This is a genomic window from uncultured Tenacibaculum sp. (assembly GCF_947499065.1).
Classification (GTDB): domain Bacteria; phylum Bacteroidota; class Bacteroidia; order Flavobacteriales; family Flavobacteriaceae; genus Polaribacter.
Genome location: NZ_CANMMT010000010.1, coordinates 1 through 99,323 on the forward strand (window position 1 = coordinate 1; position 99,323 = coordinate 99,323).

Sequence of the window (99,323 nt, forward strand, 5' to 3'; positions counted from 1 at the left end):
TCTGGACGGGACTCGAACCCGCGACCCCATGCGTGACAGGCATGTATTCTAACCAGCTGAACTACCAGACCGTTGCTTTTAGCAATGTATTATGTGAGCTTAGAAAAAACTTTAGCGGTCTGGACGGGACTCGAACCCGCGACCCCATGCGTGACAGGCATGTATTCTAACCAGCTGAACTACCAGACCGTTGCTCTAAGCGGATGCAAATATATAATCTTTTTTTAAAAAAAAAAGGAGAAATCACATTTTTTTTTGTCTACTGATTAAATATGCGGTAAGAATTTTATCGTACCCTTCATTAATATCAACAGGGATGTAATCTATTTTATATTGTAAGCATTTGTTCTTTAGGTTGTTGAAGAATTTGGAGCTTAGTTCTTTGTAATTTTCTTGAACATTTTCAGCATATAAATTTATTTCTTCACCAGTTTCTACATCAACAAATTTTTTTGGAGTATTACCAAAATCAAATAAGAATTCAGTCTTTTTATCGTAAGTATGAAATAATATAACTTCGTGTTTGTTGTATTTTAAATGTCTTAAAGCCTCAAAAAGTTCCTCTTCATTTTTTGTTGTTTGAAACATATCCGTAAATAAGAAGATTAAAGAACGCCTATGTATTTTTTCAGCAATTTCATGTAAATATTCATGAGTTTCTGTTGTAGCCTTTGAATTTGAGCTTAACAAACTCTCTAATTGGTTTAACAACATTTTCCTATGACGTTCACTGCCTTTTTCAGGAGCGTAGTACTCATAAGTGTCAGAATAGATACTTAAGCCTACAGCATCTCTTTGACGCTTTAAAATTTCCATTAATGAGGCTGCTGCAATGGCTGAAAAACCAATTTTATTTAATTTATCTACAGATTGCGTTTTTATTATAGGATAATGCATTGAAGCAGAGTTGTCAATAATTAAGTGACAACGTAAATTTGTTTCCTCTTCATACTTTTTAGTATAAAGTTTTTCTGTTTTAGCAAAGAGCTTCCAATCTATATGACGAGTACTTTCACCTTTGTTATATAATTTATGTTCTGAAAACTCAACAGAAAATCCATGAAAAGGACTTTTATGCATACCTGTTATAAAACCTTCTACTACTTGCTTTGCAAGAATATCAAGATTTTTAATTTCTGAGGAAGTACTATTTAAATCAATCATATAGCCCGAAAATAAAAAAAGGTTTAGCGATAGCCAAACCTTTTCTTGTTATATATTGTAATTGTACTGATTATAAAGCAGCATCAATTTTATCAGTATACGCTTTTTTAGGAGCAGCACCAACTTGTTTGTCTACTACTTCACCGTTTTTAAAGATTAATACTGTAGGAATGTTTCTTACACCATATTTAGCAGCAAACTCTTGGTTGTTGTCAACGTCAACTTTACCAACTACAGCTTTTCCTTCATATTCATTATGAATTTCATCAACAATAGGTCCAACCATTCTACATGGCCCACACCAAGCTGCCCAAAAATCAACCAATACTGGTTTGTCAGAATTTAATACTACTTCTTGAAAGTTTGCATCTGTAATTTCTAATGCCATTTTATTATATTTTAATTAAGTTATTGTCTTTGTTTGTAAGTTACAAAAGTAATCAAATATTTTACCAATACAATTTTACAAAAATTACTTTTTACTATCATAGTATCAATACTTTCTATTTCCTTACAAGTTTAAAAGACTTCTTTTGCTATTTGTTGAATGTTGGTTGATTTCCCCATAGAATAATAATGCAATAAAGGAACTCCTGCTTTTATTAGTTCTTTACTTTGATGTATACACCATTCTATACCTACCTGACGCACTTCGCTATTGTCTTTACATTTTACTACACTCATAATTAAATCGTCCGGTAAATCAACTTTAAAACGATGTGGAATTAAGTTAAGTTGTTTCTTTGTTGAAATAGGTTTAAGACCAGGAATAATGGGAGTAGTGATTCCTTCAGCTCTGCATTTAGCTACAAAGTCAAAGTACTTTTGATTGTCAAAAAACATTTGAGTCACTATATAAGTAGCTCCATTTTTAATTTTCTTTTTCAAAAAATGGATATCAGAATCTAAACTTGGAGCTTCCATATGTTTTTCAGGATACCCAGCAACTCCTATGCAGAAATTTGTTTGTGATGAATTTTGTAATTCATCATCTAAATATTTTCCATTATTTAAGCTCTGAATTTGAGAAACAAGTTCGCTTGCATATTTATGTCCATCTTTTTCTGGTTTAAAGTATGTCTCGCTTTTTACTGCATCACCTCGTAATGCTACGACATTATCTATTCCTAAAAAATCTAAATCGATTAAAAAGTTCTCGGTATCTTCTTTTGTAAAGCCACCACATAAAATATGTGGTACAGCATCTACCTGATATTTATTTTGAATGGCAGCACAAATGCCTACTGTACCAGGTCTTTTTTTTACCACTTGTTTTTTTAATAAGCCATTTTCAAGTTCTTTATAAATATATTCCTCTCTATGATAGGTAACATCTATAAAAGGTGGGTTGAATTCCATTAGAGGATCTATATTATTAAAAATAGATTGTATATGTTGTCCTTTTAAAGGAGGCAATATTTCAAATGAAAACAATGTTTTACCATTGGCATTTTTTATATGTTCTGTAACTTTCATAATGTTATTTTAATTGTCGGCAATTGTTGGATGCAACCATTTTCTTGCTTTGTCTAATGTGATGTTTTTTCTTGTGGCATAATCTTTTACTTGGTCATCGGTTATTTTTCCTAATCCAAAATATTTAGATTCTTCATTTGCAAAATAATAACCAGATACAGCTGCTGCTGGCCACATTGCCAAGCTTTCTGTTAAGGAAACTCCAATTTGTTTTTCAACTTCTAATAATTGCCAAATAGTTTCTTTTTCTAAATGATCTGGACATGCTGGGTATCCTGGAGCTGGACGAATACCTTTATAGTTTTCTTTTATTAATTCTTCGTTAGTTAAGTTTTCGTCTATACTATATCCCCAGTGTTTTGTTCTTATTCTATGATGTAAGTATTCTGCGAAAGCTTCAGCAAAACGATCGGCCAATGCTTGTGCCATGATAGCATTGTAATCGTCCTGTTGGTCTTTATATTTTGTAGCTAATTCATCTGCGCCAAAAATAGCTGTACAGAAAGCTCCCATATAATCCTTTTTACCAGTTTCTTTTGGAGCTATAAAATCTGCTAAAGCAAAACTTGGTTTGTTATCTCGTTTTTTTAATTGTTGACGAAGCGTTCTAAATACAGCTACTTCTTTTCCTTTTTTCTGGATTGAAATATCATCTGTATTAATAGAGTTAGCTTCAAATAACCCAAAAATTCCTTTAGGCTTTAATAATTGTTTAGCTACAATTTCTTGTAACATTTTTTGAGCATCTTCATATAAACTAGTAGCCTGTTCACCTACAATTTCATCTGTTAAAATATCAGGGAATTTTCCGTGTAAGTCCCATGAGCGGAAAAAAGGAGACCAATCTATAAAAGGAATTAATTCCTTTAAGCTTACTTGTTGTAATGTTTGAATACCCAATTCTTTAGGTTTTACAATATTGCTTGTTTCCCAATTTATTTTAAATTGACGTTTACGAGCTTCTTCTATAGAAATGTATGCTTTTGTTTTTCCTCTTTTTAAAAATTTATCACGAAACTCTTCGTAGTCTTTTTTTAGTTTAGCTACATATTCGTTTTTTGTGTTTTCATTTAATAAATCTCCAACAACTGTTACTGCTCTTGAAGCATCATTTACATGTACTACTGCGTTTTTATATTGAGTATCAATTTTTACTGCTGTATGTGCTTTGGAAGTTGTAGCTCCACCAATGAGTAATGGTACATCTAAATTTTGACGTTCCATTTCTTTGGCTAGATATACCATTTCATCTAATGAAGGAGTGATTAAACCACTTAAACCAATGGCGTCTACTTTTTCCTTTTTTGCGGTTTCAATAATTTTTTCAGGAGGAACCATTACTCCTAAATCAACTATTTCATAGTTATTACATCCTAAAACTACTGAGACAATGTTTTTACCTATATCATGAACATCACCTTTTACTGTAGCCATTAAAATTTTGCCTAACGCTTTTTGTTCTTCACCTTTTTCTGCCTCAATAAAAGGGTTAAGATATGCTACTGCTTTTTTCATTACTCTGGCCGATTTTACAACTTGTGGTAAAAACATTTTTCCTGAACCAAATAAATCACCAACCACATTCATTCCAGCCATCAAATGTCCTTCAATTACATGTAAAGGTCTTTCTACTGTTAATCTTGCTTCTTCTGTATCTTCTACAATAAAAGCATCAATTCCTTTTACCAATGAATGTGTAATTCGTTCTTGCAATGATAAGTTTCGCCATTCTAATGCTCTTCCATCATCTTCTTTTTTCTTTCCTTTTACAGTTTCAGCAAAGTCCAATAATCGTTCAGTAGCATCGTCACGTCTATCTAAAATTACATCTTCTATATATTCTAAAAGGTCTTTAGGAATATCATCATAAACTTCTAGCATGGCCGGATTTACAATTCCAATATTCATACCTGCTTGAATTGCATAGTATAGAAAAACGGAATGCATTGCTTCTCTTACCGTATTATTCCCTCTAAATGAAAAAGAAACATTACTTACACCACCACTAACACTAACATTAGGTAAGTTATTACGTACCCATCGAGTTGCTTCTATAAAATCGATAGCATTTTTTCTGTGTTCTTCCATTCCTGTAGCTACAGGGAAAATATTTAAGTCGAAGATGATATCTTCTGAAGGAAATCCAACTTTATCTACTAAAACTCTATATGAGCGTTCTGCTATTTCTATTCTTCGTTGATAATTATCTGCTTGCCCAACTTCATCAAATGCCATTACAATTACTGCGGCTCCATAACGTTTTATTTGAGTTGCTTCCCAAATAAATTTTTCTTCACCTTCTTTTAAGCTGATAGAATTTACAACACATTTCCCTTGTACTACTTGTAATCCAGCTTCTATAATTTCCCATTTAGAGCTATCTATCATAATAGGAACACGACAAATATCAGGTTCGGCAGCAATCAAGTTTAAAAAACGCACCATGGCTTCTTTACCGTCAATTAAGCCATCATCCATATTAATATCGATAATTTGTGCTCCTCCATCTACTTGATGTCTTGCTATAGCGAGCGCTTCGTCATATTTTTCTTCTTTTATTAACCGTAAAAATTTACGAGACCCAGCTACATTGGTACGTTCGCCTACATTAATGAAGTTGCTATTTTCGGTAATAATTAAAGGCTCTAAACCGGATAAACGCATGAATTTTCTTTGTTGTGTGCTCATCTTCATTTAATTTTCAACAGTATGAATGTTTAAAACTTCTCTTGGTTTATATTTAGCAGCTACTTCAGCTATGGCAGTAATATGTTTTGGTGTAGTTCCGCAACATCCTCCAATGATATTGATTAACTCCTTTTTTAAATATTCTTCTATTTGCAAAGCTGTTTCTTCTGGTGTTTCATCATATTCACCAAAAGCATTTGGAAGTCCAGCATTTGGATGTGCTGATGTAGCAAATTTTGTTTTTGAAGCTATAACCTCTAAGTGTGGTTGTAATAAATTGGCCCCTAGTGCACAGTTAAAACCAACTGATAATAAAGGAATGTGTGAAATAGAAATTAAAAAAGCTTCTGCGGTTTGTCCAGATAGTGTTCTTCCTGAGGCATCAGTAATTGTACCCGATACCATTACTGGAACTTCAATTCCTCGCTCGCTTTTTACTTCTTCAATAGCAAACAATGCAGCTTTTGCATTTAATGTATCAAAGACTGTTTCTACTAATAAAATATCGGCACCTCCATCTAGTAAAGCTTCTGTTTGTTCTTTATAAGCTATTCTTAGTTCATCAAATGTAACTGCTCTGTAGCCTGGGTCGTTAACATCAGGAGACATGCTAGCTGTTCTGTTTGTTGGACCTATAGAACCAGCAACAAACCTAGGTTTATGAGGTTCTTTTTTGGTAAATTCGTTTGCTACTTCCTTTGCTATTTTTGCCGATTCGTAATTTAATTCGTAAACTAAATCTTCCATTTGATAATCGGCCATAGCTATAGTTGTACCAGAAAAAGTATTAGTTTCAACAATATCTGCTCCAGCAGCAAAATATTTTCGATGTACTTCTTTTACTGCTTCTGGTTGGGTAATAGATAGTAAATCGTTATTACCTTGGAGTGGAGTAGGGTAGTCTTTAAAACGTTTTCCACGAAAATCTTCTTCTGTAAATTTATATTCTTGAAGCATTGTTCCCATAGCTCCATCGAGCACGAGAATTCTTTTTTGTATTTCTGTATATATGTTTGACATTCCTGATAATTAAAAGTTATGTTATCAGGAAAAGAGGAAGTAAAATTCTTTCCGTTATCTCTCTGCCAAGCAGTAGAATGTAGCACCTTCTTTGTATACACAAAGGGTTGCTAAGGCTTCAAAGGGTCTATTCCCTCCACCTTTCTTGATAACATCAATTAAGTTAATGAACTATGATGCAAATCTATTGGTTTATTTTTAGTTTCCCAATAAATTATTCTTTTTATTTAATAAAAAATCTCACTTACTAGCTGTAAGTGAGATTTTAAGATTTAATGTGTTCCCTAAATTAGTTAGTTACTTTTTTATAATTTTTGATTCTTTTATAGTTGTGTTTCCTGAAATTGCTTTTAGTATATAAATACCCTTTTTAATATTTTTTACATCCATAGTGTTTCCTCTTGAAGTTGAAATTCTTGTTCCTCCAATAGAATAAAGTTCTAATCTATCTATGTTGGTATTAGACTTCACATTTACAATGTTTGAAACTGGATTTGGATATACTTTAATATCATTATCATTATTAGAATTATTTTTAGGCATTAATTCATTTAATATTGCATCCTTTGTTTTTTTCATTACAGGAGGAACATAAACATTAATTGTTTTTTTTGTAGTACAACCTGTGTTAGCAGCTGTAACCTCAACTGTATAGGATCCAGAGCTATAAGCATCATATTGATAATTAGTTCCAAGTACTTGTGGGTTACCTGTTCTGAACCATTTATAAGTATAAGTTGTGTTTGTAGGTAAACCTTGAACTCTTAATCTTACTCTATTATAAGTACTAGAGAAGATAAATGTTTGATTTATAGAAAAATTAGGTTTTCCTACTACGTAAACTTTCATTACTTTCTCTATCCAAGTGTTGTTTGGTCCTGAATTTATAGCCAATTTAACATGGTATTGAGTAGTAACTCCATAAGGAGAGGTTAGAGGAAATTGAGATTGTAGGTCTAGTTCGCTATAAGGAACACCATCGTTCCATACTTCAGAACCATCTACAGCTTGTCCATTACTTCCAATTTTATAAATAGCAGTAAAATATTGAATTCTTTTATTATGGTCTAAAGAAGTGTCAATAGTTCCTCTACCATCTAAAATTACAGGATCTCCACTACAAATTTGAATACCAACATTTGTATTAGAATTAGCTCCGTTAAGTGCCATTGAAACTTTACCAGATTGATTTAAATCTCCTGTCATACTAACACCGTCAATATACATCTCTCCATTAGCATTATGTTGGGTAGAATGATATACAAATAAGAGTTGTGTGTAATCTTTATTAGGTGTAAATGTAATGTTAGGACTTATATTATTTCCTGTTGGTATATTGTTACTCCAACTAGTACTTGGACCTGTATGTTGAATAACTTTTGTTACAAGCATTTGATCATTAGAAGGTAATGAGCTATACTGGTTGTTATTTATATTTCCTATTGTTTCAACAAGACTACTATTGGTATTGTAATTTGCAGTAGCACTGTTAGTGGCTATAACATATAAAATTCCATTATTGTTATATTTTTTATAATCAAATTTAAGTTTGTATGTTTTACCACTTTTCATAGGGTAATACATGAATATAGAGTTTCCTTTTTTTTGTCCATTTGTATTACTATATCGCAAAGAAGCATACCTAGATCCATTTCCACAAGGTCCACAAGTATGAACACTATTATATCCGTTATTATGGCTTCTGGGGTTACCTTTATGAGCGTACCAACTTGTTCCTAGTCTTCTAGCAGTAAAGTGTGCATAAATATTATTTGTATTACCTCCTGATAACGTTTCAAAACTCCCGTTTTTTAACTCATAAGTATAATGAGATTGAGAGAACATTGTACTAAAATTGCATAAAAATATTGCGCATAGCAATAACTTAAAAGTATTTACTTTTTCCATTTTGATGATTTTTTTCGGGGGTTAGCATTAAATCTATCGCAAAAGTAAAAGCATCATTTTCCAATGGTGTCCATAAACTTCCGAAACAACTAAATATGTTTCCGAAAGGTAACTTTTGAAATAAAAATATGGTTTATAAAATACTTTATAAACCATATAATTCTGAAGATAAATAACGATCACCTCTATCACAAACTATAGCCACAACGACTCCTTTTTCTATAGAGTTGGCTACTTTAAGTGCTGAGGCAAAAGCACCACCACTACTCATACCTGCAAAAATTCCTTCTTGTTCGGCTAATTTTATAGTTGCTTCTTCTGCTTCTTGCTGATTTACCTCTAAAATTCTATTGATTTTTTGTGGTTTAAAAATAGCAGGTAAATATTCTTGAGGCCATTTTCTAATTCCAGGGATTTTAGCACCGTCTTTCGGTTGAACTCCTATGATTTGAATTTGATTATTTTGTTCTTTTAAGTAATCTGAAACTCCAGTTATCGTACCTGTTGTACCCATAGCTGATACAAAATGTGTTATTTGTCCCTCTGTATCTCTCCAAATTTCAGGGCCTGTAGTTGTGTAATGTGCTTTTGGATTATCAAAATTATCAAACTGATTTAATCTAAAATATCCTTTTTTATATTTCAATTCTAAAGCATGGTCTATAGCTCCTTCCATTCCTAAAGCACTTGGAGTTAAAATAACTTCTGCACCATAAGCTCTCATGGTTTTTACTCTTTCAACAGTTGCATGTTCAGGCATTACCAATACCATATTAACTCCTAATACTTTTGCCATTAAAGCTAGTGCAATTCCAGTATTTCCACTAGTTGCTTCTACTAAAGTGTCACCCTTTTTTATGTTTTTCCTTTTGATGGCTTCGGAAATCATAAAATAAGCAGCTCTGTCTTTTACACTACCGCCAGGGTTGTTTCCTTCTAGTTTCAATAATAATTTAACATTGGGTTTATTGAAAGCATTTGTTATTTCTACAAGAGGAGTATTTCCTACAAAATCGATAATACTTTTTGTTTTCATGATTTGTTTCTTATTGTGAAAATCATTTTGCATATGACTTTCTGATGGTAATTTTATTTTCTGATTCGTAAGTAACAATTGATCCTTCTGGAACTGATTCTGTTACGCATACGTTAGCACCAATAATGCTGTTTTGACCTATAACTACATTTCCTCCTAAAACAGTAGCATTGGCATAAATAGTTACATTATTCTCTATGGTTGGATGTCTTTTTGTTGAAGCCAATTCTTTTTTTACTTGAAGCCCCCCTAGAGTTACTCCCTGATAAATCTTTACATTATTTTGAATGTGTGTAGTTTCACCAATGACAATTCCTGTAGCATGATCAATAAAAAATGAAGCACCTATAGTTGCACCGGGATGAATATCTGTACCTGTTACTCCATGGATGTATTCACTCATCATACGAGGTAAAATAGGTACGTTTAATTTTACTAGTTCATGACTTAATCGATATACTGCTATTGCATGAAAACCAGGATAGGCTAAATAGACTTCTTCTAGGCTTTTACATGCTGGATCATTTTGTTCAAAAGCTAAAGCATCTAAGTCTAATTGTTCTCTTATTTTACAAAAAGACTCTTGGTATAATACCCAAATACTTTCTCCTTCAAGAATGTTTAGCTCTTTTAAAATAATAATGAATTGACTTTTTAAATGTGTAGCTTTTTCTTGGCATACATCACTAAATAAAGCATAGAATAGCTGTTTTGTAAAAGTTTCTACATTATCTTTTAATGATAAATTGTAATTTTTAAACTGCATTTTAATAGTACTTTTCTGTATGAAATTAATTTTCGGGTGCCAATTCTATTTCCAAACCTTCCAGCTCAGGAGTTATTTGAATTTGACAACCTAAACGACTATTTTCTTCTACATGGAAAGCTTCAGCTAACATTAAATCTTCATCAGGAGTCATTTCAGATAATTGATGATTTGATTTTATATAACATTGACAAGATGCACACATAGCCATACCTCCACAAATACCAATTGTACCTTCTTCTGCCAGTTCATAGGAACGGACAATTTCCATTAAGTTCATTGCCATATCGGTAGGTGCAATTACTTCATGGAGTATCCCCTCTCGATCGGTTATTTTTATATTGATATCTGACATTGTGTTATTTTTTAATTGATTGCTTTTACTACAGCTTTTGGAGCTTCTTTTTTTGAACCGTCAAAACCTTCAACACCACCAACAGTTGTGTATTTCATTACATATTTTTTATCAGGATGTATACGCTGAAAAGCACTTTGACACATCAACGTAGCTTCGTGAAATCCACATAAAATCAGTTTTAACTTTCCAGGATATGTATTAACATCTCCAATGGCATAAATACCTGGTATGTTTGTTTGATAATCTAAAGCGTTGTTTACTTTTATGGCATTTTTTTCTATTTCAAGTCCCCAGTTAGCAATAGGTCCTAGCTTTGGTGATAAACCAAATAATGGAATAAAATGGTCGGTTTCATAAGTATATGGTTCTTTGTCTTTTTCTACTATTTGAACAGCATTAACATGCTCGTCTCCATAAACTTCTTTTATTTCTGCAGGTGTTATTAAATGAATTTTTCCAATATCTTTCAACTCTTGCACTCTTTCTACAGAGTCTAAGGCTCCTCTAAATTCATTTCTACGGTGAACTAAAGTTACTTCGGAAGCAATGTCAGCTAAATATATTGCCCAGTCTAAAGCCGAATCACCACCACCGGCTATAACCACTTTTTTGTTCCTATAAATTTCTGGTTCTCTAATAATGTAAGCTACTCCTTTGTCTTCATAATTTGAAATATTAGGAATAGGTGGTTTTCTAGGTTCAAAACTTCCTAAGCCACCTGCTATAGCTACCACTGGAGCATGATGCTTTGTTCCTTTGTTTGTGGTAACTATAAATGTTCCATCTTCTTGTTTTTCTATAGTGTCAGCTCTTTCTCCTAAGGTAAACCCTGGTTCAAATTGTTTTATTTGTTCCAATAAATTCTTTGTCAAATCACCTGCTAGAATCTCAGGATAAGCAGGGATATCATAAATAGGTTTTTTTGGATATATTTCTGAACATTGCCCTCCTGGTTGAGGTAATGCATCAATTAAATGACATTTTAATTTTAATAATCCTGCTTCAAAAACTGTAAAAAGTCCTGTAGGACCCGCTCCTATAATTAATATATCTGTTGTAATCATTTTTATTTTTTTGCCACTAGTATAGAGTTGTAAAAAAATCTTTTACTTCTATTCTTAGCTTATTAAACCTTCTGTTAACTTGTTTAATGTTTCTACTTTTTCTTCAAAATTACCTTTGATGGTCTTTCTGTACTTATTTAAATTTTGAACTAATTCATTGATGTCTTCTGGAATTACTTCTTCAAAAAACTGACGTAATCTTTTAGCTGTTGTTGGAGATTTTCCATTAGTTGAAATTGCTACTTTGACATTCCCTTTTGTTACTATTCCTCCTAAATAGAAATCACAGAGATGAGGTGTGTCTGCAACGTTTACCAATAAGTTTTGTTCTTTACAATCGTTGTAAGCTTGTATGTTTACATGGTTGTCATCTGTAGCAACAATTACCAAATCTTTATAGTGTAAATGACTTACTTTGTAAGCTTCTTGAATTATTTCAATATGATGCTTTTCAGCTAAGTTTTTTACTTCTGGAAGTATATCGATTGCTACTATTTGAACTTTTGCATTTGGACTTGACTTTAATAAAAAACTCAATTTTTCCAATCCAACATTACCAGCACCTATTAAGAGAACATTTAATTGATGTACTTTTAAAAAGATAGGGTAGAGGTTATTTTTTTCTTCTACTATCATACTGCGATATTGGTTTTTATTTGCGATTGTACCAATTGAAGTTCTGCCCTATGTTTTACAACTTCTCCTAATACGATGATTGCTGGATTACTTAATTTGTTTTTTGCTACCACTTGTTCTATGGTGTTTACAGTACCAATTCCGATTTTTTCTTGTGGAGTAGTACCGTTTTGAATAATAGCTACAGGTAAATCATGCTTTTTTTCTTTTTGAAAAAGCTGAATAATTTCTGATAATTTACCCATTCCCATTAATATAACTACAGTAGCATTAGACTTTGCGGCTAAAGCGACATCACTAGAAATTTGATGCTTTTTTGTTGTTCCAGTAATTACCCAGAAACTTTCTGAACTTCCACGTTTTGTTAAAGGAATATTTTGATATGCAGGTACGGCTAATGATGATGAAACACCAGGAACCACATCTGTTTGTAGTCCAAATTTTGCAGCATATTCCATTTCTTCTGCACCTCTACCAAAAATAAATGGATCACCTCCTTTTAAACGTACCACATGTCCATGCGAATGACCTCTAGCTACTATTAGTTCATTAATTTGTTCTTGTTGATAACGGTAACAGCCTCTTCTTTTACCAACAAAAATTATTTCAGCATTTGGATTTACATATTTTAATAAATCATTGTTAACCAAAGCATCATATAACACTACATCTGCTTGTTTTAAAGTATTGATTGCTTTTAAGGTGATTAGTTCTACATCACCAGGACCAGCACCCACTACGGTTAATTTTGGTAGATTTCTCATGTCTCTTTATGTTTAACTTTCTACTACTTGCTTCCTGTATGCATCTACCGTTTTATAAAACGATTTTGCTTCTTCTAGGTACTTTTTAGCGAAAGCTTCTGTTGGGTTATTCTCTTTTATTTGATATACAAAATCAGTAAATGAAGTTGGTAATTCAATCTTATTTGTACTGATAAATACTTCATCAAAGTTTTTAACAATACTAGCTTGTGTATTGGTTTTTGCTCCTTCTGAAGTTAACAATGCTTTTGCAGTATTGATGATTGCTGAATATGAATGATATATGCTGTCTGACCATTGCTTTTCATTCAATGCACCAATAGCATTTTCTATTTTTTCTTCACTTTCAAATAGTAAGGTTGCAATCAAGTCGATAACAACTCCAGCACATTCTCCAACACCAATGGCTTTTACATAGTTTTTATCATGACCCCAATCAATAAAATCATCCTGGTTTAAATTGGAAGTATCTGATAAATGTTTTAATAAATCATAGAAATAGGTTTTTCCATATCTATCATAATATGTTAAGAAGTCTTCATTTTCTTGTTTATGATCTTCAAAATCATTTAAAAGAATACGTAGAGCTTCAGGACCTCTTTTGCTTGGTATTTTTACTAGTTTATCAGAAAAACGTCCTTTACCATTACCTAAAACACCTCCACCAATTAATACTTGAAGGGCAGGAGCTAATAAGTTTCCAACTTTAACAGACATCCCTTGAAACCCTATATGTGCCATATTGTGTTGTCCACAAGCATTCATACAACCACTAATTTTAATAGTGATGTTTTTATTATTTACATATTGTGGATATTCTGATTTTAATACACGCTCTAATTCTGTTGCAATACCTGTACTACTTGAAATACCTAAGTTACAAGTATCAGTTCCTGGGCATGCTGTAATATCTGTTAAGCTGTTATAGCCTATTTCTGTAAAACTTAATTTTTCTAATTCAACATAAAAGAATGGTAAAAACTCTTCTCTGACGTGACGGATTAAGATATTTTGACGTAATGTAAAACGCAATTCATTTGCTGCATATTTTTTAATTAAATCTGCAAGTAAACGAGCTTTGTCTGTGTAAAAATCTCCCAAAGGGACTTTAATTCCAATGGCATATAATCCTTTTTGTTTTTGTTGAATAACATTGGTTTCTTTCCAGTTTTGGTAAGCTTCGTTATCAGTTATTTTTACTGAAGGAATTTCTGTTGTTTCAAATTGAATTTCCTTTTCAAAATCAGATGTGTTTATAGGGTACCTTTGATAAGCAAATGCTTTTTGTTCTTCAGAAACTAATTTTAAGAAGGCATCAACTCCTAAATCTTTAACTAAAAATTTTAAACGTGCTTTTGCTCTTTTTGAGCGTTCTCCATGTCTATCAAAAACTCGTAAAACACCTTCAATAGTAGGAATTAATAAATCAGCTTCTAGAAATTCATAGATAACATCTGCATGTCTAGGTTGTGAACCTAATCCTCCTGCTAATAAAACTTTAAAACCTTTGACTTCTTTACCTTTTATAGTTTTTGTTTTAGCAATAAAACCTAAATCATGCATAAAACTCAATGCAGTATCATGGTCTGTTGCAGAAAAAGACATCTTAAATTTTCTACCCATTTCCTGACAAATAGGGTTACGTAAGAAAAATTGAAATGTAGCATGTGCATAGGGTGTTACATCAAAAGGTTCATTAATGTCTATTCCAGCAGTTTCAGAAGCTGTAACATTTCTAACTGCATTTCCACAAGCCTCGCGTAAGGTGATATCATCTTTTTCTAATTGTGCCCATAATTCTGGAGTTCTATCTAAACTCACATAGTGAATTTGTATGTCTTGACGAGTTGTAATATGTAAGCGCCCTCTTGAGTATTCGTCCGATACATCAGCTATTCGATGTAATTGTTCGCTAGTAACTTTACCATAAGGTAGTTTTATACGAATCATTTGTACTCCAAACTGACGTTGACCATATACACCTCTAGCCAAACGTAAACTTCTAAATCGTTCTTCGTCTATTTGACCTTCTTTGAATAAACGGATTTTACGTTCTAATTCTAGAATATCTTTTTCTACAATTGGATTCTCTATTTCGGTTCTAAAACTTTGCATTACTTTATTTTTTAAAGCTTGTAAGCGTTACTTTTTTTAATTGTGTAAGAACTGCTGTTTTGCTAATAGTTCTTCTTCTGTTTCAATAATGTCTTCATCAGGAACACAACAATCTACTGGGCAAACTGCTGCACATTGTGGTTCTTCATGAAATCCTTTACACTCTGTACATTTGTCTGGAACAATGAAATAGTATTCGTCAGAAATTGGTTCTTGATCTTCATTTGCGTCTATTTCTGTTCCATTCAATAATTGAATATTTCCATTTAATGAGGTTCCTTCGTTATAATTCCAGTCTGAAGCTCCTTCATAAATAGCTGTATTTGGGCATTCTGGTTCGCATGCTCCACAATTGATGCACTCATCTGTTATTATAATTGCCATTTGATTTTCTTATTACTGAATAAAGCCTACTCCGGCTGTATTGTTGGTTTTTGGATTGATTAAAATGAAAGTTCCATTAGCTTTGTTTTTCTGGTAAGAATCATAAAACAATGGTTTGCTAACTTTTAAGGTTACATCGCCAATTTCATTTAAAGTTAATTGTGATGGATTTTCTTCCTTACCTGAAAAATCTGTTTTTATGATGGACGATAAAGACATAATTTTTGCCTGTGCATCATTTACTCCATGTTTTATATAATATTTATCAGAAGCTTGCAATGGATTTTTATCCATCCAACAAATTGTAGCAGTTAATTCTTTTGATACCGTAGGAACTTCTTTTGTTTTTACTAACATGTCTCCACGGCTTACATTTACATTGTCTTCCAACGTAATAGTTACAGAACTTCCTCTTTTTGCCTGTAAGTATTCTTTATCAAAAAAATGAATACTCTTTATTTTGGATTCAGTAGCAGAAGGTAATACAGTAACAGAATCGCCAACTGCTAAATTTCCTCCATAGATTTTACCAGCATAACCTCTGAAATCATGATAATCATCTGTCTTAGGTCTGATTACTGTTTGTACAGGAAATCGTGTTTGTGATTGTTCTTCTATATCATCTGCTTTTAAACTCTCTAAATGATTTAGTAATGTTTCTCCATTATACCAAGGAGTATTCTCTGATTTTTCAACTACATTATCTCCTTTTAATGCAGAAAGAGGGATAAAGGTTAATTGCTGATTTTTATAAGCACTTTTGCTAGCTAAATACTCAATTTCATTTTTTATTTGATTAAACTTTTCTTCTGAATAATCAACTAAATCCATTTTGTTAATGGCTATTACTACATTTTTTACTCTCAATAAATTGTTAATGAAAAAATGACGATATGTTTGTTCTATAACTCCGTTTCGAGCATCTATCAAAACAATAGAAGCTTGTGAATTTGAAGCACCAGTAACCATATTTCTAGTGTATTCTATATGTCCAGGTGTATCAGCTATAATAAAACTCGTTTTTGGTGTTGAAAAATATATGTGAGCTACATCTATAGTAATTCCTTGTTCTCTTTCGGCAACCAAACCATCGGTAGCTAATGAAAAATCTAAGTAATCAAAGCCTCTTTGCCTACTTTTCTCTTCAATGGCTTCTAGTTTGTCGTCAGTTAATGAGTTAGTATCGTATAGTATACGACCGATTAATGTGCTTTTGCCATCATCGACACTACCTGCAGTTGCTATTTTTAGTACGTTCATTTTATATTTTAGTTGTTGTGTAACAACTTGTGTTTAAATGTTTGTTATAAGTTTTAAAAGTATCCTTGTTGTTTTCTTTTTTCCATTGCAGCTTCCGATCGTTTGTCATCTATTCTAGCACCTCTTTCGGAAATTGTTGATACTTTAATTTCGTTTACTACGGTATTTATATCTAAAGCATTGGATAGTACTGCGGCTGTACAGCTCATATCTCCTACTGTTCTAAAACGTACCATTCGTTCTTCAACTTTTTCATTTTCATCTCTATAAACTACATCATCTTCTGCTGACCATATAAGTCCATCTCTTAGAAATGTAGCTCTTTTGTGAGCGAAATAAATAGAAGGGATTTCGATATTTTCATCTCTTATATAAGACCATACATCTAATTCTGTCCAGTTAGAGATAGGGAAGACTCTTACGTTTTGTCCCAAATCAATTCTTCCGTTTAACATATCGAATAATTCTGGACGTTGATTTTTTTCATCCCATTGCCCAAAATCATCACGAACAGAGAAAATTCGTTCTTTAGCTCTTGCTTTTTCTTCATCTCTGCGCGCCCCACCGATACATGCATCGAAACCAAATTCATCAATTGCATCTAATAACGTTTCTGTTTGCAGCATGTTTCGGCTAGCGTACTTTCCAGTTTCTTCTTTTACTCGACCTTTGTCAATATTATCCTGAACATTTCTAACAATTAAATCAACGTTGAGGTCTTTTGCTAAACGATCTCTAAATTCTATTGTCTCTGGAAAATTATGCCCAGTATCTATGTGTAAAAGAGGAAAAGGAATTTTAGCAGGATAAAATGCTTTTTGGGCTAATCTTACTAATGTTATGCTATCTTTTCCACCAGAAAATAGTAAAACTGGTTTTTCAAATTGAGCAACAACTTCTCTAAATATATATATGGCTTCGCTTTCTAAAGCACCTACTTGTATTGTTTCTGTATTCATAATCATATTCTTTAAATATGTAAACCACATTCTCTATTACTTTCTACTTTTGTTGGATCGAAATATTTAAATTCATTTGGTAAATTATATTGTTCTAAATATTCGTCTAATTCCTTATCTGACCAATGATAAAATGGACTTACTTTTAAAATTCCGTCTTTACTAAAAGAGAGTATTCCTAAATTATCTCTAAATGCTGTTTGCCCTTTTCTTAAATTGGTAAACCAAACTTCTGGCTGATGTTCCTTAATCGCTCTTTTAAATGGTTCTAGTTTCACTTGTTCTGTAAATAAAGCATGGTCTTTATGCTCTATTGAAGGGACTCCTAAAACAACATTTCTATGAGCCACTGTTTGTTTAGGAACATATAAATGAACATTCAAGCCTAATTGTTCAATTAATTCCTCAGCGTGTTTATAGGTTTGTGGTGTGTTGTAACCTGTATCGCACCAAATAACCTTTATGTAAGGGGTCTTTCTAGACACTAAGTGTAAAATAGCTACTTCATAAGGTCTAAAGTTTGTTGTAATAATTGTTCTTTTCTTTAATTCGAAAACCCATTCTATGATTTGTTGTGGAGTTAACTTTGCTAACCCTTGGTTTAATTCTTCAATATTTAATTGACTTTCTAAGCTCATTTTTTGCCCCATTTTATTTTGTTCCAAACTCTTTCATGAAAAAAGTACAACACCATTTTTGTGATTAACTCAATGCTTCCTATTGAAAATGCTGTGGCTACTTCTCCTGTAATTAACCATGATATTAATATGGTATCTATTGTTCCTATAACTCTCCAGCTAATTGATTTTACAATGCTTCTCAACGGATTTTCAGAAGCTTTATCTAGCGTGTAATTTTTCTTATTTTCTATTATTTGTTCTAAAATCATTTTTAAATTCTATTACCCTATCGGGTAACTAGGTTTTAAGAAGTGACAAATGTATACATTCATTTTAAATGTGAAAACATTTATTTGAAAATTTTACAATAGAATAACATTTGTGTTATTTTACACTAAATCTGCTAGTGTATTATTACGAAGTACTTGTAGAGTGTTATCCCTAACTTGAATCATTAATTTATGTACTGAACATGCGTCTTCATCAGGGCAGTCATCACACTTTTCATAATAATTTAAGCTTACACAAGGGAGCATGGCTATAGGACCTTCTAAAGTTCTGATAACATCAGTCATCTTAATTTCTGAGGCTTCTTTTAACATATAATAACCTCCACCTTTTCCTTTTTTGGCTCCTAAAAATCCTGCTTTTCGTAAGGTAAGTAATATACTTTCTAAAAATTTATGTGATATATTTTCACTTTCGGAAATAGTAGCTATTTGTACTTTATTTCCTTTTTCTTGTCTTGCAATAAAGGTTAGTGCCTTTAAACCGTATTTTGTTTTCTTAGAAAGCATATTACAAAAATACACTTTATTTGCTTTTTAAGTATCTAATGCTTGTGTTAAATCGTTAATAATATCATCTATATTTTCTAAACCAACGGAACAACGTACCAATCCGTTTGTGATACCAACTTCTAACCTGTCTTCTTCACTCAACTTACTATGAGTTGTAGATGCAGGATGAGTAACTATGGTTCTTGTATCTCCTAAGTTTGCTGATAACGAACATAACTTTATGGCATTTAGAAAGCTACGTCCAGCTTCAATTCCACCTTTAATTTCAAAAGCCACAATATTGCCTCCTAATTTCATTTGTTTTTTTGCTATTTCATGTTTAGGATGTGATTTTAAAAAAGGATATTTTACAAGGTTTACCTTTGGATGTTTTTCTAAAAATGTAGCCACTTTTAAAGCATTTTCACAATGTTTTTCAACCCTGATACTTAAGGTTTCTAAACTTTTAGATAATACCCATGCATTAAAAGGTGACATAGCTGGACCAGTATTTCTTGAAAAAAGATAAATTTCACGAATCAATTCTTTCTTTCCAACGGTGATTCCTCCTAAAACTCTTCCTTGTCCATCAATTAATTTAGTAGCTGAATGGATAACTAAATCGGCACCAAACTTAATTGGGTTTTGTAAATAAGGAGTAGCAAAACAATTGTCAATAACTAAAAGTAAGTTGTGTTTTTTAGCAATATTTCCTAGCAATTCTAAATCAATAATATCTACCGCTGGATTTGTAGGTGTTTCTGCATATAGAATTTTTGTGTTTGGCTGAATTAATTGCTCAATTTTTTCAACTTCATTTATTTTGAAATAGCTTGTTTCAATATTCCATTTCGGTAAATATTTTGTAAATAAACTATGGGTTGATCCAAATACAGATCTACATGAAACAATATGATCTCCAGCATTTAATAAAGCTCCAAAAGTAGAAAATACAGCAGCCATTCCAGTGGCAAAAGCATAGCCAGCTTCTGCTCCTTCCATTTGCACTATTTTATTTACAAATTCTGTAGTATTTGGATTTGAAAATCTACTGTATAGATTTTTATCTTTTTCTTCAGCAAAAGAAGCACGCATGTCTTCTGCATCATCAAATACAAAACTTGATGTTAAATATAACGGAGTTGAATGTTCTGAAAATTGAGAGCGTTCAGTTTGTGTTCTAATAGCTTTTGTTTCGAAATGGTTGCTCATTATTTTTATATTTAAGAACTATTAAATAGTGGTTTAATGTTTAGTTGTTGTTATTAGCTAATCGTAAAATATCTCCAAATACTCCTCTAGCTGTTACTTTTGCTCCAGCTCCAGCTCCTTGAATTACAATAGGCTGCTCTCCGTAAGATTCTGTGTAAATTTCGAAAATAGCATCAGAGCCTTTTAAACTTCCAAGAGGTGAATTGATAGGAACAGAAGTTAGTTTTACACTTAAGTTTCCTTTTGTTTGTTGTAGGTCTCCAGATAAGTCTCCTATATATCTTAATACATGATTTGATTCTTGATTTTCTTTTAATTTTTGGAAAGAAGAATCTAATTTTTCTAAGTCAGATAAAAAGACTGTAGAAGATATGTTTTGAAGTTCTTTTGGAATTAAATTTTCTATTGAAATATCTTCAAATTCATTTTCTAAGTCAAGTTCTCTGGCTAAAATCAATAGTTTTCTAGCAACGTCATTACCACATAAATCTTCACGAGGGTCTGGTTCTGTTAACCCTTTATCTATAGCTTCTTGTAATACCTTTGAAAATGTTGAGTTACTTGATGAATAATGATTGAATATATAACTTAAAGATCCAGAAAAAACACCTCTAATTCTGGTAATGTTTTCTCCTGAGTCATGTAATAGTTTAATAGTGTCAATTAATGGTAATCCGGCACCAACATTAGTTTCGTATAGATACTTCTTATTGGTGTTTTCTAAAGTTTTTCTTAGATTTTTATAAGAATTATATGATACCGTATTGGCTATTTTATTAGATGAAACCAAATCGAAACCAGCATTTACTAAAGGAATATAGTTGTTAATAAAATCGGTACTTGCCGTATTGTCAACAGCAATTAAGTTTTCTAAATGATTTTCTTTAGAGAAGTCAATAATATCTTGAACTATTGTGCTGCTTTCTTTTGAACCTTCTAAATCTTTGTTCCAACTTTTAGTTGCTCCATGTTTAGTTAAAAGTACTTTTTTCGAGTTGGCAATAGCAAAAATATTTAACTGTATTTTTCGTTTTTCTAAAACGGTCTTAGCATTTTCTAATATTTGTTCTATTAGAGTTCCTCCAACTAAACCTTTACCAAAAAGAGCAATGTTTATTTTTTTAGAAATTCCAAAAACTTGTCCATGGATTACGTTTAAAGCTTTGTGTAATTCTTCTTTTTTTACAACCAAGCTAATATTTTTGCCTGTAACAGTATTATTAAATAATAATGGTATTATTTGATTTTTGATTAAGGCATTATAAGGATGATGAAATTCACTTAAATCTTGTCCAATTATTGATATTACAGCAATATCTTTTACTACAGATATTTTATGGACATCTTTGGTGTAAAATTCATTTTCAAATTCTTTATTCAATGCTTTTATAGCTTCTCCGGCTCTAGTTTTTTCAACAACCAATCCAATGCCTCTTTCTGAAGATCCTTGAGAAATAAAACTAACACTAATATCAGAACTGCTTAAGGTTTTAAATATACGAGCGTCAACACCAACTTTTCCTAATAAACCTCTTCCTTCAAAGTTTAATAAAGCTACATTATCTAAAACGGATAATGATTTTATTCCTTTTGAAGTAGATTTAGAGGTTATTAAAGTTCCTTTATCGTTAGGATTAAAGGTATTTAATATTCTCAAATTGATGTTTTTTTCAAGTAAAGGAATAATTGTTTTGGCATGTAAAATATTAGCACCAAAGTTTGCTAATTCATTTGCTTCAGAAAAAGAAAGACTTTCTATCTTTTTAGCATCACTTACCAAATCTGGATTAGCTGTAAATATTCCATCGACATGTGTGTAATTTTGTAATTCATCAGCATCTAAATAATTAGCCAATAAAGATGCCGTATAATTACTACCATTTCTTCCGAGAGTAGTGGTTTCATTTTTTAAGTTTGAAGCAATAAAACCTGATACTACATTTACGGTAGTATTATTAAATTGGTTAAAATGTTTTTTAACATTCTCCTTAGAAACCTCTAAAATTGGTTGTGCATTACCAAAATTTTCATCGGTTTTTAATAATATTCTTGAATCTGTAGGATTTGCATTAATTCCTTTTTGCTGTAATAATTCAGAAACAGTTTTTATAGATAGTAATTCACCCTGTGCTAAAACTTCATCTTTTATTTTAATACTATAATCGCCTAATAAGTTTACTCCTTCAAATAACTTCTCTAAACGAGAGAATTCTGAAGAAAAATCTATTAAAGGAGTTAGTAATGCTTGTTCATGTTTAAAAGCTTCAAGTTGTTGTTGGTATGCTTCGTTTTTAGCAGCCTTATTTAAAATATCTTCTAAAGTATCGGTAGCGTTTCCACGAGCAGAAACAACAACAGCAATATTTTCACCATCATTAATTTTATTTTCTATAATAGAAATTACATTGTGTATTCCTTTGTTTGACAATGATTTTCCACCAAATTTTAAAACTTTCATTTTGTTGTTTTTTGAATTTTTATTGAATATGGGTTCAATAATTTCTTTTAGTTGTTCGTATTCTATTAAAAAAGCATCATGACCGTGGTCAGAATTGATTTCATTATAAGTTACATTTGAATGTACTGTAGCAAGTTCTTTGTGTGTTTCTCTATTTTCTTCAGCAGTAAAAAACAAATCAGAGTCAACTCCTATAATATGAATGTCGGCTTTTATCGTTTCTAACACATTTAAGACTTTACGTTCCTTGGTTACATCAATTGTTTTTAATAATTGATTCATTAATTTATAAGATGCTAATTGATAGCGCTCTTGTAATTTTTTACCATGATGAAGTAACCAGCTTTCTACATTGAAAATTTGTAATTCTTCATTTTTTGAACGTTGAAAACGTTTTTTAAAAGACTCTGGAGTACGATAACAAAGCATAGCATGCATGCGAGCATCGTGTACTGGATTGCTAGAATTGATTAAAAACTGTTCTTGAATTTGACAATTTGCAATTAGCCAATCGGTAGATTTCCAATCTGTAGCAACAGGAATCAAATGTTCAGTTATTGTTGGTTTTAAAACGGCCATTTCCCAAGCAATGCCTCCTCCTAAAGAACCACCAATTAAAGCAAATAGCTTTTTAATGTTTAGTTTTTCCAAGCCTAATAAAAAGATATTGGCAATGTCCCTAGCTACAAAATTTTTATAATCATCTATTAAGAAATTATCATAACCATTACCAGGAATATTAAAACATAAAACAGTATATTTTTGAATATCTATTACTTTGTTCTTTCCAATAATATCTTTCCACCAACCATTTTCGCCAGCAACATTGCTATTTCCTGTTAATGCATGATTAATTAGAATAACAGGAGCAGTACCCAAGTGTTTCCCAAACAACTGATAACTTAAAGGTATATCATTAAACTGAGCACCACTTCCTGTTGTGTAACTAAGAATATTTATATGTAATAATTCACTTTTCATTATTTAAAGTAGTCTTTAAACTTTTAAACAAAAGCTTCCTTTGGTATTTTATTGAAGGCTTCTTTTAGGTCTGATTTTAAATCGTCAATGTTTTCTAAACCAACAGATAATCTTATTAAATCTTCTGTAACACCAGCACTAGCTTGTTCTTCAGGATTTAATTGTTGATGTGTAGTGCTTGAAGGATGAATAATTAAAGATTTTGTATCTCCAATATTTGCTAAAAGTGAAAATGTTTTAGTGGTATTAGCTATTGTTTTTGCTGCTTCAAAACCACCTTTAGCTCCAAAAGTGACTATTCCGCTTTGACCTTTTGGTAAATAATTATTGGCTAAGGTTTTGTATTTACTACTTTTTAAACCAGGATAGTTTACCCAAGCAACCTCTTCTTGTTCCTCTAACCATTGGGCTAATGCTAAAGCATTTTCTGAATGTTTTTGAATTCTAATGTCTAAGGTTTCTAACCCTTGAATAATGTTAAAAGCGTTTGTTGGACTTAAAGCACCTCCAAAATCACGTAGACCTTCTAAAATTAATTTAAAAGTATAAGATGCGGCACCTAAAGTTTCATAGTACTTTAAGCCATGATACCCTGCTGAAGGTTCTGTAAATTCAGGAAATTTACCATTAGCCCAATTGAAAGTACCAGCATCGATAATTGCACCTCCTAAAGAGTTTCCTTGTCCTCCAATGTATTTAGTTAAAGAGTGAATGACAATATCAGCTCCATGCTTGATTGGGTTTAGTAGGGCAGGAGTAGCAACGGTATTATCGACAATGAAAGGGACTTCAGCTTTTTTTGCTTGCTTAGAAATAGCTTCTAAGTCTAAAACATCAAGCTTAGGATTTCCTAAAGATTCAACAAAAAATGCTCTTGTATTTTCTTGAACAGCTTTACCGAAATTTTCAGGGTCAGAAGCATCAACAAAAGTTGTAGTAATACCTAAGCGAGGTAAGGTAACATTTAATAAATTATAAGTTCCGCCGTATAAACTACTAGATGCTACAATATGATCGCCTGCTTTTAGTAAGGTTAGTAATCCTGTAGAGATGGCAGCGGTACCAGAAGCAAAAACAACAGCACCAATTCCTCCTTCCAAAGAGGCCAAACGTTCTTGTAAAATTTGATTTGTAGGATTGTTTAATCGAGTATAAATGAATCCTAATTCTTTTAATGAAAAAAGATTTGCTGCATGATCAGAGTCATTGAAAACATAAGAGGTTGTTTGATAAATAGGAACAGCTCTTGTGCCTCCTGTTTGTTTTACATCATGTCCTGCGTGCAACGCTTTTGTTGCAAATTTTTGTGTACTCATTTTTCTTGTTTTTGAGTTAATAAATAATTAAACCAAAAGCCAAATGCGTCAATGTTTTGACGTACTTACTAGAAAAATGTTATTAAGAAATATTAGAAATTTCAGTATGAGTTTATAGAAATTTCTTTTTGGTTATCTATCCTTGTAGTTACATCTCGATTTTTTTACTGAAGTAACATTTTGGTAGAATTTAGCACCTTCTTTGTATAAAACAAAGGGTTGCTAAGGCTTCATAGGGTCTAATCCCTCCACCTTTCTTGATAACATCGTCAATAAGTGATTGAACTTTTACGAATGCAAATATTCAGTTATAAAAATTTAATTTCCTAATATTTTTTACTTTTTTTTATTTTTTAATTGGTTATATACTACGTATATAGAATTTTATTTTTAATTCTTTTTTAACAAAAAGCTTTTTAAAATTTGAATTTAATCAATAACTTTGCGGCTGAATTTTTGAGGAGAAATTTGATCTGATTGCAACCTCTATAAAAAATGCTAAAGCAGTAATTATCTACTTCTTTTAGCGACCAAGCAATCCAAGTTTTTCTTCCGTTAATTTTTAAAAAGAAGTTTATGTCATATTTATTTACTTCAGAAAGTGTTTCTGAAGGACATCCAGATAAAGTAGCAGATCAGATTTCTGATGCTTTAATAGATAATTTTTTAGCTTTTGATGAAACGTCTAAGGTAGCTTGTGAAACTTTGGTAACTACTGGTCAAGTTGTATTGGCTGGTGAGGTAAAATCTAAAACATATTTAGATGTTCAAAAAATTGCAAGAGATGTAATAAACAAAATAGGGTATACCAAAAGCGAATATATGTTTGATGGTAGTTCTTGTGGGGTTTTTTCAGCAATTCACGAGCAATCACCAGATATTAATCAAGGAGTAGAAAGAGCAAATCCAGAAGATCAAGGAGCAGGAGACCAAGGAATGATGTTTGGTTATGCTACTGATGAAACTGATAATTATATGCCTTTAGCATTAGAGTTATCGCACCGTTTGTTAATTGAGTTAGCTGAATTAAGAAGAGAGAATAAAGATATTACTTACTTACGTCCAGATGCTAAATCTCAAGTAACTATTGAGTATTCTGACGATAATGTTCCTCAAAGAATTGATGCTATTGTAATTTCTACTCAGCATGATGATTTTGATGAAAGTGAAGAGGTAATGTTAGCAAAAATTAAGTCTGATATTATATCTATTTTAATACCAAGAGTAGTAGCTAAATTACCAGAGCACATTCAGGCGTTATTTACTGATGATATTACATATCATATTAATCCAACAGGAATTTTTGTTATTGGAGGACCTCATGGGGATACAGGATTAACAGGTCGTAAGATTATTGTTGATACTTATGGAGGTAAAGGAGCTCACGGTGGAGGTGCTTTCTCAGGAAAAGACCCTTCTAAAGTAGATCGTTCTGGAGCTTACGCAACTCGTCATATTGCTAAAAACTTAGTAGCTGCTGGTTTATGTAAAGAAGTGTTAGTACAAGTTTCTTATGCTATTGGAGTAGCTAAGCCAACAAGTATTAATGTTGAAACTTATGGAACTGCAACAGTTGATATGACTGATGGTGAAATAAGTAAAGTAGTAGAAACTATTTTTGATATGCGTCCTTATTTTATAGAACAACGTTTAAAATTAAGAACGCCTATTTATTCTGAAACAGCTGCTTACGGACACATGGGAAGAACTCCAGAAAAGAAAACAGTTACTTTCAGGAACCCAATGGGAGATACTATTGAGCGTGAAGTAGAAACGTTTACTTGGGAGAAATTAGATTATGTAGATAAAGTAAAAGCTGCATTCAAATTGTAAATTATTCAATAATTATATAAAAAACTCACAATTTAGGTTGTGAGTTTTTTTTTGATTTAATTATATTTGAAATTCAATTTATAATTAAAAAAAATACTATGAATAATTTAAAATTAGCCTTTGTATTAGGCTTAGGGTTCCTATTGTCTATTGGTTGTACTAATTCAGCTTCAGAAGATTTTGAAGAAATCAATGGTCAGTTTAAGAAAAAGAGATTAAAAACAATTTCAATGCTTGATAAAGGCGCTACTTCAGGAGTTGTAACCACCAGTTTTACATATGATTCTAAAAATAAGCTAGTAAGTGTTTCAGGAACTGAAAATACTAATACTGAAACAATAAATTATAGTAATAATGGAAATACAATAGAAGCTTCTAATGGAAGTAGTACTCCGGAGAACTTCTCTATTGAGCAATTATATAAATCTCCTTATGAAGTTTTTAAAAATGGTGAGGTACTAGAATATGATTCTAATAAGAATCCAAGTAAAGTTTTATTTAAGCATAATGTTTATCATGCGAATTCTGGAACTTATTCTGTAGAAAACCATACAGCTGAAATTAAATACGATGATAAACCAAATTTATTCTTTTCAACTTTAGAAGCAGCAGGTATTATAGAAATTTTAGATGGTGTAGGCTTACAAATAGGAGTAAATTTTCAGCCAACTGAAGTTATTAAAGCTAGAGCATTGTTACCTGTAAATAACTTAACTAAGGTAGTGTATAAAGACGCAGATAATAAAATTTTAGGTTCTTTAAATATTGAGTATACTTATGATACTGATGGTTATCCTATAAAAGGTATTGGAGTTGCAACAAATCAAAGTGAATCGATTAATGTTGAAGCAACATATAGTTATCATAATTAATTTTTAAATAAAAATAAAAAAAGGCAGAGAAATTTTCTCTGCCTTTTTTATTAGAATTTACTTTCTTTATTTTATCTGAAAGATAAAAGGCATTCTAGCTTGAATTCCTCTTAGGTTTTTCATTTGATTTATATTGTGGTATAATTGATAGTGTTCATCACCTAAAGCTTCTTTTAAAATTTCTTCTTTAGAAACTTTACCAAAAGGAGAAAAGTTTAAAGCTTCTTTTAAATCCTTTTTATAATTAGGATAATTACGGATTTTATAATTTTCAAGATCAGCTAATTCAGCTGCTATTTCAATAGCATCATTTAAACTTCCTAACTTATCTATCAATCCTTTTTCTTTAGCTTCTTTACCACTCCAAACTCTACCTTGGGCAATTTCGTTTACTTGCTCAAAAGTCATATTTCTACCAGTGGCAACACGATTTACAAAAGTGGTATAGATTTGTTCAACACCTTCTTTAGTAACATCATAAAACTTTTGATTCATAGGTTCAAAAACACTATAACTTGGACTGTTATTTGTAGATACTTGCTCAGCATTTATTCCAATGTTATCTGCTAATTGATTAAAGTTTGGAATAGCTCCAAATACACCAATTGAACCTGTAATTGTAGTTGGTTCAGCAACAATTTTATTGGCATTACAAGCAATATAATAACCACCAGAAGCGGCTACATTACCCATAGAAACAACTAAAGGTTTCTCTTTTTTAGCTAATTCTAATTCACGCCAAATTAATTCAGAAGCCAAAGCACTTCCACCTGGAGAGTTAACACGTAAAACGATTGCTTTTACATTTTTATCTTTTCTAGCTTTACGAATAGCTCTATTTGTTAAACCTTGACCAATAATATCTTCATTTCCTTCTCCATACATTATTTGACCTTGTGCATAAATTACTGCAATTTTATCTTTACTTGCAGAGTAGATTCTCCCTTTTCCAGATTTGATATAATCTTCTAAAGTAATTGTGTTTACTTTTTTATCAGAGTCTAATTTAAGTTTCTCTTTGTATTCATCAACATAAATAATTCCATCGATTAATTTGTTTTCTTTTGCTAGAGTAGCATTTCTTCCGTTAGCATTATCAGCAATTAAATTCAAATTTTCTACAGAAATATTTCTGCTGTTGCTAATATCTTCAGTAATTTCAGACCAAATTGAATTTAGAAAAGAAGTAGTTTGTTCGCGATTAGCATCACTCATTTTATTACTTAAGTATGGTTCTACCGCACTTTTATACTTTCCATGACGGATAACCTCCATTTTTACACCATATTTATCTTCAAAATCTTTGTAATATAAAATTTCAGTAGATAAACCCTTAAAGTCAATGGCTCCAACAGGGTTTAAGAATATACTGTCTGCAACTGAACTTAAATAATAATTCTTTTGAGTGTACACATCATTATAGGCATACACAAATTTTCCACTTTCTTTAAATTCTTCTATCTTATTTCTAATAGCTTGAGTTTGTGCAATTCCAGCATTTATATACGTAGTTTTTATACTAATACCTTTAATGTTGTTATCTGTCTTAGCATTTTCAATAGCATTGATAATTTTATTTAAAGCTAATTTTTCATCGTTTAACTCTAAAATTTCAGCTAATGGATTATCTTCTTTAGGGGCATAGTCTTTTATAGGTGTAGTTAAACTTAATTCTAACACAGAGTTTGATTTTACAACTACTTCATCTTCTGACCCAGTAATTGCAGCAATAGCAAGAAAGAATATAAATATTAAAAAGATGGCTATAAAAAAACCAAGAATTGATGCTAATAAATTTCTTAAAAACTTCATTTTATATTGTTAATTTTTTTTGGAGCAAATATACAGTTTTGTATAGAGTTTGTGTTGTTACCTTAAGTTTATACGATATTTACGTTGAGCAAATTCAAAATAGTTAAATAACTTATAATTTACATCATAGCCATAATCAATATTGTTACTATAATCAATTTGATTTTCATATATGTTAGGGTTGAAATTATTAGGATTATTAACTCTTGAATTCCAAATAGGTACATAAACACGGTTTCTATTCTCTAAATAAGACTTTGTATAAAAACCAACAGGTTTTGCAATAGCATTTAAATAATAATTAAAACCTGGATCTATAATGATAATTTCATATTCTAAGCTATCGTTTTTTATAACCACAGGTTTTTCTTTTGAAGAAGAGTTATTTTTAATAGGAGAAGAACTACAAGCGTAAGCTATTATTAGAAATACACTAAGTATGGATAAATGTTTTAAAATTTTCATAATCTAAAGATTTAGTAGTTATAAAGTTGCAAAAATTATTCCATTTTTCATTGATTTTTAGCCTGTTTAACAGTAATTTTCAATTTTAAAATAAAGAAATGAAGAAAAGATGTTTTTGGGTAAGTGATGACCCTTTATATATAGAATATCACGATAAAGAATGGGGAGTTCCTGTATATGAGGATGATAGGTTGTTTGAGTTTTTGATTTTAGAAACTTTTCAAGCTGGTTTAAGTTGGATAACTGTACTTAAAAAAAGAGAAAATTTTAGAGAAGCTTTTGATGATTTTGATTATCAGAAAATAGCAAATTATGGAGAAGATAAATATGAAGAATTACTCCAAAATGCTGGAATTATAAGAAATAAATTAAAAATAAAAGCAACAATTACAAATGCTCAAGCCTTTATGAGAGTACAAGAAGAATTTGGTTCTTTCTCAAAATACATTTGGGAATTTGTAAATGGAAAACCAATTAAAAATTCTTTTGAAAAACGAGAAGAAGTACCAGCAACGACAGAATTATCTGATGCAATTTCAAAAGATTTAAAAAAGAGAGGATTTAAATTTGTTGGGTCAACAGTAATTTATGCTCATATGCAAGCAACAGGTATGGTTAATGATCATACAACAGATTGTTTTAGATATAACGAAGTTTAAAATTCGTACATTTATCGACAGAAAATCAATTAAATATTAAAAAATGAAATTAAAACAGATGCTTTGTGCTGCAGCTGCAGTTGGTTTTTTGGTTTCTTGTAATGTAGAAAAGAAAGAAGAACCAAAAGAAGAGGTGAAAAAAGAAGCAAAATTTGATTATGAAGTTGAGCAATTTGCAGACATTAAAGTATTAAGATACCAAATACCAGGGTTTGATCAATTAACTTTAAAAGAAAAAAAGTTAGTGTATTACTTAACTCAAGCTGGTTTAGCTGGTAGAGATATTATGTGGGATCAAAATTACCGCCATAATCTTGAAATAAGAACAGCTTTAGAAAAAGTAAATAACGAATTTAAAGGAGATAGAACTTCTCAGGATTTTAAAAACTTTACTACTTATTTAAAGAGAGTTTGGTTTTCAAACGGAATACACCATCATTATTCTAATGATAAAATTAAAGCTGAGTTTTCTAAAGAATACTTAGAAGTTTTATTAAAAGAAACAAACACAACAATGTCACCAGAAGCTTTAGACGTTATTTTTAACGATAAAGACATGAAAAAGGTGAATAAAAAAGCGGGAGTAGACAATGTATTAGCTTCTGCTATAAACTTTTACGGTCCAGAAATTACAAATAAGGATGTTGAAGATTTTTACGCTACAGCATATAAAGGTCCAGAAAATCAACCAATAGAAGCAGGATTGAATTCTAAATTAGTACGTGAAAACGGGAAACTAGTTGAGAAAATATGGAAGTCTGGAGGAATGTATGGAGCTGCAATTGATAAAATTATTTTTTGGTTAGAAAAAGCTAAAGATGTTGCAGAAAATGAAAAGCAAGCAGAAACATTAAGGTTATTAATTGAGTACTATAAAACAGGTAGCTTAGATGTTTGGGATAAATACTGTATTGCATGGGCTACTTCTACTGAAGGAAATATTGATTGGATTAATGGATTCATTGAAGTGTATAATGATCCTAAAGGATATAGAGGATCTTATGAGACAATAGTTGAGATTAAAGATTTCGATATGTCTAAAAAAATGAAGGTTTTATCTGATAACGCTCAATGGTTTGAAGATAACTCACCATTATCTCCAGCGCATAAAAAACAAAATGTAGTAGGAGTATCATACAAAACTGTAAATGTAGCAGGAGAAGCAGGAGATGCATCACCTAGTACACCAATAGGAGTAAATTTACCAAATAATAACTGGATTCGTCAGCAACATGGTTCAAAATCAGTTTCTTTAGGAAATATTATTGGAGCATATAACAATGCTGGAGGAACAGGACGTTTAAAAGAATTTGCTCACGATCAAGAGGAAATAGATTTAGAAATTAAGTATGGAAAGTTAGCGGATAAGTTACATACAGCTTTACATGAAGTAATTGGACATGCTTCTGGACAAATAAACGAAGGAGTAGGACAGCCAAAAGAAACATTAAAAAACTATGCTTCTACAATGGAAGAAGGTAGAGCAGATTTAGTTGGATTATATTATTTAATGGATCCTAAGTTACAAGAATTAGGATTAGTAGATGATTGGCAAAAAGTAGGTAAAGCTGCTTATGATGGTTATATCAGAAATGGATTAATGACTCAGTTAATTCGTATCAATTTAGGTGATGATATTGAAGAAGATCATATGGTAAATCGTCAATGGGTTTCAGCTTGGGCTTTTGAACAAGGAAAGAAAGATAATGTAATAGAGAAAGTAACAAAAGAAGGAAAAACATATTTTGTTGTAAATGATTACATGAAGCTTCGTGAGATTTTTGGACGTTTATTAAAAGAAGCGCAAAGAATTAAATCTGAAGGAGATTTTGAAGCTGCAAAAGCGTTAGTAGAAGGATATGGTGTAAAAGTAGATCAAGACATACATAAAGAAGTATTAGATCGTAATAAACAATTTACGTCAGCTCCTTATAGCGGGTTTGTAAATCCTGTTTTAGAGCCTGTAAAAGATGCAGAAGGAAACATAACTGATGTAAAAATTACACAACCAAATACATTTGAAGAGCAAATGAATTTTTACGCTAAAAACTATAATTTCTTACCAATTAAGAACTAATAAAGTTTAGCAAAGAAGAATTATAAAACCGACACTGAATGCAGTGTCGGTTTTTTGTATTTTTAGAGCATAAAGAAACTAACAATGGCAAAGAAAATAAAAGACCCTGGATTTGGATACAATTCAAGAAAGAACATTAAAGGAATTGTAAATAAAGACGGAAGTTCTAATGTTATTCATATTAACAAAAAGTTTAATTTGGATGATATGTATACCTTCTTTATAGAATTGTCGTGGTGGAAGTTTTTCTTATTAATTATTGTAGGATATACATTCTTAAATATTGTTTTTGGATTTATATATATGGCAATTGGTATTGAAGAAATAACACCATCGAGAGGAAATTTTATAGATGATTTTTTAAATGGATTCTTCTTTAGTGCTCAAACATTAACAACTGTAGGTTATGGTGGAATTGCGCCACAAGGAGTTACAGCTAATTTAATTGCAGCATTTGAAGCAATGATAGGACTGTTAAGTTTTTCATTTATTACAGGGTTACTGTACGGACGATTCTCAAGAGCTAAAGCAGCTATTCATTTCAGTGAAAACTTAATTTTAAGAGATTTTAAAGAGCATAGAGCTATTATGTTTCGTTTAATGAATAGTAGAAAAACAGTTATGATAGAGCCAGAAATAACGGTAACTTTATCAATAAATGAAAAGAATTTAGAAGGTGAATATAAAAGAGAATTTTATCGATTAAAACTAGAAAGAGATAAAATTATGTACTTACCTACAGTGTGGACCATAGTTCATGAAATAGATGAAAAAAGCCCATTATTTAAATATTCTGATGAAGAAATTTTAAATTTAGAAGCAAAACTATATGCATTGATCCAATATCATGAAGAATCTTTCGGGCAAAAAGTATATCAAATCACTTCATATGACTTTCAACAGCTACAATCAGCAGTAAAGTACAAGCGATCATTTCATTTTAATGAAGAGGGCTATACAGTCCTGGATCATGAAAAGATTAATGAAGTAGAAGAAATGGTTTAACCCTTGATTAAGTATTTCGAAAGAAATAAAAGAGCAATCACAGTAATAATACCGATAGCTACATACAAAGCACCATTTTGATAATGTTTTTTATTGTTTTTAGCATCTTTTTTATAGCTGAAAATCATTAAAGCAACAAAAGCGATAACAAATAAACTGGCAAAAATAATTCTTCCAGTAGTAAACATTTTGGCAGCAATAAGTGTAAACATAAAATTGTATTTTTAGCAAAGTTAAAGAATGATTTTATAATGAAGAAAACTAAAACAGCAATTGTTTTTGGAGCAACATCAGGTATTGGTAAAAACTTAACAGAACTGTTAATAAAAGATAATTATATTGTTGCAATAACTGGAAGAAGGCTAGATAAACTTGAAGAAATAAAAGCCCAAAATCCTGCCCAAATAATTATAAAACAAAATGATATAACTCAAGTAGAAGAATTAGAAAAGACTTTTAATGAAATTGTTACCGAATTAGGAGAGGTACATCTAGTAGTGCATTCATCAGGAGTAGGAGAGGTGAATAATAAACTAGATTGGAGTACGGAAAATAAAACAGTCCAAACCAATGTTGTAGGTGCTACGAAATTATACGGATTGGCTTATAATTTATTTAGAGAACAACAATTTGGACATTTGGTAGGGATTTCATCAATAGCGTCACTTAGAGGAAATAGAGCGGCACCTTCATACTTTGCTTCTAAAGCATATCAGAAAGCGTATTTAGAAAGTCTTTATATTAAAACTAAAACCATAAAATCAAGAAAGGTTTTTATAACCGATATAAGACCTGGTTTTGTAGATACTGCTATGGCTTTAGGAGACGGTATTTTTTGGATGGTTTCTTTAGAAAAAGCAACAAAACAAATTTACTCAGCAATAAAAAGAAGAAAGCGAGTAGCTTATATATCAAAAAGATGGCGCTTAATCGCTTGGGTTTTAAAAATAGTACCAACTCGATTATTAAAAATGGCAACTTAAATGAAAAAGAAAAATTTAATAGTTTTTGATATAGATGATACTTTAACAAAAAGTGAGAATCAGCATCAAACAGCCTTTGTAGAAGCAATGATTAGTTCTGGGATTACTAATATTAATAAAGATTGGAAATCCTATAAAAACATGACTGATAGTTATATTTTGAAAAAAAACTACGAGCGTAATTTTAACAAAGAGTTTGATTTTTCAATGATGCCAGAGTTTGAGAAAAAGATGACGGAACATTTACTCTCTTTACCAGAAACAAAAGAAATACTAGGAGCAAAAGCTATTGTAGATTTTTTTATGAATGAAACGGATTATGCTATTTGTTTTGCTACAGGGTCTTTGTTAGAACCAGCCTTAATAAAACTACAACAAGCGGAAATAAATTTTATACCAGATGTAATAGAAACTGCAAGTTCTTTTTATACAAGAGAAGAGATTGTAAAATCAGCGATAGAAAAGGCTAAAAAATATTTTCAGGTAGAAGAATTTAAAACAATAATCTCAGTAGGAGATGGTATTTGGGATTTAAAAACAGCTCATAATCTTGGAGTTCACTTTTTAGGAATTAGAAATAAAAACTTGGAAGATTTTCAACAACACGATATAAAAAGTCATATTGTAGATTGGTCTCATTTTGATTTTCAAAAAATACAAACAGAATTAGAAATAATATAAGATGAAAGATAAAATAAAAGCAGTACATGAATTTCATTCAGCATTTAAATTAAATATTCAAAATGAACCAACAGTTGCTATTTCTGATGAAAGAAAACAATTGCGTTTTGAGTTAATGAAAGAAGAGAATGAAGAATATTTAGAAGCAGCAAAAAATAACGATTTAGTTGAAGTAGCTGATGCGCTTGGTGATATGTTATACATTCTATGTGGAACTATTATTGAACATGGTATGCAACACAAAATAGAAGAGGTGTTTGATGAAATCCAGAGAAGTAATATGAGTAAGTTAGGAGAAGATGGAAAGCCTATTTATAGAGAAGATGGTAAGGTATTAAAAGGACCAAATTATTTTAAACCTAACATTAAAGAAGTATTAAATAAATTGTAATAAAAAAGCTCCTTAATTTTAAGGAGCTTTTTTATTATTGTTTTTTCATAATACGGTCTAGTTCGGAAGTTAAAGTCTTAACATTGTTAACCATTTTGAGAATAACACCGTTAGAGTCTACAATTAAATGGGTAGGATATTGTTTAACTTTTAACTTTTTAGACATATAGTCTTTCTGTTCAGGAACAGTAGAAAATTTAAAAGATTTTGTTTTTAAAAAATCAACAAGTTTATCTTTTTTATCAAAAGCTAAACTTACAAACTCAATATTATCATCTTTATATTTATCAACCAAAGCATTTAGCTCAGGAAACTCTTCTACACATATTTTACAGTTAATAAACCAACACTTTAAAACTAATATTTTACCTTCAGTGTCTGCTTTATTATGAGATTTACCTTTTAAATCGACAAAATCATAACTAGGTAGTTTTTTACCTTCTCTTCTAAAGTATTGATAAGCTATTGTTGCTTTGCCTGTAATTCCTTTTTTAATCTTTTCATCTGCAGATTGCTCCAGATTAATAAGTTTGTATTGAGTTTCACCCTTTACTACATCTTTAACAGGAATAAAAGCACCAGTTCTTAATAAACTAAGAAATATACCTTTATCAGTTTTTACACCTTTGTCATCAACAGGAACAAAGGTAGACATCAAATCGATGTTCTCTTTCGTGTACTTATTCCAATTCTCAAAACTTCCTTGAATATCACTTAAATTAGTTTCTTTAGGAGTTTTAGATTCAGATCTTTTTTCACTCTTTTTTTTAGAAGAAGCTTTTGTTTTCTTTTTAACTTCAGTTTTTTTAGCTGTTTTAGTATCGTTGGTTTTAAGACTTTCACTCGAATAGCTATTTAAAGCAAAAAGTGATATAGAAAAACCTATTATAATAGATAAAACAGTCGGTACAATATTTTTCATTTCCCCTTGAATTTTATTGTAATTAATTGACTATAAGTTACTAATATAGCTTTTTTTTATCGAAAATTAAATTTTCACTCGCCAGTTATACTGATCTTCCGATTTATTATACTGAATATTAAGTAGTTTTTCTTTAAATAAACTAGCGTAAGAATTTTCAATATTTGGTAATTCGAAAGTACTGTCGTTATGTTTAAAACCTTTTATAGGGTTAATTACAGCAGCAGTACCAGAACCAAAAATTTCTTTTAGTTCACCTAGTCTGGCAGCTTCTTTAATTTCAGAAACAGATACTTTTCTAACTTCAATTTCGATGTTGTTATCTTTAGCAAGTTGAATAATAGATTTTCTAGTAACACCATCTAAAATTCGATCATTAGTTGGTGTGGTAATTAATTTATCACCAACTCTAAAGAAAATATTCATCGTCCCAGCTTCCTCAAGGTATTCATGAGAATTAGCATCTGTCCAAATAATTTGCTGATACCCTTCTTTATGAGCTAAACTAGTAGGATAAAACTGAGCAGCATAATTACCAGCAGCTTTAGCATATCCAACACCACCATCGGCAGATCTACTATATTTTTGAGAAAAAATAACTCTAACTTCACCAGCATAGTATGATTGTGCTGGAGAACAGATAATCATAAATTTGTAAGCTTCAGCAGGAGAAGCAGCAATGGCTCCTTCAGTAGCAATAATAAACGGGCGGATATATAAAGAGTTACCTAATCCTTTTTTTATCCAGTCTTTATCAATATTTAATAACTTTTTTAAACCTTCAAAAAATACATTTTTAGGAACAGGAGGCATAGCCAAACGTTCGGCAGATAAATTTATTCGGTTAAAATTTTCATCAGGTCTAAAAAGAAAAATATCATCATTTTCATCTTTATAGGCTTTCATACCTTCAAAAACAGCTTGTCCATAATGAAAGACTCTAGCAGAAGGCTCAAATAAAATAGGACCATAAGGTTTAATTTCAGGGTTTATCCACTGTCCGTCAACATAATCGCAAACAAACATGTGATCCGAAAAAGTTCGTCCAAAATTTAAATTATCAAAGTCTACAGAGTCAATTTTTGATTGCTCTATTTGCTGAATTTTAATATCCATAAATTGCTGTTTTTACAAGTGCTACGAAGATACAAAAACTAGTTGTATTATACTTTTTTTGAAGACAGACTTAGTGAATAATAATTATATTTGTTATCTAACTAGATTAAATTGAAAAACAGATGAAAAAAATATTATTATTAGGACTTTGCTTAAGTCTTTCATTTATAGCTTGTAAAACGGAAAAAAAAGAAGAAAAGCAAGAGGTAAAGGCTATTGAATTAGTTTCTTTTGGAAAGGAAATCTCAGCAGATAATGCTATTAGTAAAGAGGAGATGGCTAAGAAGTTTGAAACTATGAATTCCGGAGATACTTTGGATGTGAAATTTATGGGAGAAATAGCTGAGGTATGTCAGAAAAAAGGATGTTGGATTAAAGTACCTTTAGACGATAAAAAAACATCGTTCGTAAAGTTTAAAGATTATGCATTTTTTATGCCTTTTAATTCAGCAAAAAGTAAGGTGATTTTAAATGGAAAAGCGTTTAAAAATGAAGTTTCAGTAGAAGAGTTACAGCACTACGCAAAAGATGCTGGAAAATCTGAAGAAGAAATAGCTAAAATTACTGAACCAAAAGTAACATATTCTTTCTTAGCAGATGGGGTATTGTTAGAGGCTACAGCTGATGAAAAATAGAATTTTGTTTGTGTTTTTTTTGAGCTTGATGTTGAGTTGTCAAACACAAAAAGAAACAAAAAAAATAAAGATTATAAAAAAGGTTCCGTCAAATTTTCAGATGTATAAAACATCTGAAATGGCGGAATTAATGAGAAATATGCTAGCAAAGAATAAAGAAGTGAGAACTCAAATTATTCAAGGAGAAGAAATTGGCGATTTCAACAAAGAGTATATTAAAATACATACAGCAAAGCTTACAGATAGTACAGATTTAGACGAAAACTTTTTAACCTATGCTAATCACTTTGAAAAAATGCATAGAAAGCTTTTTGAAGTTTCTAAAGAAGAAAGGAAAGAGCAGTTTAATGATGCGATTAATTCGTGTATAGCTTGTCATCAAATGAAATGTAGAGGACCAATTCCTAGAATTAAAAAATTACTAATTAATTAATTTGAAACGAGAGATTATCATAACATCAGATGGTTCAACAACGATTCACTTGCCCGATTGGAATGAACAATATCATTCTAAACATGGAGCAATACAAGAAGCATATCATGTTTTCATAAAGAATGGTTTAGAGTTATTAGATAAAGATGAAATTTCAATATTAGAAATTGGATTTGGTACAGGATTAAATAGTTTTATTACTTTTTTAGAGAATAATAGAACTGTTAATTATGTTGGAGTTGAAGCTTACCCCGTTTCAGATGAAGAAGTTATTAAATTAAATTATGTAACAGAGCTTAATGCAGTAACTAAAGAAGCTGTGTTTAAAAAAATGCATGAAGTTTCTTGGGGAAAGAAACATGAAATAATTCAAAACTTTTCTTTAACCAAACGTCAACAGTTTTTTAAAGAGATTGACGATATTGACACCTTCGACTTAATTTATTTTGATGCCTTCGGTGCGGAACATCAGCCAGAACTATGGACTGAAGAAATTTTCAATATTATGTTTAATGCGATGAAGAAAAATGGAATATTGGTTACCTATTCAGCTAAAGGAAGTGTAAGACGCGCTATGCAAGCTGTAGGCTTTGAAGTAGAACGTTTACCTGGTCCACCTGGAAAGAGAGAAATGTTAAGAGCAACGAAACATTAAAGACTTTTTTGAATACCCCCAGTAATTTGTAAATTAGATTTTTGTACAAAAGCAATAATCCTGTAATTATCGTTAACTTCAAAAGTTTCAGGGATATTTAGCGATGCACTTCCATTTGCTTTACCTTGAATAGGAAGAGAAACTTGATTAATAACTATATTACTGTTTTTAATCTCTCTATTAGAGTTTTCTCCTCTTTTAACAAAAGTTGTTTTCTCTTCTAGTACCAAAGCAAATGAAATAGCTTTGTTACTCAAATCACCTTTTATTTTATAATCAATATTTATAAGTCTGTCTTTTTTATGAATATTGGATAAGGCAATAGCGTTAGAAGCATTTCCCGAAGTATACTTTCGTAAACTTCGTTTAAGTTTACTTTTGTTAGAACCAGTAAAATGTTCATTTCCATTTACCACTAATTGAGGAGTATATACACTAGAACTGTTAAACTTACGAGCGTATTCATATTGTAACTCTGTATAGATTTTTTTACTAAAAGGATCTTCCCAACCTAATCTGTTCCAGTAATCTACATGATAAGACATCACAATTACATTAGAATTTGAAGTGTTTTTTTTGACTTGTTCGAGTAAATAATCAGCAGGTGGACAGCTACTGCAACCTTGAGATGTAAATAACTGAAAAACAACAAAAGGAGGGTAAGTCTCGTCTTTAGTATTCTCTGGGTTTATATAAAATAAGGTAATTAGGAAAAAAATAAAAGCGTATTTCATTACTTAATAAGAGTTTGAGAGTTAGGCGAATTTTACTTTTAATCCTTACAGTTTATTAGAAGTTAAGAATAGAATTAATATCTTCGATGTTTAAATATAAAATGAAGGATGAAGTTTCAAAGAAGATTTGGAAATAGAAAACGAACAAATCCTAAAAGAGGAATGTTTTTAGTAATACTTTTAGCAATAGCTATATTTTTATGGTTTTATGCTGAAAAATTGATGGAAAGAGTTTTATAAATGAAGCCATTTAAATTTAAAGAGTTTACGGTAGATCAGGATAAAACAGCTATGAAAATAGGTACGGATGCCGTTTTGTTAGGAGCTTGGTGTAATTTAGGTGAATTTCCAGACGCAATACTAGATATTGGTTCAGGTACTGGTGTTATTTCGTTAATGCTAGCACAACGTAGCGATGCCATGACGATAGATGCGGTAGAAATAGACGAAGGAGCTTATGAGCAAACAGTAGAAAACTTTGAACAATCTGATTGGGGAGATCGTTTGTTTTGTTACAGTGCAACTTTTAATGATTTTGCAGAAGAAATGGCAGAAGAAGAGGAAGTATATGATGTTATTGTATCGAATCCACCATTTTATACTGATGATTTTGAAACAAAAGATGAAGCAAGAAATAAAGCTCGTTTTACATCGTCACTTACATTTGAAGACTTACTAGCGGGTGTTTCTAAAATATTGTCTACAAACGGACTGTTTTCGGTAATTATTCCATTTAAAGAAGAAAAAAGCTTTGTACAGTTGGCTAAAGAAAATGAGTTGTTTGTACAAAGAGTTTGCAGAGTTAAAGGAAATGAAACTTCAGAAATAAAGAGAAGCATGCTAACTTTTTCTTTTCAAGAGCAAGAAGTTAAAGAAGAGGAATTAATTATAGAAAAAGAAAGGCACCAGTATACTGATGCCTATATTGAGTTAACTAAAGATTTTTATTTAAAGATGTAGTTTTTCTACATCTTTTTTATTTACTATAATCATAAGTGTTTGAATAAAAAGTATCAGCTATATTGTTGAATATTTTAGATTGATTACGAGGAGCACCATGATTTATTCCTGGCATTATACAAAGTTGCGCTCTAGGAATATTATTATATATTTCAACAGCGTGTTCATTTTTAATAATATCTCTATCACCAATCATAATTAAAACAGCAGCTTTAATTTTAGCCAATTCAGCATGACTAATGTTAGGTTGATTTAATAAAAGTTTGTCTAATTGTAATTCTCTTTCCCAATCTTTAGAAGTATCACCTTTTTTAATCATTTTTATGGTGTTGGAATGCATTTCTACTACTTGCTTACGCGCCCAAAAATTAATGGCAGTAGTATCAGGTCTTAAGTTAGCTCCCATGGCAATTATTTTATTGATATTTACCTTGTTGTTAATCCCCATTTTTAAAGCAATAATTCCACCATCGCTCCATCCAAGAATATTAATAGTTTTTAATTTTAAATGATTTACAAGAGCCTCTAAATCTTCAGCCATTAAATCATAGGTTAACTTTTTTGTTTTTAGCTTAGATTTTCCCTGACCTCTACTATCAACAGCAATAACTCTAAATTTATCTTTAAAATAATCGATTTGATATTCCATAGCACTGATGTCAGTACCACAGCTATGAATAATTAATAATGGTTCCCCTTTCCCATATTCTTCATAATATATTTTAGTGCCGTTTACGTTTACATGCTTACCAACCTCTTTATTATTACCATAAGGTGTGCTTAATTTTTGCTGAGCTAAAAGAATGCTTGTTTGAAAAATGAAAAGCAATAAGGTTGCTTTAAAAAGTATTATTTTTCTCATTGTGTTAGGATGTGTGTAATTTGTTTTTAATAAATGTTTTATGATTCGGCAAAGCTAATAGATTCTAATTAAGAATCAAGAAAGAACTTATTTCTAAATTATTATGTTAACCTTTTTTTAATGAACAAGTGGTTTAGGGAGAATTAAGAACAAAAATAAAGGCATCAGTATACTGATGCCTTTATTGAATTTATAAGAATTGTATATAATTGCTTAGCTTTTCAAATAGAACTCTTTTATAACTTTTACATGGTGTAGTTCGTGACCTAAAATATGATAACCTAAAGCTCTAACACTAGTTTGGTTATTATTTGCAGTGCCTATTCGCTTTAAAGAATTATTAGAAAATCCATTAAAAAGAGTAATTGTAGATAATCTCAAAGCTTCATATTCAGCCAATATATTTTCAATAGTCCTTTCAGAAGTATCGGAAAAAAGATTGTAATCATCTTGTTCAAAACCAGGAAGACATGTTTGGTCATTTCTAGCAAAAGCAAGTGCTCTATAGCCATAAATTCTTTCGTCATCAATTATGTGAACTAAAATTTCTTTGATAGACCACTTATTTTTCTGATACCTGTAATTAAGCTGTTCTTCTGATAAATTATGAATGATATCTTTTGTTGTTTCTAAACTGGATTTTAATTGTTGTATTAAACTTCCATCTTTTTTTACCAATTTCATATACATTTCTGCATATGAAGGGTATTCGTTTTTTGATGGAAATTCAATATGTTTTATCATTATAATTTATTTGAAGTTTAAACTTAATTTATCCTCTTAAACTTTCAGGGTTATAACCTAAATAAGGAACTTCTTTTTCAACAAAAGTTATTCCGTATTCTTCCAACTCTTTTAAAATAGGCTCGTATACTTCTTTAGTGATAGGAATTTGCACTCCAGGAGTTTTAATTTCTCCATTTAATATTTTTAAAGCAGCCATAGCAACAGGTAAACCAACAGTTTTTGCCATTGCTGTATAAGTTTGATCATCACCTTTAATAATCATACTACTTTCAATTTGTAATTTTTCTTCTTTGTACTGATAACCAAAAATATGCTGCATTACAATCATGTCTTTATCATCATCTTGTAATGTCCATTTATCTGATAATATTTTTTGTAAAATTTGTGCAGGAGTCGCATTTTTTAAACCTACTTTTTTATCAGCATTAAAAATGTCTAACTCTAAAAATTTATCCCACATAATATCATCTTGGTCGATTTTCAAGTATGAGCGGAATTTTAATTCAACAGAATCAGAAGGAGAATAGGCTAAGAATAAATTAGTAAAATCTCTATAAGTTAAGTTTTCAGAATTTTCAATAGTGTAAGAATCATCAGTCATTCCTAATTGTACAAAAACATTCCAAGCTCTAGAAAAACCAACTTTTCTAATAGTTCCTCTATACATGGTTGGAATATCATCTAAACCATAAATACTTCTGTATTTTAAAGAATCTCTATTGGCATAAGCTTCAAATTTTCCGCTACCATTCACCGTTAAAAATTCTGTCCTTCTAAATAATTTATGATAAGGAATGTATTTATAAGTTCCTTCTTGAATAAACATAGCCGATCCACCTTGTCCAGCTAAAACTACATTTCTAGGGTTCCAAGTAAACTTATAGTTCCATAAATTATCATCACTTTCAGGAGCAACCAAACCTCCACAGAAAGATTCAAATAATAACATTTTTGAACCATTATCTCTAATACGATCAATGATTTGCATTGCACTCATGTGATCAATACCAGGATCTAATCCAATTTCATTCATAAAAACTAATCCTTTTTCCTTAACAGCTTCATCTAAAGCTTGCATTTCATCAGAAACATAAGATGCAGTTACCATATGTTTATTATAAGTAACACAATCTTTAGCTACTTCAATATGGAAACGAGCAGGAAGCATAGAAATAACAATGTCAGCATTTTGAATTGCTTCAATACGTTGCTCAGTATTAAAAACATCTAAACTAATAGCTGTGGCGTTTTTATGATTGTTTGTTTTTTCTTGAGCACTTTCAATAGAAACATCACCAATAGTAATGTGTAAATTTTCTTGTGTCGATTTATCTAGTAAATATTTTATAAGGGATGAGCTAGATCTACCAGCTCCAATAATTAATATTTTTCTCATTTATGGTGTACTTTAGTGGTCTAAAATTTGTGGCGACAATATCGCTAAAAAAGTTTAAAATTAAACAAAAAACGATAAAATGTATAAAAATTTAACAACAGCATCTGCCTTAGGAGTACTGGCAGTAATTTTAGGAGCCTTTGGAGCACACGCATTAAAAGCTAAATTAAGTCCAGAAGCAATGCAGAGTTTTGAAACAGCAGTGAGATATCAGTTTATCCATGTGCTTGTATTGTTATTTGTAAACAGCTACAAAGAGTTTAATTTGAAACAAAAAAGTGCAATTAGTAGGTTTTTAATAAGTGGAATTTTAATGTTTTCAGGGTCAATTTATGCAATTCACTTGTTAAATGTTCCTGCCAAAACAATTTGGTTTATAACACCTTTAGGAGGAGTACTGCTAATAGTATCGTGGGTTTTGATGACTTTTCAGTTTGTCAAAAAAGTTATTAAAAAAGAATAGTTCATAAAATTTTTTAATGATTAATGAGTTTAATCAAAAAGAACTATTTTTGTCTAAAATTAAACACAACTAAATTATTCTAAGATGACAAATCTTGATACGAAAACGATATCGTTAGATAACTTAGGAATTAAGGGAGCTACGATTCGTTATCAATTGACTTCAGACGAGTTACATGATACAACCATTGAAAAAGGACAGGGAGAGAAAACTAGTTTTGGAGCATTAGCTGTTAAAACAGGTGAATTTACAGGACGTTCTCCTATGGACCGTTTTATTGTTAAAGACGATATAACAAAAGACGAAATATGGTGGGGAGACATCAACATACCATTCGATTCAGATAAATTTGATAAATTATACGATAAAGTAACAGATTACCTTTCTAATAAAGAGGTTTTTGTACGTGATAGTTATGCATGTGCTGATGAAGATTACAAGCTAAATATTAGAGTTGTAAACGAATATCCTTGGAGCAATATGTTTGCTTATAACATGTTTTTACGCCCAACTGCTGAAGAATTAAAAGGTTTTTCTCCAGAATGGACTGTAATTAATGCACCAGGTTTTATGGCGAATCCAGAAATAGATGGAACACGTCAGCACAACTTTGCAATTTTAAATTTTGGAAAGAAGATTGCTTTGATTGGTGGAACTGGATATACAGGAGAAATTAAAAAAGGAATTTTCTCTGCGTTAAACTTTATTTTACCAGTATTTAAGAATACATTACCAATGCACTGTTCTGCTAATGTTGGTAAAGAAGGAGATACAGCTATTTTCTTTGGATTATCGGGAACAGGAAAAACAACTTTATCTACAGATCCAAACCGTAGTTTAATTGGTGATGATGAGCATGGTTGGACTTCTGAGAATACAGTATTTAACTTCGAAGGAGGATGTTATGCTAAAGTAATTGACTTATCTCAAGAAAAAGAACCAGAAATTTATGCAGCTATAAAGAAAGGAGCTATCCTTGAAAATATAGTTATGGATAAAGATGGAAATGTAGATTTTCACGATACTTCAATTACACAAAATACACGTGTAAGTTACCCAATTTATCATATTGATAATATTCAAAAGCCATCAATAGGAAAGAATCCAAAAAACATATTCTTTTTAACTGCTGATGCATTTGGAGTATTGCCTCCAATATCAAGATTAACACCAGGTCAGGCAGCGTACCACTTTATTTCTGGATATACTGCAAAAGTAGCAGGAACTGAAGCTGGAGTTACAGAACCACAACCAAGTTTCTCAGCGTGTTTTGGAGCGCCATTTATGCCATTACACCCAACTCGTTATGCGGAAATGTTAAGCGAAAAAATGAAAGAAACTGGTGTAAACGTTTGGTTAGTAAACACAGGATGGTTTGCTGGACCTTATGGAGTTGGTGATAGAATGAAATTAAAGTACACACGTGCTATGATTAATGCAGCATTAAATGGTGGATTACCTCAAGAAATTACTCACGAGAACTACCACATTCACTCTGTATTTGGATTAGCGCAACCAAGACAATGTCCTGGAGTACCATCAGAATTATTAAGTCAGCGTCAAGCTTGGAATAATGATGAAGAGTACTATAAAACAGCACATAAATTAGCAGATTCATTCAAAGCAAACTTTAAGAAATTTGAAGAATATGCAAATGAAGAAATTTTAGCAGGTGGACCACCAAATGTTGAAAAATAAATAGATAAGAAAGCATCCGAAAAGGATGCTTTTTTTATGTAGAAATACTACCTATTTTTGTAATCCTAAAAAATAAATAATGATAGTACAAGGAAATATAGTTGATATACTGAATAAAAGAATCTATAAAGGAGAAGTAGAAGTTGAAAATGGTAAGATAAAAGCAATAAGAGAAGCTAATCATACTGTAGAAAATTATATACTTCCTGGTTTTGTAGATGCTCATATTCATATTGAAAGCTCAATGTTGGTGCCGTCAGAGTTTGCAAAAATAGCTGTCGTTCATGGAACAGTAGCTACTGTTTCTGATCCTCATGAAATAGCAAATGTTTTAGGAGTAAAAGGAGTTGATTTTATGATTGAAAACGGAAAGAAAGTTCCGTTGAAATTTAATTTTGGAGCACCTTCTTGTGTGCCAGCGACTTCTTTTGAAAGTGCGGGAGCTGTTATCGATTCTGATGATATTAAGAAGATGATGGAAAATCCGGATATCAAGTATTTAGCAGAAATGATGAATTATCCAGGAGTTATTTATCAGGACGAGGAAGTATTAAAGAAAATAGCTTGGGCAAAACATTATAACAAACCAGTAGATGGTCATGCACCTGGAGTACGAGGAGAAGATTTAGATAAATATATTGCAGCTGGAATTTATACCGATCACGAGTGTTTTACTTATGAAGAGGCGTTAGAAAAACTTCAAAAAGGTATGAAAGTAATTATAAGAGAAGGAAGTGCTGCTAAAAACTTTGAAGCTCTTATTGATTTATTACCTGAACATTATGAGAATATGATGTTTTGTTCTGATGATAAACATCCAGACGATTTATTAGTAGGACATTTAAATGAGTTATGTGAAAGAGCTATAGCTAAAGGAATAGACGTTTTTAAAGTGTTACAAGCAGCTTGTGTAAATCCAGTAAAGCATTATAATTTAGATGTAGGATTATTGAAAGAAGGAGATGATGCCGATTTTATTGTAACTGAAAACTTAAAGAATTTTAAAGTATTACAAACTTACATTAACGGTGAGTTAGTAGCAGACAAAGGAGAATCGTTTGTAAAGCATGTTGACTTTGAAGTGTTGAATAACTTTGATACGGATAAAAAACAAGTTGCCGATTTTGAGTTTCATTCAGCTTCTGATAAAATTAGAGTAATTGAAGCTTTAGATGGAGAATTAGTAACTAACGAAATAGAAGTAGATTCTTTAATAGAAGAAGGAAATTTAGTTTCTAATACTGAAAATGACGTGTTGAAAATGACGGTAGTAAATCGTTATAAAAATGCAGAACCATCAATAGCATTTATTAAAAACTTCGGGTTAAAGGAAGGGGCAATAGCAAGTTCAGTAGGACATGATTCTCATAATATTATTGCAGTAGGGGTTTCTGATGAAGCCATTTGTAAAGCAGTAAACCTTTTAATTGAAAATAAAGGAGGAATTTGTGCTGTTTCTAATTCAGAAGAAAAAGTAGTTGCTTTACCAGTAGCAGGAATTATGAGTGATAAACCTGCAGAAGAAATAGGAAAAGCGTATGCAGAGTTAGATCGTATGGCTAAGGAAATGGGAAGTTCGTTAAGAGCTCCTTATATGACCTTGTCTTTTATGGCACTATTGGTAATACCAGCATTAAAGTTATCAGACAAAGGATTATTTAATGGAAGTACATTTCAGTTTACTTCTGTTGAAGTAAAATAATAAGAATCTTCAAGCTATATTTTTGATATATATATGCGCTTCTAAATTAAAAGAAGCGCATATGTTTTTTTAACAATAATCTATTTGATATTAGGGTTTGGTCCTAACCAAACTTTTTGAGGATAATTAGGATTTACACCTACATTTCCTTTAAAGCCTTGGCTCCTTAAAAATTCAACAAATTCTTCTGTTGTTTTTGGCTCTGATACGATTACTTCATAATCAACAGAGACTTCTTTTGTGTCTAAAGTTTTCATAAGATATAAATTTATATTAGGTTTATAATTAGTTACCACTGAACAACAGTTTCGTTGTTTTTATAAATAACTTCACCATACTCGGTAATTTCAAAAAGACATTTTAATGTAGAATTTTGGTAGTTTGCAGAAAGTTCTCCACTAAATTCTTGCAATCCAGTATTTTTCCATATTGCCTGATTAGGATTTTCAGGAGTCATTTTCCCTTCTCCTAAATTCAATCCATCAAAATTCAATGAAGTTGTAATGATATTAGTTGTGGTATCTATGCTGTATGATATTTCAAGTCCTCCTATTCTACGGACTCCTTTAATCGGTGATGTAACTGTATTATTAGACATTTTCAATATGTTTTAATTGTTGTTGAGTTGTTTTTTTAGCTGAGGTATCAACATCAAAGAATGATACTTCAAGTGTGTTTACTTTTGCTGGATCTAATGATACCTGTACTGCAGAAAAACGATCTGAATAAGCAAAATTGTATGCTTGTGATAGTGGTTGCAACGTTGCTGCATACTGGTTGTAGTAAGCATCATTACTCTGTAGGTTTCCAAATAATTCAGTGTTCGGAATTTTACTAAACCAGCCGCTACTTTTCATAGCTCCAGCTTGAGTTCCAGCAAAAGAAGTTGTAGAACCAATAGCTCCAATATTAAAACCAGCTAGTAAATCGCCAGTAATCCATCCGTATACATCGTTTGCAGGACTTTGTTTAGCTGCTTTATTTAAAGAAAACATGGCATTGGCTCCATAGATTCCATTAGGATTAATCAAATCTTCTTTCTTATAAAGCATGGTAACATTGTTTCCTCCAACAGTTCCAGTTAATGTAACATCTAAGCTAGTATCAATAGTTGCTGTTAAATCATAATCTTGAGCGCTTTGTGGTCCTGTAGGTGGAACATGTGGTCCAACACCATTAAAATGTCCACTAATTTTAGCAATAACTCCATTACCTAATCCACTAATAGACACTGCATCCGCTTTTGCAGAATTTCCAAAGTTGTCGTTTAAATAGGTTAAATACGATTCAAATAAATGGTAAGGAGTAATTGGTACTCCACCAATTGGTGGATATGAAGAAGGTCCAATAATTCTAGCAAATCCAGAACCTGGTTGCTTTGAATGTTGTGTGAAATCTCCAGGAACTAAAGCAGGTTTTGCATTGGCTAATCCAGACTTTGGAGCCTGTGTTAACTCATTTAGAGCGTTGTACACTTGGTTTGAAGAAACTCCTTGTTTTAAACCGTAATCAACCTGTTCTGGAATTAATCCATCTAAAGAAGTTTCTAATTTCATAGGAATACTCCAATAGTCGATACTAGTTAAATCGGCAACATCTGTAGCAGCTCCATTAAAAGTAAGTTCCATTTTATCATATCGTAAGAAGAAATTTGGATCAGTAACATTTTGAGCAGGTTCGTAATATGGATTTACAACTTTCCATGCTTGTCCGTAACAAACGTAAATTCGTCCGCTAAAATTTTTTACTTGTACTCCGTTTTTTAATTCTTCATAAGGATACCAGTTTCCTTCGCCACTGGCTGTGTTTACTGGTTTAATGTCGATTTCTAAAGGTTCTAATTCTCCAGCTTTATAACTGATGTCAAATAAATCGTCAGTGCTTCCAGAAACAAAACCTATATAGATGTTTTTTTCAGTAACATCTATTCCTTTGTTAAATTTTATGGTTAATATACTCATGGTAGTAGAGGTTTGGTTAGTTATAAGAAGTAAGCTCTATTAAAGTAATATAGAGCTTACTTTGAAATTATACAGTGGCTTCGTTACCGTGTAATCTTGGGTTTAAAACACCAGCTGTTATAGTATATATAGATCCATTTGGTCCTTCTTGAGCAAAACCGAAAATTCCGTTTGCACCTTCTTGATATATTTGGTTTTCTCTTTCTTCAAAAGGAACAGAAGCCCATTTTTGTACATCAGATTCAGAAATTGTAATTGTTTTACTAGGATATGAAGTATCAGAAGGGCAGAAAATTTCTATAGAAAAACTTCCTTCTAAGCCATTTTCAAGATCCAAAAACCATGTAGGTGTTGGTCCTGATCCATTTTGTCCTGGAGGAACTGGCAAATGAATGTTTTCATTTACAGCAGATGATCCTTTACGGAGTGTTCCATTACTAACCTTTATGATTTTGCAGTATAATTTTGTGCCATCATTAGCTCCTGGATCATTCTGACTTAAAGCCGATAGTTGAAAAATGTTGTTAGACATAGTTATTGAAGTTTTAAATTATAAATTGAAAATATGTCCATTAACAGGCACTTTTTCCTCATGTTTACCTTGGAAAGTAAATCCACCTTCACCATTCCAATCAGCTTTTAAAGCCATGTTTGCTTCGAAAGGAAATTGTAATGGAGTTAATTTATTGTCAGAAGGAATACTTCCTTTTAAACTTAATACTCTTACAATATCTCCCAACCCTGTTGAGTATACTGTTCCACTTACTTTTCCAGTATAGCTTTTTTTATCGGTACCTACATTAATGGTAACTGTTCCACTAACTGTATGGTTTTCTGGGTGTACTAATAATGAAAAGTTTACGATAGTTGCTAAAAGATTAGGAGCAAAGCCCATAGTTCCTTTAAAATATATTGTTTCTACTGCTGTATCTACTGTTGTTGACATAATTAATAAGATTAGTTTTCCTACTCATAAGGCTTTTCGGATTCCGCCTCGTTTTTTAAAATGGTGACTGCTCCATTTTAGTCTAAGTTTGGTTAGTTGTTAAATAGTAAAGTGTAGTAGTTATAGTATGTACCGAAAACACGGTTGAGTTTCTACACTTGTTAGTATTTAAGAACTACGAAATAATTTGTGCTAGCGCTTTATTTCTGACCTAAAATTAGATTAGAAGTAGAGGTGAGCGAAAAAAAATGGCATAAGCGAGTATATTTTTTCCATAAAAACAGAAAAAAATAGCAGGAAGATTTTCTTAAGCTAATCTTATATGTGTTGTGTATGAGTTACTTAAGTGTACGTACTTTTTTAATAATATCTTTATAACGTTCGCTTAAGGTAGCTTTCTTATTTCCAGTAAGTAAGATTAAATTATCAGCAGGAATAATCTCTGTGATGTGTTTGGTGTTTACTATAAAGTTTCGATGTGTTCTTTGGAAAATAGGGTTGTTTAGTAGTTGAAGAATTTTAGTTAATGAAATAAGAATAACAAACTTCTCTTTTTCCGTAACAATATTGCAGTATTTTTCTTCAACATCGATATAAACAATATCAGTAATTAAAACTTTTTTTAGCGATTTTCCTTTTTTAATAAATAAATGATCCTCACTAATTACGGTATCTTCTTCATCACTTAAAAATACATCGTTTTGTGCATAAAACTTTTCAACGGCCATTTCTATGGCGTATAAAACTTCTAACTCGTTAAAAGGTTTCATTAAAAAACTAAACGGTTGAGTTAATTTAGCTCTTTCAAAAATACTTCGATCTCTTGAACTTGTTAAAAATACAAATGGCTTAGAAGAATTTGGTACAGCATTGATGGTTTCAGCAAAGGTAATTCCATCAGGAGAACCGTTTAAAAAAATATCGATAATAACAATGTCAACATCAATTTTATAAAATTGATCTAAGGCATCTTTAAAGTTTCTAGCAATTCCAGTAACCGTATAATTGTTGTCTTCAAGAACTTGAATTAGACGATCACTTTCAGCAGGAGTATCTTCTATAATAAAAACATTCACATTATTCATTCGAAGGATTTTTAGGTAAAGATACAATCATTTTGGTACCTTTTCCTAATTCACTTTCAATATCAAATTTTCCATTGTTTTTTCGAATCATCGATTTACATAATTGCAAGCCTAAACCTGTACCAATTACATCTTCGTGTTCTTTTTTATGTAAAAGCGCAGTGTCTTTTAATAACTCCAAACGTGTAGCTTCACTCATTCCTAAACCAGTGTCTTCAATGATTAAATCGCAAAAATCATCAGAAGAGTTTTGAGAATATATTTTAATACTACCATTAGGTTTTGAAAACTTAATAGCATTGTCTAATAGATTACGTAACACAATTTTTAGGGATTCCTGATCGGCAAAAACAATGTCTTTTTTAGAAACGGTATTTTCTAAGCTCAACTCCTTTTCTAGTAATAAAGGTTGGTAGTTATAAGACACTTGTTCTGTAATAAAAAACAAACGCAGGGAACTAATACTAAAATAACCTTGGTTGGTTTGTAATAAAGCCCAATTTAAAAGATTGTCTAAGAGTCCGTAAGCACCATTAACAATGGCACTATTTTTTTGAAGTAAGTTACGTAGGGCACTTAAATTATTACTGTCTAAATTTTTAACTAAAGAACCATTACTGGTTTTTAAAGCATTAACTGAAGAGCGTAAATCGTGGCTTACAATAGAAAAAAGTTTGTCTTTAGTAGCGTTTAAGGCATCAAGGTTTTCTTTTTGACTAGCAATAATTTTATTTCGTTTTACTTTTTCTCTATAGAAGTAAAGACTAATACCTAAAAGAACAAATAAACCAAGAGCAGAATAGAATAACACATTACGTTGAGTTTCTTTTAATTCATTTTGAACTTGTAAAATATCAACCTCATTTTGTTTTTGTTGTACAGCAAATTCTTTTTCTAACTTAGCAACTTCGTAGATTTTATTATGGTTATTTAATGAATCATTCCATTTTTTATATTCTTTTATATATTTTAAAGCATCTTGAAATTTCTTTCTATTTTGTTCAACAATAGACATGTTTAATGCAGTTACTGTTTTTCTTTCAAATATTTGTCTCTTTTTATTGTTTAATTCAGAAATGGATACTTCATTTTCGTGAATTTTTAATTTTTTAGATAGTTCATATGCTTTTTTAAAATATGGAATAGCAATATCATCTTTATATTGATTATAATATAGATTAGCAATATTTATGTAATCATTAATAAGGCTTAAACTATCTCTTGAATTACTAATTTTTTTACTGAAATATTTTTCAGCTTGCTTATATTCTTTTAATAAAAGAAAACAAATGCTTAGGTCTCTGTATACATCATTTATGTCTATATATGTTAGTTTTTCAATTGGTAATTTTTCAAGGAACTTTAAATAACGGATTGCTTTTTCATAATTTTTGAGCTTTAAATTTGTAGCAGCTAGGTAGATTTTAACTCTATTAGAAAATTCAAAATCAAAGGAAATTTGAGATAATTGATCTATAGCTTCACTATAAGCCTTTTTTTTATTTAAACTAATACCTCTATATAAATGACAATAGTCGAGAATTAATTTTTGGTTATTAGCTATGTTAAGTTGCTTTTGAGAATAAATTAAAGCCGAATCCCATTTTTTTTCAGAAAAGTAATATGAAGCTTTTTTAAAGTTTTCTTGAAAATGAAATTTTGAGGACTTATTAAGTACTTTTGAGTAAAAAATACTATCGATTATTTTTTTTTGTGAAAAAACAACTGAAAAAGAAAAAAGAAATATTAGAAGTAGTTTAAAACGCATTAGACAGTTTGAAAATGATGCCTAATGTAAAAAAAAGCCTTGAATTAGAATAATATAAGACAAGACTTTTGAAATATTTATATTAATTAGATACCACCATTATCACCAGAAACTATAACTACAGTACCTCTAGCAGTTTCAGGGTTATCGTTTGTTTGACTATTACTTCCAAGCGTAGGAGCATAATTTAAAGGGAAAACAGAAGTGTTTGGAGCTATATTTACACCAAGATCAATCTCTGTATATGTATATACATTAACCTCGGTTCCAGGAAGTGCTGTTTGGTAACTTGAAGTTACTTTTAGAATGTTTTTTCCATTATGATTAACATCGTTTGGAATGTATTCAAAGGAAGTAGGAGCAGGAGAACCTATAGCGATAGCTACTGAAAATTTGGCAATTGAGTTGTTGTTTCCTTTAGTGTTTATTGTAATGTTAAATGGAGGTATTAAATTGTCATGTATTGCTGCTGCTGGTTGTGGTAAATCAGCATATGCTGTTGAAACTGGGGCAACTGTAGGTAATGAATTTTCCATAATAGTTAATTTTAAATTGGTTAATAATATTTTATTGTTTCTTTTTCAAATAAACAATAAAATATTAAGCTGTTAGAAAAAAAAGGAATAAGATGGAGTTTTAGAGGAATAAGAAATGTTTATTTAAGAACAAAATATAGAGAGCTTGTCATAGGAGGAATTTTGATTAAAAAAGAGAAAGTAGATTATACTAATTGATATTAGAATACACAGGTTTATAAACGATATTAAATGATTAGTTTTGTATTTATAGAAAGTAAGCGTTTTTGAAGACAGAAAAAATAATATTAGGTATCGACCCAGGAACTAGTATCATGGGGTTTGGAATTATAAAAGTGATTGGTAAAAAGATGGAATTTGTTCAAATGAACGAATTACTTTTAAAAAAGTACGATGATCATTACTTAAAACTAAAACTCATTTTTGAACGTACTATAGAACTAATAGATACTTATAATCCAGACGAGATAGCTTTAGAAGCTCCGTTTTTTGGAAAAAACGTACAATCCATGTTAAAACTAGGTAGGGCACAAGGAGTAGCAATGGCAGCAGGATTGTCAAGGCAAATTCCAGTTACTGAGTATGCACCTAAGAAAATTAAAATGGCTATTACAGGAAAAGGAACTTCAAGTAAAGAACAAGTAGCAATGATGCTAAAGTCTTTATTAAACTTAAAAGAGCTACCAAAAAACTTAGATGCTACCGATGGTTTGGCTGCAGCCGTTTGTCATTATTATAATTCTGGACAAAAAATAGGAGGTAAAAACTATACTGGTTGGGCAGCCTTTGTAAAGCAGAATCCGAAAAAGGTCAAAGGTTAAATGCAACTATTTGATATATTTGAGTGTCTTAATAATAAACTATAAAATACAACTACTATGAAAAAAAGCCTACTACTTTTGTTAGTGTTATTAGCATTATCTTGTAAAAAAGAAGAAAAAAAGAAAGAGCATAGGTATTACCTTAAGTCTAATAAGAAAGAAGTACAAGCATTATTTAATGGTCAATTGTTTCCTTTTACAATTGTAAATGACAATTTAGCCTTTCCTTATACTGGTAAAACAAATAAAGTTGGATTTGTTTCTAAAATAGATAGCGTAAAATTTGATTTAGAACCTAAAGACAGTATACCGCTAACTTTTATTATAAATGAAAAAGATAGTATTTCAGTATTGGTTATAGGGAAGACTAAGCGAGTAGATTTTACAGAAAACTATATTAAAGAGCATAAAGGGAAATATAAAGTACTTTCACCAAAAGCTTTAGAATTGGTAAACGTAGGGATAGCATTAACCAACGTTGGAAGAGAAGATGTTAATCTAATTTTTAAATATTCCGATTACTATAAAGATGTATTAAAATATTTTGACGCATATAAAAATCATCCTTTAATAGATTCGTTAAATGTGAATTTAGAAAAAAACAAAAACGATTACTATTATAATATTATAATGAATGCGAATATGTATTCATTTGAGGGAGATAAAATCGTAAATAAAACTACGTTTAATAGAATGGGATTTGGAGAAGATAATTATTTAAAAAAATTGCTTCCTCTATTTGAAGACTTTTCTAAAAAATCAAATTTCCAAGAGTTTTATGGTAATAACGAAAAATACTATCAATCGCTAATAGCGGAATATCATAGATTAGTTCCAGTAGAAAAAATGTGGAAATGGTTAGAGGAAAAGTTTCCAGTAAAGCACGATTCATATAAAATATATTTTTCTCCTTTAGTAAATGGATACCATTCTACTCAAAAATATGAGGATAATGGATTTAAAGAAACAGCAATGCATATTAACGCACCAATTTTAGATGATATGTATTCTGATAAAGAAAAAGAAGCTATTCTTTCTCGTGTTGTTTTTACCGAAATAGACCATAACTATGTTGATCCAACTACAGATAAGTTTAATGAAATATCAACTTTATTAACACCTTTAAGCTGTTGGAATAGTAAAAGAGATTGGTATAATAGTAGTTATAGAACTTTTAGTGAATATATGACTTGGGGTGTTTTTACATTGTATTTGTATGATAATTTTGATAAAGAAGTTTTTGAAAAAAGAAACGAAGCAATGGTTAATTTCATGATTTCAGAAAACAGAGGGTTCATTAAATTTAAAGAGTTTGATAGTTTTATTTTAAATTGGTATAAGAACAACCCAAATGCTTCTTTAGAAAAGTTATATCCAGCGGTTATAGATTGGGTAAAAAAACAAAATTGTAAAAGTTAATTGGCAGGAATTTACCTACATATCCCATTTTGCAAGCAAGCGTGTTATTATTGCGATTTTCATTTTTCTACTTCATTAAAGAGAAAAGAAGAGCTGATTGCTTGTATGGTAAAAGAATTGGAGCTTCGGAAAGAAGAGCTGGATGATGAAATAATAGAAACTATCTATTTTGGAGGAGGAACACCAAGTTTATTATCAGCCAAAGAGATAATATTATTATTAGAAACTATATATCAGAATTACCAAGTAATTGAGCAGCCCGAAATTACATTAGAAGCTAATCCAGATGATTTATCAGAAGAGAAAATCTTAGAATTAGCAGAATCTCCAGTAAATAGATTAAGTATAGGTGTGCAATCTTTTTTTGAGGAAGATTTAAAGAGTATGAATCGAGCACATAATGCAGAGGAGGCAAAGAACTGCCTATCCGTGGCGATTCGCCACTTTGATAATATTACCATCGATTTAATTTACGGAGTTCCCAATATGACAAACGAGCGCTGGAAAGAAAACTTACAAATAGCCTTCGATTTTGGAATTAGTCATATTTCTAGTTATGCTTTAACAGTAGAACCAAAAACAGTATTGGATACATTTGTAAAGAATGGGAAATATCCAGAACCAGATGAGGTAGAAGCCAAAGCGCATTTTGATATTTTAATGGAAGAAACCACTAAAAACGGATTTGTACATTATGAAATTTCTAATTTTGGGAAACCTGATTATTTTTCAAAACATAATACATCTTATTGGTTAGGAAAAAAGTATATAGGAGTAGGGCCTTCAGCGCATTCATTTAATAAAACACATAGAAGCTGGAATATTTCTAATAATGCTAAATATATAAAAACACTTGAATTAGGTAATTTGCCTAATGAAATAGAAGAGTTAACTGAAGAAGATAGATTTAATGAATATTTAATGACAGGATTACGAACCATTTGGGGAGTGTCTTTAGATAAAATAAATCCTATTTTTAGAGAAAGTTTATTAGCTTCTTCGAAAAAGTTTATAGAACAAGGATTGTTAACAATAGATAAGAATACATTAAAAACAACTTCTAAAGGAAAATTTTTAGCAGACGGATTGGCTTCCGAATTGTTTATAGTTTAAAAGCATAAGTATGATTGCAGAAATACAACACAAAACAGGAAAATATAAAATAGATTTCTCAAAACCATTAGATATATCTATTCCTGTAGATTTAGCTAAGCAAAATATTAATGCATGGTATTTAGAAGATCCAGAAATTTCACCTGTTCAATCAGGAGACTGGGTAGGAAGTGTTGAGCAAGGAGCTGATGTTAATTTTAATACAATAGTATTTAATCCACATGCACATATTACACATACCGAATGTGTTGGTCATATTACAAAAGAAGTACATTCAGTAAATAAAAACTTAAAACAGTTTTTTTATTTGGCAGAAGTTGTAACCCTGCAACCGGCGTTGCAAGCAAATGAAGATTTGTTAATTACGAAAGAGCAATTGCAAGAAGTATTAGGAAACAAAGAAAGAGAAGCAATTGTAATAAGAACAACTCCAAATTCATTAGATAAAAAATCGAAACGTTATTCGAATACCAACCCACCATATTTAGCAGAAGAGGCAGGAGAATACTTAAGAGAAAAGGGTATAGAACATTTGTTGATAGATTTACCTTCGGTAGATAAAGAAAAAGATGAAGGAAAATTGTTAGCACATAATGCGTTTTGGAATACAAAAGGAGAGCTAAGAATGGAAGCAACAATTACAGAGTTCATTTTTGTTGCTAATGAAATAAAGGATGGTGTTTATTTCTTAAACTTAATGATTGCACCTTTCGAAAACGACGCTAGTCCAAGCAAGCCTATTTTGTATAAAATTGAAAAGTAGTAGGTTTAGCGATAGTAATAAGATTATAGTCATAGGATAACGGTTTTATAGTTAATTTAAATTGTTCTTTTTCTTAGCGTCTTTTATAAATGTTTCTTTTTAGGGACCTCTATCTGTTCGGCGAGATTTACTTTATGTTTCATTTACACTTCAAAGATACAACAGCATTACAATTAAAAATGTTGATTTAAGATTAAACGAGTTTTAGTATCGACGAATGGTAGGAATATATCTTTTAAGTATAATTAGGTTTCTTCGGAGTAATGGGTTGAAAATTATTTTTTTACGGAAATTAGAATAGTACCTATATATACATGTTAATAATATATTCAGATGATATAAGAAACTGTGTATACTTTCGGTTGTAGCGAAGTCAAAATAAAAGATAGGCTTTTAGAATGATAATATGATAGACTGTATAAGTGAAGTGATTCAACAAAATAATATTGATGAAATACAATATTTTATGGCTTTATAATGCTAGTTCTTTTTCTTAGTGTCTTTTATAAATGTTTCTTTTTAGGGATCTCTATCTGTTCGGTGAGATTTACTTTATGTTTCATTTACGCTTCAAAGATACAATAGCATTATAGTAAAAAAGTTGAATGTACGATAAAATGTACCATTATGTCGATGAATGGTTTGAATGTATCTTTTAAGCATTTTGACTAAATGCACGGAGCTGAAATTAAATATCTGTTAATAAAATACGGCAAAGTATTAGTCAATTTAATTATAGCTCCGTATGGAAAAGTTGCTAGTTTAAGCGAATTGGTTTTTATAAAATCGTATAGTAGTAGGTTTGGCGATTTGATAAAATGATATTCATATAATAAGGGTTTTAATATTTTGTGTTGTTTACTTTTTCTTAGTGTCTTTTATAAATGTTTCTTTTTAGGGGTCTCTATCTGTTCGGCGAGATTTACTTTATGTTTCATTTACACTCCAAAGATATTTCAACATTGAAATAGAAAAGAAGAATACAAGCTTAGAAGAATTTTAGTATCGACGAATGGTATAAATGTATCTTCAAAGTAGATATAGATAATTAAACAAGTTGAGGTCAAAGTTTGGTTATGAATAGTTTAGAATGAATATAAAAACGAGCTTTAAAATATTTTTTGTAAAACCTATTTCTTTTTTTTATAGTTTTACACCTCAATTAAGAAATACAATGACAATTTTTAATACATATAAGCAATGTAAATCTACCGTGAGATACGGAAGATATCGGGCTATTCATGTATTATGATTATTTAAATATAAAATATATCAATTATAAAAAGTCCGACTTCATAGTCGGACTTTTTATTTTTAAGCAAACCACTAACAACTAAACCACAAAAACTATGAAAAAACTTTATTTTAATTATTTAAACACTTTTAAAGGTCTCTCTACCGAAGTTTGGTGGCTGTCTTTAATAACATTAATTAACAGAGCAGGTACTATGGTAATTCCTTTTTTATCATTGTATTTAACAAAGAGCTTAGACTTTACCTTAAAAGATGTAGGATGGATGATGACTTGTTTCGGATTTGGATCTGTAATAGGATCTTGGCTAGGAGGAAAGTTAACAGATAAAATAGGCTTTTATAAGGTAATGAAAGTAAGCTTGTTTTTAACAGGGGTATTATTTATAGCTTTACAATATGTAACAACGTTTATTGGTTTTGGTATAGGAATCTTTCTAGTAATGCTAGTAGCCGATACTTTTAGACCAGCTATGTTTGTTGCGTTGAGTGCTTATAGTAAACCAGAAAACAAAACACGTTCGGTAACCTTAATTCGTTTAGCAATTAATTTAGGATTCTCAGCTGGTCCAGCTGTTGGAGGTCTTATTATAACTTCTTTAGGGTATAATGGGTTATTTTGGGTAGATGGAGTTACTTGTATTTTAGCAACCTTTTTATTGATAAATGTTTTAAATCCAAAGAAATCGAAAGTAGTAGATGAGGTAAAAGTAGAAAATCCTATTTCTATTTTTAAAGATAAAGCATTCTGGATGTTTTTTATAGCAATGTTTATTTTCGGGTTTGTATTTCTACAATATTTCTCAACAATGCCATTGTATTATAAGGATGCTCACCATCTATCAGAATTACAAATTGGTTTACTTATGGGAATGAATGGTTTCTTAATTTTTGTATTAGAAATGCCATTAATTAAATGGCTGGAAGAAAGCAAATACTCTAAAGAACGATTAATGTTTGTAGGATTATTACTTACAGGAATAAGTTTTTTAGTTCTAAATCTAACAGGTTGGGTAGGAGTTTTAATTGTAGGAATGTTATTTATGACCATTGGAGAAATGATAGCATTTCCATTTTCGAATGCTTTTGTAATGGAAAGAGCAAAAAGAGGGAACCAAGGAGAGTACATGGCATATTATAGCATTGCTTTTTCATTTGCTCATATTTTTGGGCATAATGCAGGTATGAGAATGGTAGATTTTTTAGGATTTGATACAACGTGGTGGATTATCACTTTAGTATCTACACTAGGTCTGTTTTTCTTAATTAGTTTAACCAGAATAATAAAAAAAGAAAAAGCGTAATATGAATTTAAATCAAGTTACAATTCCATCAATAAACGTTGAAAAATCTACAGCGTTCTATATAAAACTAGGCTTGCATCTTATTGTAGATGCAAGACCTAGATATGTTCGTTTTGAAGTTCCAGAGGGAGATAGCACATTTTCAATACATCAAGTAGAGTCTATGCCTAAAGGAGAAGGTGTAGTATTGTATTTTGAAGATGAAAATTTAGATGAGCTAGTAAAAGAGCTTCAAAATAAAGGAATAGAGTTTTTGCAATTACCTAAAGACCAAACATGGTTATGGAGAGAAGCACATTTATTAGATCCAGATGGAAACAAATTAATACTATTTAAAGCAGGAGAGAATAGAAAAAATCCGCCATGGAGAATTGATAAGTAAGAAGAAATTTTATATTTGATTTTTTAAAAAAGTTAAAACAAAACAAATGAATATACAAGACGCTCAAAAACAAGTTGATGATTGGATTAAAAACCATGGTGTTCGTTATTTTAATGAATTAACTAATATGGCTCAATTAACAGAAGAGGTAGGAGAAGTAGCAAGAATAATTGCGCGTCGTTATGGCGAGCAAAGTGAAAAAGAGAGCGATAAAAATAAGGATTTAGGTGAGGAATTAGCAGATGTAATGTTTGTAGTTTTGTGTTTAGCAAATCAAACAGGAGTTAATTTACAAGAAGCTTTTGATGAGAAGTTAGATATTAAAACAAAACGCGATCACGATCGTCATCATAACAACGAAAAATTAAAATAAATGAGTTTCGGTAAAAACATACAAAAGAGAATTTTTTGGATTAACCTTTTAAAGGTAAGTATACCATTTTTAATTTTTGTAACCTTATTTTCATTATTCCTAAACAGTGGAAAAGCGTTGTTCACGGGAGATTTTGAAAAAGTAAATGAAATTCATTTTTCAGAAAAGAAATGGGTTCGTTTTTGGCTTACCAAAGTTACAGTTAGCGTTTTGTATGGTATGTATATAGTGAATAAAAAAATGAAATAATTTGTATGAATTTACATCTTAAAACCAAAGAGAATAAAAAAATAGCTTCAGAAATAACAATTTCAGGTTCAAAAAGTGAGTCTAACAGATTGTTGATTTTACAACAGTTATTTCCAAGCATTAGTATAGATAATTTATCAGATTCAGATGATACGCATCATTTACAAGAAGCATTATCTTCTACTAATGAAATAGCAGATATAGGACACGCAGGAACTGCCATGCGATTTTTAACTGCTTTCTTTTCAACACAAGAAGGAAGTGTAAAAAAATTACAAGGATCAGAAAGAATGCACAATCGTCCAATAGAAATATTAGTAGATGCACTTCGTAGTTTAGGGGCTGAAATCCAATATTTAGAAAAAGAAGGATATCCGCCAATAAGAATTACAGGAAAAAAGCTGACTAAAGACAAGGTTTCTATAAACGGAAATGTAAGTAGTCAATATATTTCAGCTTTAATGCTAATAGCTTCAAGTTTAGAAAATGGATTAGAAATTCAATTAGAAGGCAAAATAACTTCAGTTCCATATATAAAAATGACTTTAGCTTTGTTACATCAAATAGGAATTGTAGCAAGTTTTGAAGGAAATATTATTAGTGTAGAGCATAAAAAAGATATTCAATCAAAAAATATTACAGTAGAATCAGACTGGAGTTCAGCGTCTTATTTTTATTCGTTAATAGCATTGAGTGAAGTAGGCTCGTCGGTAAAATTATCAGCATATAAACAAGATAGTTTACAAGGAGATAGTTGTTTAGCTAGAATTTATAAGCATTTTGGAGTTGCAACAAAATTTGAAGAGAACTCAATAACTTTAACTAAAGAAAGAAAACATAATCCAGAAGTATTAGTTGAAGATTTAAAAAATGCTCCAGATATAGCTCAAACCATAGCGGTGACGAGTTTTGGATTAGGAGTAGCTTGTGAATTGAAAGGTTTACATACATTAAAAATAAAAGAAACAGATCGATTAGAAGCTTTAAGAGAAGAGTTAACAAATTTAGGGGCAGAAATCGAGGTAACTAATGAAAGTTTACACTTAAAAGCATCAGAAAAAATAAATGAGAATGTTTCAATAGCAACTTATAATGATCATAGAATGGCAATGGCATTTGCTCCATTAGCACTTAAAGTACCAATAACTATTTTAGAAGCAGAAGTAGTAACAAAGTCATATAGAAACTTTTGGAATGATATGAGAGAGATAGGTATTCAAACCGAAGATGTAAAATAAACAGCGAATCACTTGACAAGGCCTATGTCGAAATTGTATATTTGCCCACGTTTAGAAAATATTATCAATGAAATTATCAAATTTTAATTTTGAATTGCCAGAAGAATTATTGGCAGAGTACCCTTCAGAGCATAGAGATGAATCACGTTTAATGGTATTACACAGAGATACTCAAAAGATTGAACACAGACAGTTCAAAGACTTAATTGAGTATTTTGATGAAGGAGATGTAATGATGTTAAACAATACAAAGGTTTTTCCAGCTCGTATGTACGGGAACAAAGAAAAAACTGGAGCTCGTATTGAAGTATTTTTATTACGTGAGTTAAATGCTGAAAATCGCTTATGGGATGTATTAGTTGATCCAGCTAGAAAAATTAGAATTGGAAATAAATTATTCTTTGGTGAAGATGAGAGTTTAGTTGCTGAAGTTATTGATAATACTACATCTAGAGGAAGAACATTACGTTTCTTGTTTGATGGACCATATGAAGAGTTTAGAGAAAAGTTAGTTAAGCTAGGTGAAACACCATTGCCTAAATATATTAAGCGTGAGGTAGAACCATCTGATGAAGATCGTTACCAAACAATTTTTGCTAAGCACGAAGGAGCTGTAGCTGCACCAACTGCAGGATTACACTTTTCTAAACACTTAATGAAAAGATTAGAAATTAAAGGTATTGATTTTGCTGAGACTACATTACACGTTGGATTAGGTACTTTTAATCCAGTAGAGGTTGAAGATTTATCTAAACACAAAATGGATTCTGAGAAAATTATAGTACCTCAGAATAGTGCAGATATGGTTAATAATGCTATGGCAAATAAAAGAAAAATATGTGCTGTTGGAACAACTGTAATGAGAACAGTAGAGTCTTCTGTATCTTCTAAAAAGAAATTAAATTCATATGAAGGATGGACAAATAAATTTATTTTCCCTCCATATGATTTTAGCATTGCAAACTGTATGATTACAAATTTCCATACACCAAAATCAACATTATTAATGATGGTTTCAGCATTTGCAGGTCATGATTTTATGATGGAAGCATACCAAGAAGCAATTAAAGAAAAATACAAATTTTACTCGTATGGAGATGCGATGTTAATTTTGTAATAACAAAGAATAAAATCAAAAACAAAGCCTCACAAGACCACTTGTGAGGTTTTGTGTATTTTTGTACCCGATGAAAGTGAAGAAAAAAGACATACGCGCATTAACTAAAGACCAGCTTCGCGATTTTTTTGTGAATAATGGAGATAAAGCATTTAGAGGTAATCAAGTGTATGAATGGTTGTGGAGTAAATCTGCACATACATTTGAAGATATGACAAACCTATCAAAAGGAACACGTCAAATGCTTAATGAGAATTTTGTAATTAACCATATTGAGGTTGATGACATGCAGCGTAGTAAGGATGGTACAGTAAAAAATGCAGTAAGATTACATGATGGACTTGTTGTAGAATCGGTTTTAATCCCTACAAAAACAAGAACTACGGCTTGTGTTTCAAGTCAAGTAGGTTGTAGTTTAGACTGTAAGTTTTGTGCTACAGCACGTTTAAAAAGAATGCGAAACTTAAATCCTGATGAGATTTATGACCAAGTAGCAGCCATAAACAAGGAAAGTTTACTGTACTATAATAGAAAACTTTCAAATATTGTTTTTATGGGAATGGGAGAGCCATTAATGAACTACAATAATGTAATTAAGTCAATAGAAAAAATAACATCTCCAGAAGGTCTAGGAATGTCTCCTAAACGAATTACATTATCTACTTCAGGAATTCCTAAGATGATAAAGAAAATGGCAGATGATGAGGTGAAGTTTAACCTAGCAGTTTCATTGCATTCAGCCATAGACGAAGTACGTACTTCAATTATGCCTTTTAATACAAAATTTCCTTTAAAAGATTTAAAAGAGGCTTTAGAGTATTGGTACGAGAAAACAGAAAGGAAAATTACCTATGAATATGTCGTTTGGGGAGGTATTAATGATAGAAAGGAAGATATTAATGCTTTGATTAAGTTTTGTAAATATGTGCCTTGTAAGGTAAATTTAATAGAGTATAATCCAATTGACGATGGAGAGTTTCAACAAGCAAGTCCAGAAGCAATAAATAATTATATTTCAAACTTAGAAATGCATGATATTGTTGTGAATGTACGTAGGTCTAGAGGGAAAGATATAGATGCAGCATGTGGTCAATTAGCAAATAAATCATAGTTTGAATTTTTCTAAAACATTCATAGGCCAAACAATACAAACTATAGGTTGGTTATTATTTGCCATTGTTTTAGGATTATTTATCGATAGTAAATTCGTTGCTGAAAATTTTTATGAGAATGCACAATGGATTAATAATGTAATTGCAGTTTTAGTATTTGTTTTCTTATATCACAAAGCAAATAGCCGAGCTAAAGAGCAGTTAATTTATGCTTTAATTATTGCGGTTGTTGGAGAGTATATATTCTCAATTTTATTAGGAATGTATACATATCGCTTAGAAAAAATTCCACATTATATACCACCAGGACATGCCATTGTTTTTGTGCTTGTTTACTATTTCAGTAAAAAGTCTAAAGTTAAAGAGAATCGAGTTTTAGTTGAAAAGTTTTGTTTAGTTCTAATCACGTTATTTTCTTTTTATTTCCTATTTTTTAAAAAAGATGTTTTTGGTTTTTTGTGTACAATATTAGTTTTTGTCTTTTTAAGAAAGTATCCTAAAGAACGATTATTCTACTTAACAATGTACTGTTTAGTAGCTGTTTTAGAGTTTGTGGGCACAGGTTTAGAATGCTGGAAATGGCCAGAAATAGCATTCAATAAATTTCAATATTTACCAAGTGCTAATCCGCCTTTAGGAATTAGCTTGTTTTACTTTGGTTTGGATAGAGGAACAATTTCAATATATAAAAGAAGGCATAAAGAGGCTTGGAGTAGACTCAAACAAATAAGAATGGTAAAATCTTAATATAATTCGTTACTTTTGGTCTTTGATTTTGGAAATCAAACATTAATGAAGCCAGTAGAGCAAATAAAACTTCCCATAGCAAAAGAAATGGAACTCTTTGAAACAAAGTTCAAAGATTCTATGTTATCTAAAGTACCCTTATTAAATAGAATTACCTATTATATAGTCCGAAGAAAAGGAAAGCAAATGCGACCAATGTTTGTTTTTTTGGTAGCAAAAATGGTTTCTAATGGAGGGTTCGATGAGCGTACCTACCGAGGAGCGTCTGTAGTAGAGCTAATCCATACTGCAACACTAGTACATGATGATGTTGTTGATGATAGTAATAGAAGAAGAGGTTTCTTTTCTATTAATGCTCTTTGGAAAAATAAAATTGCAGTTTTAGTTGGAGACTTTTTATTATCAAAAGGATTATTATTATCGATAGATAATGAAGATTTTGATTTGTTAAAACTTATTTCAATAGCAGTTAGGGAAATGAGTGAAGGAGAGCTTTTACAAATAGAAAAAGCTCGTAAGTTGGATATTACTGAAGAAATTTACTTTGAGATAATCCGTCAGAAAACAGCAACTTTAATAGCAGCTTGCTGTGGAATAGGAGCAGCTTCAGTAGGAGCAAATAATGAAACAGTTCAACAAATGCGAAAGTTTGGAGAGTATATTGGTATTGCTTTTCAAATTAAAGACGATTTGTTTGATTATACTGAAGATAAAATAGGGAAGCCTACGGGAATAGATATTAAAGAGCAAAAAATGACACTTCCTTTAATTTATACGTTAAATAACTGCTCTCAAAAAGAAAAATCTTGGTTGATTAATTCTGTAAAAAAACATAATACAAACAAAAAACGTGTCAAAGAAGTAATTGCTTTTGTAAAAGAAAATGGTGGTTTAGAATATACTATAACCAAAATGCATGATTATAAAAATAAAGCACTAGCAATACTCGATAATTTTCCAGAGTCTGAGTATAAAAAATCATTACTTCAGATGATAGACTATGTTGTAGAAAGAAAGATATAAAAGAAAAGCCTGATTAATTATAATCAGGCTTTTTTGTTAAACTTATTTTGTTAAATCAATTATTTTTTCCGTTTTAATTAGCTTACCATCTTCAGAAATTCCTTCTATAAACAATTTCAAACGTTTTTGACCTAAATGGTCAAACTTTAATAGAAAGTCATCATTTGTTAAATCAACATTAGGTTCCCAATAAATAGCTCCATATTTTTTGAATTCGTTATCTGTGTTTGAACTATATTTTGGTTGGTAATATTTTTTCTGCTTGCTATATCCTAATGGGGTTGTAAATTTTGAAAATAATTTTTTAGAGTCTTTTTTATGATATTTATTTGAATAAAGATAAATAGTACCCCCAAAACTTCTTGAGATAAGTATTTCATTAAAACTTTCAAGTGTAAGAAAAGAAATAAAATCAAGTTGATTAATAAATTGATTAAGTATAGGTTGATTGTCTAAAAAAACTTCTGTAAAATGATTTATGTTATAAGGAATTCTAATCGTAGCTCGCCCAAAAGATTCATTTACCACAAAACCTTGGGTTCTAATATAGCTCAAAACATTTATGTTTTTTAGATGAGATTGATCTATTGGAAAGGATCTTAAATCACTATGTGATCTTACAGGTATATTTTTAGGTCTTTTTTTACCTTTAACAATAACTTCATCCAATTTAATACTTTCCCCTAAAACAGAAAAATTAGTATAAGATAAATGGTTATTATTGAAATTTGTGTTTTTTAGATTTAGATTGCTTAAGTTGGTTTTTGGAGAAAAACGAATATATGCTTTAATTTTTTTTAGTTTTTGACTATTTGTTAAAGTAGCTAAACTAAAATCACTATTATTATCTAGATATAAATTTTTGAATTTAAATTTGTTTCCTTTTAACTTATCGATAATCAATGAATTATTGTCATTAGAAACTAAAACTATTTGATTTTGGCCTTTCGGAACTTTTGAGTTAATAGTCCCTTCCATAGTTATTCCTTTATCAAATTCAAAATATTCTGCAGGAGGAGAGTTAAAAATACGATGCCAATTATATTTAGACCAACCTTGTGTTAATAAAAGTAAGTCTAATTCGTAAAGCTTTTTTCGATTTATTTTGTCAAAATAATAATTAGGGTCTTCAATGCTACCTTTAACATAAGGACTTAAAAGAAATTTTGAGTATATAGACTGTTTTGGAGAGTAACTTTTAGTGTTGTTAGGTAATACAGAAACACTTAAAAACGTTTTTTTTGTACTTTTTTTATCATTTCTAATAGATACTTGTAGAGAATCGTTTATAAGGTTAAAAGTAGTTTTAATGTTTGTAAATAATGATTTGTTATAATTAAAAAATACTCTTTCAATTATTGGTATGTTTTTATCATTAAAAAGGGTTATAATATTTGTTCCAGGTTGTAGTTTTTCGTTTTTTATTATGTACGATAACTGATTTGTGTTTGGTTTAAAAATTAATTTTCTTTTTAGATATCTATTAGTATTATGAATTAAAAAGTAATAATTTTTATTAGTTAAATGTTTATGAGTGTTTTGATTTGTAGAAAATATAAATTCAGTAACATTTGTGCTTGGGTTGTGTACACGTAAATTAATTCCTTTCTGTTTAATAGTAGGAAAGTTTTTTGTAATGGTAAGCTTGTTGTCTAGATATATTTTAGCCTTATAATTACTATTAGGTTTTAAAAATAGATTAATCTTAGCTAAACCTAATTTGTTTGTTAAAAAGGTATTAATTATTTTATTGTTTTCTAAAATTTCCCCTTTTTGGATTTTAATTCCTTTGTTCATTGGGTTTTTTACAATAATTCCTAAGGTGTTATGTGCATTTGTAATTAAATGACCACCTTCAGGTAGTAGTTGATAATCTATCGAATTATTTAGTTCAGCTTTAGAAGGGGAGTTGTTATTTAGAACAGTGATTTTTTGAATGAAACTTTCATCTTCTTTAAAATTCTTCATGTAATTAGTAGAAGCCTTTAGGTAATAGTTTTTTTTGTTAAAAGAAGAGTCTATTTTAAAATTACCAGAAGCAATACCATTTTTTACAAAAAGTAGTTTTTGGTCTTTTAAAACACCATTCTCATCGAATAAAGAACAGTATAAGTTTGAAGTTTCTTGATGAAGATTTTTTGAATTTAAATTTAAAACATACGCTTTAAACCAAAGGTTTTCTCCTTTGATAAAGGCTGTTTTATTTAAATGTAAATAAGGAATTTCTCTAGTTAAGTTAAAATAATCATTATAAACAGAGTCTATTTTTTTACTTGTCTGAGAGTTTAAGTTGTTGATTATAAGTAGTGATAGGGCTAGAAAGGATTTTAAGATTTTTTTCATATGGTATTGTTTTTTCATAATTTGTTTTTTTTAAAAAAAAACTACAAAAATCATTCCATAAAAAAACCTCGAGAATTTCTCGAGGCTTTATAAAAAATATAAAAAGATGTGAATTACATCATTCCTGGCATTCCACCACCCATTGGAGGCATTCCTCCAGCAGGAGCATCTTCTTTAATATCAATTAAAGCACATTCAGTAGTTAAAATCATACCAGATACAGATGCCGCATTTTCTAAAGCAACACGTGTTACTTTTTTAGGGTCTATAATTCCAGCGTCTAACATATTTACATATGCTTCAGATTTAGCATCATAACCGAAGTCTTTTTCACCTTCTAATACTTTATTAATAACAACTGAACCTTCACCTCCAGCGTTTTCTACAATTGTTCTTAAAGGTGCTTCAATAGCTTTGTTTACAATTTGAACACCTGTAGTTTCATCTAAGTTTTCAGTAGTTAAAGATTCTAATACTTTTTTAGCACGTACTAAAGCTACACCACCACCAGCAACAATACCTTCTTCAACAGCTGCACGAGTTGCATGTAAAGCATCATCAACACGATCTTTCTTTTCTTTCATTTCTACTTCAGAAGCAGCACCAACATATAATACAGCAACACCACCAGCTAACTTAGCTAAACGCTCTTGTAATTTCTCACGATCATAGTCAGAAGTAGTTGTTTCAATTTGTGCTTTAATTTGGTTAACACGAGCTTTAATTTGTGTTTCATCACCTGAACCGTTAACAATTGTAGTATTGTCTTTGTCAATAGTTACAGTTTCAGCAGTACCTAATAAATCTAAAGTTGCATTTTCTAAAGAGAAACCTCTTTCTTCAGAAATAACAGTTCCACCAGTTAAAATAGAAATGTCTTCTAACATTGCTTTTCTTCTGTCTCCAAATCCAGGAGCTTTTACAGCAGCAATTTTTAATCCACCTCTCAATTTGTTTACTACTAAAGTAGCTAATGCTTGTCCATCAACATCTTCAGCAATAATTAATAAAGGTCTTCCTGATTGAGAAACTGGTTCTAAGATTGGAAGAATTTCTTGTAAGTTAGAAATCTTTTTATCGAATAATAAAATATATGGATTATCTAAAGTAGCAATCATTTTATCGGCATCAGTAACAAAGTAAGGAGATAAGTATCCTCTATCAAACTGCATACCTTCTACAACATCAACATAAGTATCAGTTCCTTTAGCTTCTTCTACAGTAATTACTCCTTCTTTACCAACTTTTCCAAAAGCTTCAGCAATTAAGTTTCCAATTACGTTATCGTTATTAGAAGAAATAGAAGCTACTTGTTGAATTTTTTCAGATGAATTACCAACTTCTTTAGATTGTTTAGCTAAATCTTCAGTAATAGCAGTTACAGCTTTGTCAATACCACGCTTTAAATCCATTGGATTAGCTCCGGCAGCAACATTTTTTAAACCTTCTTTTACAATAGCCTGCGCTAATACAGTAGCAGTAGTTGTTCCATCACCAGCTAAATCGTTAGTTTTAGAAGCTACTTCTTTTACCATTTGAGCTCCCATGTTTTCTAACTCATCTTCTAACTCTACTTCTTTAGCAACAGAAACACCATCTTTAGTTACGTGAGGTGCTCCAAATGATTTAGAAATAATTACGTTACGACCTTTAGGTCCTAATGTTACTTTCACAGCGTTAGCTAATGCATCAACCCCACGTTTTAATCCGTCGCGAGCTTCTACGTCAAATTTTATATCTTTTGCCATTTTGATTTAATCTTTTAGTTGTTTTATTGAATGAAATTAAATGATTGCGAAGATGTCGCTTTCTCTCATGATTAAATAATCTTTTCCTTCATGTTTTAATTCAGTACCAGCGTACTTTCCGTATAAAACAGTATCACCAACTTTAACCGTTAAAGGCTCGTCCTTAGTTCCGTTTCCAACGGCAACAACAGTTCCTTTTTGCGGTTTTTCTTTTGCGTTATCAGGAATAATAATTCCAGAAGCTGTAGTTGTTTCAGCTGCAGCTGGCTCTACAAGAACTCTATCTGCTAAAGGTTTAATGTTTAATCCCATTTTATATAAATTATGATTAATTATTTATTTTTATTTTATGTTTTGAAATAGTCAGAAATTATGCCATTAAAACTTTGCTGACATTTTTTCTAAAGAGGTTAATTTTTTAAGTAAAAAAAATGCCAACGTGTCATTTACGTTGGCATTATATATTTTAATCAAGTTAAGATTATTAGTTAACACTATCTTTAGCAGCATCGTTAGTTGCTGGTGTAGCAGGTGTTGTAGTCTCAACATTTTCTAATGTACTATCTAATTGAGGAGCATCTCCAGCATTCCCTCTTGGAATAGCAAAATTAGCTAATAAAATCAATGCAAACATTGTAATTGCTAAAGTCCAAGTAGTTCTATCTAAAAAACTATTAGTGTTTTGTACTCCACCAATGTTTTGAGCACCACCACCTCCAAAAGAAGAAGATAATCCTCCACCTTTAGGATTTTGAACCATTACTATTAAGATTAATGCTATAGCAACAATCAAAATTAAAACTAAAAGTAAAGTATACGTTGTCATTATTTATTGTTTTGTAAAATTTGTATTCTTTTAATTTGGTCTGCAAAGAAACCACTTTTTTCTGGATATTTCAAACTTAATATTTTATAAGCCTGAATTGCATTATCGTATTTTTTTTGTTCAAGATAAACTTTGGCTAAAGTTTCTGTTGCTAATTGAGAGTTTTGCTTACTTTCAATAACTTTTATTTCAGAAGGATTTGCCTTGTTAGGCCTTGAAATTTTAGGCGAAGTTTTTATAAATCGATCAATAATAGCTTCATGTTCCGATTTTTCTGAAGAAGTTTTCTCTTCAGGAACCGAAGGAGATTCAGAACTCCTTATAATTACTTTTTTTGAAGATAATTGAAGCCATTGATTAAATGAAAATGATTCATTTTTAGTAAAAGAAAGCGGGCTACCAATAGCTAAATTCTTCTCAGCGTCTGAGACTTTTTTTGTTTTTTTAGAAGGAAGTAGTTTTTCTTTTAAAGCAACTTTAATTTCTTCTTTTAAATTGTTTGGCTTTTGAAAAGCTTTTGAAGTTATAAAATCAAATAAAAGAGTACGGTCTGTTGTATAAGCAGCTGTAACTTTTAATTCATTATTGTATTTATAACTCTCTTGATTTTTTAAGTTTTTCAAATGTAAAGCTCTCGCCGATTGAAAATAAGGGAATTCTTGGATAATATCTTTAAGTCCAGAACTAGTTTCTTGTGAGACTAATTGAGGACTTTCTATAAGTTGTATGTATTTTTGTTTATCCAAAATTTACCACTTACCAACTGATGCGTTAAAAATATCTTGATTTATTCTTTCTAAAATATCTCTTAGAGCACTGTCTAATATTGCGTTTATTTGTTGATTAGCACCATAATCATAATAAAAAGTAAAAGGCTTTTCAAAGTTCTTTTTTTCATCAAGATTATTAATATAATTCACATTCACAGTAATAGTTAATCTATTTTGTGCAGCTGTTTGATTAGCTGTAGCACTCATTGGGGTAATTCTATAATCTGTTATTTCTCCAGAGAAATGTAAGTCACCACCACTATTAACTAAAGTTAGATTTGTTTGACGTGTAAATAAATCTTGTAACTCTTGGGTGAATCTTTGACTTAATGTAGGCTCTACCAAAGGAGCTTGATTAGGAAAGAAGTCAATCTGAATAGTTTTAGCATTTCCAGTATCACCTCCTGTGAAAGAGTAAGCTCCACAACCAATAAAAATAGTTGCTGTAGAAATAAATATAAGTATATAAAATAGTTTTTTCATAGAGTCAAAAATAAAGAATTCTTAGTCGTTTAATTGTTAACTAGATTATAAATCGTATTGTTTAATTTTTCGATATAATGTTCTTTCAGAAATACCTAATTCTTTAGCAGCTAATTTACGTTTACCACTGTTTTTTTCTAATGATTTCTTAATCATTTCAATTTCTTTTTCTTGCAATGATAAGTTTTCATCCTCTTCTATTGTTTCAGCATATTCGTAATTGCTTGGAACGGTAGAAGATTGTGGTATTTGAACAACCTCGACATTTTGTGTTTCAGGTAATTCTTGTTCTTGATATATCTTTTGTATTAATTGATGGTTTTCTGCTTGTACCTGTTCAGAGTTACCATTTTGCATCAAATCTAAAGTCAATTTTTTCAAGTCATTTATGTCATTACGCATGTCAAATAAAATTTTATACATAATGTCACGTTCATTTGCAAAATCTGAATTACTTGATTGTCCTCCAACTATAGCTGGTAAGTTTCCTTTATTATTAGGTAGGTATTGTACTAGTTTTTCGGGAGTTATAAGTCTAGTTTCCTCTACTACTGAAATTTGTTCAGCAATATTCCTTAACTGACGTATATTACCTGGAAAACGATAACTTAATAACATTTTTACAGCGTTTTGATCTAAACGAATAGTAGGCATTCGATATTTTTGAGCAAAATCTGAGGCAAACTTTCTAAATAATAAATGAATGTCTTCGTTTCTATCACGTAATGCAGGTAAGCCTATTTCAATAGTACTTAAACGATAATATAAATCTTCTCGGAACTTCTCTTTAGAAATAGCTTGATGCATATTTACATTGGTGGCAGCAACTATACGAACATTTGTTTTTTGTACTTGAGAAGAACCAACTTTAATAAATTCTCCATTTTCAAGTACACGTAATAAACGTACTTGAGTTGTTAACGGAAGTTCACCAACTTCATCTAAAAAAATGGTACCTCCGTCTGCAACTTCAAAATAACCTTTACGTGTAGCAGTTGCTCCAGTAAAGGCTCCTTTTTCATGACCAAACAATTCGCTATCAATGGTTCCTTCAGGAATTGCACCACAGTTTACAGCAATATATTTTGCATGTTTTCTGTGTGATAGTTGATGAATTATTTTAGGAATATTTTCTTTACCTACACCACTTTCTCCAGTAACTAAAACCGAAATATCGGTAGGAGCAACGCGTATGGCTTTTTCTATGGCGCGATTTAAATGTAAATCGTTACCAATGATTCCAAAACGTTGTTTTATAGCTTGTAGGTTTTCCATTATTTATTTTAAAATTTAATTATTATCAGAGTATCCAACTGCAGTTCCTCTTAACGTAGCAGAAGTACAGTCTTCAACTTTAACATTTACAAAATCACCTAATTTATAATGCTCTTTAGGAAATACAATTACTGTGTTTTGAGTATTTCTACCTTTCCATTCGTTAGGGTTCTTTTTAGAAGTTCCTTCAATTAAAACTTCTTCTACTTTTCCTAAATGTTGGCGAGTTCTATATAAACTATGTTCTTGTTGTAAGTCGATTACTTCTTGTAAACGTCTTTTCTTAACATCTAAAGGAACATCATCAGGCATTTTTTTAGCAGCTAAAGTTCCTGGTCTTTCAGAGTAAGCAAACATAAAACCGAAGTCGTATTTTACATGGCGCATCAAATCTAAAGTATCTTGATGGTCTTGTTCAGTTTCTCCACAAAAACCAGCAATCATATCTTGACTTAAAGCCATTTCTGGGATAATTCTGAAAATATTATCTACTAACTCGATATACTCTTCACGTGTGTGTTGACGATTCATGGCTTTTAACATGTTGTTACTTCCACTTTGAACTGGTAAGTGAATGTATTTACAAATGTTTTTGTGCTTAGCCATTGTATGGATTACATCTAAACTCATATCCTGAGGGTTAGATGTAGAAAAACGAAAACGGGTCTTAGGATAGGCAGTTGCACACATGTCTAAAAGTTGAGCAAAATCAACAGCAGTAGCTTGTGCTAATTCAGAAGCTTTTTTAAAGTCCTTCTTTAATCCACCACCATACCATAAATAGGAGTCTACGTTTTGACCTAGTAAAGTAATTTCTTTGAAATTTTTATCAACCATAGAACCAATTTCCTCAATAATACTTTGAGGGTCACGACTACGTTCACGTCCACGAGTAAAAGGTACTACACAAAATGTACACATATTATCACAACCACGTGTAATAGAAACAAAAGCAGAAACTCCATTTGAATTTAAACGTACTGGGGAAACATCAGCATAAGTTTCTTCTTTAGATAAAATCACATTTACAGCATCTCTACCTGCATCAACTTCTTCAATTAAATTAGGTAAGTCACGGTAAGCATCTGGTCCAACAACTAGGTCAACAATCTTTTCTTCTTCTAAAAACTTTTCCTTTAAACGTTCAGCCATACAACCTAAAACACCAACTTTCATTGTTGGGTTTACTTTTTTAACTGCGTTGTACTTTTTCAAACGATTACGAACAGTGGTCTCAGCTTTTTCTCTAATAGAGCATGTGTTTACTAAAACTAAATCAGCGTCCTCTAAACTTTGGGTTGTGTTAAAACCTTGTTCAGCTAAAATAGAAGCAACGATTTCACTATCGTTCATGTTCATTTGACAACCATAACTTTCGATAAAAAGCTTTTTGCTGTTTCCTTCTTTCTGTTCAATTACAAGAGGTTTCCCTTGTTTATCTTCGTCAATTACCTTCTCTACGTGTTCCATAAATGCTAAAATCGTAATAAATAGTCTGCAAAGATACAACCAAAAAGGGTAACTTGTGACAAATTGGCATGAATACTTTTTAAAGTTAATAAATAGTAAAGTTTGCAGAAAAATCTTCCGTTAAAAAAAAACTACATACTTTTGCAAATTGAAAACACCGTGTTCTTATTAATATGGTGTGAAAAGAGATTAAGAGAAATACATATGGCAAAAAATTTAGTAATAGTTGAGTCACCAGCAAAAGCAAAAACAATTGAAAAGTTTTTAGGTAAAGACTTTCAAGTCGAATCGAGTTTTGGTCACATTGCCGATTTGCCTTCCAAAGAGCTAGGTGTAAATGTAGAAGGAGATTTTAAACCAAAGTATATTGTTTCTACAGATAAAAAAGCAGTTGTAAAAAAACTGAAAGATTTAGCAAAGAAAGCAGAAACTGTTTGGTTAGCAAGTGATGAGGATCGCGAGGGAGAAGCTATTGCGTGGCACTTGGCTGAGCAATTAAAATTAAAAGAGGAGAAGACAAAACGAATTGTTTTTCATGAGATTACTAAAAAAGCCATTTTAAAAGCGGTTGAAAACCCAAGAGATATTAACTACAATTTAGTAAATGCACAACAAGCACGTCGTGTATTAGATAGATTAGTAGGTTACGAACTTTCACCAGTGTTATGGAGAAAAGTGAAAGGAGGATTATCGGCTGGTAGAGTACAATCGGTAGCAGTACGTTTAATTGTAGAACGTGAACGAGATATAGAAGGATTCACACCAGTTGCATCATATAGAGTAGATGCTGAATTTATAAATGAAAATGGTAAAAAGTTTAAAGCAAAATTAGCTAAGAACTTTACAGAAAAGAAAGAGGCAGAAGACTTTTTAAATTCATGTTTAGATGCTGAATTCTCAGTTGCTGATTTACAGAAAAAGCCAGCAAAGAAATCTCCAGCACCACCGTTTACAACATCAACATTACAACAAGAAGCTTCAAGAAAATTAGGTTTTCCAGTAGCTAAAACCATGATGGTTGCTCAACGTTTATATGAAGCCGGTTTGATTACTTATATGAGAACGGATAGCGTAAACTTATCAGATGATGCTAAAAATGCTGCACAAGCTGAGATTATAGCGTCTTATGGAGAAGAGTATAGCAAACCACGTAATTTTTCAAATAAATCTAAAGGAGCACAAGAAGCTCACGAGGCGATTCGTCCAACTAACATGGAGAATCATGAAATTACAGGAGAGTATGATCAAACTAGATTGTACAGTTTAATTTGGAAAAGAACTTTAGCATCACAAATGAGTGAGGCACAACTAGAAAGAACAGTTGTAAAAATAGATAATACTAAAAACGATAAACAATTCACTGCAAATGGAGAGGTTATCACATTTGAAGGTTTCTTAAAGGTTTACTTAGAAGGAACAGATAATGAGGAAGAAGAGCAAGCAGGAATGTTACCTAAAATGAGTGTTAAAGAAGTTTTAGGGAATGAATATATTACAGCAACAGAACGTTATTCACGTCCTCCAGCAAGGTTTTCAGAGGCAGCTTTAGTAAAGCGTTTAGAAGAATTAGGGATTGGACGTCCGTCTACGTATGCACCAACAATTTCTACAATCCAACGTAGAGAGTATATAGAAAAAGGAACAGTAGAAGGAAAAGAAAGGAACTATGTTCAGTTACGTTTGGCTAATCAGGCTGTTAAAGAAGAATTATTAACAGAAAGAGTAGGGTCAGATAAAGGAAAACTAGTTCCTACTGATATAGGTAATATTGTAAATGATTTCTTAGTTGCTAATTTTGATGCAATTCTTGATTATGGTTTTACAGCCAAGGTAGAAAGTGATTTTGATGAGATAGCTGAAGGAAAAGAAGATTGGACAGCTATGATAAAGGATTTCTATCAAGATTTCCATGTTGTTGTGGAAGATGTTGCTGCAAATGCTGAAAGAGCTAAAGGAGAACGTTTGTTAGGAGTAGATCCAGAAAGTGGTAAGAATGTTTATGTACGTTTAGGACGTTACGGTGCAATGGTGCAAATAGGTGAGGCTACTGATGAAGAAAAGCCACGTTTTGCGAGCTTACAAGGAGATCAAACAATGAATTCGATTACTTATGAAGAGGCAATGGATTTGTTTAAATTGCCGAAAACATTAGGTGAATACGATAATTTAGAGGTAGTTGTAGCAAATGGTCGTTTTGGACCTTATATAAAATTTGATGGAAAATATGTATCTTTAGATAAGGGTGAGAATCCAATGTCTGTAGATATGGATAGAGCTATTGAGTTAATTGAAGCTAAAAGAAAAGCTGATGCGCCGATAGGTGAATATGAAGGTATGCCAATTCAAAAAGGAGTTGGACGTTTTGGGCCATTTATTAAATGGAATTCAATTTTTATAAACGTAAATAAAAAATACGACTTTGATAATCTTTCTCAGGAAGATTTAGAAGCGTTAATTGAAGATAAAAAGAGAAAAGAACGCGAAAAACTAATTCATAATTTTGAAGAAGTGGGTATTCGAGTAGAAAAAGCTCGTTGGGGTCGTTTTAATGTTATCAAAGGTAAAATTAAAGTTGAACTGCCTAAAACCACTGAGATTGAGAAGTTAACTCAAGAAGAAGCTGTAAAAATGATAGAGGCGAAAACTCCAAAAAAGAAAACAACTAAGAGGAAAACCACTAAAAAAAAATAAAGTAGCTTTTAGAAAAAAATAGTTTAGTATATTGCGAATTCGTTAATCTGATCCCCTTAAAGATGAATTACGATTTTTTTAAACCAATAAAAGATGCTGTAGTTGAGCATGTATTGTCACAGCCAACATCTGCATTGGGTCAAAATATTAGTTTACACACAGCCGAAGATGGTTTCCCTAATTTATCAGGGGTAACCATAGCTATTCTTGGTGTAAAAGATGGTAGAGGAGCTGAAAATAATGAGGGTTGTGGTAACGACTTACAACATATACGTAAAAAGTTGTATGAATTGTTTCCAGGTAAATGGAAAACAAAAATTGCTGACTTAGGTAATATAGAACAAGGTAATACAGTTAAAGATACTTACTTTGCTGTGAGTTCTTCCGTAGAGTTTTTAATCAAAAAAAATATCTTACCTATTATAATAGGTGGAAGTCAAGATGTTACTTATGCTAATTATAGAGCTTACGATGCTTTAGAGCAAACAGTTAACTTAGTATCAGTAGACAGCCGTTTTGATTTAGGTTCTATAGACGAGGAAATGTCTTCAAGATCCTTTTTAAGTAAAGTGATAATGGAGCAGCCTAATAACTTATTTAACTATAGTAATATAGGATATCAAACTTATTTTAATTCACAAGAAGAAATTGACTTACTAGATAAGTTATATTTTGATGCTTTTAGATTAGGTGAAGTAAAGAATGTTACTTTAGTAGAACCTATAATGAGAGATGCTGATATTGTAAGTATAGATATTGGCTGTATACGTCAAAGCGAAGCTCCAGCAAATAGTAATGCCTCACCAAATGGATTTTATGGTGAAGATATATGTGCTATAACTAGATATGCTGGTATAAGCGATAAAGTTACTTCTTTTGGAATATATGAATACAATAGCAGATTAGATTCAAATTATCAAACAGCGAATTTAATTGCTCAAATGATTTGGTATTTTATAGAAGGAGTAAATTACAGAGCAAAAGATTATCCTTTTGTAACTAAAGAAAAATATCAAAAATTTACAGTTCTTTTGAACGATGACGATCCAATAAATTTTTACAAAAGTGATAAAACAGGTCGTTGGTGGATGGAAATAAATTTAATATCGAATAATAAACACAAAAGACATGCGTTAATACCATGTAACTATCAAGATTATGAACAGGCACTTAAGCAAAAAATGCCTAATAGATGGTTTAAAGCTTTGCAAAAGCTTGTTTAAAAGAGAGTTGTCTTTTAAATGGTAAAAAAATATAATACGTAATTGTTTTTTAATAAAAAAAATAATAGGTTTACGCCTCTTTTTTAAGAAAGGAATAATATGAAGAAAATAGCAGTACTTGCATTATTAGTATCTATCGCTTACTCTTGTGGTTCAGGCGGAGGAGATAGAGGAGAATTAGTCGGAGTAAAGTCAAAAAGAAAATGGTTTGCTGAAAAGCCATATGGAATGGCTAAAATCCCTGGAGGTTCGTTTACAATGGGTAAACAAGATGAAGACCCTTTAGGAGCTATGAATGCCCCAACTAAGACAGTAACTGTTCAGCCGTTTTATATGGATGAGTCTGAAATTACTAATAGTGAATATAAACAGTTCGTATACTGGGTAAGAGATTCAATTACTAGAACAAAACTAGCTTACCAAGCAGAGTTTGCTTCAGGAGGTGATGAAGATCCAGCAAATGCAGGTAAAAATGCTCAAGGTATACAGTTATATGCTTTTGCTTCTAAAGACACAGTAAATGAAACTCCTTACGAGAAGTATATGAGAGAAAATTACTATGAGTTAGGAGAAGGGTTAGATTCTTTAAAACCTTTAAACTGGCAAGAAGATTTAGTTTGGGAAGTTCAAGAATATCCAGATGCTGACTATGTAGAAGTAATGGATTCTTTATATATTAAAAAAGACGAAGCTTTAAACGGAATCAGAACTTTTAATACAAAATTATTAAACTACAGATACTTCTGGTTTGATAATGATGCAGCTGCAAGAACAGGTAAGAATAGAAAAGATTTTATGAAGAGTGAGGTAATCAATGTATATCCAGATACAACAGTTTGGATTAAAGATTTTAACTACTCATACAATGATCCAATGCACCAAGAATATTTTGCACATAAAGCTTACGAAAATTACCCTGTAGTAGGAGTAACTTGGAACCAAGCAAAAGCATTCTGTCACTGGAGAACTAAAACAAAAAACAGATACCAAAGATCTAGAAAGAAATTAGGTTTAGTACCTAACTTCAGATTACCAACAGAGGCAGAGTGGGAGTATGCTGCTCGTGGAGGTTTAAACTATGCAAAATACCCATGGGGAGGTCCTAGTACAACAAGTGATAGAGGTTGTTTCTTAGCAAACTTTAAACCAGTACGTGGAGATTATGCAGCAGATGGAGCTTTATATACAGTAGAAGCTGTTTCATATAACCCTAACGAATATGGATTATATAACATGGCAGGTAATGTTGCTGAATGGACAAATACAGCTTATAATCAAATGTCTTACTACATGGGGTCTACAATGAATCCAAATGTAGAAATCAAAGAAAACAGAAGAAAAATCATCCGTGGAGGATCATGGAAAGATGTAGCGTATTTCTTAGAAGTAAGTTCTCGTGACTGGGAATATGCAGATACGGCAAGAAGTTACATCGGATTTAGAACAGTACAAGATTACTTAGGTACTAACAAAAATCAGTAAATAAATAACAAACAAGAATAAATATTAATTCCCTTAAAAATCAAAAGAATTATGGCACAATCAAAATCAACTAAAAAAATGTTCAATATGGCTTACGGTTTAGGAGCCGCAGTTGTAATTATTGGAGCATTATTTAAAATCTTACACTGGCCTTTTGGAAACGAAGTATTAATGGTAGGTATGATCGTAGAAGCACTAGTATTTGGTATTTCTGCATTTGAACCTGTTGAAGATGAATTAGACTGGACAAAAGTATATCCAGAATTAGCAGACGGAGAGTCTTTAGGAGGAAAAAAAGGAGAAGCTACTCCAGCTGAAGCACAAAGCATGTTATCTCAAAAGTTAGATGATATCTTAAGAGATGCTCGTTTAGACGCAAACTTAGTATCTAGTTTAGGAGACAGTATTAAAAATTTCCAAGGAGCTGCAGAAGGATTAACTTCTACATCAAACACTATTGCATCAACTAATCAATATAATGAGCAAATGGCAATGGCTGCTGCTAAATTAGAATCTTTAAACGGATTATATTCTACTCAAGTAGAAAATGCTGGTAAGCAAGCTGATTTAAACTCTGCATTAGTTGAAAACTCTCAACGTTTACAAGAACAAATGGAATCGTTAGCTACTAACTTATCTTCTTTAAACGGAGTATACGGAGGTATGTTAACAGCAATGTCGAATAAATAATTAGTTTATCTAATTAATATTAACTAACAAACTAATTATAGTATGGCAGGAGGAAAACTATCACCAAGGCAGAAGATGATTAACCTAATGTATCTGGTATTTATTGCAATGTTAGCAATGAATATGAGTAAAGAGGTATTATCTGCTTTCGGTTTGATGAATGAGAAGCTTGTAGAAGCAAACGATAAAGCAACAGTAAAAAACACAAGTGCGTATGCTACTTTAGCTCAAAAAGCTCAAGAACAGGCTAAACAGTATGGAGAAGCTAAAGAAAAAACTGATAAGTTAAAAGTTTTAGCTGACGATTTATATGGGTACATTGGAGATTTAAAAACTCAAATGATGGCAGGAGTTAAAGATCCTAAAGCATATGAATCAATGGATAAATCTAAGTTCTTAGATGTACTTTTCTTCAAAGGAGGTAAAGTAACTAAGCAAGGAAAAGAGTTCGTTGCTAAAATTGAAGAGTTTAGAAACCAAGCTGCAGGTTTATTAGAAGGAACAGAAGTAGCTGAAGTTATTAAGGCTCGTTTCAATACAGATAAAGTAACTAATAAAGACAGAAAAAAGATTGATTGGTTGAAATATAACTATGAAGGATTTCCTTTAGTAGCATCTTTAACTAAGTTTACTCAAATTCAAGCTGACGTTAAAGCAACTGAATCTGATGCATTATCTGCTTTATTACAAGGTGAATTAGAAAGTGCAGTTTCTTTAAAGAATTATGAAGCAATGGTTCTTTTTGAAAAGAATGCATATTACCCAGGTGAAAAATTATCAGGTAAAATTGTTTTAGGTAAGAAAGATGATAATTTAACTGCTGAAAAAGTAATTGTTAACGGAAAAGAAATTGAAGCTGACAAAATTAAGGCAGGACAGGTTATCTTAGATGGACCAGCTGGGTCTGTAGGAGATAAGACATTAGAAGGAGAGTTCCAATTCATGGAAAACGATTCTTTAGTAACTATTCCAATTGTTGGAGGTTACTCTGTAATTCCAAAGCCTAACGAAGCTGTGGTTTCTGCAGACAAAATGAATGTAGTATACCGTGGATTACCAAACCCATTAACTATTTCTGTACCAGGGGTAGCAAGTAACAAAGTAAAAGCTTCTGCACCAGGATTAAGACAAGTTAAAGGAGACAAGTATGTTATGAGACCAGGTAAAGGCGGAGAAGTAACTATTAGAGTTTCTGCTGAATTACCAGGAGGTGGGAAAATTAACACACCAAAAAAATATAGAATTAAAGACATACCACCAGCAGTAGGTATGGTAAGAGGTCAATATGGTACTGTAAGAATGCCTAAAGCTAGTGTATCTAGAATTAATGTAGGTGCAGGTTTACCAGATTTCTTATTCGATTTAAGATTAAATGTATCTAGTTTTAAAATTAAAGTACCAGGTCAGGTAACTGTACCAGTTAATGGAACTAAATTAACAGCTAGAGCAAAACAGGCATTAGGTAGAGCAAGAAGAAATGATGTAATTACTATTTATGATATTAAAGCATCTGTATCTGGTTCTAACTATAAAATCAAAAAAGTATTACCTGTTAGTATAGAAATTACGAATTAATAAGTAAAAATTTAAAGTATGAATTGGAAGCGTTTTTATATGGTTTTATTTGCACTTGCTACAACAAGTTATGTAAGTGCCCAAGCTAACCTCTTAAATGCTAAAAAGGTAGATGAAATTGGAGTTAAATCTGAAGCACAAATTGTTTCAGAGGACGATAAGCCACTTCCTTATGGTTATATTAGCGATAGAGATGTGTTATGGTCTAAAGTGGTGTGGGAATATGTTGATTTAAATCAAAAGATCAATTTACCTTATTACTATCCAATTGATACTACAAATGCAGGTTTAACAAGACGTTCATTATTTGATACATTGTTAAAGGGTATCAAAAATGGTGAGATTAAAGAGGTTTATAGTGATTCTTATTTTACAACTAAGATTGGAATGGATGAAATTAAATCTATGACTTATAATGAGCGTGATGATGGTTACGGAAACATTGATCCATACTCTGTACAGTCTGCAGATATCAAAGGATACTTAATTAAAGGTATTTGGTATTTCGACAAAAGAGGTGGAGAGCTTAAGTATCGTATGTTAGCTTTAGCACCAATGGGACCAGATGTACAGATTTTAGGTACAGATATAGAGGATGAAGGAGAGTATGCTTTATTTTGGGTATTCTTTCCAGATGCAAGAGAAACTTTACATGCATCTAAAGTATTTAATCCTGAAAACTCAGCACAACCATTATCTTATGATAACTTGTTAAATGCGAGAAGATTTACTTCTACAGTTAGAAAGGAAGAGAATATTTACGGAGACAGATCTATTAAAGATTATGTAAGAGGTAATTCTTTATTCCAATTATTAGAAGCTGATAGAATTAAAGAAGGAATTCGTAACAGAGAAATGGATATGTGGAATTACTAGTAGTTCTCATTGAATAAATTAAAAAGCGTTTGCATTGCAAACGCTTTTTTTGTTTTAATAATAGTATTTTTGAACTATGAATATTGAGGTTGATTATATTATAGTAGGTTTAGGTTTAGCTGGGATATCGTTTGCTGAAATCTTAGAAAGAAATAATAAGAGTTTTGTCGTTTTTGAAGATAATTCACAAAACTCCTCTATAGTAGCAGGCGGAGTATATAATCCCGTAATATTAAAACGTTTTACGCCTGTTTGGAATGGACATAAACAAATAGAATTAGCAAAGCCATTTTATAAAAATCTAGAAGAAAAACTATCAACTCAATTAGATTATGAATTTCCAACGAAAAAAGTGTTCAATAGCATAGGGGATGAAAACAATTGGTTTATAGCTTCAGATAAGCCAATGTTAGCTCAATACATGCTTCCTAAGGTGTTAAAAGGAAAAATTGATGGTATTGTAGGTGATTTTGGATTTGGTGAATTAAAAGGTACAGGAAGAGTTGATACTACAACGCTTGTAAAATTGTATAAAGCGTATTTGAATGAAAAGAACTTGTTAATAAATGAAAGTTTTAAACATTCAGAGCTAATTTTAAAAGGAGAAAAAGTAAATTATAATAATTTCATTGCTAATAGAGTTGTTTTTTGTGAAGGTTTTGGAGTAAAGAATAATCCATATTTTAATGAGCTTCCATTAAAAGAGGCAAAAGGAGAAACGATAACAATTCATGCACCAGAATTAAAAATCAATTTCTTATTAAAATCTAGTGTGTTTGTAATGCCATTAGGTAATGATTATTACAAGGTTGGAGCCACATTTAATTGGACAGATAAAACTTCATTACCTACAAAGGAAGGAAGAAAAGAGTTGGAAGATAAACTACAAAAAGTAATTTCAGTTCCATACACGGTTACCAATCAGTTGGCAGGAATTAGACCTACAGTAAAAGATAGAAGGCCTTTAGTAGGAGTACACCCTAAATATAAACAATTAGCTGTTTTAAACGGTTTAGGAACTCGAGGTGTTATGATAGGCCCAAGTATAGCTACAAGCTTATTTAAACACTTAGAAAAAGGTGAAAAACTAGATAAAGAAATTGATATAAAAAGGTTTGAAAAATAAATTGTTATTTCTCAGATTGTAATTCCTTAGCCTTTTTATTGTATGATACAAAGAGGTTAATCCAGATAATACGAGATAAGCGTAAATTGATAGGAGTTAATAATAGAGAAACAACTACAATAGATATAAAACTCTTTAAGATTGAGAGTCCAAGGAAAACTTTAGCTATAATAAAAATACCAACAAACAAAGCAACAGCAATAGCATAGTTAACATACATTGCACCAAAGAAAAAAGAAGGCTCCATCATGTATTTTAAATTACATTTAGGGCAATTTTCATGCAATGTTGTTATTTTTTTTGGATTGAAAGATATACGATATTTAAAAAACTCACCTTCATGACAACGAGGGCATTTACTTTTAAAAATACTGTATAGTTTACTTCCTTTTCCAAACATATCTTATTATTGGCCTAATTAATTATTTCGTTTTGTAAGTTTGCACAAATTTCAACAAAAATAACACAGTATTTTGTAACAGTAGTTACAAAAACAAAGTAATTCGTAAAAAGACTATGTTAAACGTACATAATTTATCGGTTTCGTTCATGGGAACAGATTTATTCTCAGGAATCACTTTTAAATTAAATAAAGGAGATAGAATAGGATTGATTGGGAAAAATGGAGCAGGAAAATCTACTTTATTAAAAGTGCTTTCTAAAGATATTGAAAGCAGTGGAGGTACTATGGCTTTTGATAAAGAAGTACGAATAGGTTTTTTACGTCAGGATATAGATTTTGTTCATGGTAGAACAATATTAGAAGAAGCGTATCAGGCATTTACAGAAATTAAAGAAATAGAATTTGAACTTGATGAAATTAACCAACAGTTAGCCGAACGAACCGATTATGAAAGTGAAGCTTATAATGATTTAATTATAAGCTTGAATGAAAAAACAGAGCGTTATGAGTTGTTGGGAGGTTATAATTATCAGGGAGAAACAGAAAAGATTTTACAAGGTCTAGGATTTCAAAGAGAAGATTTTGATAAACTTACGGATACTTTCTCAGGAGGGTGGCGTATGCGTATTGAATTAGCTAAATTATTATTGCAAAATAATGATATATTATTGCTGGATGAGCCTACTAACCACTTAGATATTGAATCGATTATTTGGTTAGAAAACTTCTTAAAAAATTATGCAGGAGCAGTAGTTTTAGTTTCGCATGATAAGATGTTTTTAGATAATGTAACTAATAGAACTATAGAAATATCTTTAGGTCAAATTTACGATTACAAAAAGCCTTATTCGGAATTTTTAAAGCTACGTGCTGAAATAAAAGAAAAGCAATTACAAGCGCAAAAGAATCAACAAAAAGAAATTGAGCATACAGAAAAGCTTATTGAGAAGTTTAGAGCTAAGGCTAATAAGGCTGCAATGGCTCAATCCTTAATAAAGAAGCTTGATAGAGTAGAACGTATTGAAGTAGATCAAGATGATAATGCTACAATGAATGTTCGTTTTGCAATTTCAAAAGAGCCAGGTAAAATAATTGTAGAAGCAGAAAATTTAGCCAAAAGTTATGGAGAAAAACAAGTGCTTCAAAATGTAGATTTACTAATAGAGCGCAATAGTAAAATAGCTTTTGTTGGTCAAAATGGACAAGGGAAATCTACCTTAGCCAAAATGATGGTGGGAGAAATTCCGTTTGAAGGAAACTTAAAATTAGGGCACAACGTAGAAATAGGATATTTTGCTCAAAATCAATCAGAAGAATTACCACCAGAAAAAACAGTATTGGAAATTATGGAAGATGCTGCAACAGACTCTAATAGAATACGAGTTAGAGATATGTTAGGGTCATTCTTATTCGGAGGAGAAGCAGTTGATAAAAAAGCAAAAGTATTATCGGGAGGAGAACGAAATCGTTTGGCATTATGTAAATTATTATTATCACCTTTCAATGTGTTAATAATGGATGAGCCTACGAATCACCTAGACATAGCTTCAAAAAATGTACTAAAGAAAGCACTTCAAAACTTTGAAGGAACATTAATTATAGTGTCCCACGATCGTGATTTTTTACAAGGTTTAACTACAACAGTTTATGGCTTTAAAGACAAAGTAATAAAAGAATATTTAGGAGATATTGATTACTTCTTAGAGCAGCATAAAATGGAAAGTTTACGTGATGCAGAAAAGAAAACAGTTGTAAAAGAAGGGAAAGAGACTTCAAAAAAGGAAAGCTATAAATTATCTAGAGAACAAGAAAAAGAAATAAAAAAGCTAAAAAATAAGATAAATAAAATTGAAAATAGAATAGCTGATATCGAAGCAGAAATAGAAAAAATAGACTTAGAATTAGCCCAAAACTATGAAGAGGTATCTTCTCAACCTAATTTCTTTGAAAACTATAAAGCAAAGAAGGCAGAGGTTGATACTTTAATGGAAGAATGGGAAACAATTGAAGAACAAATTGCAAATTATAATTAAAATGAAAAAGTATTTAATCATCACACTTTTAGTGCTAATATCTTGTAGTAGTAATGAAGATAACTATGAAATGAAAGATATGACTATAGTTACGGGAATAAAATTAGTAAATGATTTTGGGCTAGAAATAGGTTATTTAGGAAATCCTAATGGGTTGTTTTATAAGAAAGAAAAAGATCAAAATAATCCTTCTAAATATGTGAAGAATAAAATTGTTACGATGTATCCAATACCAGCAGTCAATGCTTTTGAGTTAATTTCTAAAAAAAATATTTTAAGGGTTTGGATTTTGAGAGGACAATCAACAAGTGTATTTAAAAATGTTGTTTTTGAAGATTATTTAACGAATGATTTATACACAGCTAATGAAGTTGCAATCAAAGCAGTTGATGAAATAAAACCAACAAAACTTACCAATTCATTAAGTATAAATGCAAGTAAGTTTGAGAATGGACTTTACAGAGTCTTTGTTGAACTTGAAGGAGGAGAAATATATTGGGAAAACACTTATATAGGAGATTACAATAATGACCAAGATTCTATAGACTTTTGGAAGTAAATAAAGTTATTAAATAAAAAAGCCCTTATAAGTATTAAGGGCTTTTTAATTCTTAATTATTATTGAAAAAATGTTTCCATAATAACGTAATCAATTCCTCCTTTGACAAATCGTTTATCAGTAACTTTTAAATTAAATTTTGTATAAAATTTAGATTTTTCTACTCGAGCATTACACCAAAGTTTTTTTAGTTTTTCTTCTTTTACTAAAGTAATTATATGTTTTAATAAAAAAGAACCATACCCTAAACCTTGGTACTTGGTTAATGTTGCAAATTTTCTGAATTGAGCTTGTTTATTTTTAACAAATAAAGAAATAACAGATACTAATTCTTCATTTATAAATAAACCAAAATGCCTAGCATCTTTATCGTTTTCTATGGAAACATAGTTTATAGGCATATTGGGCCACATAACTTTATGGCGTATGGGTAAAACATCTTTTGTTTTAATTGGTTTTATCTGAATATTTTTATGTGTCATTTAAGTATTCATAAAGTTGAAATCTAAGATATATTAATTCTTTTGCATTTGTTTAAAAAAGAATTTTATAACCTCAAAATTAATATCAGAAGTAGTCCAATGACCTACATTTTCATAAGTTTTAAAAGTAGGGGAAATATCATTGTTTTGGTATATTCTTTGACACTCTAAATATCTTTTATAAACAGATTTTCCAATATTTTGATTTATTATTTTACGTTCATTTTGGTCATAAGCATCATCAAATTGAACAGCATCATTTTTATCTAATCTACCCATATAGATAAATTGAGGAATTTGTTTGTATTCTTTAGAATCAAATTTTTGATGAAAGAGTTTTTCAAAATTCATTATTCCAATAGGATAATCTAATCTAACGTTATTAATTTTCTTTAAAGGCAACATAAGTTCTCCATTAAATCCACCAATAGCTAAGGCTTTAATTGTTTGAGGATGTATAAAGGAAAAACGATTTGTAAATGTTGCTGAAGCTGAAAAACCATTCATGAAAATTTTAGGAGCTACTTTAATGTTTAAGGAAGATAAAGTGTTTTTAGCATCATTTATCATTGCTAATAATTGTAAGTCTAATCGTTTCAATTCAGGAGTTTCTTCAAGCATTACATCTTTATCTAAAGCATGAGTATACATTAGAGGTTTAGAATTAGGTCTTGGAAAAACAGGGACAAGCAAAGGGATTTTTAACATTGTAGAAATATTATTTCCAACAGAACTTACTGAAGCAAGGTCAATAGCATGTTTTTTATGAAATTCTATATTATCAGATGTTTTTCCTGTGTTATTTGGTTCAACAAGTAAGAAAGTTGATTTGTTAAGAAGAGTTTTTTTAGGTATGAATAGAATATAATCATGATAAAAACCTTTTTTAGGTTTCTTTTTAATGATAATTAGGCTATCATTTTTGAAAGATTTTATTTTTAAATTTTGAGCAAAAGTGATAGAGTATGATATTGTTAAAAGTAAAAAGAGTATAAATCGCATTTAAAAAATATTTATTTTAAAATAGACGATTATCTTAATTGTATGTTGCAATAATTATTGTTAATAAAATATTAAAAGAATCAAGTATGTAAAAGTTCCAGTTTTCAGTAATAAATCTAGTATTTTTGCGTATCAAATACAGTAATATTGAGTAGTTTTAATAACTTTTTTTTTGAACAAGATTTTTTTAGCGAAAATCAAAAAGTTCTTCTTCCTATTTTAGAAGAAAAAGAAGTTACACTTTGTATAAAAAGAGAAGATCAAATTCACCCATTTGTTTCAGGGAATAAATTCAGAAAGCTTAAATACAATATAGCTAAAGCTAAAGAACAACAAAAAAGCACTTTGTTAACTTTTGGAGGAGCATTTTCTAATCATATTGCAGCAACAGCAATAGCAGGAAAATTGTCTGGGTTTAAAACCATAGGAGTAATAAGAGGAGATGAACTGGGAATAGATTTAGACAAAACATTAGCTCAAAATGAAACTCTAAGAGAGGCTTTTAAAAATGGGATGAAGTTTAAATTTGTTTCTCGATTAGTTTATAAACAAAAAACAGAAAAAACTTTTATAGAAGAACTTCAAAAAGAGTTTGGGGATTTTTATTTGGTGCCAGAGGGAGGAACTAATGAATTGGCAATAAAAGGTTGTAAAGAAATCTTAACAAAAGAAGATGAAAAATTCGATTATATTTGCTCTGCAATTGGTACTGGAGGTACTATTTCTGGTTTAATAGAATCTGTAAAGGAACATCAAAAAGTAATTGGTTTTCCAGCACTAAAAGGAAGTTTTTTAGAAGAAGAAATTCAGCAGTTTGTAAAAAGGATCGGTAATTGGAATTTGGAAAGTGAGTATCATTTTGGAGGTTATGGAAAATTTAATACAGAACTGATTCGTTTTATCAATGAGTTTAAAAAAAATACAAATATTCCATTAGATCCAATTTACACAGGAAAAATGATGTTTGGAATACTAGAAAAGGTGAAGAAAGATGAATTTCCAAGAAATACGAAAATATTAGCAATTCATACAGGTGGTTTACAAGGAATAGCTGGGGTAAACCAAAAATTAAAGAATAAAAATCAAGAGATAATAAACATTTAATGAGAATAAAGTTAGTTTTTTATATAGCAATTTGTACAACATTTTTAGCAAGTTGTGGTTCTAATAAAAATGTAGTCAAGTCAAAGCAAAAAGAAATTGTTTTGGAAGAGGTTGAAGAAGTTGTACCAGAGTTACCGCAAATAGAGCAGGTAAAGAAGCCGTTAAAAACCAATGCAAATCATACAGTAGCTTATATTCAGAAATTTGCACCAATTGCTGTAAAAAAAATGCACGAACACAATATCCCAGCAAGTATAACATTAGCACAAGGGGTATTAGAGTCAGGAAGCGGAAGAAGTGATTTGGCTAGAAGATCAAATAACCATTTTGGAATCAAATGTCATAGAGGTTGGAAAGGAAAAAGTGTAACTCATGACGATGATGAAAAAGGAGAATGTTTCAGAAAATATAAATATCCAGAAACTTCATACGAAGATCATTCACAGTTTTTGCTTACTCGTAAGCGTTATGCAAGTTTATTTAAATTAGGACATACAAATTATAAAGGATGGGCTTATGGTTTACGTAGAGCAGGTTACGCAACAGATAAACGCTATCCGCAAAAATTAATAGGTATTATAAAGAAGTATGGTTTGGCAAAATACGATAGAATAAAGCACAAAAACTATAGAAAGCCTCAAAGAGTTAATGCAGCCTATCATGAAGTACAAAAAGGTGATACTTTGTATTCTATTGCTAGAAAATACCAAACTACAGTAAGTAAAATTAAGGAAGCTAATGGACTTACAAGTAACAGTATTAGTATAGGAGAAAAATTAGTAATAAAATAAAAAAAGCGGAGTACCACTCCGCTTCGAAACTAACTACTAATCAAACTAAACCTACCAAGAGTAGTTTTTCTTTTTCGCTTGGTTTTTTATAGCTTTAATCATAACACTTTCCAACTCGTTATTCTTAGAAGATTCACGTTGTTTTTTAGCCACGTATAGTTTTCTTTTTTTATCTAATTCTTTTATTTTTTTTTGAATTTCTAATCGTTCTTTACGTTTAGTTTCTACATATTTTTTTATTTCTTTTGATGACTTGTTTTGCAAATGTTTAGGAAGTTGCTTTTTCTTTAGTTCGTTATAATCAATTTCTTTTTCTTCAGAAGCATCAACTAAATCCCATTCAGCATTTTTATATAATTTAGAACTTTTGGTAACAGCTCTTTTTACAACAACTACTTCATTTAAAGTAAGTGCATTAGAATCTTGTTTTGTTTGATTACTATATTTAGAATATCCTTTATTTCCATAATGAATATAAGTTTTGTTTAGTTTCTTGTTTAAAATGATAATGTCTTTGTCATAAGGAGTAACTATATGAACAATGTGCTTATTATGATTTATAGTCATGTAATCACCTCCACCATAAATAGCTCCATCTTGCCACATTCCAGAAATTCCTAAATTATAATCACCACAAAAAATGGTGTTAATAGTGATATCTTTTTCTTTAGCATTGGTAATAGCATCTTTATAGTTTAACTTACCCTGTGTAAAAGGTTCGTTTCCTGCGATAAAAATCATTTTTAAATCACCCTTTCTTTTACCCCAATCTAGTTCATTAAGAGAAGTTTGAATAACTTGTCCACAAAATTCACTACCTCCGTTTGTGGTTAAAGAAAATAAACGCTCAGAAATATCATCTAAGTTACTAGTGAATTGTAATACCTGACGAATATATCCTTCTTTAGACGATAGTTGATCGTTACCATACTCATACAATGCAATTTCCAATTTGGGAGTTACTCCATTACATTTGGCATAAGATAATTCGTTTACAATTTCCCATAATTGAGCTTTTGCTTGATTAATAAGCCCATCCATACTATTACTTGTATCTAATAATAAAGCAACCTTGGTGGTTTGTTTTTTAGTCTTAGGATTAGTAGCATAACCAACTATAGAAAATAAAAAAGCAAAAACGAATAGGGTATTCAAAACTTGAGTTTTCATAATTTTTTTGTTTTTAAGTTATTAATAGTTTGGTAGCTAATCACTTCAAAACTAAGAGTAACTTAATTGGTAAAAAAACGAAAATGAGTAAACCGTTAATGTTATTGAGTAACTAAGGTTAGGAAATGAGTAAAGGAGGTTTTTGATCAGTGTTTTAAAGAAGTTATGGGAGTTTTCAATTTTTTGAACTCAGTTTTTGTATGTATGTTTACATTAATTAAAAGAAAGATGAATAAAAAAATAAACATAATATTTACTTTATTATTATTGAGTGTTTCTTTAGTTTTTGCTCAAAATGAAGGGGTTGATGCTAAAGAATTTTCGGTAAAAGTAAAAATTGTTGATGATGATTCAGGAGAAGTAATTAAAAATGCAGATGTATCAGTAAATGGGAGAAGGTTTTCGTTTTCAAATTCTCAAAATCGATATATTGTTAGAGCAAAATCAAAAGATGAACTTGTGGTTACTCATCCAGATTTTATGACTGTTTTTTATACCATAAAAGATAATGAAGATATAAAGGTTTTAATAAAGAATTTTGAAGGAAAGAAAAACTCAAAATATAGTTTTAATAAGATTTCTTTTGAAAGTAGTGAAAATCGAATAAGGAAAAGAAAAGCTAATTTGTTTGATAAATATTACGATTCAGTAAAATTTTATAAGCAAAAAAACTTAGATAAAAGTTTAACTTTTGTTGAGAAAATGTTGAATGAAAGTGAGACGAAAAGAAGAAAATCTGTTTCTTACAAAGAGCTAGGAGAAATATATACATATTGGAAACAGTATGATTTAGCCATAGAAAATTATAAGGCATCCATTAAAGAGGTTAATGATAATAAAGTATTGTTATTGCTCGCTAAAACAGAACTATTAGCCTTAAAAAATGGAGACGCAAAGAGAAATTATAAAAAAGTACTCAAAGGAAAATTAAGTAAATATGATCGTTTACTAGCGTATGAAGGTTTAGGCGATACGCACAAAAATTTATTAGAGTTTAATAAAGCTATAGATAACTATAAAAGCGCTTTGAAAATAGCTCAAGAAAATCAAATTAAATCTAAAATAACGGACCTAAATGCTAGGTTGGCAGAAGTTTATGTTGAGTTAGGAGAAGAAAAGAAAGCAGATTCGTTATTTAAAAATTCTTTGGATTATGCCTATGATAATGCTGGGCGTACATTTAATTCTTTGAAAGTACAACAAAAAGTTGCCGATTACTACAATCAAGCTCAGCGTTACGATGATGAAATTGATTTAAGGAAAGAGAGTTTAAAAAATGCAAAAAACATAATAGTTAATGAAGAAGATAAAGAATCGCAAGTAGACTCTATCACTTCCCAAAAAATAAATTATAAGATAGGAAATGCCTATATTTTAAAAGAGGAATATAACGAGGCAATACCCTATTTAAAAAAGAGTATAGAAGAGGCTGATAAAAATGAAGATATTATTATTCAAAAAGATGCAACTCGTAAACTTTCTGAAGTTTTAGAATCAGTAGGAAACAATAAAGGAGCATTAGAAGCTTATCAAAGTTATGTTAAGTTGGTTGACACACTATATTCAAGGAAAGAACAAGAGATACAACAAATCAAACGTTTTGGTAGGAGAATTGCAGAAAGTCAAAATAGAATATCAAGTTTAGAAAAAGATAAGGAACTAGCAGATAATAAAATAGATTTAGCTTATAAGGATCAGCAATTAACTCAAGAAAGTAATAAACGTCAAGAATTAATAATTTATTCGTTAATAGCAGGAATTTTATTAATGTGCTTATTAGCCTATTTTATGCATCGTACCAATAAAGAACAAAAGCTAGCGAATAATTTATTAGCACTAAAATCGATGCGTTCACAAATGAATCCTCATTTTATATTCAATGCATTAAATTCAGTAAATAATTTTATTGCGGTAAACGATGAACGTAGTGCAAATAGATATTTATCAGAGTTTTCAGTGTTAATGCGTTCAGTATTAGAGAATTCTGATGAAGATTTTATTCCGCTTACTAAAGAGATTGAATTGTTAGAGCTTTACGTAAAACTTGAACATAATCGATTTAAAGATAAATTTGAATATCTGATTTCTGTTGACGAAAAAATAAAATTAGATACTTATACCATTCCTCCAATGTTATTACAACCTTATATAGAAAATGCAATTTGGCATGGGCTTCGATATAAAAAAGAGAAAGGAAATTTAGTTATTTCTATGAATCAATATGATGAACAAAGTATTGTCATAACTATTCAAGATGATGGTGTTGGACGAAAGAAATCCAAGGAAATGAAAACTAAACACCAACTAAAACAGAAGTCAAAAGGAATGAGTACAATTCAAAATAGAATAGCTATTTTGAATGATATGTATAAAGATAGAATAGCAGTTTCTATTTCTGACTTGTTAGAAGATGGAAAAGGGACAAAAGTAGAAATGATTTTAAAAAGAAAAGAGCAATGAAATTGAAAGCAATTATAATAGAAGATGAAGCAATAGGAAGAGATATATTAAGGAATTATTTATCAAAATATTGCCCAAATATTCAATTGGTAGGAGAAGCAAGTAACATAGATGACGGACAAAAATTAATTGAAAATAACGAGCTAGATTTAGTGTTTTTAGATGTAGAAATGCCTTATGGAAATGGGTTTGATTTATTAGATAGAATACACAGTCAAACATTTGAAACAATTTTTGTAACAGCTTATGATCATTATGCAATAGAAGCGTTAAACAATCAAGCAACATACTATTTATTAAAACCTATTTCAATAGATGAGTTAATAAAGGCAGTAAGTTTAGTAACAGAAATAAAGGAAAGAGAAAAAGAATTAGAAAATACAGTATTGATACCTAAAAATAGTTTAGGACCAGAGAAGATAACGATTCCTCAGCAAGATGGATTTGAAGTAATTGATATTAACGATATTCAGTTTTGTAAAGCAGATGATAATTATACTGAAATACATTTTTTAAACTCTAAAAAATTAGTTAGTAAGACATTAAAGTATTTTGAAGAATTATTAAAAGAAAGTTCATTTGCGAGGGTGCATAAATCGTACTTAGTAAATGTAAATATGATAGTTAAGTATAAAAAAGGAAAAGGAGGAAGTGTAATTTTATCTAATGGACAGGAAATTATGGTTTCATCATCAAAAAAAGCGAACCTATTATCATATTTTAAATAGAAATGAAAAAGATTGCATTATTAATTTTAGTACTTATTTTTTCTTCTTGTCACTTTAATGGAACAAAAGTTAACTTTGAAATAGTTAATAATACAGAATTTGTTATTGATTCATTAAAAATAGTTCCAAATTCAGAAAAAACATTAAACTTTATAACTTTAAAACCGTTTGAAAAATTTAATTATATAGTTGATATGTCTGATATCCCTCCAGTGGATGGAAGTTATAATTTGAGTTACAAAAAGAATAATGAGGTTGTAAATAAGAATTATGGTTATTATTCAAGAGGAATACCTCTAGAAGAACATGTAGTGGTTACTATAGAAAAAGATACAGTTACATTTAATCCAATAATATTAGAATAAAAATGAAAATTATAAAATCAGTAAATGGAAAATCGCCTCAAATACCAGAAGATTGCTATGTAGCAGAAAATGCAACAATTGTAGGAGATGTAGTGATGGGTAAAGAGTGTAGCGTTTGGTTTAATGCAGTAATAAGAGGAGATGTTCATTATATTAAAATGGGAGATAAAGTAAATGTACAAGATGGAGCAGTAATTCATGCAACATATCAAAAATCTCCAACGACAATAGGAAATAATGTATCTATAGGGCATAATGCAATAGTACATGGCTGTACAATACATGATAATGTTTTAGTAGGAATGGGAAGTATTATTATGGATGATTGTGTTGTTGAATCCAACTCAATTATAGCAGCAGGTGCAGTGGTGACCAAAAATACTAGAATTGAAAGCGGTAGTATTTATGCAGGTGTTCCAGCTAAAAAAGTAAAAGATATTTCAAAAGAATTAATATCTGGAGAGATAGATAGAATAGCCAACAATTATGTGAAATATTCAAGCTGGTTTAAAGAATAAAAAAAGCCCGGTTTTGTTTCCAAAACTGGGCCTTCAATCAAAAACTACTACTAATCAATTTTATTTTTCATCATCATTTTTATGATGTTTTTTCTTATGTTTTCTACGCTTCATTTTTTTCTTTGCTTTGTGCTTCTTTTTAGCAGCCATTTTCTCAAATCTTTCGTATTGTTTTTCATTTAAAATACGTTTCATATCAGTTTTAAAAGCAATTTGAGCATCTAGCATAGCACTTTTTTTAGCAAAACGTTCATTAGCTGTTAATTTTTTTCTTTCTTTTCCGCTTTCTTTCATTGCTTTTCTTTTTTCGTGCATAGCTTTACGTTTAGCTATTTTTTCAGCAAGTAAAGGTTTAATTTTACGTTGTTGAGCCGCAGTTAAATCTAACTTTAAAGTCATTTTTTTTACAGCTAATTCAGTTTGTTGCTCTACAGTTAATTTTTCAAAATCACCTTTTTTCCCTTTTTGAGCTTGAGTTGTTAAAGTAAATCCAACAGCTAAAACAAATAGTGCGATTAATTTCTTCATCTTTATAAAATTTTAAGTTTTTTAAATATTTACACATCTATGACTATGCTACTTTAAAAAAGTTTAAATTTGAAATACGTTTTTAACATTTCTTTAAAATTTTATGAAAAATATAATCAGAGTTTTGGTAAGGTTACTTGTTTTAGTAGCTGTAATGTTTGCAGTTTTTTTCTTTTGGGCATCATCTCCAACCATGGAAGCAAAAGAGTATTCAAAATTAATTGAAAATAAATACTCACAAAGTATAGATAATGATTCTATATATAGTATAGTTACATATAATGTTGGTTATTTGAGTGGAATGACAAATAATTTACCAATAGCAAAGCCTAAAGAGTTATTTGATTCTAATTTAAAGAAAGTAAAAGAAGAGTTAAATCAAGTACAGCCAGATATTATAGCTTTTCAAGAAATAGATTATAATGCATCTAGGTCCTATGAAGTTAATCAAGAAGATGAGTTTTCAAAATTGGGTTATAATTATATTGCTAGAGGAGTAAATTGGGATGAGCGTTATTTGCCATATCCATATTGGCCACCAAGTATGCATTTTGGAAAAGTGGTATCAGGACAATCAATATTAAGTAAGTATAAGTTAAAAGATTATGAACGTATTGTTTTAGAGCGAGTTCCAGATAGTCCATTTTACAGAGACGCTTTGTATTTAGATAGGTTGGTACAAGTAGTTAAAGTTATGTTGGAAGGAAAAGAAGTTGTAGTGATAAATATTCACTTAGAAGCATTTGATAAACCAACAAGAGTTCGTCAGTTTGAATATGTTTTAAATGTTTTTAAGAGATATAAAAATAGCTATCCAACAATTTTATTAGGAGATTTTAATTCGAAAGCTAGAGATCAAGAAGCGATTATCCAGAAGATGTTTAAAGAAGAGGGTATAGGTAATGCTGCGTTTAATAATCAAAACCCTGAAAATACATTTGATACTAAAGATTTATATGAACGTATAGATTATATCTTTTATACAGAAGATAGTATTGATTATGTTGAAGGGAAAGTCTTGAATGATTTTGGACAAGCATCAGATCACTTACCAGTAGAAATGAAATTTAAATTGAAATAAAAAATAAAACTCGAAGTGAAAGCTTCGAGTTTTTTATTGTGTAGATTATGCTGTATCAAATTTTGAGTTATTGGATTTTATTATAGACTCTCCATTTGGTTTTAAAGTAAGAAGAATTAATCTCCAGAAATAAGTTTAAATAAAAAACCCGAACGAATGTTCGGGTTTTCGGTGGTGCCTCCAGGAATCGAACCAGGGACACAAGGATTTTCAGTCCTTTGCTCTACCAACTGAGCTAAGGCACCAGT

At 30.6% G+C, this 99,323-nt stretch carries 97 protein-coding genes, 2 tRNA genes and 2 riboswitches; of the genes, 45 read left to right on the plus strand and 54 right to left on the minus strand.

The annotated features are described in order from the left end of the window. Positions 1 to 115 precede the first annotated feature (115 nt). The 23 genes from Q0958_RS16140 to Q0958_RS16250 form a co-directional block, all read right to left on the minus strand. A tRNA-Asp gene (locus Q0958_RS16140) sits at positions 116 to 189 on the minus strand. Between the two features lie 54 nt (positions 190 to 243). Then, entirely contained in the window at positions 244 to 1,164 is a 921-nt protein-coding gene (locus Q0958_RS16145) for a DUF58 domain-containing protein (RefSeq protein WP_299124913.1), read from the minus strand. Between the two features lie 70 nt (positions 1,165 to 1,234). Continuing rightward, on the minus strand, positions 1,235 to 1,552 hold the full coding sequence (gene trxA, locus Q0958_RS16150; RefSeq protein ID WP_150900047.1) for a thioredoxin: 318 nt from the start codon (positions 1,550 to 1,552) through the stop codon (positions 1,235 to 1,237). Positions 1,553 to 1,683: 131 nt separating this feature from the next. After that, entirely contained in the window at positions 1,684 to 2,640 is a 957-nt protein-coding gene (metF, locus tag Q0958_RS16155; protein ID WP_299124914.1) for a methylenetetrahydrofolate reductase [NAD(P)H], read from the minus strand. 9 nt (positions 2,641 to 2,649) lie between these two features. Then, a complete protein-coding gene (metH, locus tag Q0958_RS16160; protein WP_299124915.1) occupies positions 2,650 to 5,328 on the minus strand; it encodes a methionine synthase in 2,679 nt (892 codons plus the stop codon). A gap of 6 nt (positions 5,329 to 5,334) precedes the next feature. Next, entirely contained in the window at positions 5,335 to 6,348 is a 1,014-nt protein-coding gene (locus tag Q0958_RS16165) for a homocysteine S-methyltransferase family protein (protein ID WP_299124916.1), read from the minus strand. A gap of 51 nt (positions 6,349 to 6,399) precedes the next feature. Then, a riboswitch (SAM riboswitch) is annotated at positions 6,400 to 6,503 on the minus strand. A gap of 142 nt (positions 6,504 to 6,645) precedes the next feature. Further along, positions 6,646 to 8,256 (minus strand): T9SS type A sorting domain-containing protein, encoded by a 1,611-nt coding sequence (locus tag Q0958_RS16170; RefSeq protein WP_299124918.1) that lies wholly within the window; start codon positions 8,254 to 8,256, stop codon positions 6,646 to 6,648. Positions 8,257 to 8,401: 145 nt separating this feature from the next. After that, positions 8,402 to 9,292, minus strand: a complete 891-nt coding sequence (cysM, locus tag Q0958_RS16175) for a cysteine synthase CysM (protein ID WP_299124919.1) — start codon at positions 9,290 to 9,292, stop codon at positions 8,402 to 8,404. A gap of 22 nt (positions 9,293 to 9,314) precedes the next feature. Further along, a complete protein-coding gene (gene epsC / locus Q0958_RS16180; RefSeq protein ID WP_299124921.1) occupies positions 9,315 to 10,058 on the minus strand; it encodes a serine O-acetyltransferase EpsC in 744 nt (247 codons plus the stop codon). A 25-nt stretch (positions 10,059 to 10,083) separates the two neighbouring features. Beyond that, positions 10,084 to 10,413, minus strand: a complete 330-nt coding sequence (locus tag Q0958_RS16185) for a 2Fe-2S iron-sulfur cluster-binding protein (RefSeq protein ID WP_299124922.1) — start codon at positions 10,411 to 10,413, stop codon at positions 10,084 to 10,086. Between the two features lie 11 nt (positions 10,414 to 10,424). After that, positions 10,425 to 11,480 carry an NAD(P)/FAD-dependent oxidoreductase gene (locus tag Q0958_RS16190; RefSeq protein ID WP_299124923.1) on the minus strand — a complete coding sequence of 352 codons (1,056 nt, stop codon included), beginning with the start codon at positions 11,478 to 11,480 and terminating at the stop codon, positions 10,425 to 10,427. Positions 11,481 to 11,534: 54 nt separating this feature from the next. After that, positions 11,535 to 12,116 carry a bifunctional precorrin-2 dehydrogenase/sirohydrochlorin ferrochelatase gene (locus Q0958_RS16195; RefSeq protein WP_299124924.1) on the minus strand — a complete coding sequence of 194 codons (582 nt, stop codon included), beginning with the start codon at positions 12,114 to 12,116 and terminating at the stop codon, positions 11,535 to 11,537. Further along, on the minus strand, positions 12,113 to 12,880 hold the full coding sequence (gene cobA, locus Q0958_RS16200) for a uroporphyrinogen-III C-methyltransferase (RefSeq protein WP_299124925.1): 768 nt from the start codon (positions 12,878 to 12,880) through the stop codon (positions 12,113 to 12,115). Before cobA ends, Q0958_RS16195 begins: the two co-directional genes overlap by 4 nt. A gap of 12 nt (positions 12,881 to 12,892) precedes the next feature. Continuing rightward, positions 12,893 to 14,995 carry a nitrite/sulfite reductase gene (locus Q0958_RS16205; RefSeq protein ID WP_299124926.1) on the minus strand — a complete coding sequence of 701 codons (2,103 nt, stop codon included), beginning with the start codon at positions 14,993 to 14,995 and terminating at the stop codon, positions 12,893 to 12,895. A gap of 36 nt (positions 14,996 to 15,031) precedes the next feature. Continuing rightward, on the minus strand, positions 15,032 to 15,379 hold the full coding sequence (locus tag Q0958_RS16210) for a 4Fe-4S dicluster domain-containing protein (protein ID WP_150900059.1): 348 nt from the start codon (positions 15,377 to 15,379) through the stop codon (positions 15,032 to 15,034). A gap of 12 nt (positions 15,380 to 15,391) precedes the next feature. Continuing rightward, entirely contained in the window at positions 15,392 to 16,639 is a 1,248-nt protein-coding gene (locus tag Q0958_RS16215) for a GTP-binding protein (protein ID WP_299124927.1), read from the minus strand. A 53-nt stretch (positions 16,640 to 16,692) separates the two neighbouring features. After that, entirely contained in the window at positions 16,693 to 17,598 is a 906-nt protein-coding gene (cysD, locus tag Q0958_RS16220; RefSeq protein ID WP_299124928.1) for a sulfate adenylyltransferase subunit CysD, read from the minus strand. 11 nt (positions 17,599 to 17,609) lie between these two features. Continuing rightward, entirely contained in the window at positions 17,610 to 18,236 is a 627-nt protein-coding gene (locus tag Q0958_RS16225; RefSeq protein WP_299124929.1) for a phosphoadenosine phosphosulfate reductase family protein, read from the minus strand. Then, entirely contained in the window at positions 18,233 to 18,487 is a 255-nt protein-coding gene (locus tag Q0958_RS16230; RefSeq protein ID WP_235273436.1) for a DUF2061 domain-containing protein, read from the minus strand. Before Q0958_RS16230 ends, Q0958_RS16225 begins: the two co-directional genes overlap by 4 nt. A gap of 120 nt (positions 18,488 to 18,607) precedes the next feature. Continuing rightward, the gene (locus tag Q0958_RS16235; protein WP_150900140.1) at positions 18,608 to 19,015 is read right to left on the minus strand and encodes an Rrf2 family transcriptional regulator; all 408 of its coding nucleotides are present in this window, start codon (positions 19,013 to 19,015) and stop codon (positions 18,608 to 18,610) included. A gap of 27 nt (positions 19,016 to 19,042) precedes the next feature. After that, positions 19,043 to 20,209, minus strand: a complete 1,167-nt coding sequence (locus Q0958_RS16240) for an O-succinylhomoserine sulfhydrylase (RefSeq protein ID WP_299124930.1) — start codon at positions 20,207 to 20,209, stop codon at positions 19,043 to 19,045. Positions 20,210 to 20,249: 40 nt separating this feature from the next. Further along, positions 20,250 to 23,648 carry a bifunctional aspartate kinase/homoserine dehydrogenase I gene (thrA, locus tag Q0958_RS16245; RefSeq protein ID WP_299124931.1) on the minus strand — a complete coding sequence of 1,133 codons (3,399 nt, stop codon included), beginning with the start codon at positions 23,646 to 23,648 and terminating at the stop codon, positions 20,250 to 20,252. A 23-nt stretch (positions 23,649 to 23,671) separates the two neighbouring features. Further along, a complete protein-coding gene (locus tag Q0958_RS16250) occupies positions 23,672 to 24,964 on the minus strand; it encodes an O-acetylhomoserine aminocarboxypropyltransferase/cysteine synthase family protein (protein WP_299124932.1) in 1,293 nt (430 codons plus the stop codon). A gap of 156 nt (positions 24,965 to 25,120) precedes the next feature. Beyond that, a riboswitch (SAM riboswitch) is annotated at positions 25,121 to 25,231 on the minus strand. Between the two features lie 309 nt (positions 25,232 to 25,540). Here Q0958_RS16250 and metK point away from each other — a divergent pair. Both metK and Q0958_RS16260 read left to right on the plus strand, forming a co-directional pair. Next, positions 25,541 to 26,797, plus strand: coding sequence for a methionine adenosyltransferase (gene metK, locus Q0958_RS16255; protein ID WP_299124933.1), 1,257 nt, complete (start codon positions 25,541 to 25,543; stop codon positions 26,795 to 26,797). Between the two features lie 98 nt (positions 26,798 to 26,895). After that, on the plus strand, positions 26,896 to 27,669 hold the full coding sequence (locus tag Q0958_RS16260) for a hypothetical protein (RefSeq protein WP_299124935.1): 774 nt from the start codon (positions 26,896 to 26,898) through the stop codon (positions 27,667 to 27,669). A gap of 66 nt (positions 27,670 to 27,735) precedes the next feature. Here Q0958_RS16260 and sppA read toward each other — a convergent pair whose 3' ends face one another. Together sppA and Q0958_RS16270 are read right to left on the minus strand one after the other, a co-directional pair. Continuing rightward, entirely contained in the window at positions 27,736 to 29,481 is a 1,746-nt protein-coding gene (gene sppA, locus Q0958_RS16265) for a signal peptide peptidase SppA (RefSeq protein ID WP_299124937.1), read from the minus strand. A 57-nt stretch (positions 29,482 to 29,538) separates the two neighbouring features. Beyond that, positions 29,539 to 29,946, minus strand: coding sequence for a DUF6146 family protein (locus Q0958_RS16270; RefSeq protein ID WP_299124940.1), 408 nt, complete (start codon positions 29,944 to 29,946; stop codon positions 29,539 to 29,541). A gap of 98 nt (positions 29,947 to 30,044) precedes the next feature. Between Q0958_RS16270 and Q0958_RS16275 the strand changes: the two genes are divergently transcribed. The 3 genes from Q0958_RS16275 (at position 30,045) to Q0958_RS16285 (ending at position 33,687) form a co-directional block, all read left to right on the plus strand. Then, entirely contained in the window at positions 30,045 to 30,605 is a 561-nt protein-coding gene (locus Q0958_RS16275) for a DNA-3-methyladenine glycosylase I (protein WP_299124942.1), read from the plus strand. 43 nt (positions 30,606 to 30,648) lie between these two features. Next, entirely contained in the window at positions 30,649 to 32,682 is a 2,034-nt protein-coding gene (locus tag Q0958_RS16280) for a dihydrofolate reductase (protein ID WP_299124945.1), read from the plus strand. A gap of 84 nt (positions 32,683 to 32,766) precedes the next feature. Further along, a complete protein-coding gene (locus Q0958_RS16285) occupies positions 32,767 to 33,687 on the plus strand; it encodes an ion channel (RefSeq protein ID WP_299124947.1) in 921 nt (306 codons plus the stop codon). Here Q0958_RS16285 and Q0958_RS16290 read toward each other — a convergent pair. Beyond that, a complete protein-coding gene (locus tag Q0958_RS16290; RefSeq protein WP_235273425.1) occupies positions 33,684 to 33,899 on the minus strand; it encodes a hypothetical protein in 216 nt (71 codons plus the stop codon). The genes Q0958_RS16285 and Q0958_RS16290 overlap by 4 nt on opposite strands. A 39-nt stretch (positions 33,900 to 33,938) precedes the next feature. Between Q0958_RS16290 and Q0958_RS16295 the strand changes: the two genes are divergently transcribed. Genes Q0958_RS16295 through Q0958_RS16305 form a run of 3 tightly spaced genes read left to right on the plus strand, consistent with a single transcriptional unit; the run spans position 33,939 to position 35,742 of the window. Then, complete coding sequence (locus tag Q0958_RS16295; RefSeq protein ID WP_299124949.1) at positions 33,939 to 34,670, plus strand: SDR family NAD(P)-dependent oxidoreductase; 732 nt, start codon at positions 33,939 to 33,941, stop codon at positions 34,668 to 34,670. Beyond that, complete coding sequence (locus Q0958_RS16300; RefSeq protein ID WP_299124951.1) at positions 34,671 to 35,351, plus strand: HAD hydrolase-like protein; 681 nt, start codon at positions 34,671 to 34,673, stop codon at positions 35,349 to 35,351. Between the two features lies 1 nt (position 35,352). After that, complete coding sequence (locus Q0958_RS16305; protein ID WP_299124954.1) at positions 35,353 to 35,742, plus strand: nucleoside triphosphate pyrophosphohydrolase family protein; 390 nt, start codon at positions 35,353 to 35,355, stop codon at positions 35,740 to 35,742. 34 nt (positions 35,743 to 35,776) lie between these two features. Here the strand turns inward: Q0958_RS16305 and Q0958_RS16310 are convergent, their stop codons facing one another. Both Q0958_RS16310 and Q0958_RS16315 read right to left on the minus strand, forming a co-directional pair. After that, entirely contained in the window at positions 35,777 to 36,664 is an 888-nt protein-coding gene (locus Q0958_RS16310) for a TlpA disulfide reductase family protein (RefSeq protein ID WP_299124956.1), read from the minus strand. A 66-nt stretch (positions 36,665 to 36,730) separates the two neighbouring features. Continuing rightward, the gene (locus Q0958_RS16315; RefSeq protein ID WP_299124959.1) at positions 36,731 to 37,780 is read right to left on the minus strand and encodes a branched-chain amino acid aminotransferase; all 1,050 of its coding nucleotides are present in this window, start codon (positions 37,778 to 37,780) and stop codon (positions 36,731 to 36,733) included. A gap of 122 nt (positions 37,781 to 37,902) precedes the next feature. On the opposite strand from Q0958_RS16315, the gene Q0958_RS16320 reads away from it, so the two are divergent. The 3 genes from Q0958_RS16320 to mnmD all read left to right on the plus strand — a co-directional run bounded on the left by Q0958_RS16320 (position 37,903) and on the right by mnmD (position 39,503). Further along, positions 37,903 to 38,415, plus strand: a complete 513-nt coding sequence (locus Q0958_RS16320) for a DUF4920 domain-containing protein (protein WP_299124962.1) — start codon at positions 37,903 to 37,905, stop codon at positions 38,413 to 38,415. 118 nt (positions 38,416 to 38,533) lie between these two features. Next, positions 38,534 to 38,848, plus strand: a complete 315-nt coding sequence (locus Q0958_RS16325; RefSeq protein WP_235273418.1) for a hypothetical protein — start codon at positions 38,534 to 38,536, stop codon at positions 38,846 to 38,848. 1 nt (position 38,849) lies between these two features. After that, positions 38,850 to 39,503, plus strand: coding sequence for a tRNA (5-methylaminomethyl-2-thiouridine)(34)-methyltransferase MnmD (gene mnmD, locus Q0958_RS16330; RefSeq protein ID WP_299124964.1), 654 nt, complete (start codon positions 38,850 to 38,852; stop codon positions 39,501 to 39,503). Here the strand turns inward: mnmD and Q0958_RS16335 are convergent. Then, a complete protein-coding gene (locus tag Q0958_RS16335; RefSeq protein WP_299124965.1) occupies positions 39,500 to 40,237 on the minus strand; it encodes a thioredoxin family protein in 738 nt (245 codons plus the stop codon). The two genes, mnmD and Q0958_RS16335, sit on opposite strands and share 4 nt — an antisense overlap. A 108-nt stretch (positions 40,238 to 40,345) precedes the next feature. On the opposite strand from Q0958_RS16335, the gene Q0958_RS16340 reads away from it, so the two are divergent. Together Q0958_RS16340 and Q0958_RS16345 are read left to right on the plus strand one after the other, a co-directional pair. Continuing rightward, complete coding sequence (locus tag Q0958_RS16340) at positions 40,346 to 40,477, plus strand: hypothetical protein (protein ID WP_299124968.1); 132 nt, start codon at positions 40,346 to 40,348, stop codon at positions 40,475 to 40,477. Then, a complete protein-coding gene (locus Q0958_RS16345; RefSeq protein ID WP_299124971.1) occupies positions 40,478 to 41,197 on the plus strand; it encodes a methyltransferase in 720 nt (239 codons plus the stop codon). A gap of 16 nt (positions 41,198 to 41,213) precedes the next feature. On the opposite strand, the gene Q0958_RS16350 is transcribed toward Q0958_RS16345, so the two are convergent. From Q0958_RS16350 to Q0958_RS16360, 3 genes are all read right to left on the minus strand, one after another. Then, positions 41,214 to 42,059, minus strand: coding sequence for an alpha/beta hydrolase (locus Q0958_RS16350; RefSeq protein ID WP_299124973.1), 846 nt, complete (start codon positions 42,057 to 42,059; stop codon positions 41,214 to 41,216). A gap of 213 nt (positions 42,060 to 42,272) precedes the next feature. Further along, positions 42,273 to 42,803 (minus strand): DinB family protein, encoded by a 531-nt coding sequence (locus tag Q0958_RS16355; RefSeq protein WP_299124976.1) that lies wholly within the window; start codon positions 42,801 to 42,803, stop codon positions 42,273 to 42,275. 28 nt (positions 42,804 to 42,831) lie between these two features. Beyond that, positions 42,832 to 44,202, minus strand: coding sequence for a saccharopine dehydrogenase family protein (locus Q0958_RS16360; protein ID WP_299124978.1), 1,371 nt, complete (start codon positions 44,200 to 44,202; stop codon positions 42,832 to 42,834). A 79-nt stretch (positions 44,203 to 44,281) separates the two neighbouring features. Here Q0958_RS16360 and Q0958_RS16365 point away from each other — a divergent pair, with 79 nt between their 5' ends. The 3 genes from Q0958_RS16365 to ade all read left to right on the plus strand — a co-directional run bounded on the left by Q0958_RS16365 (position 44,282) and on the right by ade (position 48,065). Further along, positions 44,282 to 44,665, plus strand: a complete 384-nt coding sequence (locus Q0958_RS16365; protein ID WP_299124980.1) for a DUF423 domain-containing protein — start codon at positions 44,282 to 44,284, stop codon at positions 44,663 to 44,665. Between the two features lie 84 nt (positions 44,666 to 44,749). After that, complete coding sequence (gene pckA / locus Q0958_RS16370; protein WP_299124982.1) at positions 44,750 to 46,363, plus strand: phosphoenolpyruvate carboxykinase (ATP); 1,614 nt, start codon at positions 44,750 to 44,752, stop codon at positions 46,361 to 46,363. Positions 46,364 to 46,442: 79 nt separating this feature from the next. Next, positions 46,443 to 48,065, plus strand: a complete 1,623-nt coding sequence (gene ade, locus Q0958_RS16375; RefSeq protein ID WP_299124985.1) for an adenine deaminase — start codon at positions 46,443 to 46,445, stop codon at positions 48,063 to 48,065. Positions 48,066 to 48,145: 80 nt separating this feature from the next. Here the strand turns inward: ade and Q0958_RS16380 are convergent, their stop codons facing one another. From Q0958_RS16380 to Q0958_RS16415, 8 genes are all read right to left on the minus strand, one after another. Next, positions 48,146 to 48,322: a hypothetical protein gene (locus Q0958_RS16380; protein WP_272151930.1), complete on the minus strand. Its 177-nt coding sequence runs from the start codon at positions 48,320 to 48,322 to the stop codon at positions 48,146 to 48,148. Between the two features lie 32 nt (positions 48,323 to 48,354). Next, complete coding sequence (locus Q0958_RS16385) at positions 48,355 to 48,663, minus strand: hypothetical protein (protein WP_299124994.1); 309 nt, start codon at positions 48,661 to 48,663, stop codon at positions 48,355 to 48,357. Then, positions 48,656 to 50,026: a beta-1,3-glucanase family protein gene (locus Q0958_RS16390; RefSeq protein ID WP_299124996.1), complete on the minus strand. Its 1,371-nt coding sequence runs from the start codon at positions 50,024 to 50,026 to the stop codon at positions 48,656 to 48,658. The genes Q0958_RS16385 and Q0958_RS16390 overlap by 8 nt, the downstream gene beginning before the upstream one ends. Before the next feature lie 67 nt (positions 50,027 to 50,093). Further along, complete coding sequence (locus Q0958_RS16395; RefSeq protein ID WP_299124998.1) at positions 50,094 to 50,558, minus strand: hypothetical protein; 465 nt, start codon at positions 50,556 to 50,558, stop codon at positions 50,094 to 50,096. 18 nt (positions 50,559 to 50,576) lie between these two features. After that, entirely contained in the window at positions 50,577 to 50,972 is a 396-nt protein-coding gene (locus tag Q0958_RS16400) for a DUF1842 domain-containing protein (RefSeq protein WP_150900091.1), read from the minus strand. A 338-nt stretch (positions 50,973 to 51,310) separates the two neighbouring features. Next, complete coding sequence (locus tag Q0958_RS16405; protein WP_150900092.1) at positions 51,311 to 52,057, minus strand: response regulator transcription factor; 747 nt, start codon at positions 52,055 to 52,057, stop codon at positions 51,311 to 51,313. Then, on the minus strand, positions 52,050 to 53,825 hold the full coding sequence (locus Q0958_RS16410) for an ATP-binding protein (protein ID WP_299125001.1): 1,776 nt from the start codon (positions 53,823 to 53,825) through the stop codon (positions 52,050 to 52,052). The genes Q0958_RS16405 and Q0958_RS16410 overlap by 8 nt, the downstream gene beginning before the upstream one ends. Positions 53,826 to 53,911: 86 nt before the next feature. Further along, on the minus strand, positions 53,912 to 54,361 hold the full coding sequence (locus tag Q0958_RS16415) for a hypothetical protein (protein WP_299125004.1): 450 nt from the start codon (positions 54,359 to 54,361) through the stop codon (positions 53,912 to 53,914). Positions 54,362 to 54,627: 266 nt separating this feature from the next. Between Q0958_RS16415 and ruvC the strand changes: the two genes are divergently transcribed. The 13 genes from ruvC (at position 54,628) to Q0958_RS16480 (ending at position 67,273) form a co-directional block, all read left to right on the plus strand. Next, positions 54,628 to 55,182, plus strand: a complete 555-nt coding sequence (ruvC, locus tag Q0958_RS16420; protein WP_299125007.1) for a crossover junction endodeoxyribonuclease RuvC — start codon at positions 54,628 to 54,630, stop codon at positions 55,180 to 55,182. A gap of 57 nt (positions 55,183 to 55,239) precedes the next feature. Next, positions 55,240 to 56,601, plus strand: a complete 1,362-nt coding sequence (locus Q0958_RS16425; RefSeq protein ID WP_299125009.1) for a DUF4932 domain-containing protein — start codon at positions 55,240 to 55,242, stop codon at positions 56,599 to 56,601. Further along, positions 56,602 to 57,714, plus strand: a complete 1,113-nt coding sequence (gene hemW, locus Q0958_RS16430; RefSeq protein ID WP_299125011.1) for a radical SAM family heme chaperone HemW — start codon at positions 56,602 to 56,604, stop codon at positions 57,712 to 57,714. Between the two features lie 10 nt (positions 57,715 to 57,724). Next, positions 57,725 to 58,477: a cyclase family protein gene (locus Q0958_RS16435; RefSeq protein ID WP_299125014.1), complete on the plus strand. Its 753-nt coding sequence runs from the start codon at positions 57,725 to 57,727 to the stop codon at positions 58,475 to 58,477. A 1,349-nt stretch (positions 58,478 to 59,826) separates the two neighbouring features. Further along, positions 59,827 to 61,032, plus strand: coding sequence for an MFS transporter (locus Q0958_RS16440; protein ID WP_299125017.1), 1,206 nt, complete (start codon positions 59,827 to 59,829; stop codon positions 61,030 to 61,032). 1 nt (position 61,033) lies between these two features. Further along, a complete protein-coding gene (locus tag Q0958_RS16445) occupies positions 61,034 to 61,414 on the plus strand; it encodes a VOC family protein (protein WP_299125019.1) in 381 nt (126 codons plus the stop codon). Positions 61,415 to 61,460: 46 nt separating this feature from the next. Further along, on the plus strand, positions 61,461 to 61,787 hold the full coding sequence (locus Q0958_RS16450) for a nucleotide pyrophosphohydrolase (RefSeq protein WP_299125021.1): 327 nt from the start codon (positions 61,461 to 61,463) through the stop codon (positions 61,785 to 61,787). Beyond that, the gene (locus Q0958_RS16455; protein ID WP_272151916.1) at positions 61,788 to 62,036 is read left to right on the plus strand and encodes a hypothetical protein; all 249 of its coding nucleotides are present in this window, start codon (positions 61,788 to 61,790) and stop codon (positions 62,034 to 62,036) included. A gap of 5 nt (positions 62,037 to 62,041) precedes the next feature. Beyond that, positions 62,042 to 63,274, plus strand: coding sequence for a 3-phosphoshikimate 1-carboxyvinyltransferase (locus Q0958_RS16460; protein ID WP_299125024.1), 1,233 nt, complete (start codon positions 62,042 to 62,044; stop codon positions 63,272 to 63,274). Positions 63,275 to 63,341: 67 nt separating this feature from the next. Continuing rightward, the gene (gene queA, locus Q0958_RS16465) at positions 63,342 to 64,391 is read left to right on the plus strand and encodes a tRNA preQ1(34) S-adenosylmethionine ribosyltransferase-isomerase QueA (RefSeq protein WP_272151914.1); all 1,050 of its coding nucleotides are present in this window, start codon (positions 63,342 to 63,344) and stop codon (positions 64,389 to 64,391) included. A 70-nt stretch (positions 64,392 to 64,461) separates the two neighbouring features. Beyond that, positions 64,462 to 65,502 carry a 23S rRNA (adenine(2503)-C(2))-methyltransferase RlmN gene (gene rlmN, locus Q0958_RS16470; RefSeq protein ID WP_299125027.1) on the plus strand — a complete coding sequence of 347 codons (1,041 nt, stop codon included), beginning with the start codon at positions 64,462 to 64,464 and terminating at the stop codon, positions 65,500 to 65,502. 1 nt (position 65,503) lies between these two features. Continuing rightward, positions 65,504 to 66,250 (plus strand): hypothetical protein, encoded by a 747-nt coding sequence (locus Q0958_RS16475; protein ID WP_299125030.1) that lies wholly within the window; start codon positions 65,504 to 65,506, stop codon positions 66,248 to 66,250. Between the two features lie 45 nt (positions 66,251 to 66,295). Next, positions 66,296 to 67,273, plus strand: coding sequence for a polyprenyl synthetase family protein (locus Q0958_RS16480; protein ID WP_299125032.1), 978 nt, complete (start codon positions 66,296 to 66,298; stop codon positions 67,271 to 67,273). A 42-nt stretch (positions 67,274 to 67,315) separates the two neighbouring features. Here Q0958_RS16480 and Q0958_RS16485 read toward each other — a convergent pair whose 3' ends face one another. The 8 genes from Q0958_RS16485 to miaB form a co-directional block, all read right to left on the minus strand. Further along, positions 67,316 to 69,634 (minus strand): hypothetical protein, encoded by a 2,319-nt coding sequence (locus Q0958_RS16485; RefSeq protein ID WP_299125034.1) that lies wholly within the window; start codon positions 69,632 to 69,634, stop codon positions 67,316 to 67,318. A gap of 95 nt (positions 69,635 to 69,729) precedes the next feature. Beyond that, entirely contained in the window at positions 69,730 to 71,364 is a 1,635-nt protein-coding gene (gene groL / locus Q0958_RS16490) for a chaperonin GroEL (RefSeq protein ID WP_299125036.1), read from the minus strand. A gap of 36 nt (positions 71,365 to 71,400) precedes the next feature. Further along, on the minus strand, positions 71,401 to 71,676 hold the full coding sequence (locus Q0958_RS16495) for a co-chaperone GroES (RefSeq protein WP_150900107.1): 276 nt from the start codon (positions 71,674 to 71,676) through the stop codon (positions 71,401 to 71,403). 172 nt (positions 71,677 to 71,848) lie between these two features. Further along, the gene (gene secG / locus Q0958_RS16500) at positions 71,849 to 72,190 is read right to left on the minus strand and encodes a preprotein translocase subunit SecG (RefSeq protein ID WP_272151911.1); all 342 of its coding nucleotides are present in this window, start codon (positions 72,188 to 72,190) and stop codon (positions 71,849 to 71,851) included. Beyond that, positions 72,190 to 72,936 carry a hypothetical protein gene (locus tag Q0958_RS16505; protein ID WP_299125041.1) on the minus strand — a complete coding sequence of 249 codons (747 nt, stop codon included), beginning with the start codon at positions 72,934 to 72,936 and terminating at the stop codon, positions 72,190 to 72,192. The genes secG and Q0958_RS16505 overlap by 1 nt, the downstream gene beginning before the upstream one ends. Before the next feature lie 3 nt (positions 72,937 to 72,939). After that, positions 72,940 to 73,443 carry an LptE family protein gene (locus Q0958_RS16510; RefSeq protein WP_299125044.1) on the minus strand — a complete coding sequence of 168 codons (504 nt, stop codon included), beginning with the start codon at positions 73,441 to 73,443 and terminating at the stop codon, positions 72,940 to 72,942. Positions 73,444 to 73,488: 45 nt separating this feature from the next. Then, positions 73,489 to 74,718: a sigma-54 dependent transcriptional regulator gene (locus tag Q0958_RS16515; RefSeq protein ID WP_299125046.1), complete on the minus strand. Its 1,230-nt coding sequence runs from the start codon at positions 74,716 to 74,718 to the stop codon at positions 73,489 to 73,491. A gap of 15 nt (positions 74,719 to 74,733) precedes the next feature. Then, on the minus strand, positions 74,734 to 76,188 hold the full coding sequence (gene miaB / locus Q0958_RS16520) for a tRNA (N6-isopentenyl adenosine(37)-C2)-methylthiotransferase MiaB (protein WP_299125048.1): 1,455 nt from the start codon (positions 76,186 to 76,188) through the stop codon (positions 74,734 to 74,736). A 204-nt stretch (positions 76,189 to 76,392) separates the two neighbouring features. Here miaB and topA point away from each other — a divergent pair, with 204 nt between their 5' ends. The 7 genes from topA (at position 76,393) to Q0958_RS16555 (ending at position 85,851) form a co-directional block, all read left to right on the plus strand. After that, positions 76,393 to 78,879 (plus strand): type I DNA topoisomerase, encoded by a 2,487-nt coding sequence (topA, locus tag Q0958_RS16525; RefSeq protein ID WP_299125050.1) that lies wholly within the window; start codon positions 76,393 to 76,395, stop codon positions 78,877 to 78,879. 62 nt (positions 78,880 to 78,941) lie between these two features. Continuing rightward, a complete protein-coding gene (locus Q0958_RS16530) occupies positions 78,942 to 80,102 on the plus strand; it encodes a formimidoylglutamase (RefSeq protein ID WP_299125052.1) in 1,161 nt (386 codons plus the stop codon). A gap of 99 nt (positions 80,103 to 80,201) precedes the next feature. Continuing rightward, positions 80,202 to 81,584 (plus strand): gliding motility lipoprotein GldK, encoded by a 1,383-nt coding sequence (gene gldK / locus Q0958_RS16535; RefSeq protein WP_299125054.1) that lies wholly within the window; start codon positions 80,202 to 80,204, stop codon positions 81,582 to 81,584. 51 nt (positions 81,585 to 81,635) lie between these two features. Next, positions 81,636 to 82,274, plus strand: a complete 639-nt coding sequence (gene gldL, locus Q0958_RS16540; protein ID WP_299125057.1) for a gliding motility protein GldL — start codon at positions 81,636 to 81,638, stop codon at positions 82,272 to 82,274. 42 nt (positions 82,275 to 82,316) lie between these two features. After that, the gene (gene gldM, locus Q0958_RS16545; RefSeq protein WP_299125059.1) at positions 82,317 to 83,849 is read left to right on the plus strand and encodes a gliding motility protein GldM; all 1,533 of its coding nucleotides are present in this window, start codon (positions 82,317 to 82,319) and stop codon (positions 83,847 to 83,849) included. A gap of 18 nt (positions 83,850 to 83,867) precedes the next feature. After that, positions 83,868 to 84,725: a gliding motility protein GldN gene (gldN, locus tag Q0958_RS16550; protein WP_299125062.1), complete on the plus strand. Its 858-nt coding sequence runs from the start codon at positions 83,868 to 83,870 to the stop codon at positions 84,723 to 84,725. 76 nt (positions 84,726 to 84,801) lie between these two features. After that, the gene (locus tag Q0958_RS16555) at positions 84,802 to 85,851 is read left to right on the plus strand and encodes an FAD-binding oxidoreductase (RefSeq protein ID WP_366140167.1); all 1,050 of its coding nucleotides are present in this window, start codon (positions 84,802 to 84,804) and stop codon (positions 85,849 to 85,851) included. A 4-nt stretch (positions 85,852 to 85,855) separates the two neighbouring features. On the opposite strand, the gene Q0958_RS16560 is transcribed toward Q0958_RS16555, so the two are convergent. Then, positions 85,856 to 86,251 carry a DUF983 domain-containing protein gene (locus Q0958_RS16560; protein WP_150900119.1) on the minus strand — a complete coding sequence of 132 codons (396 nt, stop codon included), beginning with the start codon at positions 86,249 to 86,251 and terminating at the stop codon, positions 85,856 to 85,858. Positions 86,252 to 86,367: 116 nt separating this feature from the next. On the opposite strand from Q0958_RS16560, the gene Q0958_RS16565 reads away from it, so the two are divergent. Further along, a complete protein-coding gene (locus tag Q0958_RS16565; protein WP_299125065.1) occupies positions 86,368 to 88,287 on the plus strand; it encodes an ABC-F family ATP-binding cassette domain-containing protein in 1,920 nt (639 codons plus the stop codon). Position 88,288: 1 nt separating this feature from the next. Further along, positions 88,289 to 88,846 carry a hypothetical protein gene (locus tag Q0958_RS16570; RefSeq protein WP_299125067.1) on the plus strand — a complete coding sequence of 186 codons (558 nt, stop codon included), beginning with the start codon at positions 88,289 to 88,291 and terminating at the stop codon, positions 88,844 to 88,846. 59 nt (positions 88,847 to 88,905) lie between these two features. Here the strand turns inward: Q0958_RS16570 and Q0958_RS16575 are convergent, their stop codons facing one another. Both Q0958_RS16575 and Q0958_RS16580 read right to left on the minus strand, forming a co-directional pair. Next, the gene (locus tag Q0958_RS16575; RefSeq protein ID WP_299125069.1) at positions 88,906 to 89,328 is read right to left on the minus strand and encodes a GNAT family N-acetyltransferase; all 423 of its coding nucleotides are present in this window, start codon (positions 89,326 to 89,328) and stop codon (positions 88,906 to 88,908) included. 33 nt (positions 89,329 to 89,361) lie between these two features. Next, positions 89,362 to 90,330, minus strand: coding sequence for a hypothetical protein (locus Q0958_RS16580; protein ID WP_299125071.1), 969 nt, complete (start codon positions 90,328 to 90,330; stop codon positions 89,362 to 89,364). 216 nt (positions 90,331 to 90,546) lie between these two features. Between Q0958_RS16580 and Q0958_RS16585 the strand changes: the two genes are divergently transcribed. Both Q0958_RS16585 and Q0958_RS16590 read left to right on the plus strand, forming a co-directional pair. Beyond that, positions 90,547 to 91,434: a pyridoxal-phosphate dependent enzyme gene (locus tag Q0958_RS16585; protein WP_299125094.1), complete on the plus strand. Its 888-nt coding sequence runs from the start codon at positions 90,547 to 90,549 to the stop codon at positions 91,432 to 91,434. Further along, positions 91,434 to 92,225 (plus strand): glucosaminidase domain-containing protein, encoded by a 792-nt coding sequence (locus Q0958_RS16590; RefSeq protein ID WP_299125073.1) that lies wholly within the window; start codon positions 91,434 to 91,436, stop codon positions 92,223 to 92,225. Before Q0958_RS16585 ends, Q0958_RS16590 begins: the two co-directional genes overlap by 1 nt. Positions 92,226 to 92,276: 51 nt before the next feature. On the opposite strand, the gene Q0958_RS16595 is transcribed toward Q0958_RS16590, so the two are convergent. Continuing rightward, positions 92,277 to 93,395, minus strand: coding sequence for a VWA domain-containing protein (locus tag Q0958_RS16595; protein WP_299125075.1), 1,119 nt, complete (start codon positions 93,393 to 93,395; stop codon positions 92,277 to 92,279). A gap of 228 nt (positions 93,396 to 93,623) precedes the next feature. On the opposite strand from Q0958_RS16595, the gene Q0958_RS16600 reads away from it, so the two are divergent. Genes Q0958_RS16600 through Q0958_RS16615 form a run of 4 tightly spaced genes read left to right on the plus strand, consistent with a single transcriptional unit; the run spans position 93,624 to position 97,466 of the window. Then, positions 93,624 to 95,855 (plus strand): histidine kinase, encoded by a 2,232-nt coding sequence (locus Q0958_RS16600; RefSeq protein ID WP_299125077.1) that lies wholly within the window; start codon positions 93,624 to 93,626, stop codon positions 95,853 to 95,855. Then, positions 95,852 to 96,583, plus strand: coding sequence for a LytTR family DNA-binding domain-containing protein (locus Q0958_RS16605; RefSeq protein WP_299125079.1), 732 nt, complete (start codon positions 95,852 to 95,854; stop codon positions 96,581 to 96,583). The genes Q0958_RS16600 and Q0958_RS16605 overlap by 4 nt, the downstream gene beginning before the upstream one ends. Positions 96,584 to 96,585: 2 nt before the next feature. Beyond that, positions 96,586 to 96,948, plus strand: a complete 363-nt coding sequence (locus Q0958_RS16610) for a hypothetical protein (RefSeq protein WP_299125081.1) — start codon at positions 96,586 to 96,588, stop codon at positions 96,946 to 96,948. 2 nt (positions 96,949 to 96,950) lie between these two features. Beyond that, on the plus strand, positions 96,951 to 97,466 hold the full coding sequence (locus Q0958_RS16615; protein WP_299125083.1) for a gamma carbonic anhydrase family protein: 516 nt from the start codon (positions 96,951 to 96,953) through the stop codon (positions 97,464 to 97,466). Between the two features lie 60 nt (positions 97,467 to 97,526). Here Q0958_RS16615 and Q0958_RS16620 read toward each other — a convergent pair whose 3' ends face one another. Beyond that, positions 97,527 to 97,994, minus strand: a complete 468-nt coding sequence (locus tag Q0958_RS16620) for a hypothetical protein (RefSeq protein WP_299125085.1) — start codon at positions 97,992 to 97,994, stop codon at positions 97,527 to 97,529. Positions 97,995 to 98,097: 103 nt separating this feature from the next. Here Q0958_RS16620 and Q0958_RS16625 point away from each other — a divergent pair, with 103 nt between their 5' ends. Beyond that, complete coding sequence (locus Q0958_RS16625) at positions 98,098 to 99,075, plus strand: endonuclease/exonuclease/phosphatase family protein (protein WP_299125088.1); 978 nt, start codon at positions 98,098 to 98,100, stop codon at positions 99,073 to 99,075. Between the two features lie 172 nt (positions 99,076 to 99,247). On the opposite strand, the gene Q0958_RS16630 is transcribed toward Q0958_RS16625, so the two are convergent. Further along, a tRNA-Phe gene (locus Q0958_RS16630) sits at positions 99,248 to 99,320 on the minus strand. Positions 99,321 to 99,323: the final 3 nt, after the last annotated feature.

What these genes read in the sequence shown, in the direction of transcription:
- ade (WP_299124985.1), top strand. Translation starts at nt 46,443, where the DNA reads ATGATAGTACAAGGAAATATAGTTGATATACTGAATAAAAGAATCTAT.
- secG (WP_272151911.1), bottom strand. Translation starts at nt 72,190, where the DNA reads ATGACAACGTATACTTTACTTTTAGTTTTAATTTTGATTGTTGCTATA.
- Q0958_RS16575 (WP_299125069.1), bottom strand. Translation starts at nt 89,328, where the DNA reads ATGACACATAAAAATATTCAGATAAAACCAATTAAAACAAAAGATGTT.
- Q0958_RS16275 (WP_299124942.1), top strand. Translation starts at nt 30,045, where the DNA reads ATGAAGAAAAGATGTTTTTGGGTAAGTGATGACCCTTTATATATAGAA.
- Q0958_RS16440 (WP_299125017.1), top strand. Translation starts at nt 59,827, where the DNA reads ATGAAAAAACTTTATTTTAATTATTTAAACACTTTTAAAGGTCTCTCT.
- Q0958_RS16605 (WP_299125079.1), top strand. Translation starts at nt 95,852, where the DNA reads ATGAAATTGAAAGCAATTATAATAGAAGATGAAGCAATAGGAAGAGAT.
- Q0958_RS16300 (WP_299124951.1), top strand. Translation starts at nt 34,671, where the DNA reads ATGAAAAAGAAAAATTTAATAGTTTTTGATATAGATGATACTTTAACA.
- Q0958_RS16590 (WP_299125073.1), top strand. Translation starts at nt 91,434, where the DNA reads ATGAGAATAAAGTTAGTTTTTTATATAGCAATTTGTACAACATTTTTA.
- Q0958_RS16225 (WP_299124929.1), bottom strand. Translation starts at nt 18,236, where the DNA reads ATGAGCTTAGAAAGTCAATTAAATATTGAAGAATTAAACCAAGGGTTA.
- Q0958_RS16230 (WP_235273436.1), bottom strand. Translation starts at nt 18,487, where the DNA reads ATGATTTTAGAACAAATAATAGAAAATAAGAAAAATTACACGCTAGAT.
- Q0958_RS16565 (WP_299125065.1), top strand. Translation starts at nt 86,368, where the DNA reads ATGTTAAACGTACATAATTTATCGGTTTCGTTCATGGGAACAGATTTA.
- groL (WP_299125036.1), bottom strand. Translation starts at nt 71,364, where the DNA reads ATGGCAAAAGATATAAAATTTGACGTAGAAGCTCGCGACGGATTAAAA.
- epsC (WP_299124921.1), bottom strand. Translation starts at nt 10,058, where the DNA reads ATGCAGTTTAAAAATTACAATTTATCATTAAAAGATAATGTAGAAACT.
- Q0958_RS16445 (WP_299125019.1), top strand. Translation starts at nt 61,034, where the DNA reads ATGAATTTAAATCAAGTTACAATTCCATCAATAAACGTTGAAAAATCT.
- Q0958_RS16555 (WP_366140167.1), top strand. Translation starts at nt 84,802, where the DNA reads ATGAATATTGAGGTTGATTATATTATAGTAGGTTTAGGTTTAGCTGGG.
- Q0958_RS16335 (WP_299124965.1), bottom strand. Translation starts at nt 40,237, where the DNA reads ATGAAATACGCTTTTATTTTTTTCCTAATTACCTTATTTTATATAAAC.
- Q0958_RS16270 (WP_299124940.1), bottom strand. Translation starts at nt 29,946, where the DNA reads ATGAAAATTTTAAAACATTTATCCATACTTAGTGTATTTCTAATAATA.
- Q0958_RS16290 (WP_235273425.1), bottom strand. Translation starts at nt 33,899, where the DNA reads ATGTTTACACTTATTGCTGCCAAAATGTTTACTACTGGAAGAATTATT.
- Q0958_RS16560 (WP_150900119.1), bottom strand. Translation starts at nt 86,251, where the DNA reads ATGTTTGGAAAAGGAAGTAAACTATACAGTATTTTTAAAAGTAAATGC.
- Q0958_RS16295 (WP_299124949.1), top strand. Translation starts at nt 33,939, where the DNA reads ATGAAGAAAACTAAAACAGCAATTGTTTTTGGAGCAACATCAGGTATT.
- Q0958_RS16235 (WP_150900140.1), bottom strand. Translation starts at nt 19,015, where the DNA reads ATGCTTTCTAAGAAAACAAAATACGGTTTAAAGGCACTAACCTTTATT.
- Q0958_RS16310 (WP_299124956.1), bottom strand. Translation starts at nt 36,664, where the DNA reads ATGAAAAATATTGTACCGACTGTTTTATCTATTATAATAGGTTTTTCT.
- Q0958_RS16610 (WP_299125081.1), top strand. Translation starts at nt 96,586, where the DNA reads ATGAAAAAGATTGCATTATTAATTTTAGTACTTATTTTTTCTTCTTGT.
- Q0958_RS16345 (WP_299124971.1), top strand. Translation starts at nt 40,478, where the DNA reads ATGAAGCCATTTAAATTTAAAGAGTTTACGGTAGATCAGGATAAAACA.
- cysM (WP_299124919.1), bottom strand. Translation starts at nt 9,292, where the DNA reads ATGAAAACAAAAAGTATTATCGATTTTGTAGGAAATACTCCTCTTGTA.
- Q0958_RS16410 (WP_299125001.1), bottom strand. Translation starts at nt 53,825, where the DNA reads ATGCGTTTTAAACTACTTCTAATATTTCTTTTTTCTTTTTCAGTTGTT.
- Q0958_RS16385 (WP_299124994.1), bottom strand. Translation starts at nt 48,663, where the DNA reads ATGTCTAATAATACAGTTACATCACCGATTAAAGGAGTCCGTAGAATA.
- Q0958_RS16215 (WP_299124927.1), bottom strand. Translation starts at nt 16,639, where the DNA reads ATGAACGTACTAAAAATAGCAACTGCAGGTAGTGTCGATGATGGCAAA.
- Q0958_RS16530 (WP_299125052.1), top strand. Translation starts at nt 78,942, where the DNA reads ATGAATTACGATTTTTTTAAACCAATAAAAGATGCTGTAGTTGAGCAT.
- Q0958_RS16285 (WP_299124947.1), top strand. Translation starts at nt 32,767, where the DNA reads ATGGCAAAGAAAATAAAAGACCCTGGATTTGGATACAATTCAAGAAAG.
- Q0958_RS16415 (WP_299125004.1), bottom strand. Translation starts at nt 54,361, where the DNA reads ATGGAAAATTCATTACCTACAGTTGCCCCAGTTTCAACAGCATATGCT.
- Q0958_RS16485 (WP_299125034.1), bottom strand. Translation starts at nt 69,634, where the DNA reads ATGAAAAAACAATACCATATGAAAAAAATCTTAAAATCCTTTCTAGCC.
- Q0958_RS16195 (WP_299124924.1), bottom strand. Translation starts at nt 12,116, where the DNA reads ATGATAGTAGAAGAAAAAAATAACCTCTACCCTATCTTTTTAAAAGTA.
- Q0958_RS16205 (WP_299124926.1), bottom strand. Translation starts at nt 14,995, where the DNA reads ATGCAAAGTTTTAGAACCGAAATAGAGAATCCAATTGTAGAAAAAGAT.
- Q0958_RS16390 (WP_299124996.1), bottom strand. Translation starts at nt 50,026, where the DNA reads ATGAGTATATTAACCATAAAATTTAACAAAGGAATAGATGTTACTGAA.
- Q0958_RS16210 (WP_150900059.1), bottom strand. Translation starts at nt 15,379, where the DNA reads ATGGCAATTATAATAACAGATGAGTGCATCAATTGTGGAGCATGCGAA.
- Q0958_RS16365 (WP_299124980.1), top strand. Translation starts at nt 44,282, where the DNA reads ATGTATAAAAATTTAACAACAGCATCTGCCTTAGGAGTACTGGCAGTA.
- gldN (WP_299125062.1), top strand. Translation starts at nt 83,868, where the DNA reads ATGAATTGGAAGCGTTTTTATATGGTTTTATTTGCACTTGCTACAACA.
- Q0958_RS16250 (WP_299124932.1), bottom strand. Translation starts at nt 24,964, where the DNA reads ATGAGTACACAAAAATTTGCAACAAAAGCGTTGCACGCAGGACATGAT.
- Q0958_RS16280 (WP_299124945.1), top strand. Translation starts at nt 30,649, where the DNA reads ATGAAATTAAAACAGATGCTTTGTGCTGCAGCTGCAGTTGGTTTTTTG.
- Q0958_RS16615 (WP_299125083.1), top strand. Translation starts at nt 96,951, where the DNA reads ATGAAAATTATAAAATCAGTAAATGGAAAATCGCCTCAAATACCAGAA.
- metH (WP_299124915.1), bottom strand. Translation starts at nt 5,328, where the DNA reads ATGAGCACACAACAAAGAAAATTCATGCGTTTATCCGGTTTAGAGCCT.
- Q0958_RS16320 (WP_299124962.1), top strand. Translation starts at nt 37,903, where the DNA reads ATGAAAAAAATATTATTATTAGGACTTTGCTTAAGTCTTTCATTTATA.
- topA (WP_299125050.1), top strand. Translation starts at nt 76,393, where the DNA reads ATGGCAAAAAATTTAGTAATAGTTGAGTCACCAGCAAAAGCAAAAACA.
- Q0958_RS16480 (WP_299125032.1), top strand. Translation starts at nt 66,296, where the DNA reads ATGAAGCCAGTAGAGCAAATAAAACTTCCCATAGCAAAAGAAATGGAA.
- Q0958_RS16435 (WP_299125014.1), top strand. Translation starts at nt 57,725, where the DNA reads ATGATTGCAGAAATACAACACAAAACAGGAAAATATAAAATAGATTTC.
- Q0958_RS16395 (WP_299124998.1), bottom strand. Translation starts at nt 50,558, where the DNA reads ATGTCTAACAACATTTTTCAACTATCGGCTTTAAGTCAGAATGATCCA.
- Q0958_RS16355 (WP_299124976.1), bottom strand. Translation starts at nt 42,803, where the DNA reads ATGATAAAACATATTGAATTTCCATCAAAAAACGAATACCCTTCATAT.
- Q0958_RS16570 (WP_299125067.1), top strand. Translation starts at nt 88,289, where the DNA reads ATGAAAAAGTATTTAATCATCACACTTTTAGTGCTAATATCTTGTAGT.
- Q0958_RS16600 (WP_299125077.1), top strand. Translation starts at nt 93,624, where the DNA reads ATGAATAAAAAAATAAACATAATATTTACTTTATTATTATTGAGTGTT.
- gldL (WP_299125057.1), top strand. Translation starts at nt 81,636, where the DNA reads ATGGCACAATCAAAATCAACTAAAAAAATGTTCAATATGGCTTACGGT.
- Q0958_RS16625 (WP_299125088.1), top strand. Translation starts at nt 98,098, where the DNA reads ATGAAAAATATAATCAGAGTTTTGGTAAGGTTACTTGTTTTAGTAGCT.
- metF (WP_299124914.1), bottom strand. Translation starts at nt 2,640, where the DNA reads ATGAAAGTTACAGAACATATAAAAAATGCCAATGGTAAAACATTGTTT.
- Q0958_RS16240 (WP_299124930.1), bottom strand. Translation starts at nt 20,209, where the DNA reads ATGAGCAACCATTTCGAAACAAAAGCTATTAGAACACAAACTGAACGC.
- gldM (WP_299125059.1), top strand. Translation starts at nt 82,317, where the DNA reads ATGGCAGGAGGAAAACTATCACCAAGGCAGAAGATGATTAACCTAATG.
- trxA (WP_150900047.1), bottom strand. Translation starts at nt 1,552, where the DNA reads ATGGCATTAGAAATTACAGATGCAAACTTTCAAGAAGTAGTATTAAAT.
- rlmN (WP_299125027.1), top strand. Translation starts at nt 64,462, where the DNA reads ATGAAAGTGAAGAAAAAAGACATACGCGCATTAACTAAAGACCAGCTT.
- Q0958_RS16495 (WP_150900107.1), bottom strand. Translation starts at nt 71,676, where the DNA reads ATGGGATTAAACATTAAACCTTTAGCAGATAGAGTTCTTGTAGAGCCA.
- Q0958_RS16185 (WP_299124922.1), bottom strand. Translation starts at nt 10,413, where the DNA reads ATGTCAGATATCAATATAAAAATAACCGATCGAGAGGGGATACTCCAT.
- Q0958_RS16510 (WP_299125044.1), bottom strand. Translation starts at nt 73,443, where the DNA reads ATGAAAAAACTATTTTATATACTTATATTTATTTCTACAGCAACTATT.
- Q0958_RS16145 (WP_299124913.1), bottom strand. Translation starts at nt 1,164, where the DNA reads ATGATTGATTTAAATAGTACTTCCTCAGAAATTAAAAATCTTGATATT.
- Q0958_RS16315 (WP_299124959.1), bottom strand. Translation starts at nt 37,780, where the DNA reads ATGGATATTAAAATTCAGCAAATAGAGCAATCAAAAATTGACTCTGTA.
- cobA (WP_299124925.1), bottom strand. Translation starts at nt 12,880, where the DNA reads ATGAGAAATCTACCAAAATTAACCGTAGTGGGTGCTGGTCCTGGTGAT.
- miaB (WP_299125048.1), bottom strand. Translation starts at nt 76,188, where the DNA reads ATGGAACACGTAGAGAAGGTAATTGACGAAGATAAACAAGGGAAACCT.
- Q0958_RS16425 (WP_299125009.1), top strand. Translation starts at nt 55,240, where the DNA reads ATGAAAAAAAGCCTACTACTTTTGTTAGTGTTATTAGCATTATCTTGT.
- Q0958_RS16460 (WP_299125024.1), top strand. Translation starts at nt 62,042, where the DNA reads ATGAATTTACATCTTAAAACCAAAGAGAATAAAAAAATAGCTTCAGAA.
- gldK (WP_299125054.1), top strand. Translation starts at nt 80,202, where the DNA reads ATGAAGAAAATAGCAGTACTTGCATTATTAGTATCTATCGCTTACTCT.
- pckA (WP_299124982.1), top strand. Translation starts at nt 44,750, where the DNA reads ATGACAAATCTTGATACGAAAACGATATCGTTAGATAACTTAGGAATT.
- cysD (WP_299124928.1), bottom strand. Translation starts at nt 17,598, where the DNA reads ATGAATACAGAAACAATACAAGTAGGTGCTTTAGAAAGCGAAGCCATA.
- Q0958_RS16450 (WP_299125021.1), top strand. Translation starts at nt 61,461, where the DNA reads ATGAATATACAAGACGCTCAAAAACAAGTTGATGATTGGATTAAAAAC.
- Q0958_RS16325 (WP_235273418.1), top strand. Translation starts at nt 38,534, where the DNA reads ATGGCGGAATTAATGAGAAATATGCTAGCAAAGAATAAAGAAGTGAGA.
- queA (WP_272151914.1), top strand. Translation starts at nt 63,342, where the DNA reads ATGAAATTATCAAATTTTAATTTTGAATTGCCAGAAGAATTATTGGCA.
- Q0958_RS16580 (WP_299125071.1), bottom strand. Translation starts at nt 90,330, where the DNA reads ATGCGATTTATACTCTTTTTACTTTTAACAATATCATACTCTATCACT.
- Q0958_RS16360 (WP_299124978.1), bottom strand. Translation starts at nt 44,202, where the DNA reads ATGAGAAAAATATTAATTATTGGAGCTGGTAGATCTAGCTCATCCCTT.
- Q0958_RS16340 (WP_299124968.1), top strand. Translation starts at nt 40,346, where the DNA reads ATGAAGTTTCAAAGAAGATTTGGAAATAGAAAACGAACAAATCCTAAA.
- thrA (WP_299124931.1), bottom strand. Translation starts at nt 23,648, where the DNA reads ATGAAAAGTGAATTATTACATATAAATATTCTTAGTTACACAACAGGA.
- Q0958_RS16380 (WP_272151930.1), bottom strand. Translation starts at nt 48,322, where the DNA reads ATGAAAACTTTAGACACAAAAGAAGTCTCTGTTGATTATGAAGTAATC.
- Q0958_RS16595 (WP_299125075.1), bottom strand. Translation starts at nt 93,395, where the DNA reads ATGAAAACTCAAGTTTTGAATACCCTATTCGTTTTTGCTTTTTTATTT.
- Q0958_RS16190 (WP_299124923.1), bottom strand. Translation starts at nt 11,480, where the DNA reads ATGATTACAACAGATATATTAATTATAGGAGCGGGTCCTACAGGACTT.
- Q0958_RS16620 (WP_299125085.1), bottom strand. Translation starts at nt 97,994, where the DNA reads ATGAAGAAATTAATCGCACTATTTGTTTTAGCTGTTGGATTTACTTTA.
- Q0958_RS16260 (WP_299124935.1), top strand. Translation starts at nt 26,896, where the DNA reads ATGAATAATTTAAAATTAGCCTTTGTATTAGGCTTAGGGTTCCTATTG.
- Q0958_RS16515 (WP_299125046.1), bottom strand. Translation starts at nt 74,718, where the DNA reads ATGGAAAACCTACAAGCTATAAAACAACGTTTTGGAATCATTGGTAAC.
- Q0958_RS16400 (WP_150900091.1), bottom strand. Translation starts at nt 50,972, where the DNA reads ATGTCAACAACAGTAGATACAGCAGTAGAAACAATATATTTTAAAGGA.
- Q0958_RS16455 (WP_272151916.1), top strand. Translation starts at nt 61,788, where the DNA reads ATGAGTTTCGGTAAAAACATACAAAAGAGAATTTTTTGGATTAACCTT.
- Q0958_RS16165 (WP_299124916.1), bottom strand. Translation starts at nt 6,348, where the DNA reads ATGTCAAACATATATACAGAAATACAAAAAAGAATTCTCGTGCTCGAT.
- Q0958_RS16170 (WP_299124918.1), bottom strand. Translation starts at nt 8,256, where the DNA reads ATGGAAAAAGTAAATACTTTTAAGTTATTGCTATGCGCAATATTTTTA.
- metK (WP_299124933.1), top strand. Translation starts at nt 25,541, where the DNA reads ATGTCATATTTATTTACTTCAGAAAGTGTTTCTGAAGGACATCCAGAT.
- Q0958_RS16305 (WP_299124954.1), top strand. Translation starts at nt 35,353, where the DNA reads ATGAAAGATAAAATAAAAGCAGTACATGAATTTCATTCAGCATTTAAA.
- sppA (WP_299124937.1), bottom strand. Translation starts at nt 29,481, where the DNA reads ATGAAGTTTTTAAGAAATTTATTAGCATCAATTCTTGGTTTTTTTATA.
- Q0958_RS16405 (WP_150900092.1), bottom strand. Translation starts at nt 52,057, where the DNA reads ATGAATAATGTGAATGTTTTTATTATAGAAGATACTCCTGCTGAAAGT.
- Q0958_RS16350 (WP_299124973.1), bottom strand. Translation starts at nt 42,059, where the DNA reads ATGAGAAAAATAATACTTTTTAAAGCAACCTTATTGCTTTTCATTTTT.